This is a genomic window from Rathayibacter sp. PhB127 (assembly GCF_003751665.1).
Taxonomy (GTDB): Bacteria; Actinomycetota; Actinomycetes; order Actinomycetales; family Microbacteriaceae; genus Rathayibacter; species Rathayibacter festucae.
Genome location: NZ_RKHW01000006.1, coordinates 1 through 102,248, shown reverse-complemented (window position 1 = coordinate 102,248; position 102,248 = coordinate 1). Strand labels below are relative to the sequence as shown.

The window sequence follows — 102,248 nt, the reverse complement described above, 5'->3', positions numbered from 1 at the left end:
TGATAATCACTACATTCATACCGTTGTAAAGGCTGGTAGGAGTGGTCAGAGATTGCTTGCGTCCACTTTGTGGTTCCCAGAATACGGGCTCCATACCGCGGGTCGTGTTCGCAAAGACACGATCAGCACACCGCACCTTCGGGGCGGACAACAGAACACACGCATGACGTGTGACCCAGATTTGACCACCACCAAGCCTTCGGCTGGTGGGTGTGTCTGAGAGGGTTACGGCGGCCATAGCGAGAGGGAAACGCCCGGTCACATTCCGAACCCGGAAGCTAAGACTCTCAGCGCCGATGGTACTGCAGGGGGGACCCTGTGGGAGAGTAGGACACCGCCGGACACCAATTCACGATGGCCACCCAGAAATGGGTGGCCATCGCTGTTTAACCAGAGGTTCTCCACGAGAGCCGCTAGCCGCTCGACGCGGCGCCGTGAGGAGTGACGATGTCCGAGGACCGCACGTCCGGAAGCGAGAGCGTCGAGCTCGGCGATCGCCTCGACGACATCGAGCAGTCGCCCCTGGCATTGCGGGCGGCCGCCTATGCGGAACTGCAGGAGCAGCTCCGGGTCCGGCTCGAGGGTGGGGACTCCTCCCGATGAGCGACATCGAGGATCAGCGACTCGACACGGCACTCGCGACGAGAGGCATCGCCCGGTCGCGAGTGCACGCGGCGCGCATGATCGCCGACGGTGTCGTCACTGTGGACGGAGCGCCGGCGCTGAAGCCGTCGATCCGCGTGCGTCCGGAGCAGGACATCGCTGTCGCCTCGCTGGACCACTACGTCAGCCGGGCGGCTCACAAGCTGATCGCCGCGCTGGACGCCTTCCCCACCGTGAAGATCGACGGCGCGAACGCCCTGGATGTCGGCGCTTCCACCGGCGGCTTCTCCCAGGTGCTCCTGGAACGCGGAGTCGCGTCGGTGATCGCGCTCGACGTCGGTCACGGGCAGCTGGCTCCGCGAATCCGCTCCGAGGAGCGAGTGCACGTCGTCGAGGGCTTCAACGCCCGGGAGATGACGGCGAGCTCGCTCGCAGCGGCCTCTCGAACGGATGACGTACCGGACCTGGTCGTCGCCGACGTCTCCTTCATCTCCCTGTCGATGGTGCTGCCGGCCGTCGCCGCCTCCGTCGCACCGAGCGCCGACTTCGTCGTCCTGGTCAAGCCGCAGTTCGAGGTGGGGCGACTCGGCATCAAGGAGGGCATCGTCCGCGATCCGGAGCTCCGGCGCGAGGCACTCTCGGACGTGCTCTGGTCCGCCTGGGACGCGGGACTCGGGGTGGCCGGTCTGATCGCCTCGCCGCTCCCGGGCGGCGCTGGGAATCAGGAGTATCTGGTGCACCTCCACCGCGACCGCGGAACGATTCCGACAGAATGGAGGGACGCGGTCACCGCGCTCACTCTCGGGTGACGCGATCGTGTCCGCCGCCGTCGATCGACCCGAAGGACACCCACTCGATGCAGTCCCCTCCTGGCGAGCGCAACATCCTCGTCATCGCCCACACCGGACGGGCGGACTCCCTCGAAGCGGCGATCCTCGTGGTCGGACGCCTCCGCGGGTCCGGTGCCCGGCCCGTGCTCTGCGCCGACGACAAGGGCGACATCGTCCGCACCGCACCCGAGCTCAGCGACGTGGAGGTCCTCGGTACCGACGTCACGCTGGAGGAGATCGAGCTGGTCTTCGTCCTCGGCGGGGACGGCACGATCCTGCGCGCGGCCGAGATCGTCCGGACCGGCACGGCTCCGCTGCTCGGGGTGAACCTCGGCCATGTCGGCTTCCTCGCCGAGAGCGAGCGGGACGACCTCGATGACGCGGTCGCGCGCGCACTCGACGGCGACTACGCCGTGGAGGAGCGGATGACGCTGCAGGTGCGCGTCAAGATCGACGACGCCGTCGTCTACGAGACCTGGGCGCTCAACGAGGCGACCGTCGAGAAGGGCAGCCGCGAGCGGATGCTCGAGGTGATGGTCGGCGTCGACGGCCGCCCGCTCTCCAGCTTCGGCTGCGACGGCATCGTCGTGTCGACGCCCACCGGCTCGACCGCCTACGCGTTCTCCGGCGGTGGTCCCGTCGTCTGGCCCACGCTCGAGGCGATGCTGCTCGTGCCGCTCAGTGCGCACGCCCTGTTCGCCCGCCCGCTCGTCGTGGGGCCGGACTCCAGCCTCGCCGTCGAGGTGAAGGAGCGCACCGACGGCGTCGGCGTGCTCTGGGCCGACGGCCGGCGCACCTACGAGCTGCCGCCCGGGGCGCGGGTGGTCTACCGCCGCTCGCCCGTGCCGGTGCGCTTCGCCCGCCTGCACGACGCCCCGTTCACCGATCGCCTGGTGCAGAAGTTCGGTCTCCCCATCCGCGGATGGCGGGGGTCGGCGGAGACGGAGTAGCCGCATGCTCGAGGAGCTGCAGATCCGCGACCTCGGCGTCATCGCCGAGGCGACCCTCCCGCTCGGACCGGGATTCACCGCCGTCACCGGCGAGACCGGTGCCGGCAAGACCATGGTCGTGACCGCCCTGGGCCTCGTGCTCGGCGCGCGCTCCGACGCGTCCGCCGTCCGCTCCGGCAGCAAGCAGGCCTGGGTGTCGGGCCGCTGGCTCGTGCCCGAGGAGGGCGCGGTCGCGGATCGCGTCCACGACGCCGGCGGCGACCTCGACGGCCCCGAGCTGCTGCTCGCCCGCTCGGTCTCGGCCGAGGGGCGCGGCCGCGCCGTCGTCGGCGGCCGCAGTGCTCCGGTCAGCGTGCTCAGCGAGCTGGCCGATCAACTCGTCGTGGTGCACGGGCAGTCGGACCAGATCCGGCTCCGCTCGGCGGCCGCGCAGCGCGACGCGCTCGACCGCTTCGGCGGGCCCGAGCTGGGGGAGGCCCTGCGCGACTACGCGAGCGCCTTCGAGCGCTGGCGGGCCAACCGCGAGGAGCTCGACGAGCTGACCACGGCGCGCGAGTCGCGGGCACGCGAGGCGGAGCGACTCCGCAGTGCGCTCGCCGAGATCGAGGTGGTCGCTCCGCAGCGCGGCGAGGACGTCGAGCTCTCGACGCAGTCCGAGCGGCTCGGCAGCATCGAGCAGCTGCGCATCGCCGCGGGGGAGGCCCGCGAGGCCGTGTCCTCGGAGGAGCTCGACGGCCGCGACGCCCTCGGTCTCGTCGAGATCGCCCGCCGGGTGCTCGAGCGCGCCGCGGAGCACGACGCGGCGCTCGAGCCGCTGACTCAGACCCTCGGTGAGGCGTCGGTGCTGCTCGGCGACGTCGCGGCCGGCCTCTCCTCCTACCTCGCCGAGCTCGACCTCGACGGCGCGCACGACCTCGAGCTGATCGAAAACCGCCGGGCGGAGCTCTCCGCGCTCGCGCGCACTTACGGGCCGACCCTCGACGACGTGCTCGACCTCGTCGACTCCTCCGGTCTGCGGCTGCTCGAGCTCGACGGAGACGACGAGCGGATCGCAGCCCTCGAGGCCGACACCGCCGCCGATGCCGATCTGGTCGAGCGGCTCGCCGACCGGCTGACCGAGCTGCGCACCGCGGCCGCCGTCGAGCTGGGCGCGCGGGTGAGCGACGAGCTGACCGCGCTGGCCATGGCCGATGCGCGTCTGCACGTGCAGGTCGGCAGCGCGAGCGAGCCGACGGTGCACGGACGCGACACGGTGGAGATGCTGCTGCAGCCGCACACCGGGGCCACTCCGCGCGCGCTCGCGAAGGGCGCCTCCGGGGGAGAGCTCTCGCGGGTGATGCTCGCGATCGAGGTGGTCGTTGCGGCCAACGACCCGGTGCCGACGTTCGTCTTCGACGAGGTCGATGCAGGCGTCGGCGGTGCGGCGGCGATCGAGATCGGTCGTCGGCTCGCGCGCCTCGCCGAGACGTCCCAGGTCATCGTGGTGACGCACCTGGCCCAGGTCGCGGCCTTCGCGACCAATCACCTGCGGGTCGAGAAGGGCTCGGACGGCTCGGTCACCTCGAGCGCGGTGACCCAGCTGGATCCCGAGCAGCGGGTGTCCGAGATGGCACGCCTGCTCTCCGGGCTGACGGACTCCGAGAACGCCCTGGCGCACGCGCGCGAGCTGCTCGAGTCGAGCCGCCGGCGCTGACCGCACGCGGTGCGTCGCCCGCCCCGACCGGTTCGAAATCGGCGGGGGCGGCGCCCGGAGCCGGTTCTGCTGTTACGGTGGAACCCCGTGGTGGACAATTCGAACTCGGGCCTTTCCTCTTCTTCTTCCGACACTTCTGCGGCCGGGCGCGACACCGCCCCTGCGAAGGTCACGAAGCACATCTTCGTCACGGGCGGGGTCGTCTCCTCGCTCGGCAAGGGCCTGACGGCCGCCAGCCTCGGCAACCTGCTCACCGCGCGCGGACTGCGCGTCGTGATGCAGAAGCTCGACCCGTACCTCAACGTCGATCCCGGGACGATGAACCCGTTCCAGCACGGCGAGGTCTTCGTGACCGACGACGGCGCGGAGACCGACCTCGACATCGGGCACTACGAGCGCTTCCTCGACATCAACCTGAACCAGGCGGCGAACGTCACCACCGGTCAGATCTACTCCCGGGTGATCGCCCGCGAGCGGGCCGGCGAGTACCTCGGCGACACGGTCCAGGTCATCCCGCACATCACCGACGAGATCAAGCGCCGCATGCGCCTGCAGGCCGAGGACGACCCGCAGCCCGACGTGATCATCACCGAGATCGGCGGCACCGTCGGCGACATCGAGTCGCAGCCCTTCATCGAGTCGGCCCGTCAGGTGCGCCACGAGCTCGGCCGCCGCAACGTCTTCTTCGTGCACGTGTCGCTCGTGCCGTTCATGGGGGCGTCCGGTGAGCAGAAGACCAAGCCGACCCAGCACTCCGTCGCCGCGCTGCGCTCGATCGGCATCCAGCCGGACGCGCTCGTGCTGCGCAGCGACCGGCCGGTGTCGGAGTCGAACAAGCGCAAGATCGCGCTGATGTGCGACGTCGACGAGCAGGCCGTGGTCAACGCCAAGGACGTCGCCTCGATCTACGAGATCCCGTCGATGCTCAACGAGCAGGGGCTCGACTCCTACATCATCGACCAGCTCGACCTGTCGGCCGGCGAGGTCGTCTGGGACGGCTGGTCGCAGCTGCTCGAGGCCGTGCACGAGCCCAAGCACGAGGTGACCATCGGCCTGGTCGGCAAGTACATCGACCTGCCCGACGCGTACCTCTCGGTCACCGAGGCGCTGCGGGCCGGCGGCTTCGCGCAGCAGACCAAGGTCGTCCTGCGCTGGATCGCGTCCGACGGACTCGAGGACCCGGAGGCGGCCGCGAAGGCGCTCTCCGAGCTCGACGGCATCTGCGTCCCCGGCGGCTTCGGCATCCGCGGCATCGAGGGCAAGCTCGGCGCGCTGCGCTTCGCCCGGGAGAACGGCATCCCGACGCTGGGCCTGTGCCTGGGGCTGCAGTGCATGGTGATCGAGTACGCGCGCAACGAGGCCGGGCTCGAGGGCGCATCGTCCTCCGAGTTCGACCCGGAGACCGAGTTCCCCGTCATCGCGACGATGGCCGAGCAGGTCGAGATCCTCGCCGCCGGCGACATGGGCGGCACGATGCGCCTGGGTCTCTACACCGCCGATCTCGCCGAGGGCTCGATCGTCGCCGAGGTCTACGGAGCGCCGCAGGCCGCGGAGCGCCACCGCCACCGCTACGAGGTGAACAACGGCTACCGCGACCGCATCGCCGAAGCCGGCCTCTGGTTCTCGGGGACGTCCCCGGACGGCAGCCTCGTCGAGTACGTCGAGCTGCCGCGGGAGAAGCACCCGTTCTACGTCGGCACGCAGGCGCACCCCGAGCTGCGCTCGCGGCCGAACAACGCGCACCCGCTCTTCAAGGGGCTCGTGACCGCGGCGCTCGAGCGCCAGGAGGCGTCGCGGCTGTTCCCGGCGTCGGAGGCCGGCTCCGATGACTGACGCGACCGACTCCGTGCCCTCGGACGCGCTGCTCTCGGACGAGCTCGTCGAGCCCGAGATCCTCACCAGCGAGCGCGTCTTCGACGGCATGGTCTGGGGCGTCCGCGCCGAGACCTTCCGCTACGGCGACGGCGAGCTGCGCCGCGAGTTCCTCGACCACACGGGCGCCGTCGCGGTGCTCGCCCTGGACGACGAGGACCGCGTCGCGCTGATCAAGCAGTACCGCCACCCCGTGCGCACCCGCGAGTGGGAGATCCCGGCCGGCCTCCTCGACATCGAGGGGGAGGACGCCCTCATCGCCGCGCAGCGCGAGCTGGGGGAGGAGACCGACCTGCGGGCCGGCCGCTGGGACCTGCTCTCGGAGTTCGCCACCTCGCCCGGCGGCAGCGACGAGGTGATCCGCATCTACCTTGCGCGCGATCTCTCCGCCACCGACGCCGCCTTCGAGCGCGAGGCGGAGGAGGCCGACATGGAGCTGCGCTGGGTCGCGCTCGATGAGGCCGTCGACGCCGTGCTCGCACGGCGGGTGCAGAACCCGTCCCTCTGCCTCGCGGTGCTCGCGGCGCACGCCTTCCGCGCGCGCGGCTGGGCCGGCCTCGGCGACGCCTCGGCGCCGTGGACGCGGCACCCGCGGGTCCGCCGGGGGTGACTCCGGCCGCGATCGCCGACGCCTTCCTCCGGCAGGCGAGCGTCGAGCGCGGACTGTCGGCGCACACCATCGCGGCCTACCGGCGCGATCTGGGGCTGTATCTCGGCTGGCTCGAGGAGCGCGGGGTCACCGATCTCGCGGCGCTCCGGCGCTCGGACGTGGGGGACTTCGCGTCCTGGCTCGCGGCGCGGGCCGAACGGCCGCTGGCGGCGAGCTCGCGGGCGCGGATCCTCTCGAGCGTGCGTGGGCTGCACCGCTTCGCGCTGGAGGAGGGGCACGTCGCCGACGACGTCGCCCACGACGTGCTGCCGCCCAAGCTCCCGATGACGCTGCCCAAGGCGATCACGGTCGAGCAGATGGCGTCGCTGCTCGAGGCGGCCCGGGGCGAGGAGCTGTCGGAGCTGCGCGATCGGGCGCTGCTGGAGCTGCTCTACGCCACCGGGGCGCGCATCTCGGAGGCGGTGGACCTGAGCGTCGACGACGTCTTCGACTCGGAGGTGGTGCGGCTGACCGGCAAGGGCTCGAAGCAGCGGATGGTGCCGCTCGGGAGCTTCGCGCGCGAGGCGGTGCAGGACTACCTGGTGCGGGCGCGGCCCGAGCTGTCGCGGCGCGGGCGGGCGACGCCGGCGCTCTTCCTCGGGGTGCGCGGGAGCCGCCTGTCGCGGCAGAGCGCGTGGCTGGTGATCCGCGCGGTCGCGGAGAAGGCGGGGCTCGATCGCGAGATCTCGCCGCACACGTTCCGGCACTCCTTCGCGACGCACCTGCTCGCGGGCGGGGCGGACGTGCGGGTGGTGCAGGAGCTGCTGGGGCACGCCTCGGTGGCGACGACGCAGATCTACACGCTGGTGACGGCGGACACGCTCCGCGACGTGTACACGACGGCGCACCCGCGGGCGCGGCGCTGAGGGGCGGGGCGGTTCATGGTGATCGAGTAGCCCGCGGAGCGGGCGTATCGAGATCCGGCGTTCGAAGGGGGTGGGTCTCGATACGCCGCTGCGCGGCTACTCGACCAGCATGGAGGGGGCCGCTGCGCGGCTACTCGACCGGCATGGAGGGGGCCGCTGCGCGGCTGCTCGACCAGCGTGGGCGGGGCGCCGCGGGGAGGGGCACGGTCGCCGGTACACTCGACGGAGGCCGCGCGGGAGCGCACGCCGACACGGGAAGCGAGGCGACGCAGGTGACACGCAAGACGGACGACAAGGCCGAGCTCACCGGTCTCGAAGCCCCGACGCTCGGCCCGACCGGCCGGCCCCTGCGCGACTTCCCGCTCCCGGTGGAGCTGACCGGGCACGGGCCCGCGCGCATCATCTCGCTCTGCAACCAGAAGGGCGGCGTCGGCAAGACGACGACGACCATCAACCTGGGCGCGACGCTCGCCGAGTACGGCCGCCGCGTGCTGGCCATCGACTTCGACCCGCAGGGCGCGCTGTCCGCCGGTCTCGGCGTCGCCACCTACGACGCGATCACGATCTACGACCTGCTGCTCGGCACCGTCAAGGACCCGAGCGAGGCGATCCGCCCGACCCGCGTCCCCGGCCTCGACATCATCCCCGCGAACATCGACCTGTCGGCCGCGGAGGTGCACCTCGTCAACGAGGTCGCGCGCGAGACGATCCTCGCCCGGGTGCTGCGCAAGGTCAGCGCCGACTACGACGTGATCCTGATCGACTGCCAGCCGTCGCTGGGCCTGCTCACCGTGAACGCGCTCACCGCGAGCCACGGCGTGCTCATCCCGCTCGAGTGCGAGTTCTTCGCGCTGCGCGGCGTCGCGCTGCTGATCGAGACGATCGACAAGGTCCGCGACCGGCTCAACCCGGTGATCGAGCTCGACGGCATCCTGCCGACCATGTACGACTCGCGCACGCTGCACTCGCGCGAGGTGCTCGACCGGGTGGTCGACGCCTTCGGCGACAGCGTGCTCGAGACCGTGATCGGGCGCACGGTGAAGTTCCCCGACGCGAGCGTGTCGGGGGTGCCGATCACCACGTTCGCGCCGGAGCACAACGCGGCGAAGGCGTACCGCAAGCTCGCCAGGGAGCTGATCTCGCGTGGCGCGGTCGCCTGAGGCGCTCCTGCTCGACCAGGAGGCGGACACCGCCCCCGTCTCCCGCGGCTTCACCGTCGCGCTGTCGAACTTCGAGGGGCCCTTCGACCTCCTGCTGAGCCTGATCGCCAAGCAGCAGGTCGACATCACCGAGATCGCGCTGAGCGCGGTGACGGACGAGTTCCTCTCCTACCTGCACGGCATCGACACGGCCGAGGGGCTCGACCGCGCCTCGGAGTTCCTGGTCGTCGCGGCGACCCTGCTCGATCTCAAGATCGCCGGGCTCCTGCCGCAGGGCGAGCTGGTCGACGCGGAGGACGCGGCGATGCTCGAGGCGCGCGACCTGCTCTTCGCCCGGCTCCTGCAGTACCGGGCCTTCAAGCAGGTGTCGGCGTGGTTCGCCGAGCGGATCGACGCCGAGACCGGCCGGCACGTGCGCCAGGTGCCGCTCGAGGAGGAGTTCCGCGCGAAGAAGCCGGAGCTGGTCTGGACGCTCTCGCCCGAGGACTTCGCGGCGCTCGCCGCCTTCGCGCTCGCGCCGCGCGAGATCCCGACCGTCGGGCTCGACCACCTGCACGCGCCGCTGATCAGCATCCGCGAGCAGGCCGCGTACATCGTGGCCGTGCTGCGCGAGCGGACGACGGCGACCTTCCGCGAGCTCGTCGCCGATGCGGACGAGAAGGGCGTGATCGTGGCGCGCTTCATCGCCGTGCTCGAGCTCTACCGGCACGCCGCGATCGCGTTCGAGCAGCCGGAGCCGCTCGGCGAGCTGACCCTGCAGTGGGTGGCGGAGAACTGGTCCGACGCGAGCCTCGCGCACCTGGGGGCCGACTATGACCAGTGAGCCCACGAGCGCCGACTCCACGACCGTCGCCGGTCCCGGCACCGTCGCGTTCGAGATCGACCGCGCCGTCGAGGCGATCCTGATGATCGCGGACGAGCCGCAGTCGCTCGCCGCGCTCGCCACGGCGCTCTCCCGGCCGATCCCGGTCGTCCGGCAGTCGGTCGAGCGGCTCGCCGCGGACTTCGACGGCGCCGACGGCGGCATCCGCCGCGGCTTCGAGCTGCGCGAGGTCGGCGGCGGCTGGCGGGTCTACGTGCGCCGGGAGTACGACTGCGTCGTCTCCGACTTCGTGCTGACCCAGAACCCGACCAAGCTGTCGCAGGCGGCCCTCGAGACGCTCGCGGTGATCGCCTACAAGCAGCCGATCTCGCGCGGCCAGGTCGCGCAGATCCGCGCGGTCAACGTCGACTCCGTCGCGCGCACCCTCCTCGGCCGCGGCCTGATCGCGGAGGTCGGCAGCGACCCCGAGACCGGCGCGGTCCTCTACGGCACCACCGAGCAATTGCTCGTCCATCTCGGCCTCGCCTCGCTCGACGAGCTGCCGAAGATCTCCCCCCTACTGAGCGACGGACGGAACGGATTCGATGAGCGCGCCTGAATTGCCCGAGGGCGAACGACTGCAGAAGGTCCTCGCGGCCGCGGGGGTCGCCTCCCGCCGCGTCGTCGAGGAGATGATCGTCGCGCGGCGGATCCGCGTGAACGGCGAGGTCGCGAGCGAGCTCGGCCGCCGCATCGACCCCGAGAACGACCGGATCGAGGTCGACGGCGTCGCCGTGCAGCTCGACACCTCGCGGCGCTACGTGATGCTGAACAAGCCGGTCGGCGTCGTCAGCTCGCTCTCGGACGAGAACGGCCGGCCGGACCTGCGGACCTACACGCAGAACTTCGAGGAGCGGCTGTTCAACGTCGGCCGCCTCGACTCCGAGACCTCGGGGCTCCTGGTGCTGACCAACGACGGCGAGCTGGCGCACGTGCTCGCGCACCCGTCGTTCGGGGTGACCAAGACCTACATCGCGAAGGTGCACGGGCAGGTGCTGCCGCAGACGATCGCGGCGCTGACCGCCGGCGTCGAGCTGGAGGACGGCACGGTCGCGGCCGACAAGGCGCGGCTGCTCGGCCGGCCGGAGGGGCGCTCGAACGCGTCGCTCGTCGAGATCACGCTGCACTCCGGGCGCAACCGCGTCGTCCGGCGGATGATGGCCGCGGTCGGGCATCCGGTGCTCGAGCTGGTGCGCCGGCAGTTCGGCCCGCTGCACCTGGGCTCGCTGCGCTCGGGCGACCTGCGCGACCTGACCCGCGACGAGCTGGGTGCGCTGCTGACCATCTCGCGGCAGGGCGGCGAGGCGCCGGTGGAGAAGCCGGAGCCGACGCGCCAGGCGAGCGCGGGCGCGCGGCGGCCGCGGCCGCAGACCGCGGACGACCGGGGGACCGAGGGGCGCGGGGAGCGGAGGACCGAGGAGCGCTCGGTGCGGCGCTCGGAGGAGCGGCCGGTGCGGCGGTCCGAGGAGCGGCCTGAGCGTCGCTCTGACGACCGGCCCGTGCGTCGTTCCGACGAGCGGCCTGAGCGGCGGTCGGAGGACCGTCCCGTGCGGCGGTCGGAGGACCGTCCCGTGCGCCGGTCGGAGGACCGACCTGAGCGCCGCTCGGACGATCGCCCCGTCCGTCGCTCCGAGGAGCGTCCCGAGCGTCTTGCCGACGACCGCGGCGAGCGTCGCTCGGACGAGCGCCGTCGTGACGAGCGGCCGCGCGAGCGTCCGTCCGATGCGCTGCGCGCCGACGACCGCGCGACGCCGCCGCAGGACCGGCGACGCCCCTCCGCGAACGGTGCCGAGCGGCCCGACTCCGGTGTGCGGCGCAGCGGCCAGGACAAGCGGCGTCGGCCTGATCGGTAGGCTGTCGGGGTGAACGAGCTCCTGCACCCCGCCCCGCCCGCGATGCGGACGACGGGGACGGTGCGGGTGGTCGGCTCCGGCCTGCTCGGCGCGTCGATCGGCCTGGGCCTCGCCTCGCGCGGGGTCGACGTCGTCCTCGACGACGCCTCACCCGCCAGCCTCTCGCTCGCCATCGACTACGGGGCCGGCCGCGCCGCGACCGCCGACGACCGGCCCGTGCTGATCGTGGTCTGCGTGCCGCCGGACGTCGTCGCCGGCGTCGTCGAGCGCGAGCTGGCCGCGTTCCCCGAGGCGGTCGTCACCGACGTGGCGAGCGTCAAGATGCAGCCGCTGCGCGAGCTGCGCGCCCGCGGCCTCGACCTCAGCCGCTACATCGGCTCGCACCCGATGGCCGGTCGCGAGCGCGGCGGCCCGGTCGCGGCCCGCGGCGACCTCTTCGTCGGCCGGCCCTGGGTGATCTGCCGCGACGGCGAGACGCCGCCCGAGGCGCTCGCCCGGGTCGAGGCGCTCGCGCTCGACCTCGGCGGCTCGATCATCGAGATGGGCCCGGAGGAGCACGACCGCTCGGTCGGCCTCGTCTCGCACGCGCCGCAGGTGATCTCCTCCCTGCTCGGGCAGCGTCTCGTCGACGCGCCGAACGACGCCCTGCGGCTCGCCGGCCAGGGCGTGCGCGACGTCTCGCGGCTCGCCGCCTCCGCTCCGGAGCTGTGGGTGCAGATCCTCGGCGCGAACCGCGAGCACGTGGTCGCCGTGCTGGACGCCTTCCGCGACGACGTCGCCGCGGTCGCCGACGCCCTGCGCGACCTCGACGCCCCCGGTGCCCGCCGCCTGCTCGCCGAGCACCTCGCCGCGGGCAACGCCGGCGTCGCCCGCCTGCCCGGCAAGCACGGCCAGGACCAGCGGTTCTCCACCCTGATCGTCCTCGTCGACGACACCCCGGGCACGCTCGCCCGGCTGTTCGTCGAGATCGGCGAGGCCGGGGTCAACTTGGAGGACGTGCGCCTCGAGCATGCGGAGGGGCGCCGCGTGGGCCTCGCCGAGATCTCGGTGGTGCCGGAGGCCGTCGGCCCGCTGACCGAGGAACTGACCGCACGCGGCTGGAGGATCGCCGGATGAGCACGGAGCAGAACAGGCAGGAGGGCGGCCTGAACCGGATGACGCCCGCGCGCCGCGCCCAGCAGAGCATCCCGGAGGACGGGGGAGCGGCGCCCGAGCGCGCGAGCGGCTCTCGCAGCGACGACGTGCCCGACTTCGGCGACGCCGTCGTCGTTGCGATCGACGGACCGGCCGGCAGCGGCAAGTCGAGCGTCTCGCGCGAGGCGGCCCGTCGGCTCGACTTCGAGTTCCTCGACACCGGCGCCGCGTACCGCGCGCTCGCCTGGCACGGCCTCGACACCGGGCTCGACTTCGCCGACGAGAACGCGATCGTCGACGCGCTCGACGGCTTCGACTACTCCATCGGCACCGACCCCGAGTCGTACTCGGTCTGGGTCGGCCGGACCGAGGTCACGGCCGCGATCCGCGAGCCCCGGGTGACAGGTCAGGTGTCCGCCGTGGCGAAGGTGCCGGAGGTGCGTCGGCGGATCACGCTGCTGTTCCGCCGCATCATCGGCGAGACCCGCAAGGCCGGCATCATCGTCGAGGGGCGCGACATCACGACGGTCGTGGCGCCGACCGCCGGGGTGCGGATCCTCCTGACGGCGAGCGAAGAGGCTAGGATGGCGAGGCGTTCGCGCGAAGTCACCACGCAATCCGCTGAAGCGACGGGTCAGGCACTGCGGTCCAGGGACCGCGCCGACTCCCAGGTGGTGGACTTCATGAACGCCGCAGACGGAGTCACTCTTCTCGACTCCACTCACCTCGACTTCGAGCAGACCGTCGATGCGGTCATCGCCGAGGTCCGAACTTCGAGAGCAAGGGCCGATCATGGCACAGGACACGCACGTCGGTGACGACGAGCTGAACTTCGGAGACGACGACCTCGTCGAGCGCCTCGGCGACCTCGACGAGCAGCTCGCCTCCTCGCGCGCCCAGGCGCTGCGCAGCGGACTCGAGGACTACGACCTCGACGAGGAGGACCGCGACCTCCTCGAGTACGCCAGCGAGGACCCCGACGAGATCCGCTACCTCCCGGCGCTGCCGGTCGTGGCGATCGTCGGCCGTCCCAACGTCGGCAAGTCGGCGCTGGTCAACCGCATCCTCGGCCGCCGCGAGGCCGTCGTCGAGGACACCCCCGGCGTCACCCGCGACCGCGTCTCGTACAAGGCCGACTGGCTCGACCGCCAGTTCACCGTCGTCGACACCGGCGGCTGGGAGCCCGATGCCCGCGGCATCGACGCCTCCGTCGCGATGCAGGCCGAGATCGCGATCGACCTCGCCGACGCCGTCATCTTCGTCGTCGACGCGAACGTCGGCGCGACGGCGACCGACGAGCACGTCGTGAAGCTGCTCCGCAAGACCAAGAAGCCGGTCTTCCTCGCGGCCAACAAGGTCGACGACGTGCGCCAGGAGCCGAACGCCGCCTCGCTGTGGTCGCTCGGCCTCGGTGAGCCGTACCCGGTCTCGGCCGTGCACGGCCGCGGCGTCGCCGACCTGCTCGACACGGTGCTGGAGAAGCTGCCGCTCGAGTCGCTCGTCGCCAAGCGCGAGGTCGGCGGCCCGCGCCGCGTCGCGATCCTCGGCCGCCCGAACGTCGGCAAGTCCAGCCTGCTGAACAAGGCCGCGGGGGAGGAGCGGGTCGTCGTCAACGAGCTGGCCGGCACCACCCGCGACCCGGTCGACGAGCAGGTCGAGATCGCCGGCAAGATCTGGCGCTTCGTCGACACCGCCGGCATCCGCCGCCGCGTGCACCTGCAGCAGGGCGCCGACTTCTACGCGTCGCTGCGCACCTCGACCGCGCTCGAGAAGGCGGAGGTCGCGGTCGTCGTGATCGACGTCTCCGAGCCGATCTCGGAGCAGGACGTCCGCATCATCGACCTGGTGCTCGAGTCGGGCCGCGCGCTCGTGCTCGCCTTCAACAAGTGGGACCTCCTCGACGACGAGCGCCGCCGCTACCTCGAGCGCGAGATCGAGAAGGACCTCGCGCACGTGGCGTGGGCGCCGCGCGTCAACATCTCGGCGAAGACCGGGCGTCACCTCGAGAAGCTGGTGCCCGCGCTCGAGCTCGCCCTCGAGTCCTGGGACACCCGCATCCCGACCGGCAAGTTCAACGCGTTCCTCGCCGAGCTCACCGCGGCGCACCCGCACCCCCTGCGCGGCGGCAAGCAGCCCCGCGTGCTGTTCGGCACCCAGGCGTCCTCGCGCCCGCCGACATTCGTGCTCTTCACCACCGGCTTCCTCGACCCGGGCTACCGCCGCTACATCGCGCGCCGCCTGCGCGAGATCTACGGCTTCCAGGGCTCGCCGGTGAATGTCAACATGCGCGTGCGGGAGAAGCGCGCGCGCTGACGCCTTCTGACGCGCGCGGCTTCGGCTCGTCGTTCTGCGTCCGGCTCGCGGGGATCCTCGGATCCCGCGAGCCGGACGCGTTTCTGCGTGCCGGAGGCGTGGGCGGGGCGGGGTTCGGCTCGTGGTTCGGGCTCGGGCTCGTCGGATGCGCCGGTTTCGGCGAGCCGGACGTACTTCTGCGTGCCAGAGGTGCGGTCGGGGGAGCTTCGGCACGGGATTCGCGTTCGGGTTCGCGGAATTCGGCGGGTCCCGCGTGCCGGACGTGATTCTGCGCGCCGGAGGTACGGCGCCGGGGCTGCTGACGGTGGGTGGGTCTCGATACGCCCCTCCGGGGCTACTCGACCAGCATGAGCGCAGGCGTCTCTTCCCAGTACATCCGCCGCTGCCCGCGCATCCGGCGATCGATCGGTCACGAACGGTCGTGCTCCGCGCGCCGACCCGACCACTCGTGACGGATCAGTCCTGCGTGGCGAACGGCCACCAGGACGGCAGCAGCCGCCGGTACGCCGCGAGGTAGGTCTCGGGAGTGCGCGGCTCGGGGAGCCGCAGCCACGCCTCCATCAGGCCGGTCGAACCGGCGGCGAGGAAGGAGGCGGTGCCGTCCGCGAGGAACGCGGTGATGTCGTCGCCGTCGGGCAGCTGCAGCGTCCCGGTCTCGAGCGTCGCGAGGACGGCCGCGCGGAAGTGCAGCGCGAGCATCGCCCGGACACCCGAGTCGCCGCCGGGAGCGTCGAACGCGCGCAAGTAGAGGTCGCGGCGCGACTCGAGGTGACCGAGGATCCGCGCCGTGCCCTGGCGGATGGTCGAGTCGGTCGCCGCTCCGGCTCGGAGGGTGTCGAGATACTCGTCGCGGATCGTGTCGAGCTCGTCGGCGAGTGCCGCACAGAGCAACTCGGCGGCCGAGGTCGCGTGCGCGTAGAAGGTGGAACGGTTGACGCCGGCACGGTCGGTGATCTCGGAGACCGTGAGGCTGGAGACGTCTCTGGCAGTCGCCAGATCGATGATGGCTCGGTGCAGGGCCACCTGCGATCGCTTCTGCCGCGCGTCCACTGCTGCTGCCTCCTGTAGGGCGCTCGCTCCGGTCCGCCCGGCGCGCACTGCCTCAGCGATTCTACGGGCGCCGAGCGTCGGTCGTTTTCACTCTCGGCCCCGCGATCCGCTAAGGTAGTCGAGTTGCCCGGGCCTCGGTCCGGACTGCCACGGGCTGTGGCGCAGCTTGGTAGCGCACTTGACTGGGGGTCAAGGGGTCGCAGGTTCAAATCCTGTCAGCCCGACAGAAAGCCCTGATGAGACCTCCGTTCGCGGACTGGTCCTCATCAGGGCTTCGTCGTTTCTCCGGCAGCTCTTCAGCGAGACGAGCTGCTCAGTGCAGCAGTGCCGCGACCTCCGCGAAGGCCGCCTCCCGCCGAGCCACTCGCGCCTCCCGCTCGAGCGGGTCCTTCGTGAAGAGGGCCTGCGGGGACGGGTGGAACGTGCGCACGACGGCCAGGCCGCGCTCGCGCTCGATGCCCGGGTGCAGGCGGAGCAGGCGGCGCCAGCCGTGGTCGGCGTCGGCGCCCTGCAGCAGGACGACCTCGATGCTCGGTGCGAGGTCGAGCAGGTGCAGGACGGTCGGGATCCCCGCGTCGAGCTGCTCCACGGTCGGTGCCTTGCCGATGTACCAGGGGTAGGCGTTCCACTGCAGGAGATCGAACGGCGTGAGTCCGACGTCCGTGATGAGGCGCGACATCAGCTCGGCGGAGCCGTCGTCGTTCTCCGTGCAGAGGAACCCGCTGCCCGCGCCGTCCCGGGTGCCGGGGCCGGGGTCGCGCAGGATGCTGAGCACCCGCGCCTCGGTGCCGCCGTGCAGGGGAGCGATGTAGGGGAGCCAGCCGCGGTCGTACGGGTTCCGCAGCTCGTCGATCCAGCGGTTGATCGGGGCGACGTGGGGCGCATAGCGCTGCTCCCACTGCTGGCGGCGGAAGTCGAGGTCGGCCATGGCGCGGGGCATGACTGCACCCTAGACCTCGGGTGCACGCCACGATCGGGCTGGTCTGGCGGACTCGAGGACGGCCCAGGCGAGACCGGAGGAGAGCAGGCAGGAGATCAGCAGGGCGCCGGAGAGGGTCAGCAGGACACGGAGTGCATCGTTCCCCTGGCCGTGGAGCGCAAGGCTGAAGGCGGCGCCGGCCACCGGCAGCATGGTGAGCGCGAGCGCCGCGAAAACCCGGCCGAGAAGCAGATCCGAGAAGGCGCGTGATCCGACTCCGGCGAGCGCAGCGCTCGTGCAGCAGAGTGCGAGAGGAAGGACTGCGAGCACACCCCAGCCGATCCCGTGCAAGTACACCGAGGCACAGAGAACGACGGCGGGCAGCGACACGGCCGACGAGATGAGGGCGTGAAGGCCGACACCGGCGAATCCGGCTCGGGCGATCGAGACGTCCGCGAGCGGGAGGTGCTGGTGGTCGAGGTCCTGCGCGGTCGCCTGAGACGGACCCGGAAGCGCGAGGATCAGCACGAGGAGAAGTCCGCCCCACGGCATCGGCACGCTGTCCCGCAACAGGCTGGAGAGCACCGCCACGGCGAGGAGGGCGAGCGCAGTGCGGGGCTCCTGCCAGCGCCGGCGCCGAGTCTGCGCCAGGTGACTCGCGAGGACCGCGCCGACCGCGGAGTCGGGCCATCGCGTCCATGAGGGACGGCCGACGGCGTAGCCCCGGCCGGCAAGAGTCCGGTTCGACGCGCCGGAGAGGACCCGGGTGAGCTGGTTCGCGAGGATGCTCTCCTCGACCGCGGGTTCGACGAAGATTCCGGCTCGCCGGACGAGCAGGCCGACGGCGACGCTCGACAGCAGGAGAACGCCGATGGTGGCGGAGGCGTGCGCGAGTCCGCTCGCCTCGGGCGCGAGGATCACCTCGAAGAGGAGACCGGCGGCGCTCATCGCGGCCGACCCGATGGAGTCCTCGCCCACGAGCAGCGACTGCACCCCGAGGGCGATCCAGACCGCGCCCGCGGCGAGGACGCAGGTCAGCCCGATCCGGCGCCGCCCCGGCCGGGCGATTCTTCCGAGGAGATGGCTGGTCAACGACGTCGCCCGGATCAGGAGGAGGACGGCCGTCATCGCGCACCCCGAGAGCACGCCCCACGCGACCGGCTCTCCGCGGAGAAGCAGCGCCGTCGCCGACGCCGTGGAGGCACTGACGAACGCGATCGCCGCGGTCCCGACCGCATGCACCACCACGACGATCCGCGGACCACTCGGGCTCTGCAGCACCCAGGACACGTCCGCGGGCTGCAACCGCAGCGGCGAACCCCGCTGCGCTGTCAGTGACACCAGGATCAGAGAGAGACCGAGGACGAATCCCGCGATCCGCGTGGAGGGCGCCTCCGTCGGAGACCCGCCGGCACCACCCTGAACCAGGAGCCAGACGCCGCCCGACGCAGCGATCACGAGGACGACGATCGCGAGGGGATTCGTCACGAGGGCCGTGGTGCTGCGGATGCGGATCCGCAGGTAAGCCCGAGAGAGAGCGAGCACTCCTGCAAGGGGAAGACGCCGCGTTCGTTCAGTCGTCGTCATCGCGAAGAGCTCCCACGACACGGAGATAGACGTCCTCCAGAGGCGGCTGCCCCTCGAGATCGTCGCGCCCGAGACGCGCGATGTGCGCGATCCTCCCGGCGTGCAGGATCACCGCTCGATCGGCGATGCGCTCCAGCTCGGTCAGCCCGTGCATGGAGAGCAGCACGCCGCAGCCTTCCTCGGCCAGCCGCCGGACCTCGTTCCGGAGCTCGCGCACCGAGACGGCATCGAGGCCGTTGAACGGCTCGTCCAGCAAGAGGAGCCCGGCGCCCTTCAGCAGCGCAAGAACGAGAGCGAGCTTGCGGCGCATCCCCTGCGAGAGCTGATGGGGGAGGAGGTCGTGCTTGTCGCTCAGTCCGTAGCGCTCGAGGAGCGACGGTCCGAGCGACTCGTTCCGGGGTGAGCCGCTCAGCCGCTCGATCAGCCGGACGTGCTCCACAACGCTCAGACCCGGGTACAGGTCCGGTTCCTCCGGCATGAGGCTGAGGGCTCGTCGAGCCTCGGTCGTGCCGATCGCGTGACCGAGGACGAGGGCACTGCCATGCGAGGGCTCGTACAGTCCGGCGAGGGTGCGCATGAGGGTGGTCTTCCCGGCGCCGTTGGGTCCGACGAGTCCGACCACCTCGCCTGCGTCGATCGTGAAGGAGACGTCGCGGAGCACATCGACTGAGCCCATGCGCTTCCCGAGGCTTCGGACGTCGAGGAGCAGGCGAGGAGTGTCGTTGTCAGGCATCGGTGGCCAGCCAGCGGGAGAGATCGCCACCGGCCCGCTCGATCGCCTCCCGCAACGGATCGAGGCCGCCCTCTTTCAGAAGCGCTGCGAGCATCTTCCGGATATCGGGAGATCCGCTCGCGGCGGCCCTCTCGACTGCCCGACGGACTGCGGGGTCGTACTGCACCGCTCGTCGATGACGAATGAGCCGTTGAAGGAAGGGTCGTGCGGTGGTGCTCGCATCCCAGCCGCGCTCGTCGCCGAATGCCTGGATCACACGTCCGGTGCTGTCACCCGGCGCGAGGCACGCGGCGTAGGCGAAGGCGACGTGCAGCGCCGACACAGGCTCACTCTGCTGCTGGGCCACCTGTCCGGCGATGGTCATCACCCTGCGGAACTCTGCTGCGCGATTCACGCTCCACCTCCTCGACGTCATCGAGGAGCGTAGGTTCGCGCCCACCACAAGACAAGAGGAATCCTCGAAGTGGCGCATTGCACACGATCTGACGGGCTGCCGGCCTCGCGCCGTGGTCTACTTCGCGAGCTGTCCGAGCTTCGCGTGGGAGCGGGAGTAGGCGAAGTAGATCGCGAAGCCGATGGCCAGCCAGATCAGGAAGCGCAGCCAGGTCTCGATGGAGAGGTTGAGCATCAGGTAGGTGCAGATCAGGGCGGAGAGGCCGGGCAGCCAGGGGTTGAGCGGGACGCGGAAGCCGCGCTTGAGCTCGGGGCGCTTGCGGCGGAGGACGATGACGCCGACGGAGACCAGGACGAAGGCGGAGAGGGTGCCGATGTTGACCATCTCCTCGAGGACGCCGATCGGGGTCAGGCCGGCCAGCAGGGCGACGATGATCGTGACGACGACGGAGGTGACCCAGGGGGTGCGCAGGCGCGGGTGGACCTTCGCCAGGCGCTGGGGGAGCAGGCCGTCGCGCGACATCGCGAAGATGATGCGGGTCGCTCCGATGAGCAGGGTCAGCACGACGGTGGTGAGGCCGGCGACGGCGCCGGCGGAGATGACCGTCGCCATCCAGGTCTGGCCGTGATACGCGAAGGCGTTGGCGAGGGCGGCGGAGGGGTCGAGCTCGCGGTAGGGGACCATGCCGGTGACGACCAGGGCGACGGCGCAGTAGAGCACGGTGCAGATGATCAGCGAGGCGATGATGCCGATGGGCATGTCGCGCTGCGGGTTGCGGGTCTCCTCGGCGGTGGTCGCGACGACGTCGAAGCCGATGTAGGCGAAGAAGACCAGCGAGGCGCCGGCGATGATGCCGCCGACTCCGAAGGTCGCCGGCTCGATGCCGGAGAGGAACTGCAGCAGCGGCTGGGCGAGACCGGACGCGGCCTGCGACGCCTCCGCGGGCGGGATGAACGGCGAGTAGTTGCTCGCGTTGATGAACTGCAGCCCGGCGATGATGACGAACAGCACGATGAAGAGCTTCACGGCGACCAGCACCAGGTTGACGCGCAGGGACTCCTTGATGCCGAAGGTCATCAGGGCGCCGAGCACGAGCACCAGCAGGATCGCGGGGACGTCGACCACGCCGCCGTAGGAGATCGCCGCCGGCAGGACGATGCCGAGCTGCCCGAGGAACGAGCCGAGATAGGCGCTCCAGCCCTGGGCGACCACGCTCGCCCCGAGGAACAGCTCGAGGATCAGATCCCAGCCGATGATCCAGGCGAAGAGCTCGCCGAGCGAGGCGTAGGAGAACGTGTAGGCGGAGCCGGAGACCGGCACGGTGGAGGCGAACTCCGCGTAGCACATGGCCGCGAGCGCGCAGGCGAAGGCGGCGACGACGAAGCTCAGCACGATCGCGGGGCCGGCGATGTCGTGCGCGGCGCGGCCGGTGAGCGTGAAGATGCCGGCGCCGATCACGACGCCGACGCCGAAGACGGTGAGGTCGAGGGCGCTCAGCGACTTCTTGAGGCGGGTCTCGGGCTCGTCGGTGTCGGCGATGGACTGCTCGACGGACTTGGTGCGGAGGAGGCTCACGGTGGTTCTCTCTGGTGAGGTGACGCGGTGTGCGGCGGGTCGCGATGCGACGGCACTCCGGGAGGATAGCGGCGCGGCGGGCCCGTGCGGCAGCCCTCGCGCCGATGGCGGGAGGCGGGGGCCTTCGCGCGCTCCCGCGGCGGGGCCGGTGTCAGTCCGTCGTGAGCTCGTCCTTCTCCCGAGTGCTGATCTTTCCCGGAGCGGGCGTCCCGGGATGGGCGGGGCCGCCGGTGACCATCACCTCCACGTGTGCGCGCTGCGGAGGGTCGGAGTAGACGAAGGGGTAGGGCGCGCCACTCACGAGCGCTGCGACCTTCATGACACCGCCGATGCTGTAGGGGATCGAACCCGCGTAGGAGCCCGCGGGGATGAGGATGTAGCCGCCGCGGGGACCGACGCGGACGACCTGCGTCGACCCGAGGGTGAAGTCGTGATCCGTCCTGAAGTCCACCCTGCCCTCCTGGCGCAGCACGATCGGAGTTCCTGTGATCCCGTCTCCGTTCACGAACACCGAGATCTCGAAGCGCCGACGGGCACCCAGGTCGGTGGTCACGAGTCCGGCATCGATGACGCGCACCCCCAGGAAGGTCTCGGGGAGGACGGGGGAAGGGGAGACGGATGCCGCGGCACCGGGCGCCGCCGCGCAGGCGGCGATGACGGGCGTCGACCACGCGGCGGCGAGAGTGGACCGTCGGGCGACTCCCGGCCTCTGGGCGGAGTCGTGATCGTGCTGATCTCCGGTGTGCTCGTCGAACGGCATTCTGCGACCTCTCGTCGGTGAGTGGTGGTTCCGGAGCCGTCCTGCGGGGAGTCGGGGGATCGGCGCGGGACCGCTGAGAGTGTCCGGCAGCACCCCGCGGCGCAGCGAAGAAGTGACGCGAAGTGGGCGCACTGGCGGGTTCTGTCTCTCATCGGGATCGGGCGAGGCCGACGCGAGCGAAGCGAGGACGGTGACGGGGGTTTGTCGTGATCAGCGCCCCGCGTGGTCAGAGCGCCCCGAGGCGATCGAGCGCGTACGACCAGGCGATCCGCTCCTGCTCGAGTCGGATGTTGCCCGCGGTGCTGAGGAGACTCAGAGCGTCGTCCTCGGAGCGGGTGAGCAGAGGAAGGGCTCCCAGATCGGGTGCCGGGTCGGTCCCCCAGAGGTCGCGGTGGGCGAGGAGGGTCTCCGTGTCCATCAGCGCAGATGTCGCGGCGACACCGAGCGCCCGCAGGCGGTGCAGGATCGAGAAGCCCTGGGAGTCGAGATCACCCCAGTAGGTGACCTCGCGGGCCCAGGGCAGATGCGAGACCAGTCCCGCTCGGTCGCCTCCCCCGTGCAGGACGACCGCGCCCGGTACGTCCGGCATCGCCAGGACCGTGGCGAGGTTCTCGAAGACGAAGACCCTCGAGGGGTGGAAGGACAACCGGGCGAGATCGTCGATCGGCGCCGTCACGTCGGAGAGTCCGGACAGGGCGAGGGCGGAGTCCAGGATGCGCACCCGCAGGAGCGTCGACGGCTTCCTCAGTCCGAGATCGATGGCGCCGGTCGTGGAGCGGTGCAGTGCCGTCACGAGACCGAGGCGTCGCTCGATCCACTTCGAGTCGATGCCGCGAATGGGGAGTTCGCGGACGAACCGGTTCGAGACCGGATTGTCCCGCAGCCAGAGGAGGACGGCGACGAGCCGGTCGAAGTCGTCCTCGGTCAGTGCCGTGATGGTGCGCGCGTGGGTCTGCAGTGTCGCGACCGCGGCGTCTCCGCCACCGGTGAGGGATCGGAGCGCATCGATGCGGTGCCGCAGGCGCAGCCACTCGGGCTCCGCTCCCGCCGCACGCGCGATCGAGGTGGCCCCCCGGACGACGGCGCGCTCCGGTATCTCCTGTGATCCGACCCTCGACCAGCTCCGCACCGTCCAGGAGACCTCGATCTCGCCGGACTCCGCCGCGCGGCGCCAGGACTCCACCCAGGTCCGCGCGGCATCCAGATCGGTCAATGCATCGCGCTCGGTGGGCGCATGGAGCGGGAGATCGAGCATCGGCTCCTGGTCGCCGCGCGCAGCCCATGAGCGCGATTCGCGCTGGAAGATCCGCTGGGCGCGGTCGCGGAGGTCGGCCACGGTGACAGGTGCCGTCATCGATGCTGTTCCTCTCCAGGCGTTCCGCCGGCCTCCTGCGGAGAGAACACCACGTCGGCGATCCTCGAGGCGTTGCGGTCCGGGTTGGACACCGCGGTGATGGCGCCCACATAGGGCTCGAGTGTCTGGAGGAGCTTCTGCGGCGTGGCGAGGACCATGTGGAACCCGAACGAGCGGAAGACGTCCATCGCGTTCCGCGTGTAACGGCTGTCGGCCTTGTCGAACGCCTCGTCGAGAATGATCGTCCCGAACCGGGGTGACTCCGCCTCCTCCTCGGTGAGCTGATAGCGGAGCGCGGCCGCGAGGCAGAAGATGACGAGCTTCTGCCGCTGACCGCCCGACAGCCCCTCGGCGGAGTCGTACACCCGGAGGACGGTCCCCGCGGCGTCCTTCTCGCGGGCGAGGAAGCTGACGTGCAGGCGGGTGTCGAGAACGCGAGCGCGCCAGTCCTGATCGACCCGGTCCCGCGAGCCCAGCCGACCCATCACCGTGCGCAGGACGGCGAAGCGCTGCTCGGCGCCCGCCGCGGACTCGTCGGCCCAGTTGCCCTCGACGATGCGGCGCAGATTCGCGAGGAAGTCCTCGACCTCGGGGGAGCGCGTCGTCCTGATGTCGATCTCGAGGAATCGGTCCCGTCCTTCGAACGGAGACCGTCCGAGAGAGGCGTTGACCGGCAGGATGCGCTCCCGGACGAGTCCCGGCGCATCCCGCAGATCGCCGAGGAGGTGGGCCACGACGTCCCGCGACCGCTCTCGAAGCAGGCGCCGGAAGTCGCTCTCCTTCTCCGGGAGCCCCCGGCTGAGGATGCCCTCGAGGAGAGCCCGGTAGCCGTACCTGTCTGCGATCTCGGCGGTCAGATCGGCGCCCGCCGCGGGCCAGGCGGCGCGGAACGCGGCGGCACCCGCGGCGAAGGCGGCCGCGGCGTCGCCACTGCGTCGCGCGGCGATGTCCTTCTCCCGGGAGAGTGCCGATTGCACGGCGCGCGCGATCGCGTCCACGGTCTCGAGGGTCAGCGAGCGCCTCTCGGCCCGGAACCGAGCGCCGAGGGCTTCGGCTGAGGAGTCGTCCAGGCTCGAAGGGGGTGCGGATTCCAGAGCAGCGAGCTGCGACTCGATCCGCTCGAGCGCACCCTGAGCGATCGCCTCCTCGCGGAGCGCCTACTCGTTCCGGTGCGTGGCGTCCTCGAGCTGCGAGGCCGCCTGCTCCCGAGCCTCCTGCGCGTCGCGCAGCGATGACGACCGCGACGTCAGAGTTCTCAGCTCCGCGCGGTGCGCCGCACTGAGCTCCGCAGCCGCGGCGAGGTCGATGCGCTCCCACGAGACCGTCACGACCCTCTCGAGGACCGCTCGCTGACCGAGCGCTGATTCTCGTGCGGCGTCCGCCTTCCCGTCGGCTGCGGCGGCCGTCGCGCTGGCACGTTCGGCCTCCCGCTGCTGAGCGAGGAGCGCGTCCAGCCGCGCCTCCGTGTCACCGCCGAGAAGCCACCGGGTCGCATCGCCGACGGCGGAGCGGTCGTCCTTCTCGTATCGGCGCGAGGTGCGCTTGACGAGCCCGCCGATCGTCACTCCGCGGTCGACGTCATCGAGCTCGTCGGCGTCGGCCACGCAGGCGAAATCGAAGTCGGATGCGAGTCGCCGCCGGAGGAACAGGGTGAACGGGCCCTCACTCACCGTGACGCGATGGAGGAGTGAGCGGGGGTCGCGTGGTCGGCGAGGTGGCTCGCTCACCTCCGGGACGGCCTCCATCACCAGACGGACACCGAGATGTCGGGCGTCGGACGCCCGACGAGCTGCAGGGAGGAGGTCGTCGGGCACGAGGAGCGTCGTGGCGAGTGGTGCGAGCACCCGCTCGATCGCGCCGCGCCAGGCCGCGTGCTCGGGCAGGACGGCGACGAGCTCGCCGGCGAAGGGAACCGCAGCGTCCGGAACGCCGAGCGAGCGGGCGAGGAAACGGCGCGCGGCGAGGAGCCGAGGGTCGAGATTACTGCGATGCTCGCGCAGTGCGACGATCTGAGCCTCGACGGCTGCCAACCGCTTCCGGGTCTCGCTCGCCGCATCCCGGATGGAATGGGGCACAGGAGCCACGCGCTTCGTCAGCTCGGCGGCGGCCGTCGCGAGGAGGTCGGCGAACTGCGCCGCATCGGCAGGCAGCGGAACGCCGATCCGCTTCAGCTCACTCGACAGGCGATCTCGCTCCCGTGTCACCTCGCGCTCGGCCCGCTCGGCGGCGGTGATCCGCTCCTGCAGCAGCTCGACACGAGCGCCGCCCTCCTCCCGCACCCTCGCGACGGCAGTGTCGAGGGCACCCCGCGCGATCGCCTGCTGGCGCGAGGTCTCAGACAACCGCGACCGGGCTCTGGCGAGTGTCGCGCGCGCGGGGCCGAGCGCCTCGTGCGCCAGCCGCCGCTTGACCGAATCGGTGTACGGCTCGACAGCGTCGTGCAGCTGGGCGACCGAGGACGACTCGGCGGAGGCGAGATCGAACGCCGTGATCGAGGCGTCGAGCGACCGCAGGGCGTCGGCCTGGCGCCGGAGATCGACGACGTGCGCGTGCGCCTGATCGAGTTCGACGAACTGCTCCACCGCATTGTCGGCCCGCGCGAAGGTCGCTGGGGACTCGAGCATGAAACCGCGGAAGAGGGCGTCGAGCGTCCCGAGATTCTTCGCGGACTGCGTCTTGTGGAGCAGCTGCAGCGTGGTGTCGCTGCGGAAGCCGAAGTGCCGGACCACCCGCTCGTGGAACCTGCCGTGCTTGCCGCCGGTCGTGATGAGCGCGTCGGGCAGCGCGGCCGACATCCGCCGCGCATCGATTCCGCTCGCGACGTGCGGCGCAAGGGCGACGATGTCGAGGTCGCCGCGCGTGAAGATCCGGGCGTCCTTCAGCGCGGTCGTCTCGGTGCGGGTGCCCGGAGCATGGAAGACACGAGCGAGCACGACGGGGTCGTCGTGCAGGTTCTCGTAGCGCAGCAGGACCCCGCTCCACGTGGCGCGGGACCGGAGGAAGGTCGTGGTCGCCCGGTCGGAGCTCTCGTCGACCTCCTTCGTCCAGGCGCCCCGCACGTAGCTCATCAGGGAGCGATCGCTCTGCCTGGAGGCGCCGTCCTGTGCCGCGGCGTTCAGCCTGAGCCAGCGGTCGGGAGTCACGACCGCGGCGATCCCGTCGAGTACGGACGACTTGCCCGAGCCCGACGCGCCGGTGAGGAGGTGGCCGGAGCGCGCGATGCCGATTCTCACCCGGCCGGAGAAGGTGCCCCAGTTGAAGAGCTCGACCTCCGCCAGGCGCCACTGCCGGGTGGGCTCAAGCCCGGGCGTCACGTCGGAGGCGTCGTCGTCGAAGGTGAGCATCGTCATTCGTCGTCCTCGTCCTTCAGGTCTTCGTCGTCGCTCTCGTCGCGGAGGGCCTCGGGAGCGGCCGCACCCTGCCGAGAGATCCGTTCGTACTCGGCAGTGATGGCGCGGACCTGGTCGGCGTCGACGATGAGCCGCAGCACCGGAGAGATCTCAGCGCGGTCGTCCTTCAGCGGGTGCAGGACACGCAGTTTGTTCTGCATCTTGTGCCAGGACGCGTTCAGGCGGCTTGCGAAGTCCTTCTCGTCGCGATCCTTGGTGCGGTAGACGGTCAGCTGCTCGAGCACCTCGGTCCTGCCCACGATCACGCGTCCTCGCCCCTCCTCGCTCAGCAGGGTCTGCCGAAGCACGAGCAGCATCGCGCTGTCGAGGAAGGTCAGGGCTTCGGAGCGCACCGCGCTCGGTGCGTCGTCGGAGGGCGCGTTCCGCACGAACGCGAACTCGCGGTCGCGGTCGAGGACCAGCTCGAGGAAGAGATCGGCGAGTCGCGAGCGGATCACTCTCTCGTCGCTCAGGAGCACGGCCCAGAGCTGCGGCTCCCGTGCTCCCGAGAGGTAGGGGCCCCGGATGAGCCGGAGCTGCACGCGCCGGGTCCGGTCGGGTAGGGTCCCGCTATCACCCTGCCAGAGGCCTGCCCCGTCGAGGTCGTCCGTTCCTTCGGAGGAGGGCGCGGCCTGCTGCTCGCCGGTCACGAGACGGTTCCGATGAAGCGGTGCGCCGCGACGACGGCGGTCCGTGGGATCTCGTCGGTGCCGCGCCAGGAGAGCACCTCGAGCTCGTCGTCGACGGTTCCCTGCTCGGCTGCGAGGGCGAGCAGGCCGACGACGCTGCCGACGCCCTGCGTCGCGGGATGCATCTGCAGGACCTCGGCCACCGTGCAGGACCCTCGCGCGGCGAGCAGATCGTTCGTGTTGCGGATGAGCTCGTCGAAGTCGATCTCGGTCTCCCGGGCCAGAGCCCGGAGGTGCGCGAGGTCGGCGACCGCCGCGGGGTTCTCGTGGATCTCCGTGGTGGCGTCGAGCTCGGCCGGATCGTGCAGGTCGATCGAGCCGACGCTCGTCATCGAGACCGCGGAGAGGTCGAGAGTCAGACCGACGGACGACCACGGCCGAGTGTGCGGTGCGGCAGTGATGCCTGCGTGCTGCGCGGTCCGGAGGAGCGAGCGCATCACCCGATCCTGCTGGTAGTCCTGGGACTGCACGTAGCGGCGGAGCGCCCGCGCGAAGAGGGTGATCACGTCGTGGATCTCCGCGCTGCGACCCTTGAGCGTCGTCAGGAAGGAGCGCAGCGACCGGCGCTCCGCCGAACTGAGAGCGCTGGCGAACGAGCGGTCGAGGATCCGCCGGACATCCGCCTCGAACGCCGCGCCGAGCGCGGGATCGAGCACGAGCTGCGAGAACGCGGCGAAGCTGCGCCCCGCGTCCGAGTCGCTGATGTGGTCGATCCCGCGGAACACCTCGTCGACGACGGTCGCCTGGGAGGCGCCGGATTCGACGATCTTGGCTCGCAGTGACGCATTGAGTGCCTCGAACTCGCCGCGGACGCGGGCGAAGTCGTCGGGCACCTCGGCGGCCTGGGCGAGGAGGTCGCGCACCCTCTCGAGCGCGCGATCGGGGTCGAGCGTGGGGGCGTCTCCGGCCTGCAGGTCGCTGATGCGTCGTTCGATGCGATCGAGCTCCTCCTCGAGCAGCGCGACCCGGGTGTTCGTGTCGGGGTCGGTCTCGATCGCGAGGAGCCGGACCTGCGTCGCGAGACCGGTGAGCCGTGACTCCGTCACGCTCGAGCGCGGCGCGGCTCGCCCTTCCAGAAAGCGGATCGCGACGATGGCCTCGGGGGACAGCTCGAACGTCTCGCCGCGAGCCTCGGTCGACGGCCGACGCACGAGGTAGCCGGCCGAACGCCAGTCGGCGCAGTAGCCCTTCGCGCTCAGAGGGAGGTGCAGGCCCTGATCGCGCAGCCGCTCGAGGTCGCCGTCGAGGCGCTCGTACAGCTCCTCCGCGTCGACCCGTCGCTCGTCGGCGCCGAGGTGCGTGCCGAGGAGTCCCGCGATGACGGGGAGGTTGTCGGTCGAGAGAAGGCGCAGGGCGACGTCGTCATCGGCGAGCTTGCGGAGGTGATGAACCTGAGCGACGGCGGGCATGCCGTCATTCTCGTGCACTGCACCGACATCCCGTCGGTGAGCGGCGGAGCCTGCTCCGCCTGTCCGTTCCCTGCCGCTTCACTGGCGCGGAAGGCCGCTCCACGACGCCCACAGGAGCGCGTACGGCCCGCCGGTGGCGAGCAGCTCGGCGTGCGTGCCCTGCTCGGCGATGCGGCCACGCCCGCGGTCTACGGGGCGCGGGCGCGGGGCTGATCGGCGGGGTCCGCAGGGCGCGGCCTCGCCGTGGTCGGGGGTGCGGGGCTACCCTTCGACGCATGCACCGGATCTTCACGACGAGCGTCGCCTCCGTGTACCCGCACTACGTGGCGAAGGCCGAGCGGAAAGGGAGGACGAGGGCCGAGGTCGACGAGGTGATCGTGTGGCTGACCGGCTTCTCGGACGAGGAGCTGCGCCGCCACCTCGAGGCCGGGACGACCTTCGAGGACTTCTTCGCCGCGGCACCCATGAATCCGAGCGCGGTTCTGATCACGGGGGTCGTCTGCGGCGTGCGCGTCGAGAGCGTCGAGGATCCGCTGATGCAGCGGATCCGCTGGCTGGACAAGCTGGTCGACGAGCTGGCGAAGGGCAAGGCGATGACGAAGGTGCTGCGCGGCTGACGTCACCGCTGCTCGCGGCGCGGTCACCCTCCGGCGGCCCGGCTCCTGCCACTGCCTGCACTCTCGACCGTGCTTCCGTCGGCGCCCTCGCTCCGATCGGGGCCCGGCCGACCCGATGTCGGCGCGCCGGTGGGTGGCCCGCGACGACGGCGGACCGCCACCACGATGAGCGCGATCACGGCGACGACGGCGAGCCAGGGGAGGAGGAAGCCGAGGCCGATGAGGGCGCCGTTCGCGGCGACGACCAGACCGTTCCAGCCGGCGAGCAGGCCGTCGAGGAAGCCGGTGGGCTCTGCGGTGACGGGGGACGACTCCGGGAGGACCGTCACCGTGAGGGTCGCCAGCGATACCTGGCCCTCGAGGGCGGCGAGCTGCTGCTGGGAGGACTCGAGCGAGGCCTGGCGATCGGCGAGAGCGGACTCCGCGGCGAGGAGGTCGGCGAGGCTGCCGGCCTGGGCGATCAGCTCGGTCAGCCGGTCGACGGAGGCCTGGGCGGCGTCGACCCGCGCGCGGAGGTCGATCGCCTGGGTGGTCACGTCGCGCCGGTCGATCGACGAGCCGGTCACCGTGCCGAGGGCCGCCAGCGACTCTCGAGCGTCGGCGAGCCGGTCAGCGGGGACCCGGATCGAGACGCTCCCAGCGCCCTCGGGCAGGGGCGCGTACTGCGACGGGTCGAGAGCGGGGTCGGTTCCGGCCGCCGGCTCGGAGGTGCTGGAGCTGATGCTGGAGCTCTCGACGTAGCCGCCGAGCGCGGCGGCGGTCGCGCTGAGCGCGGCGATCGCGTCGGCGACGGAGCCGGCCTCGAGCGTCGCGTTCGCCGTGGAGACGACCTCCCTGCCGGTCCCCTCCGCGGACGCGTCGCCGGGTGCCTCCGCCGAGCCCTGTGCCGAGCCGTCGGTGAACTGCGGCGCGTACTCCGCGCCCGACTGCCCGGAGTCGGGACCGCCTGCCTCGCTCGAGGACCCTGCCGCGCTCGAAGCGGACCCCACTCCGACACCGCCTCCGATCAGGGGGCCGACGACGACGGCGACCACGAGGAGGCCCGCGGCGACACTCCCGATCGCGGCGACGCGTCGGCGACGGGCTCCTCTCTCGCGGCGCGCGGCGCTGATGGAGCGGAAGACCCGCGCCTCGAGTGCCGAGACGCGGTCCTCGTCGAGGGTGTCGAGCTCGGGCGCTGGGCGATCTGAGGCCTGGATCTCGGGAGGTTCAAGCTCGGAGGCCTGGAGCTCATCTCCCCGCGAGTCTGTGGGTTCGGTCATGACGTCTCGGCTCCTCGGAAGTCGTCGACCACCAGGCGGAGGCGTCGACGGACGCGGGACAGGCGGTTGCGGACGGTGGCGTGCGAGACGCCCAGGGTGACGGCGGCCTCCTCGTACCCGCGCCCCTCGGTGGCGCAGAGGCGGAAGATCGCGCGATCGAGCTCGGCGAGCCCGGCCGTCTCGCGGAGGATCGCCTCGGCGAGCGCGGCGGTGACGATCTGCTGCTCGAGGTCGTGCGGCGAGGGCGTCTCGTCGTCGGCCTCGACGGTCCGCTCCCGGTCGCGGAGGCGGGAGCGCAGGCGGTTGGCCGCCTGGAAGCGGCAGATCGTCGCGAGCCAGGGGAGGAGGGAATCGCTCACCAGCTCGAGTCCGCCGAGGCGACTCCAGGCGAGGACGAAGGTCTCCTGCGCGACGTCCTCCGCGTCCCGGGGGTCGCGGAGGATCCCGTGCGCGAGCCAGTAGACCGGGCGGACGTAGGCACGGTAGAGGGAACGGAAGGCGAGCTCGCTGCCGGCCGCCGCGCGGCGGACGAGCTCCGCGTCGGTCTCCTTCGGCGGCAGCTGCGACGGCGGCTCTCGCGGCGGCTCGGACGGCCCGGCCGACTTCTGCGCGGCCGTCGTTCCCCCGACAGACGTGCTCTCCTGAGTGGGCGTCATCCGCGGACCTCCTCTCCCTCTCACTCTGACAGTGTCGGGCGGGCGCGGATCGTCTCAGAATCCGATCCGGCCGCCGAGAAGAGCGCCCCCCGCCAGGACAGATCGGGGATCACGATCTGCTGCAGAGCCCAGGTGTTGCCGTCGGGATCGGCGAAGTACACGAACTCGCCCCAGGGCTGCGAGTCGACCTCGGACACCTCCGCGCCACGGGCCAGCAGCTCCTCCCGGGCCTTCGCCGCGTCCGCGACGACCATCTGCAGGCCCTTCTGCGAGCCGGGCACCATCTCGGTGATGCCGACGCCGAGGACGATGGAGCAGGCCGACCCGGGCGGCGTCAGCTGCACGAAGCGCAGCCCCTCGTGCACCGTGTGGTCGTGGTCGGCGACGAAGCCGATCCGCTCGACGTAGAACCGCTTGGCGCGATCGACGTCGGTCACCGGAACCGCGACGAGCTCGAGCTTCATGTCCATGGTGTCTCTCCTGCTCCGTGTCCTTCGAGTGCCCGGCCGGGCTCTCGGGGACGACGTTAGGGCGGCATCAGGTCGGATCACGTCCTGATGGAGAAGCAGGATGTCGGCATGGCTGCGACCACCTCCCGCGCACTCGCTCTGCTCGCCCTGCTGCAGACCCACCGGCAGTGGTCGGGGCCGGTCCTCGCGGCGCGCCTCGGCGTGACGGAGCGGACTCTGCGCCGCGACATCGAGCAGCTGCGCGAGCTGGGCTACGCCGTGGCGGCGACCCGCGGCGCACTCGGCGGCTACCGGCTCGAGCCGGGCAGCCGCGTTCCCCCGCTGCTCCTCAGTGACGACGAGGCCGTGGCCGTGGCGGTCGGACTCCGGCTCGCGGCCGACGAGGGGCTCGCCGACGGCGAGCGGACGACGCTGAGTGCCCTCGCGAAGTTCGAGCAGGTGCTGCCGAGTGCTCTGCGGGAGCGCGTCAGCGCGGTCGGCGGCGTGCTCCGGTCCGCCAGGCCGCGCGCCGCGTCGATCCCGCCGGAGATCCTCGGCCGGATGGCGCTGGCCTGCCGCGACCACGAACGGCTCCGCTTCCACTACGTCGCGGCGGACGGGGCCGAGAGCGACCGCGTCGTCGAGCCGCACGCGGTGGTGTCCACGCACCGCTCCTGGGTGCTGGTCGGCTGGGACCGGCAGCGCGAGGACTGGCGGACGTTCCGGCTCGACCGGGTGAGCCGGCTCCTCGAGACGCGCGTGCACTTCGAGCCGCGGCGGATCCCCGAGGACGACGCCGCGGCGTTCGTGCCGTCGTCCGGGCGGACGGCGCGGTACGAGCTGATGGTCGATCTGGCGATGCCGATCGACGAGGTGGTGCGGGTCTTCGGACGGTGGTCGGCGGGATCCGTCGCGCTCGACGCTCGGTGGACGCGCTGGCCGGTGGAGGCGGAGACGGTGGCCGGTCTGCTCGCGGCGCTGGTCTGGGTCCCGGTGGGCGTGGAGCATCGGGTGGACGGGGATCCGGACACGCTCGCGGCGGTGCGCGCGGCTCTCGAGCGGATGCACGCGGCTGCATCGAGGTGACGCCGTCCCTCCACAGGAGAGGAGTCGCGGCGGCTCTCCACGGATCCGCCGACCGGCTCCCACGGCGGAGGCGGCGACGACGACCGTTGCCGGCATGACTCCTACCGATCGCCTCGCCACCGCCCGCCACAGCCCCTCCCGGGAGCCGGAGCTCCTCCGCGTGAGCGGGCTGCCCGACCTGCTCGCCGCCGTCCCCTCGATGATCGGCCTCCATCCGGAGGACGCCCTCGTCGTCGTCCCGTTCCTCGGGAACCGGGCCGGAGGCGGTTTCCGCTTCCCGATCCCTCACCGACTGCGCCGAGCGGAGATCGACGAGCTGGCGGGCCGGTGCGAGCGCTTCACGGCGTCGATCTCGCGGACGACCGGGGTGCTGGCCATCGTCTACACGCGGCAGAGCTACGAGACCGCGCACGGCATCCCGCTGCTCGACCTGGGCCGCACGGTCCTCCGGCGGCTGGAGCGGACCGACCTCGGGATCGTCGGCGTGGCCTGCGTCGCCGCCGACGGCTGGGGGCGCTACACCTCGATCGAGGAGACGCGCGAGCCGCGCCCGCTCGCCGAGATCGAGGAGAGCCGGACCGGCGTCCTGGCACGCGCGGCGGCTCCCGAGCCGCTCGACGTGACGGCGCTCGCCGCACTGCCGACGGTCTCGGACTCCGATCTCGCGACGGTCGAGGCGATCGTGCGTCATCCGGCCTCGGGGCGCACGACGTGATCGGCCTGGTCGAGCGGTGGCTGCACGGTCCGCCGGCACCGCGGCAGGAGGCCACGCTGATCCGGGTGCTGCAGTCCCCGGCGCTGCGCGATCAGGCGACCCTGCAGATCGCCCTCGGCTGCGAGACGGCGTTCGAGGAGCGGCGGCGTCAGAAGCGGCTCGAGGAGGAGCAGGTGCGCACCGGCCGCTCGATGGACGAGCTCGTCGAGGGCGACGCCGACGCGGGACTCGAGGACGCGCACGACCTGCTCTCCGCGTCGCTGATGATGGGGACGGGGCCCGGCCCGGATCTCGAGCGGACCGAGCGAGCGACAGGTCGGCTCGCTCGTGCGGCAGCGCTCGCGCCCGTCGAGGCGCGGCCGCCGGTGCTGACCGTCCTCGCCTGGTGCTGGTGGGCGCTCGGCGTCTCCTCGATCGCCACCCGGCACCTCGAGGAGGCGCTCCGGATCGACCCGCACTACTCGCTGGCGAAGCTCCACCGGTCGGTGCTCGAGATCCGCGCCGTGCCCGACTGGGTGCTCGACTCCGCGACCCGGTCGCTGGACCGGGCGGCGGCACACGTGTGACCGGCGCGGAGAGCACGTGGTGACGCGGCTCCGAGCGCGGCCCTTGCCGCCTTGGACGAGCGCGAGTAACGTGCAACCACATGGTTGTACGAATCGAGGACGAGAGCGATGTCGACCGGCTGTTTCAGGCGCTCGCCGACAGGACGCGGCGCGACATCGTCGCTCGGGTGTTGGAAGCGGAGCAGTCCGTGACGGTGCTCGCGGCACGCTACGAGATGTCCTTCGCCGCGGTGCAGAAGCACGTCGCGGTGCTGGAGCGGGCGGAGCTCGTCCGCAAGCGCCGCAGCGGGAGGGAGCAGCTCGTGAGCGGAGAGGTCGCTTCGCTCAGGAGGGCGGCGCGACTGCTCGAGGCCTACGAGCTGCTCTGGCGCGATCGCGTCGACCGCATCGCCGACGTCCTCGCCGAGGACGAGGTGCGACCACCGGAGGAACGAAGGAAGGGACGTGCAGGATGACCGTCGTGGAGTCCGTCAAGGACATCGAGAACCTGACCATGACCATCACCGCCGAGTTCGAGGCGCCCGTCGAGCGGGTGTGGCGGATCTGGGCGGACCCGCGGCGGCTCGAGCGCTGGTGGGGACCGCCGACCTGGCCGGCGACCTTCGAGACGCACGAGGCGGTGGAGGGCTCGCGAAGCCGGTACTTCATGACGGGGCCGGACGGGGAGAAGGCTCGCGGCTACTGGGTGGTGACGAAGGTCGAGGAGCCGACGCGGTTCGAATTCGACGACGGCTTCGCCGATGAGGAGGGGAGCCCGGACGACTCGATGGGGGTCACCCACGCGGTCGTCACCCTCGCCGAGGTGGACGGTCGCACCCGGATGACCGTCCGCTCCTCCTTCGAGACCCTCGAGCAGCTCGAGCAGATGGTGCAGATGGGCATGGAGGAGGGGATGAACCAGGCGATGGGGCAGATCGACGCGCTGCTCGCGGAGTGAGCAGGGCCGACGGCCGGCGGCGGTGGGCGCGCCGTCCGGCGACCGGCCGTCTCAGCTCTGCGGCGCCGAGTCGGTGAGATCGGCGGCGTAGGCGGCGACCGATCGGCGGTAGCGCGGCAGGGTCGGGGCGAGCGCCTCGAGGGCGGTCCGCAGCGCCTCGTCGGTGCGACCGGCACTGTGAAGGGCGAGTGCGAGGAAGACCTCGCGCGCCGCACCGATCGACGGGTGCTGCGGGGCGGAGGAGAGGAGGACGATCGCCTCCTCGGTCCGGCCGAGGTTCCGCAGGGTCGAGGCGTACTGGATGCTCAGCCGGGCGAGCCGCTCGTCGTCGAGACCGGCGGCGACGGCGCGCTCGTACTCCGCGGCCGCCTCCGCCTCGTGGCCCGCACTGTCCAGGGCGCCGCCGAGCTCGAAGTGCGCGACGCCGTCGGTGCCCGGGTAGCGCGCGGCGAGCACTCGCATCCGCTCGACGACACCGTCCGGATCCTCGAGGCCGTCGAGCCGATCGACGGCGCGCTGCCAGAGGAGGAGCTCGTCGTCCGCGTCGTCCTCGAACGCCGCTCCGAGCTCCTCGAACAGCGTCAGCTGCAGGCCGTCGGGGGAGCGCAGGCGGGAGTTGAGCGAGCGCCACGGCGTCTCCCGCGGGGAGGCGACGAGCGCGGCGCCCGCGTCGGCGAGGGCCGCGGTCGCTGCGGCGGCGTCGTCGACCTCGAAGGCGACGCGGAGGGGGTCGCTCGTGTCGCCGTCCGTCTCGAGGCCGTCGATCATCCGGACCTGCGCGGGGTTCGCCAGCTCGAGGGTGGCGACGCCGGCCTCGAGGATCGCGACGCGGGCGTCGCCGTCACCCTCGAAGGCGGCGCGCTCGGACAGACCGAGGGTGTCCCGGTAGAAGCGGAGCGCCGCGTCGAGGTCGTCCACCTGGACGACGAGGCGGAGCTGGCGGACGGCGGGAGGAGTGGAGGCGGTCACGTGCCGACGCTACCGGGTCTCGATACGCCCGCTGCGCGGGCTACTCGATCAGCAGGGGTGCGCTCATGCGGTGGCGGTGTCGCCCGACGCGGTGGGGGAGTCCGGCGCGGCCAGGGTGTCGCTGCCGGAGTCCTCGACCTCGGCGGGTGCGGCGCGGCGTCCGGCCTCGATCACGGCGGTGGAGGCGGCGGCGCCGGCGACGAGGGCGAAGAGCGCCCAGCCGGCGCCCCACTTCCGCTTCCCCACGAGGCCGTCGAAGGAGAGCGCGCCGGGGCCGTCGGCCACGATCGCGGTCGCGGCGGCCGCGAGCAGGCCGTTGTACTCCCAGCCTCCGCCGCTGTTCCAGAGGCCGTTCGACCAGTGCACCTTGCGGACGGCCGTGACCATCGTCGCGATGAGCCCGGCCGCCGCGACCGGCGTCGCCAGGCCCAGGGCGAGCGCGGCGCCCCCCGCGGTCTCGGTGACGGCGGCGGCGACCGCGTTCCGGCGCGCCGGGTGCAGCTCCAGGCTCTTCATCATCTGCTCGGTGCCGTCGAGGCCAGGGCCGTCGAACGAGCCGCGGAGCTTCTGCAGTCCGTGTCCGACGAACAGACCGCCGACGGCGAGACGGAGAACGAGCGAGCCGACCTTCATGGTGACCTCCGGGAGGGGTGGGGTGGTGCGGGACGTGTAGAGCGAGCGTCGCGGCTCGGCCGGGCCGGGTCAAGGGGTCGCGCGAGGGGCGGAGATCGAGCAGGAGCGGCCTAGGCGGTCAACCGGTTCGCCTCCTATGATCGGAGCAGATCGACTCGAAGGAGAGCACGCATGACCGGACGCCTCACTGGCAAGACCGCACTCGTCACCGGAGCCGGCTCCGGCATCGGCCGGGCCGTGGCGGAGCGCTTCGCGCGGGAGGGCGCCCGGGTCGCCTTCACCGACCGCGACCTCGCCGCCGCGGAGAACGCCGCGGCCGCCTTCCCGGACTCCGTCGCCGTCCAGCTCGACGTCTCGGACGAGAGCAGCGTCGAGCAGGCCTTCGCCCGCCTCGCGGCGGACGGCTTCGCGGTCGACGTGGTCGTCGCGAACGCCGGCGTGCAGCTGTTCGGCCAGGACGCGAAGATCGCCGACCTCGAGCTCGAGGTCTGGCGCCGCACGATCGACATCAACCTCACCGGCACCTTCCTGACGGTCAAGCACGCCGTCCGTGCGATGCGAGGCCGCGGTGGCTCCATCGCCCTCACCGGCAGCCCGACCGGGCTCAACGGCGAAGGCCAGGACTTCACCGCCTACAGCAGCTCGAAGGCCGGCATGCACGGCCTCGCCCGCACCGTCGCCGCCGCGTACGCGGGCGAGGGGATCCGCGTGAACACGGTCGTCCCCGGCTACACCGAGACCCCGCTCGTGACCGCGATCTCGGGCGACGCCGAGGCCCGCGCCGCGATCACCTCGCGGATCCCGCTCGGCCGACCCGGCTCCGCGGCGGACGTCGAGGGCATCATGGTCTACCTCGCCAGCGACGAGTCGAGCTACGCCACCGGCGCGCTCTTCCGCGTCGACGGCGGCATGACCACCCTCTGATCGTGCCCGCGATCGAGATCTCGCCGGCCGCGCCGACGGTCCCGGCCGGGCTCCTGCAGACCGCCGAGCGCGACGAGCGGACGGTCCGCTGCGGCCCGTGGTCGCTCCGGTCCTCGGACGGCCGGCTCGACGACCTCCGGTTCGGCACGGTGCGGATCCTCCGCGGGGTCCGCTTCGTCGTCCGCGACGAGGACTGGGGGACCTTCGCGACCGTCCGCGCGGCCCTCGAGGTCGAGAACGGCACCCTCGTGGTCGAGGGCGAGAGCGCTCAGGGGGAAGCACGCGTCACCTGGACCCTCCGTGCCGACTTCTCCGGCGACTCGCTCACGATCGCACTCGAGGCACGCGCGAGCACGCCCTTCCTCCGCAACCGGATGGGGCTGATCGTGCTGCACGGCACGGAGAGCGCCGGAGCGGCCGTCGAGGCGCGCCACCCGGACGGCACCGCCGACCGCCTCGCCTTCCCCGAGCGGATCGCGCCCCATCAGCCCGCGCGGGACCTCGCCGGTCTCGCCTGGACCGCTGACGGCGTCCCGGTCGAGCTGACCCTGGAGGGCGACGTGTTCGAGACGGAGGATCAGCGCAACTGGACAGACGCATCGTTCAAGACCTACTCGACGCCGCTGAGCCTGCCGTTCCCGGTGCCGGTCGCCGCGGGGGAGATCGTCCGGCAGAGCCTGCGGATCGACTGCGGCGGCGCGCCGCCGACCGCCACGCGGGAATCGCCCGCGTCCCCCTCCGTCCTGCGGACCGGGAGCGCCGGGCACCCGCTCCCCGAGATCCGCACCTCAGCCGCGAGCGCGCCGACGGACCTCCAACCGGACGTGCGACCGGCGCTCGATCTGCTGGTCGAGTGTGACGTGCGCTGGGCGGGCTGGCGTCGCGCGTTGCGGCGCGCGCTCGAGGACGCCGACGGACGCCCTGTCGATCTGCGTATCGTCGCGTCAGGCCCGGAGGACGTCCGCGCGGTCCTCGACGAGCTCGGCGACGCGCCGCTCGCCCGCCTCGGCGTCTTCGCCGCCCGGGGCCACCGCAGCACTCCCGAGCTGTTCGAGGCGGCGCGGCGGGCGGCGGCCGAGCGCGGCGCGGAGGTCGTCGGCGGCGTCCGCTCGCACTTCACCGAGCTCAACCGCGGCGCTGACGCGCTCGCGCACGTGGACGCGGCGCTCGCCTTCAGCATCACCCCCTTCATGCACGACCGCTCGGGGCACCAGCTCGTCGAGTCCCTCGCCGTGCAGCGCACGGTGGTGCGTGACGCGATGGCGCTCGCGCAGGGCCGCCGCCTGCACATCGGTCCGGTCACGCTCGGTGCGCGGATGAACGCGGTGTCGACCTCGCCGTTCGACCCTGGCGACGTCGACGTCGACCGGTCCGGCTACGGTCCGCAGATCGTCCCGGGTGCGGACGACGCGCGCCAGCACGCGCCCGAGCTCGCGGCCTGGGTCGTCGGCAGCCTCGACGCGCTCGCGCAACCGGGTGTCGCGTCCCTCGCCTACTTCGAGCAGTGGGGACCGCGCGGTGTCGCGGCGGCGGCCGGCGTCACCGACGTCGGCGCGGTGCTCCAGTGGGCGGCGGCCCTCACCGGGACTCCACGTCTGGACGTGGATGCGCCGGGGCTCGTCGCGCTCGGAGCCGTCGCCGTGGACGGCCGGGTGGTGCTGCTCGGCAATCCCGGCGGCGTCGCGGTGGCGATCGATCCGACGGGGATCGAGCGCTGGGAGGCGGCCGGGGGAGCGGACGGCGAGCCGTTCGTGCTCGAACCGGGCGGAGCCGCGCGGGTGCTGCTGACGCCGTAGCCGCGTCCGCGAACCGATGTCTCGCGCCGCAGGAACCGCTCGACGCGGACGTCCCGCGGCGCGTCGACCGACGTGCGACGCCAGAGCCCGTCCCGACCACACGGTGATGAGGATCCGTCGGTATCGTCGTCGGCGGCGCGCGAGCGCGGGACCCCCGCCCGCGCCGCGCGCCCCTGAACGAGAGGGACCTCCGTGAAGCATCGACGCCGCGCCCACCTGACCACCGCACGCTCCGCACTGGCACTGTCCGCTCTGGCGCTGTCCGGCGTGCTGGCGCTCTCCGGCTGCTCCGCCCCTGCCGAGGACGCGAAGACCGCCGAGCCGACCTCTCCGCTGATCGACTACCTCGGTGCGCTCTCCGGCGGGGACCTCTCGCCCGAGGAGCAGGAGGAGAAGTACCGCGAGCAGGACCGCAAGCGCGAGGAGCTCGTCGCGACGTGCATGCAGGAGTCGGGCTTCGACTACACCCCGAGCGTGCAGTCGGCGTCGTTCTCGTCGTCCGACGCCGACGCCTACAAGCCGGACGATCGCGAATGGGTCGCGCAGTACGGCTACGGCGTCGTCGACTCTCCCGGTCGCTACGACTCGGCCGAGCCGGAGGACGAGTACGTCGACGTTAACTCCGAGTACTACGACAGCCTCTCGGAGTCCGAGAAGGCGGCCTACTCCGAGGCGCTGCACGGCCCGGCGGAGCCGGAGGACGCCGCTGCCTCCGAGGACGGGTCGTACGAGTACGACTGGACGACGGCGGGCTGCTTCGGCGCCGCCCAGCACGAGCTCGAGGGGGAGGATCCGGCGTCGGCGGAGAAGCACAAGCCGGTGATGGACGCGCTGAACGAGTTCTACACCGATCTGCAGTCGGTCCCCGAGCTGGCGGATCTGGATGCGGCGTGGTCCTCCTGCCTGAGCGACGCGGGCTACCCCGGCTTCGCCGCCCCCTACGACGCCGTGAACTCGATCAGCGACAAGCTGACGGCGGTCTACGACGCGGCCGGCGACCAGGTGGTCGAGCCCACCGACCCGAAGCTCGTCGCGGTGAAGGACGAGGAGATCGAGCTCGCCCTCGCCGATCTGGACTGCCGGGAGAAGACCGACTACTCAGCGGTGCACAAGAAGGTCCAGGACGCGCTGGAGCAGCAGTTCATCGACGACCACCGCGCCGAGCTCGACGCGCTGAAGGCCGACGCCGAGCAGGGCGAGTAGATGCGCGTTCCCCGCCGCTCGGGCTCCGGCGACCCGACGCCGTCCGACTCGGAGCCGACCGGTCGACCGGCCTCCGATCCGACGCCGACCGATCCGCTCGACCTCCTCGCGGTCACCGGGCCCGCCGACGGTCCCGACGACGGCTCCGAGACTCCGCGGCGTCGCAGCCGCTTCGCCGCACTCGCCGCCGTCGTCTCGCGCAACCGCGTCCTCTGGATCGTGGCCGCCGCCGCGCTGCTGAGCCTCGTCGCGGGCCTGCTCGTCGGGAGGTTCGTGGTCTCGCCCGCCGAGGCCGCCGCGAACGCGGAACCGCCCGCCCCCGGCCTGATCACCGCGCCGGTCGCGTCCGGCGAGCTGAGCAACGACGTGACCCTCCGCGGCGAGGTGCGCTACGCGGACGCCGTCGAGGTGACCATCGACACGACCGGGATCCAGGGCGCGGCGGTGGTGACCGGTCAGGTCCCGGCGGCCGGTGCCGAGCTGTCGCCGCTGTCGATCGCCCTGGAGATCGCGGGTCGCCCCGTCATCGTCCTCCCCGGCGATCTGCCGGCCTACCGGACCCTGCGGTTCGGGGTGTCCGGACCCGACGTGGTGCAGTTCAAGACGGCGCTGCGCGGCCTCGGGATCGACGCCGGAGACCCGGCCGACGACGTCTTCGACGAGACCGCCGCGAACGCGGTCACCGAGCTCTACGCCCAGGCCGGCTACGCGCCGCCCGCGACGCAGGAGGACGGCGAGGACGTCGTCCGCGCCGCCCAGGAGACGCTGCGCTCGGCCGAGCAGGGGCTCGTCGCCGCGCAGAAGGAGCTCGACGCCGCTCGGGCGGGCTCCTCGCCCGTCGAGGTCCGCGAGGCCGACAACGCGGTCGCGAGTGCGCGACGTGAGCTGGAGGCCGCCCGCGCGGCCGAACCGCCGGACGGCCTCCGCATCGCGGACCTCGACGACGCGCTCGGCCTCGCCGAGCTCCGGCGGGCCCAGCTGGGTGCGAGCACCGACACCGGCGCCCAGCGCGGCGCCGTCGAGTCGGCGCAGTCCCAGGTGACGCAGGCGCAGGAGGATCTGACCCGGGCCCGCCAGTCCGTCCTGCCGGCGCTCCCCGCGGGCGAGGTGCTGTTCCTCACCTCGCTCCCGCGGCGGGTGGACGCCGTCACCGCCAAGCGCGGCGGCGTCCTGTCCGGGGCGGCGATGACGGTCTCCGGCGCGAAGGTCGAGCTCTCCGGCTCCGCCGCCGAGGCCGACGCGCGGCTGCTCTCGGTCGGGCAGAAGGCCTCGTTCGAGCTCCCTGACCGGTCGTCGCACGGCGCCACGGTGTCGGGCGTCGATCCCGCCAAGGACGGCAAGGGGCGCTGGACGGTGACGCTCACCCCCGATCCGCTCTCGCCCGAGCAGATCGAGCAGCTGCGCGACACCAACGTCAAGGTCACGGTCGCGGTCGGAGCGACCGAGGGCGCCGTGCTCTCGGTCCCGGTCGCCGCGCTGTCCGCCGGCTCCGGCGGCGAGAGCCGGGTCGAGGTCGTCGACGGTGATCCGCGCGATCCGGACGCTGCCACCCGGCTCGTCGTCGTGACCACCGGTCTCGCCGCGAAGGGCGCGGTCGAGGTGTCGCCGGTGGACGGGACGCTCGACGAGGGCGACCTGGTCGTGGTCGGCCGGTGACCGCTCCGCTGGTCGAGCTGCGGGACGTGACCCGCTCGTTCCCCGGTCCGCCCGAGGTGCAGGCGCTCAAGGGTGTGAGCCTCCGGATCGACGAGGGGGACTACGTCTCGATCGTCGGTCCCAGCGGCTCCGGCAAGTCGACGATGCTCAACATCCTCGGGCTGCTCGACCGGCCGAGCGTCGGCGAGTACCGGCTCGACGGCGCGCTCACCGGGGCGCTCGACGAGGACACGCGCGCGGCCGTGCGGGCGCAGCGCATCGGCTTCGTGTTCCAGTCCTTCCACCTGCTGCCGCGGCGCACGGTGCTCGAGAACGTGATGCTGCCGATGCTCTACAGCGGGACGCCGCGCGCCGACCGCGAGGCGCGCGCCCGCGACGCCCTGCTCCGGGTCGGCCTCGGGCACAGGCTCGGCTTCCTGCCGACGACGCTCTCGGGAGGCGAGCGCCAGCGCGTCGCCGTGGCGCGCGCCGTGGTCGCCCGGCCGAGCCTCCTCCTGGCCGACGAGCCCACCGGCAATCTGGACGGCTCGACCACCGCGGACGTCATGCGGCTCTTCGAGGAGCTGACGGACACCGGACTCACCCTGGTCGTCATCACCCACGACCTCGCCGTCGCCCAGCGGGCGCGCCGGTGCCTCCGCATCGCCGACGGACGGATGCAGGAGGTGACCGCATGAGCCCGGCGCTCGCGGCGCTGCGCCGCCGGCTCGGGCGCCGGCGACCGCGCTCGGCCGCCGCGTCCCCGCTGCTGCGGCCCGTCCGTCGCGCGGACCGCTTCACCGCCGCCGACCTGCTCGCCGAGGCCACCTCCGACATCGGCACGCGGCCGGCCCGGCTGGTGATGACCCTGCTCGGCACGGTGCTCGGCATCGGCGCCCTCGTCGCCACGATCGGCTTCGCGCAGACGACGGCCGACCAGCTCGCCCGCCGGTTCGACGCGTTCGCCGCCACCCAGGTCGTCGTGCAGCCGGCCGAGGCGAAGGACTCCTCCGGCGACAGCGTCGCCACTGGGCGCCTGCCCTGGGACGCCGTCGACCGCGCGCTCCGGCTCGCCGGTGTCGAGCAGGCGGCTCTCGTCGGCGAGGTGTCCCTCCGCGAGGGCGCGAGCGTCACTGCCGTCCCGGTCAACGACCCCTCAGCGCCCGCCGCCGCCCCGCCGCGAGTGTTCGCCGCCTCCGCCGACCTCCTCGGCACCCTCGAGGGCGAGGTGACCGCCGGGCGGATGTTCGACTCCGGGCACGACGCGCGCGCCGACCGCGTCGTCGTCCTCGGCAGCCGCGCGGCGGAGCGGCTCGGTGTCGAGCGCGTCGACTCCCGGCCGTCGATCCTGATCGACGGGGTCGCCTACTCGGTTCTCGGGATCTTCGCCGACGTCCACGCCCGCGCCGAGCTGCTCGACGCGGTCGTCCTCCCCACCGGCACCGCGCGGGCCGACTTCGCGCTCGCGACGCCGGGAGACCTCCAGGCGCGCATCGACATCGGCGCCGGCCCGCAGGTCGCGGCGCAGGCGCCGCTGACCCTCGCCCCGGATGCACCCGACTCCGTCTCGGTCTCTGCGCCCGGCGGTCCGTCCGAGCTGGCCGGCGACGTCCGCGCCGACGTCGACCTCGTGTTCCTGATCCTCTCGGTGGTGGTGCTGCTCGCGGGCGGCGTGGGCATCGCCAACGTCACCACGCTGTCGGTGATGGAGCGCGTCGGCGAGATCGGCCTGCGCCGTGCCCTCGGCGCCACACGGCGCCGGATCGCGCAGCAGTTCGTCGTCGAGTCGGCCGTGATCGGCCTCCTCGGCGGTCTGCTCGGTGCGGCGACCGGCGTCCTCGCGGTGCTCGCGGTCTCGCTCGCGCAGCAGTGGACCCCGGTGCTCGACCCCGGGGTGGCGTTCGGCGGCGCGCTCCTCGGCGCGCTGATCGGACTGCTCGCGGGCAGCGTGCCGGCGCGGCGCGCCTCCCGCATCGAGCCGATCGCGGCCCTCCGCGGGACGTGAGCGCCGCCGCCGGCGCGCGGGTCGCGATCGGGGCGCCGGCCCCGTTCCGCTGCCCGGGTGCCGCCGGAAGCGGCCCGACGCTCAGGCGTCGAGCGTCCAGCCCGGGCGCACCCAGTGGCAGGTGTAGCCGCCGGGGTGCTTCCGGAGGTAGTCCTGGTGCTCCTCCTCCGCGTCCCAGAACTCGCCGGCCGGCTGGACCTCGGTGACGACCGGGCCCGGCCAGCGGCCGGAGGCGTCGATCTCGGCGATCGTCTCGCGGGCGACGCGCTCCTGCTCGGGCGAGAGGGCGACGATCACGGAGCGGTAGCCCGTGCCGATGTCGTTGCCCTGCCGGTTCCGGGTGGTCGGATCGTGCGCCTGGAAGAAGAACTCGAGCAGGTCGCGGTACGAGGTCTTCTCAGGGTCGAACTCGATCTCCACCGCCTCGGCGTGGTCGCCGTGGTGGCGGTAGGTGGCGTTCGGGGTGGTGCCACCGGCGTAGCCGGCGCGGGTCTCGAAGACGCCCGGCAGGTCCCGGATCAGCTCCTGCAGGCCCCAGAAGCAGCCGCCGGCGAGGATCGCGCGCTCCTCGGCCATCAGACGGCGACCGTCTCGGACAGCGGCGAGTGACCGCCGGAGCGGGTGGCCGGCGCGGAGGGCAGGCGGGTGGACCGGGCGTGGGCGCCGGTGTCGTGCAGGGGAATGAGCATGGGTTCTCCTTGTCCTCGTCCATTCCACCACCTGGGCGCGGTCCTCGGGGGACCGGCGCAGGACCTAGCCGAGCAGCGTGTAGGTGGAGGCGTCCAGGTACACGGTGCTGTCGGTGCAGACCTCGATCGCGGCGGGCGCGCGGACGGCGGCATCGGCCGCGTCGATCACCTCGGCGACCAGGAACGTCGACGTCGCGGTCGGGCAGCCGAAGGCGCCGGGGGAGTGCCAGGCGACCCGGACGTCCGCCTGCGCCGCCGGAGCGAGGGCGAGCAGGCCGTCCGGGTTCGGGCCGTCGGCGGAGGCGACCGCACCGAGGCGGCTGCCGTCGGCCCCGGCGGCGTAGACCCCGGGGATGCCGGCGAGCGTGCAGGTCCGGTCGGTCGTGTTCGTGAAGATCAGGTCGAAGGCGCTGCTGCCCGCGCCGGACGCGTCGGGGTCGGCGCGGTACTCGAGCGAGAGGTCGCTCCCGACGCAGCGGACGGTCGAGGGCTCGGGCGCAGGCTCGGGCGCCGGTGCCGGCGGCTGCGACGAGGTCGGCAGCGGGGCGGGAGTCTCGGATGCCGCCGTCGGCGCGGCGGTCGGCTCCGCGGACGGGACGATCGAGGCGGGTGCCGACGCCGTCGCCGTGGGCGAGGCGGTGGGCGTCGCCGTGGGCGTCGCGCTCGGCCGCGGCAGCGGCGAGGTGGAGGAGGCGATGTCGGCGCGCCCCGCGCAGCCGGTGACGAGGAGGCCGACCGCGGCGAGGGTCAGGGCCGCCGCGGCACCGCGGCGCAGGAGGTCGCTCATGGGCCGAGTCTGCCACCGCGGGGCGCGATCAGCAGCCCCGGACCGAGGGCCCCGGACCGACGGCCCGCGATCAGCTCCCGGTGTCGGCCAGGCGCCGGGACGCGGTGCTCATGTGCGCCTCCATCGCCCGCGCGGCGGCGGCCGGGTCGCGCGCCTCGATGGCCTCGAGCACGGCGCGGTGCTCGGTGAAGGCGTCGAGGGCCTGCTCGGGGCTGCTGAGCGCGCGCTCGACCCAGAGCCGCAGCAGGGAGCGGATGGTCTGCAGCAGATCGCGCAGCACCACGTTCTCGGCGCTGACCGCGATCTGCAGGTGGAAGCGCACGTCGGCCTCGACGAAGGCGGCGATGTCGTCGAGGTGCGACTCCATCGCCGCCAGGTGCGCGTGCAGGCGCTCCAGCCCCTCCTCGTCGATCCGGAGCGCCGCCAGCATCGCGGCCTGCACCTCCAGGGTGCCGCGCACCTCGATCAGCTCGGCCGTGCGCCCCGCGGAGAGCATCAGGCCCCAGCTCAGCGTCGTGGGCAGCAGCTCGGAGGTGCTGTCGCGCAGATAGGTGCCGGAGCCGGGCCGCACCGTGACGATGCCGAGGATCTCCAGCGCCGCGAGCGCCTCGCGCACCGCCGAGCGGCCGACGCCGAGGCTCTCGGCCAGCTGGCGCTCGGGCGGGAGGCGCGAGCCGGGCACGAGATCGCCGCGGGTGAGCAGCGAGGTCAGCTGCTTGGCCACCTCGGCGACGGCGGTGCCGCGGGGGAGGACCTGCAGCTCGAGACGCACGAGGGACGGATCGTCTTCGGGGTACGCCGGCATGGTCCGACCGTAGCAACCGCGCCGGCACCCCACCCGCAGCGACGCGACCGGAGAACCGGTTGACAACCGGCGCCCCGGCACGGCATTCTTTAATTGGTCAACCGGTCAGCCAATTCCCCCGAAGGCGGCCCGAGCCCACCCCGAACCACCCAACACAGTCGTTGACACGGATCAGGAGATCGACGTGGACCTTCCCTCCCGCACAGGCGGAACCGCGACGGCGGACGCCGCCGTCGAGAAGAGCGCCATCAGGAAGGTGTCGATCCGGCTCGTGCCGTTCGTCGCCCTGATGTTCTTCATCAACTACCTCGACCGGACGGCCATCGGCTTCGCCGCGCCGAACGGCATGGAGGCGGACCTCGCCCTCTCGGCGGCGCAGTTCGGCTTCGCCTCGGGCGTCTTCTTCATCGGCTACATCCTGCTGGAGGTGCCGAGCAACCTCGCGCTGCACCGCTTCGGCGCTCGCCGCTGGCTCGCCCGCATCATGGTCAGCTGGGGCATCGTCGCGCTGCTCTTCACCTGGGTGCAGAACTTCGAGCAGCTCGTCGCCCTGCGCTTCCTGCTCGGTGTCGCCGAGGCGGGCTTCTTCCCCGGCGCGATCCTCTTCCTCAGCCTCTGGGTGCCGGCCAAGCACCGCTCGAAGATCCTCGCGCTCTTCTACCTGGCGCAGCCGCTCACCACGGTCGTCGGCGCTCCGCTCGCGGGGCTGCTGATCGAGCAGGACGGCATCCTCGGCCTCGAGGGCTGGCGCTTCATGTTCCTCGGCGTCTCGCTGCCCGCGATCGTCATCGGCGTCATCGCCTGGTTCTACCTCAAGGACAAGCCCTCCGACGCGAAGTGGCTGACCCGCGAGGAGCAGGTCTGGCTCACCACCGCGCTCAAGCGCGAGGAGGACGTGAAGACCAAGGGCGTCACCACCCACCCCAAGATGTCCTCCGCCTTCAAGAGCGGCCGCGTCTGGATGCTGAGCTTCGTCTACTTCGGCTTCATCTACGGCCTCTACGCCCTCGCCTTCTTCCTGCCCACGATCATCGAGGGCTTCCAGGAGCAGTACGGCACCACCTTCGGCATCTTCGAGAAGGGCCTGATCACCGCGATCCCCTACGTGCCCGCGGCGATCGCCCTCTACCTCTGGTCGCGCGACGCGACCCGCCGCGGCGTCCGCACCTGGCACATCGTGATCCCCGCGATCGCCGGTGGCCTGTCCATCCCGCTCGCGCTCTTCGCCGGTTCCCCGGCGGCCACGATCGCCGTGATCACCGTCACCGCGATGGCGATCTTCTCGGCGCTGCCCAACTTCTGGACCTTCCCGACCCGGTTCCTCACCGGTGCGGCGGCCGCCGCGGGCATCGCGCTGATCAACACGGTCGGCAACCTGGCCGGCTTCTCGGCCCCGTACATCACGGGTGCCCTGAAGGACGTGACCGGCGGTTACGAGGTCCCGATGTTCATCGTCGGCTTCTTCCTGCTGCTCTCGGCCGTGCTGATGTCCCTGCTGGCGCGCCGCTACAAGGACGCACCGCTCGACGCCCCCAGCGTCGACGTGATCGCGCACTGAGCACCCCGCGCGATTTGCCGACCGTCCGACGCCCGACGCCCCTCCTCGAACAGGACTCCTAATGACCCGGCTCTACAACGACCCGTCCGACTTCGCCGACGAGATGATCGACGGCTTCGTCGCCGCGAACCGCCGCTTCGTGCGGCGGGTGCAGGGCGGCGTGGTGCGCTCGACCGTGAGCGCGCCCGGCTCGGTCGCCCTCGTGGTGGGCGGCGGCTCCGGCCACTACCCGGCGTTCGGCGGACTCGTCGGGCAGGGTCTCGCGCACGGCGCGGCGATGGGGAACCTCTTCGCCTCGCCGTCCGCGCAGCAGGTGCACGCGGTCGCCGCGGCGGCCGAGCACGGCGGCGGCGTGCTGCTGAGCTACGGCAACTACGCGGGCGACGTGCTGAACTTCGACGCGGCCGAGCGGCGCCTGCGCGACGAGGGGATCGACGTCCGCACCGTGACGGTGACGGACGACGTCTCGAGCGCGAGCGTCGCCGAGAAGCACAAGCGCCGCGGAATCGCAGGGGATCTGACGGTCTTCAAGGTCGCGGGCGCCGCGGCGGAGGAGGGCGCGTCGCTGGACGAGGTCGAGCGCATCGCCCGCCTCGCCAACGAGCGCACCCGCTCCTTCGGCGTGGCCTTCTCCGGCTGCTCGCTGCCCGGGGCGTCCGAGCCGCTGTTCACCGTGCCGGAGGGCCGGATGGCGGTCGGCATGGGCATCCACGGCGAGCCGGGGATCCGCGAGGACGACGTGCCGACGGCCGACGGTCTCGCCGAGCTGCTGGTCTCGTCCCTGCTCGCCGAGCTGCCCGACGGCGTCGACGCGGCCGAGGGCTCGCGCCTGGTCGTCGTGCTGAACGGGCTCGGCTCGGTGAAGTACGAGGAGCTGTTCGTCGTCTACTCCGGCGTCGAGCGGCGCCTGCGCGAGCGCGGCCTCGAGGTGCTCGAGCCCGAGGTCGGCGAGCTCGTCACCAGCTTCGACATGGCCGGCGTCTCGCTCACCTTCTTCTGGGTGGACGACGAGCTGGAGCGGCTCTGGGCCGCGCCGGCCGAGGCGCCCGCCTACCGCAAGGGCTCGGTCCGTCCCGCCGAGCAGGCTGCGGTGACGGAGCAGGAGACGGCCGAGGTCGTCATCGGCGACGCGAGCGACGCCTCCCGCGACGCCGCCCGCACCGTGCTCGCCGCCCTCGAGGCGACGCAGTCCACGATCGACGAGAACGCCGACGAGCTCGGCCGGATCGACGCGGTCGCCGGCGACGGCGATCACGGCATCGGCATGCAGCGCGGCGTGCACGCGGCGGTCGCCGCCGCCCGGGACGCGCTCGAGGCCGGTGCCGGGGCGGGGACCGTGCTCGCCCATGCCGGCGACGCGTGGTCCGACCGGGCCGGCGGCACATCCGGAGCGCTCTGGGGCGCCGCGCTCGCCGCGGTCGGCTCGGCGCTCGGCGACACCGCCGCACCCACGGCCGCCGCGGTGGTCGAGGGGGTCGACGGCGCCCGCGCCGCGATCCTCCGCTTCGGCGCGACGCCGGGGGACAAGACGATGGTCGACTCCCTCGTGCCCTTCGCCGACGTCCTCGGCGAGGCCGTCGCCGCGGGCGAGGAGCTGCCCGCGGCCTGGACCCGGGCCGCCGAGGCCTGCACGGCCGCCGCCGCCGCGACCGCGCAGCTGCTGCCGAAGATGGGCCGCGCCCGGCCGCACGCCGAGAAGAGCCTCGGCACCCCCGACGCGGGCGCGCACTCGCTCGGGCTGATCGTCACCGCGATCGGCGCGGTGCTGCGCTCAGGTGCCGCGACCCCCGGCACTGTCGGCAGCGGCGCGTAGCGTCGACACCGTCCCCGAATCCGCTTCCAGCAAGGAGAGAACACCCATGAGCGCACCCTTCCGCCTCGTCGTCGGCTCCGACGACGCCGGTCTCGACTACAAGGAGATCGTCAAGGCCGACCTCGAGAAGGACTCCCGCGTCGCGTCCGTCGTCGACGTCGGCGTGGACGCCTCGTCGCACACGCCCTACCCGAGCGTCGCCATCGCCGCCGCCGAGATGGTCGCCCGCGGTGAGGCCGACCGCGCGATCCTGATCTGCGGCACCGGGCTCGGCGTCGCGATCGCCGCCAACAAGGTGGCCGGCATCCGCGCCGTCACCGCGCACGACTCGTTCTCGGTCGAGCGCTCGATCCTCTCCAACGACGCGCAGGTGCTCTGCATGGGCCAGCGCGTCGTCGGCATCGAGCTGGCCCGCCGCCTCGCGAAGGAGTGGCTCGGCTACGAGTTCGACAGCTCCTCCGCCTCCGCGGAGAAGGTCCGCGTGATCGAGGCGTACGAGGCCGGCAACCCGGTCGCCGACGACGCCGCCACGGTCGGCTCGTGCTGAGCCGCGCCGCCGGGGACGCCCCGGCGTTCACCGTCGGCGTGAGCCTCAAGATGTACTTCGGCCACGCGCGGACGCTCGAGTGGATGCGGCGCATCGCCGAGATCGCGCGGACGCACGAGGCGACCGCCTCGGGAGCCGTCGAGCTGTTCGTGGTGCCGACCTTCCCCGCGCTGGTGCCGGTCGGCGCCCTCGCGGCGGAGGCCGGCGTCGCGCTCGGCGCCCAGGACCTGTTCTGGGAGGACGCGGGAGCGTTCACCGGCGAGGTCAGCGGCGCGGAGCTGCGCGAGGTCGGCTGCCGGCTGGTCGAGATCGGCCACGCCGAGCGGCGCGCGCTCTTCGGCGACGACGACGAGCGCGTGCGCGCGAAGGTCGCGGCGGCGTTCCGCAACGACCTCGTGCCGCTGCTCTGCGTCGGCGAGACGGAGCGCGGCTCCGTCGAGGACGCCGTCGAGCTCGTGCTCGCGCAGATCGGCTCCGCCCTCGCGGACGCGGACGCGGCCGGTGCCGTCGGCCCGATCCTCGCCGCCTACGAGCCCGTCTGGGCGATCGGCGCACCCCAGCCCGCCGAGCCGGCCTTCATCGCCGGCGTCGTCACCGCACTCGAGGCGGCCCTCGCGGAGCTGCCCGGCCGCGCCGGCAGCCGCGTCATCTACGGCGGCAGCGCCGGACCCGGGCTGCTGACCGCGCTCGAGGGCCGCGTGCCCGGGCTCTTCCTCGGCCGCTTCGCGCACGACCCGGAGGCGGTCGGCGCGATCCTCGACGAGGCGCTCGCCCTCGTGCGCGCAGACTCGGAGGCTCGGTCGTGAGCCGCCTCGGGCTGAGCAGCTACGCCTTCTTCTGGCGCTCCTCCGACCGCGTCCCCGAGCCGCTCGGCGTCGAGGACATGGTCCGCGAGACCGCCGCGCTCGGCGTCGACCTGCTGCAGCTCTGCGACGTCCCGGCGCTCGAGGAGTACTCGGACGCGCGGCTCGCGTCGCTGCGCGCGGTCGCCGCCGCCGAGGGGGTCGTGCTCGAGCTCGGCACCCGGGGCACCGATCCCGCGCACCTGCGCCGCTGGCTCCGCCTGGCCCGCGCGCTCGACGTCGTGCTGCTGCGCAGCATGTGGACGTCGGGGGAGGACCGGCCGGACCGCGCCGAGACGCTGCGGCGTCTGCGCGAGATCGCGCCCGAGCTGGAGGAGGCCGGCGTCACGCTGGCCCTGGAGACGTACGAGCAGGTGAGCACCGCCGACCTCGTCGACGTGATCGCGACGCTCGATCACCCGCGGATCCGGATCTGCCTCGACCCGGCGAACACCGTCGCGAACCTCGAGCTGCCGACGGACGTCACCGCGCGCTGCGCTCCGTACGTCGCGAACTGGCACGTGAAGGACTTCGACTTCAGCCGCAATCCCGGCTGGGTCGGCTTCGTCTACACCGGCACGGCGCTCGGCGACGGCCGCCTCGACTACGACGGCATGCTCGCGCTGCTCCGGCCGGCGGAGCGCGGCATCACCCAGATCATCGAGTTCTGGCTCCCCTGGCAGGACACCGTCCCCGCCGCGGAGCAGGCGCTCGTCACCACCCGGCTCGAAGCCGAGTGGACCCGCACCACCCTCGACCAGCTCAGGAGAAGGAACTCATGACCGACACCACCGCCACCACCGCCCCGGGCACCGCCGCCTCCGCCCTCACCGTCGCCGTCATCGGCGCCGGCGGCAAGATGGGCATGCGGGTCTCGAACAACCTGCAGAAGTCCGAGTACGACGCCCTCTACAGCGAGGCCTCGCCCGCCGGCCAGGAGCGCACCCGCGAGGCGGGCCGCGAGATCACCGCGACGCCCGATGCCGTGAAGGACGCCGACGTCGTCATCCTCGCCGTCCCGGACGTCGTGCTCGGCGCGGTCTCGGAGGACGTGATCCCGCAGATGAAGAGCGGTGCGATCATCCTCACCCTCGACCCGGCCGCCGCCTACGCGGGGCTGCTCGCCAAGCGCGAGGACATCCACTACGCCGTGGCGCACCCGTGCCACCCGTCGGTGTTCCTCGAGCGCACCACTCCGGAGGAGTGGGCCGACACGTTCGGCGGCATCGCCGCGCCGCAGGAGGTCGTCGCGGCCCTCGAGGACGCGGACGACGACGTGCGGGCCATCGCGGAGAAGGTCATCTCGACCATCTACGCGCCCGTCATCGCCGTGCACTGGGTGACCGTCAAGCAGCTCGCCGTGCTCGAGCCGACCCTGGTCGAGACGATCGCCTGCATGGTCGGTGAGTTCCTCAAGGAGGCGCTGGACGAGACCGTCAACGGAGTCGGCGTTCCCTACGAGGCGGCCCGCGCGATGCTCTACGGCCACACCTGGATCGCGCTGACCAACGGTCTGCGCGGCTCGAACCCCTTCTCTGAGGCGTGCCACATCGCCATGGGCTACGGCCGCGAGGCGCTCATCAAGGACGACTGGAAGAAGATCTTCGACGACTCGGAACTCGACTCCGTCATCGCGAAGATGCTGAAGATCGACGCCGTCAAGCGCTGATCGGCGAGGGCACGGCCTGCTGATCGCGTAGCGCTCGGAGAGGGCTGCCCTCATGCTGATCGCGTAGCGCTCGGAGAGGGCTGCCTCATGCTGATCGCGTAGCGCTCGGAGAGGGCTGCCTCATGCTGATCGAGTAGCCCTCGCAGAGGGCGTATCGAGATCCGCCGTCGTCCGGTGGGCGGGTCTCGATACGCCGCTGCGCGGCTACTCGACCAGCATGTAAGGGGGCGCTGCGCACCCCCTCGGCCAGCAGGGAAGGCCCTAGAGGCGGACGATCATCTTGCCGGTGTTGCCGCCGCGCATCATCGAGAGGAAGGCGTCGACCGCGTGGTCGATGCCGTCGACGACGGTCTCGTCGTAGGCGATGCTCCCCTCCTGGAACCAGCCGCCCATCAGGCGGTTGAACTCCGGGGCGTGGTCGAGGTACGCCGACAGGGTGAAGCCGCGCAGGGTCAGAGCGCGGGTGATGATGTTGGCCATGTTGTCGGGGCCGGCCGGCTTCTCGGTGCTGTTGTAGCCGGCGATCGCGCCGCAGAGTGCCGCGCGTCCGCCGTCGTTGAAGGCGTCGAGCGCCGCCTCGAGGTGGTCGCCGCCCACGTTGTCGAAGTACACGTCGATGCCCTCGGGCGCCGCCGCGGCGAGCTGCTCGCGGACGGGACCGGCGTGGTAGTCGAACGCGGCGTCGTAGCCGTACTTCTCCGTGAGCAGCGCGACCTTCTCGGCCGAGCCGGCGGAGCCGATCACGCGCTTCGCGCCGAGCAGTCGGGCGATCTGGCCGGCGGCCGAGCCCACGGCTCCCGCGGCGCCGGAGACGAAGACGGTGTCGCCCTCCTTGAGCCCGGCGATGGTGGTGAGGCCGACGAAGGCGGTGAGGCCGGTCATGCCCAGGACGCCGAGTCGCAGCGACAGCGGGGCGCCGGGGATCTCGGGGACGACGCGGAACGCCGAGGTCTCCGCCTGCACGATGTCGCGCCAGCCGAGCTGGTGCAGCACGACGGCGCCGACCGGGAAGTCCGGGTCGCTCGACACGGTGACGCGGCCGATAGCGCCGCCGGTCATCGTCTCGCCGAGCGCGTACGGCGGGGTGTAGCTCTTGACGTCGTTCATCCGCCCGCGCATGTAGGGGTCGACGGAGAGGAAGGCGTTCTCGACGCGGATCTCGCCGGCCGCGGGCTCGCCGTACTCGACCTGCGCGGTGCGGAAGTCCTCGGCGACGGGCCAGCCGACGGGGCGGCGGACGAGCTGGATCTGGGTGCTGGTGACGGTGGTCATGGAGCCTTCCGAGAGTCGTGTGGGTGGGGATCAGGAGGCGGCGAGGCCGATGCCGAGCGCGAGGACCGCGAGCAGTCCGGGCGCCATCTGCGTGAGCGCCGCGCGCCGCTTGCCGGGGGAGGAGAGCAGCAGCACGAGGGCTGCGGCGACCATCGATCCGGTGCCGGTGAAGACGAGGGCGGCGCCGACGGCCGTGGCTCCCGAGGCGAGCACGATCACGCCGACGATCGTCACGATCGCGAGGAACAGGTTGTAGAAGCCCTGGTTGAAGGCGAGCTCCTTCGTCGACTCGGCCTCTCCGGCGGTGGTGCCGAAGGTGGAGCGGGCGCGCGGGGTCGTCCAGAGCAGCGACTCGAGCACGAAGATGTAGACGTGCAGCAGCGCCGCGAGGGCGGCGAGAACGAGTCCGATGACGATCACGACGGGACCTCCTGATTGTGTATCGCTCGGTTCACTACCGAACGGCCTCACTCTATACTGGAACGACCGGTTCACAACAGTCCGGTTCTTTCCGGCAGTCAGCAGAGGGAGTCGCCGTGGGACGCACGCAGAGCTTCGACACCGACCAGGTGGTCCGGTCGGCGCGCTCCGTCTTCTGGGACCGCGGCTTCGAGGAGGCGTCGCTGCCCGAGCTCGAGGCGGCGACCGGACTCGGCCGCTCCAGCCTGTACCACGCGTTCGGCAGCAAGCGCGGGCTCTTCGACGCGGCGGTGCAGAGCTACCTCGACGAGATCGTGCGGCCTCGGCTGGAACCGCTGACGCGCGACGAGGTCTCGCCGACGGCCCTCGAGGACTACTTCTCGGGGCTGCGGGCCGCGCTCGCCGATCCGCGGACCGTGTCGGCGCAGAGCGGGTGCCTCCTCCTCAACGCGGCGGGGGCGCCGATCGCGCGCGACGACGCGGTGCGCGAGGTGATCGCGGAGTACCGGGCGGAGCTGCAGCGGGCGATGCTCGCGGGGGCGGCGGCGCGGTGGCCGGGGGAGTCCGCCGAGTGGCGGGGGCGGCAGGCGGGGGTGCTGGTGTCGCTGCTGGTGACCTCGCTGGTGCTGGCGCGGGTCGATCCGGGGCAGGCGGTGGCGACGGCGGAGGCGGCGCTGGGGCTGGTGCGGGGGGACTGACGGCCCGGGGTGCTGACTGCTGGCGTGCTCGTCGCTGCGCGACGTCGCGCTCGGTGCGGACGGGGTGGACGCGGGGGGGCCGGGGGGGGGCCCCCCCCCCCCCCGGGGGGGGGCCCCCCCCCCCCCCCCCCCGGGCCCCCCCCCGCCCCCCCCCCACCCCCCCTCCGTACGGAGGAGGTGGTGGCGGGGTGGGCTGGGCCGGAGAGCGGGCGGACGTTCGGCTCGTGGGGCCGCGTTCGGCTCGGGGGAATCGGCCGCTCTGACGTGCCGAGGGGTGTTCCGCGTGCCGGAGGTGGCCGGTGGGAACCTTCGGCTCGTGGATCGAGGGTCGGCTCGGGGAATCCGGGGGTTTCGGCGTGCCGAGGGTCGGTTCGCGTGCCGGAGGTGGCGGGCGGGACGGTTCGGCTCGTGGGATGACGTTGGGCTCGCGGAAGTGGGCCGTTTCGGCGTGCCCGGGAGGGTTTCGCGTGCCGGGGGTGGCGGGGCGGTGGGTTCGGCTCGTGGAAGCGTGTCCGGCTCGCGGAATCCGGGGGTTGCAGCGTGCCCGGGGTGGTTTCGCGTGCCGGAGGTGGGGCACGGGCTGCGGGTACCGAGAAGGGCCGGCGGGGAAGTTCCCGCCGGCCCTTCAGGAGGGGGGCGCGTCAGTCGGTGCCGGCGTCGAAGGCGGCGCCCTCGGAGGCGAGGTCGGTGGCGCGGCCGAGGGCGTCGGCGGCGGCGGAGCCGTTGCCCTCGGTGATCGCCTCGGACTCGCCGATCTCGAGGTGGCCGACCAGCTCGGCGGTGGAGCCGCCGACCAGGCCCGCGGCGGCGTACTGCTCGAGGCGCGAGCGGGAGTCCGCGATGTCGAGGTTGCGCATGGTCAGCTGGCCGATGCGGTCCTCGGGGCCGAAGGCGGCGTCGCCGACGCGCTCCATCGAGAGCTTGTCGGGGTGGTAGCTCAGCGCGGGGCCGGTGGTGTCGAGGATCGTGTAGTCGTCGCCGCGGCGCAGGCGCACGGTGACCTCGCCGGAGACGGCCGAGCCGACCCAGCGCTGGATGGACTCGCGCAGCATCAGCGACTGCGGGTCGAGCCAGCGGCCCTCGTACATCAGGCGGCCGAGGCGGCGGCCCTCGGAGTGGTACTGCGCGATGGTGTCCTCGTTGTGGATCGCGTTCAGCAGGCGCTCGTAGGTCAGGTGCAGCAGCGCCATGCCGGGCGCCTCGTAGATGCCGCGGCTCTTGGCCTCGATGATGCGGTTCTCGATCTGGTCGGAGTTGCCCAGACCGTGGCGGCCGCCGATCGCGTTCGCCTCGAGGACGAGGGCGACCGGGTCGGAGTACTCGACGCCGTTGAGCGCGACCGGACGGCCGGCCTCGAAGCGGACGCTGACCGTCTCGGCGGCGATCTCGACGTCCTCGCGCCAGGCGGCGACGCCCATGATCGGCTCGACCAGCTCCATGCCGCTGGAGAGCTCCTCGAGGCGCTTGGCCTCGTGGGTGGCGCCCCAGATGTTGGCGTCGGTGCTGTAGGCCTTCTCGGTGGCGTCGCGGTACGGGAAGCCGCGGGCGACGAGCCACTCCGACATCTCGGTGCGGCCGCCGAGCTCGTTGACGAACTGGACGTCGAGCCAGGGCTTGTAGATGCGCAGGCGCGGGTTGGCGAGCAGGCCGTAGCGGTAGAACCGCTCGATGTCGTTGCCCTTGTAGGTGGAGCCGTCGCCCCAGATGTCGACGCCGTCCTCGCGCATGGCGCGGACGAGCAGGGTGCCGGTGACGGCGCGGCCCAGGGGAGTGGTATTGAAGTAGGTCTTGCCGCCGGAGCGGATGTGGAAGGCGCCGCACTGCAGCGCGACGAGCCCCTCCTCGACGAGGGCGCTCTTCGCGTCGACGAGGCGCGAGATCTCGGCGCCGTACTGCGCGGCGCGCGCGGGCACGCTGTCGATGTCGGGCTCGTCGGCCTGGCCGATGTCGGCGGTGTAGGTGCAGGGCACCGCGCCCTTCTCGCGCATCCAGGCGACCGCGACCGATGTGTCGAGCCCTCCCGAGAATGCGATTCCGACGCGCTCGCCCACGGGCAGACTGTTCAAGACCTTCGACATGGCTCCGATTTTAGGAGACTCGCGGGGGCTCCCGTGACGCGTGCGGACGCGCGACATCTGTCGGGTATTTCTGCTCAGGGGGATGGACGCCCGTGGTCGGGTCGTGGGAGGCTCCGCCTGGCCCGCTCGACGATGCGCGGGCCTCCTCTGCATCCGCCCTGCGAAAGGCACTCATGCCACAGCCCACCGCCCGCCGCTTCGCGGCGCTCACGCTCACGTGCCTCCTCGCGACGGGAGGTGCCGCCGCGCTCGCTCCGACCGCGTCCGCGCTCTCGTCCGCGGTGGTCCGGACGCTCGACGCCTCCGACCCGTCGGCCGAGGCGGTCTCGACCCTCGCCGCGGGCGACCGTCTCGAGTCCGGCTCGGCGCTCACCGCCGATCAGCAGATCACCTCGCCCGACGGCGGCTACCGCTTCGTGATGCAGGGCGACGGCAACGCGGTCGTCTACGACGGCTCGGGCCGCCCGACCTTCAGCACCGAGACCGCCGGCAGCGGCTCCCGGATCGAGATGCAGTCGGACGGCAACCTCGTCGTCTACACGACCACGGGCCGCCCCGTCTGGCAGTCCGGCACCGCCGGCAACGACGGTGCCTCGCTGGCGATGCAGAACGACGGCAACCTCGTCGTCTACCGCACCGACGGCTCGGCCGTCTGGGCGTCGTTCGGTCAGGCCGCCCCGCCGGCCGTCGCCGGCGACACCCTCGGCGGTGGCGCGGCCCTGCGCTCCGGCGAGCAGCTCACCTCGCGCGACTCCCGCTCGCGCGCGGTCATGCAGGGCGACGGCAACTTCGTCGTCTACCGCGACGGCTCGGCCCGCTGGAGCTCGGGGACCTCGGGTGCAGGAAACCGCCTCGAGATGCAGGGCGACGGCAACGCGGTCGTCTACTCGGGCGGCCGCTCCCTCTGGCAGTCGAGCACCGCGGGCAACCCCGGCGCGCGCATGGTCATGCAGGACGACGGCAACCTGGTGATCTACTCGGGCAGCCACGCGGTCTGGTCGAGCACGGCGCCGCCGGCGCCGACCCCGCCGCCGTCCGGGAACGGGCAGAGCCAGCTGAACGGCGGCAGCACCCTGTACGGGAACGAGAACCTGGTCGCCGGCGACTTCCGCGCCGCGATGCAGTCGGACGGCAACTTCGCGGTCTACGGCGCGGGGATGCGCCTGCGCTGGGCGGCCGGGGTGTCCGGAGCGGGCAACCGCCTGGTGATGCAGACGGACGGCAATGCGGTGATCTACTCCGCAGGCGGCTCCGCCCGCTGGCAGTCGGGCACCTCGGGCAACCCGGGTGCGCGCATGGTGATGCAGACCGACGGCAATCTTGTCATCTACAGCGCCGGCGGTGGCGCGATCTGGCAGACGAACACGAGTCGTCCCTCCTTCCCGGGAAACGATCCGAAGGACTGCAGGGACTTCCGGTCGCAGGCTGAGGCCCAGGCTTGGTACCAGACCTACTTCCTGGATTACGGCGACATCGCGCGGCTCGATGAGAACCGACCGCCGAACGGCAAGGCGTGCGAGGACTACCGGTACTGAGTCGCATCGGACGAAACGAAGGCCCGTCCCCTGGGTGGGGGCGGGCCTTCGCCGTGTCGGCTCCGCGGTGCGCGCAGCCCCGCTGCGGCCCAGTGTCGACGGGGGAGATCAGCTGTCGGCGGCCTACTTCAGAGGAGGTGTGGCCGGCCCTTCACGCTGGTCGAACAGCCCAGGAGGAGCGCGTCGAGACCCGCCGTCCGCAGCAGGGAGGGTCTGCAGGCCCGTCCGTCGGTGCTGGTGGATCTCGATACGCCCGCTGTGCGGGCTACTCGATCGGCATGGGCCGCGAGGCCCCGCCACGCAGGCCGACCGCCGGGAGGAGCACGTTGTCGACGAGGGAGATCAGGTAGTCGCGGTCGACGGGCTCGCGCATCAGGAGCACGCGGTAGGAGACCATCGAGGGGGTCAGGACGGCGAGCATGTCGACGTCGACGTCTGCCGGGATCTCGCCGCGGTCGATGGCGCGGCGCAGGAGCGTGCGGTTGGCGCGGGCGCGCGGCTCGACGATGGCCTGGCGGACGGCGTCGGCCAGCTCGGGGGCCTTGGAGATCATCGCGACGACGCCGGACATGATCCGGAGCTTCCGCTCGGCGTCCTCGATGGCGCGCGGGCGGATCAGGGCGACCAGGTCGCCGCGCAGGGTGCCGGTGTCGGGGAGCGCGTCCTGGTCGATGTCGGCGCCCTTCAGGCAGGCGACGGCCTCGAGCACGAGCTCGGCCTTCGACTCCCAGCGGCGGTAGAGGGTGGCCTTGCCGGCCTTCGCACGCGCGGCGACCATGTCGATGGTCATGCCGTCGTAGCCGGTCTCGGCGAGCACATCGAGGGCGGCGGTGAGGATCTCGCCGTCGCGGTTCGGATCGCGGCGGCGGCCGGGGCGTGCCGGGGCGTCGCAGGTGGCGGCGGGGGGAGTGGGCGGCGTCATCGCGGCTTCTCCAATCGGTTCGGGAGGGCCGCGCGAACGGCCCGTGTGAACACCATGCTAATTGAAGAACTCCGCAGTTCCGAAACTGGCGAGTCTCGTATATGGTCTCCTCCATGTCGCAGACCACATCACTGCCGGACTCCGCCGCCCCCGCGGTTCCGGCCCCGTCCTCCCGCCGCTGGTGGACGCTCGTCGCCGTCGGGCTCGCCCAGCTCATGGTCGTGCTCGACTCCACCGTCGTGAACATCGCCCTCCCCGCCGCCCAGGCCGACCTCGGCTTCTCGGACGGCGACCGCCAGTGGGTCGTCACCGCCTACTCGCTCGCCTTCGGCAGCCTCCTGCTGCTCGGCGGGCGCCTCTCCGACCTGATCGGCCGCAAGCGCACCTTCATCATCGGCCTGATCGGCTTCGCCATCGCCTCCGCGCTCGGCGGTGCCGCCCCCAACTTCGAGCTGCTCATCGCGGCCCGCGCCCTGCAGGGCGTGTTCGGCGCTCTCCTCGCGCCGACCGCCCTCGCCGTGCTCACCACCACCTTCACCGTCCCGAAGGAGCGGGCCCGCGCCTTCGGCGTCTTCGGCGCGATCGCCGGGGCCGGCGGTGCGGTCGGCCTCCTCCTCGGCGGCGTGCTGACCGAGAGCTTCGACTGGCGCTGGAACCTCTACATCAACGTCGTGATCGCGGTCGTAGCGGTCATCGGCGCGATCGTCTTCGTGCCGACGATCGACCGGGTCGGCCCGCGCCCGCGGCTCGACGTGCCCGGGACGATCCTCGTCTCGGCCGCCCTCTTCGGCCTGGTCTTCGGCTTCGCCAACGCGGAGACCGACGGCTGGGACTCGCCGATGACCTGGGTGCCGCTCGCCGCGGCGGTCGTGCTCCTCGTCGGCTTCGTGCTCCGCCAGCGCAGCACCGAGCACCCGCTGCTGCCGCTGCAGATCGTGCTCGACCGCGACCGCGGCGCCGCCTACCTCTCGGTGCTGATCGCCGGCGCGGGGATGTTCGGGATCTTCCTCTTCGTCACCTACTACCTGCAGGTCTCGCTCAGCTACTCGCCCATTCAGACCGGGCTGTCGTTCCTGCCGATGATCGGGATGCTCGTGCTCGCCGCGCAGCTCTCGACCAACCTGCTCCTGCCGCGCTTCGGGCCGAAGATCATGGTGACCTTCGGCATGCTGCTCGGCGTGGTCGGCATGCTCCTGCTCACCCGCCTCGACCTCGACAGCGGCTACGCGGCGGACGTGCTGCCGGCGCTGATGGTGCTCGGCTTCGCGATGGGCTCGATCATGCCCGGCTCGATGCAGACCGCCACCCGCGGAGTCGACATGCGCTTCGCCGGCGTCGCCTCGGCGATGGTCAACACCAGCCAGCAGGTCGGCGGCTCGATCGGCACCGCGCTGCTGAACACGCTCGCGGCAACCGCCGTGACCGACTACCTCCTCACGCACACCCCGACCACGGCGGCGACGGCGGCAGAGGCGGCGGTGCAGAGCTACGCGGTCGCCTACGGCTGGGGCGCGGGCTTCTTCGCCCTCGGCGCGGTGCTCTCGGTGCTGCTGTTCCGCCGCCGCTCGGCGGGGCTCGCGGTCTCGACCGGAGCCTCCGCGGAGCCGGTGCTCGCGCACTGACCGGCGGACTCCGGTCCGATCGGCGCACTCGTACGGCCGGGACTCCCGCATCAGCGTGGGCCCCGGCCGTTCGCCGTTCCCCGGACGTGTCGGCGTGTTGCGCCGCGGGTCGCCCCGGGTCGGGCGCGTGCGTAGCGTCGGGGGATGCCCGAGACCCTCGACATCGTCCACCTGCGCACGCTCGTGGCGATCGCCGACTGCGGCGGATTCGGCCGGGCGGCCGTCGCCCTGCACATCAGCCAGCCGACGGTCTCGCAGCACGTCCGCACCCTCGAGCGGCGGCTCGAGCGCACCTTCATCGAGAAGGTCGGGCGCAGGGCCCGCTTCACGTCGGCCGGCGAGCGCCTCCTGGTGCAGGCCCGCCGAATCCTGGCGGTGCACGACGATGCGCTGGAGCTGCTCGACGCGGCGAGCGAGAACCCGCTCGCCCTCGGCCTGACCGAGCCGGCCGCGGAGCAGCTGCTGCCCCGGCTGCTCGAGACGCTGCACCTCGCCTTCGACGACCGCCCGCTCACCTTCACACTCGACCGCTCCACCCACCTGGCGGAGGCGGTGGCCCGCGGCGTCGTCGATCTCGGGGTCATCCTCGGCGTGGGCGGCGACCTGCCGGGCCGCCAGGTCGCGACGCTGCCGCTCGACTGGTACTCGGCACCCGGCTGGCAGCCGCCGGAGGACGCGCCGATCCCGCTCGTCGCCTACTCCGAGCCGTGCGGGATGCGCCAGCGCGCGCTGCAGCAGCTCGGCGCCTTCGGTCACGAGGTGCGGGTGGTCGCCGAGTCGACGGGGCTGGAGGGCGTGATCGCGGCGGCCCGCGCCGGTGTCGGAGTCGCGGTGCTGCCGACCGCGCACCGCGGCACGGTCGCCGAGGGACTCGTCGAGCGGCACGACCTGCCGGCCCTGGGCTCGGTCAACCTCCGCCTCGTGTCGCGGCGCGGCCTGGCCCCGGACGTCGAGGACACGGCGCTCGCCGCCCTCGCCGGGGTCTTCGGCACGGTGCGCGCGAGGCCGGTCGCGGTGCCCGCGGGCGCGCGAGTGTGACCTCCGTCGCCGGCCGCCAGCGCGGGTGTGACGAATCGTTACCAACGATCGGGATCGCCGATCGGAACGCATCCGGAATCATCGTTGGACGCCCGGAGCACCCCGGCCGTAGCGTCGGAGCCATGACCTTCCCGCCCGCCCTCACCGCCGCCGCGCCGCTCGGCGCGACCGGCGCAGCGAGCCGCGGGAGCGTCGGCACTCGAATGTCCTCGGACGGGAACCCCCTCGCGCCGGTGCGCGGATGTTCCTGTCCGGTCTCCCGCTGACGCCTCCGCGTCGCCCGACTCCTCCGCCCGACGGCCGGCCCTCGCCGCTCCCGTCCCGGCCTCTGCGCGCCGCCGCCCGCCTCCGCGGCCGCCGCGCGTCCCTCTCTCCGCGCCGTCCCGCGCTCCTCCGGCGTGCCCGCGCGCCTCCGATGCGCCTCCGCACCCTCTCGAAAGGACCTCCCATGACCGTCGAGTTCATCTCCGCGATCAACGTCAACCACTCCAACGAGGTCAACGGCCTCGCGGACCCGGCCATCGACGTGGCCTACCTGCGCCGCTACTCCCGGATCCTCGAGGACGGCGGCTTCGACTACACGCTGGTGCCCTACGGCTCGGCCGGGCACGACCCGTTCACGATCGCCGCCGCCGTGACCCAGTACACCGAGCGCCTGAAGCCGATCGTCGCGCTGCGGCCCAACACCGTCTACCCGACCGTCGCGGCGAAGGCGCTCGCCACCCTCGACCAGCTCTCGGGCGGACGGGCCGTCGTGCACTTCATCGCCGGCGGGAACGACCACGAGCAGGCCCGCGAAGGGGACCGGCTGAGCAAGTCCGAGCGCTACGCGCGGCAGGAGGAGTACCTCCGCATCCTCCGGAAGGTCTGGTCGGCGACCGAGCCGTTCGATCACGAGGGCGAGTACTACCGCTTCGAGGACTTCGTCTCGCGGGTGCGGCCGGTGCGCGGCACCATCCCCATCTCGGTCGGCGGCTCGAGCGACGAGGCCTACCGCCAGGGCGGCGCGCTCGCGGACATCTTCGGCCTGTGGGGCGAGCCGCTGGCCGACACCCAGCAGCAGATCGACCGGATCGCGGACGCGGCGCTCGCCGCCGGCCGCGCCGACACCCCGCGCACCTGGGTCACCTTCCGGCCGATCCTCGCGCCGACCGAGGAGCTCGCCTGGGAGAAGGCGCACCGGATCCTCGGCATCCTGCAGAGCCGCGGCGGCACGACGAACCCGCGGAAGGGCGAGAAGGGGCTCTGGGTGCAGACGCCGAGCGCCACCGGCCCGGCGAACGTCGGCTCGCAGCGCCTCCTCGACATCGCGCGGCGGAAGGACCTGCACGACCGGGCGCTCTGGACGCCGACCGCGACCGCCACCGGGGCGGCCGGCGCCTCCACGGCGCTCGTCGGCACGCCGGAGACGGTCGCCGCGGCGATCCTCGACTACGTCGACCTCGGTGCCGACCTGATCTCGATCCGCGGCTACGACAACCTGAACGACGCGGTCGACTACGGCCGGTACGTCATCCCTCTGGTCCGCGAGGAGCTCGCGCACCGCGAGGCGACCGGGCGCCGCGGCGAGATCGTCGCGCAGCCGCCGCTCGAGGCCGAGCGCGCCGGGGCGATCGCGTGACGTTGCTCACCGGAGCGCCCGCCACGGTGCTTCGCGCGCCCGTCCCGCCCGCGCCCGACCTCACCGACCGCGCGCTGGCTCGGGTCACCGCCCGCCTCGCCGAGACCGCCGAGCACTACGACCGCACCGCCGAGTTCCCCTGGCAGGGGATCCAGGCCGTGCACGAGGCGGGACTGCTCTCCCTCGGAGTCGGTACCCGCTACGGCGGCACGCCCGCCTCCACCGTCGACCTCGTCCGCGTCTTCGGCGCGCTCGGCCAGGGCGACCCGGCGGTCGCGCTGATCTCGGCGATGACCGTGCTGCAGCACGCCGCGCAGGACCGTGCCGCGCTGTGGCCGGAGGAGCTCTACCGCTCGGTGCTCGCCGACTCCGCCGAGCGCCCCGTGCTGCTCAACGCGGTGCGCGCCGAGCCCGAGTGGGGCGCTCCGGCCCGGGGCGGCCTGCCCGCAACGACGATCCGCCGCGACGGCGACGGCTGGCTGCTCGAGGGCCGCAAGGGCTTCGCCACCGGCTCGGAGGGGCTGGCGTACCACCTGGTCTGGGCGGTCGATCACGGCGGGGCGTCGGGCGAGCCCGAGCTCGCGCACGCGATCGTGCCCGGCGACGCCCCGGGCGTCCGGATCGAGCGGACCTGGGACCACCTGGGCCAGCGGGCCACGAGCACGCACGACGTGCTCTACGAGCAGGTGCGCCTGCCGTTCGAGCACTTCCGCGGCACGCCCCGCTCGCAGCTCGCGCCCGAGGCCGGGGCGGCCGGCGGCTTCGGCCTCGCCGTTGCGGCGCTCTACGTCGGCGTCGGACGGGCGGCGCAGAGTTTCTTCGTCCGCTTCGCGAACGAGCGGGTCCCGACCTCGCTCGGCCGGCCGATCGCCACGACGGAGCGGATCCGCTCGGTCGCCGGCGAGATCCAGGCGCAGCTGGTGCAGGCCGAGGAGGTGCTGCTCTCGCTGGCGGCCCGGGTGGACGCGGGTGATCCGCGCGCCGCCGAGGGCCTCGTGGTCGGCAAGCTGCTCGCCACCCGCTCGGCCGTCACCGCGGTCGAGACGGCCGTCGCGGCGCTCGGCAACCCCGGCCTCACCCGGCACCACCCGCTCGAGCGGCACCTCCGCGACGTCCTCGCCTCCCGGGTGCACCCGCCGCAGGACGACGCCGCCCTCCTGATCGCCGGCACGCGGTCGCTCGCGGCCGCCCTCTGACACCCCCGCACTGGAGACCACCGCCATGACTCACCGACCCTCCCCTCGATCACGCGCCACTGCCGCTGTCGGCCTGGCGCTCGCCTCCGCGCTGGCCCTCTCCGCCTGCTCGGGCGCCTCGGGCGCGGGCGCCGTCTCCGACGACGCGACCCCCGTCGACGGCGGCCGGCTCTCGCTCGCCTTCTTCCCCGACAACGCCGCGTTCTCCTGCGTCGACCCGTTCCAGACCTACTGGATCGAGCACCGCACGGTGATCCGCAACGTCGCCGACTCGCTTACCGACCAGGATCCGGAGACCGGCGAGATCCAGCCCTGGCTCGCGACCGACTGGAGCGTCAACGACGCGGGCACGGAGTACACCTTCGACCTGCGCACCGACGTCACCTTCTCGGACGGCACGACCTTCACCGCGGAGAGCGTGAAGACCTCGTTCGACAACGACAAGGCGACCCTCGCGCAGCTGCCCTCGGCCTACGGCGGCGTCTACCTCGCCGGCTACTCGGGCACGGAGGTCGTGGACGCCGACACCGTGAAGGTCGTCTTCTCCACGCCCAACGCCGCGTTCCTGCAGGGCACCTCGACCACCAACCTGGCGATCCTCGCCGCCTCCTCCTACGAGAAGACGCCCGAGGAGCGCTGCCTCGGCGGGATCGTCGGCTCCGGTCCGTTCACGCTGACCGGCTACACCCCCGGCACCGGCATCACGCTGGACAAGCGCGACGGGTACGCCTGGGGCTCGGCCCTGCGCGAGAACACCGGGGAGGCGCACCTCAACGGGATCGACATCAGCTACGTCGCGGAGGACAGCGTCCGCGTCGGGCAGCTGACCAGCGACGAGATCGACATCGCCTGGCCGCGGAACCCGATCTCGGAGAACGACCAGGCCGTGATCACGGGCTCCGGCGACACGGTCGAGAGCCGCTCGCTGCCGGGCCCCGCGAGCAACTACTACCCGAACGTCGCCGAGGGGAAGATCCTCTCGGACGAGAAGGTGCGGCAGGCCGTGCAGAAGGCGATCGACCGCGAGACGTACGCGACGACGGTCTTCGGCGCCGGCTACCCGGCCGCGACCAGCATCTACAACACGACCACGCCGTTCTTCAAGGACCAGTCGTCGAAGCTCGCCTTCGACGCCGAGGGCGCGGGCGAGCTGCTGGACGAGGCGGGCTGGGAGCTCGGCGACGACGGCTACCGCTCGAAGGACGGGCGGCGGCTCACGCTCTCGGTGCCGATCGTCACCCAGTTCGGTGCCGGCGATCAGCTGATCCAGGACCAGCTGAAGCAGGTCGGCATCGAGCTCGAGCTGAACGTGATCACCAACGCCCAGCGCGCCGACGTGCTGAACAGCGGCGACTACGACCTGATCTCGACCTACTACACGCGGGCCGACCCGGGAGTGATCCAGTGGATCATCGACTCCCGCTACGCCGGCTCGAAGGCGCAGGCGACGAACGGCCTCAACGCCGAGCAGGCCGCGACCGTGCAGGCCCTGCTCGACGAGGGCGTGCAGACGGTCGACACCGCGGCGCGCGCCGAGGTATACGGCGAGCTGCAGGACTACCTGATCGACAACGCTTTGGTCTTCCCGTTCGCCGAGCGGGTCCAGCTGGCGGGCGTCTCATCGGCGGTGCACGGCTTCCGCTTCACCTCGGAGGCGTTCGGCGACTTCGCCGACGCCTGGATCCAGCCGTGACCGCGCTCGGCTCGGCACCGGCGGCGGCGGCTCCGAGGATCGCTCCGGGGAGGCCGGGCGCCCGCTCGGCCCCCTCGGGCCTCGGCCGCTACCTCCTCGGCCGGCTCGGCCAGGCGGTGCTGGTGCTCTGGGCCGCGTACACCGTGACCTTCGCGGTGCTCTGGCTGCTGCCGAGCGACCCGCTGGCGCTCCTGCTCTCGGCCAACAACGTCGAGGTGGACTCGCTCACCCCGCAGCAGCTCGCGGAGGCCCAGGCGCGCTACGGGCTGGATCAGCCGGTCTGGCAGCAGTACGCGACGATGCTCTGCGACGCGCTGCGGGGCGACTTCGGCACCTCGATCACCAAGGGGATCCCGGTCATTGACCTGATCGCGGAGAAGCTGCCCGGCACCCTGCAGCTCAGCGCCCTGGCGATCGGCCTCGCGCTGATCGGCGGCACCGTGCTCGCCTACCTCGCGGCGTACGTCCGCTGGGCGCCGCTGAAGACGGTGCTCGGCCGGCTGCCCTCCGCGGGTGTGGCGTTCCCGGGCTTCTGGATCGGCCTGCTGCTCATCCAGTTCTTCGCCTTCTCGCTGCACCTGCTGCCCTCCACCGGCAGCGCGACCCCGGCGAGCCTGATCCTGCCGGCGGTGACCATGGCGATCCCGACCTCGGCGATGCTCGCCCAGGTGCTGATCCGGAGCTTCGCGGACGTCGAGGCGGAGGCCTACATCACCACGGCCCGCGCCAAGGGCCTCTCCCGCGGCGCGGTGCAGTGGCGGCACGCCTTCCGCAACGCCTCGCTGCCGACGCTGACGATCCTCGGGATCCTGGCCGGCAACACCGTCACGGGAGCGATCGTCGCCGAGACGATCTTCGCCCGGCAGGGCATCGGCACTCTCGCCCAGGAGTCGGTGCTCACCCAGGACGTGCCGGTCGTCCAGGCGATCGTCGTGCTGGCGGCCGTCGTGTTCGTCGGCATCAACCTCCTGGTCGACCTGCTCTACCCCCTCCTCGATCCGCGCGTCACCTCGACACCGAAGGCGAGCCGACCATGACTCTCGAACTCACCCGGCCCGAGGCGCTCGTCGTCCCCGAGCCGCTCACCCGCGCGGCGCACGGCCGGGGCGCACGCCGCGTGCGGGTCCTCCGCCTGCTGCTGCGCCGCCCGGGCTTCGTGCTGGCGCTGGTCTTCGTGCTGTTCGTCCTGGCCTCGGCGATCGCTCCCGCGCTGTTCACCGGCGCCGACCCGACCGCGACCGCGCCGGCCGACAAGCTGCAGGCGCCGAGCCTCGTGCACCTCTTCGGCACCGACGAGCTGGGCCGCGACCTGTTCGCGCGGGTCCTGCACGGCGGGGCGCTGACGGTGCAGGCGACGGTGATCGCCCTCGCGATCGCCCTGGTCGGCGGGCTGACGCTCGGCGTGGTCTCCGGCTCCGCGGGCGGAGTGGTGGACGCGGTGATCATGCGCGTGGTGGACGTGCTGCTCGCGATCCCCGGGCTGCTGCTCGCCCTGGCGATCGTGACGGCGATCGGCTTCGGCACGCTGCCGGTGGCGCTCGCCGTGGGGATCGGCATCCTGCCCGGCTTCGCGCGCACCACCCGCGCCGAGGTGCTCCGGGTGCGCACGCTGCCCTACGTCGAGGCCGCGCGCACCGGAGGGGCGAGCCGGCTGCGCGTGCTCGTACGGCACGTGCTGCCGAACTCCTGGGGGCCGGTGGCCGTGCTGGCCGTGCTCGATCTGGGCACCGCGATCATCGCGATCGCCGCGCTGAGCTTCCTCGGCTTCGGCGCGGCGCCGCCCGCAGCGGAGTGGGGGACGCTGATCTCCAGCGGCCGCAACTACCTCGTCACCAGCCCGTGGCTCTCGCTGCTGCCGGGGCTCTTCGTCGGGCTGCTGGTCTTCGCGCTCAACCACGTGGCCAAGAGCCTCGAGGAGGTGCAGCGATGAGCGCCGGCGTGGTCCCCTCCGCAGGGCCCGCCGCGGCCGGCCCGCTCGTGCGGCTCGACCGGCTCAGCGTCGCCTACGGCGAGCGCACCGTCGTGCACGAGGTCTCGCTCGAGATCGCGCCCGGCGAGATCGTCGCCGTGGTCGGCGAGTCCGGCTCGGGCAAGTCGACGACCGCGAACGCTGTGCTCGGCCTGCTGCCCTCCGGCGGCCGGATCACCGGCGGGTCGATCGCGCTCGCCGGCGAGGACGTGACGCACGCGGCGGAGAAGCGGCTCCGGCACCTGCGCGGGCGGTTCGTCGGCCTCGTCCCGCAGGACCCGATGGTCGGGCTGAACCCGACGCTGCGCATCGGCGCCCAGGTGGCGGAGGCGGTGCGCCTGCGCGGCGTCGACCGCCGCTCCGTCGACGCCGAGGTGCTCGAGGCGCTGCGGCAGTCGGGCATCGACGATCCGGAGCTGCGCGCCCGGCAGTACCCGCACGAGCTGTCCGGCGGGCTGCGCCAGCGGGCGCTGATCGCGATCGCGCTGGCAGGCCGGCCGCGGCTGATCATCGCCGACGAGCCGACCTCGGCCCTCGACGTCACCGTGCAGAAGCGCCTGCTCGACCACCTGCAGTCGCTCGTCCGCGAGCAGGGCATCGCGCTGCTGATCATCACCCATGACCTCGCCGTCGCCGCCGACCGGGCCGACCGCGTCCTCGTGCTGCGCGAGGGACGGGTGGTGGAGCAGGGCCCGCCCGCGCAGATCCTGGTCGCGCCGAGGGAGGAGTACACCCGCGAGCTGCTCGCGGCGGCGCCCGGACTCGGCGGCGAGCTCGTGCCGCGCTTCGAGCACGTCGAGCCCGCTCCCGAGATCGTCCGGGTCGAGAGCGTCATGAAGGACTTCGCGCTGCCGGGCCGCCGCCCGCCGTACCGCGCGCTCGACGACGTCTCCTTCTCGATCCGCGCGGGGCAGACCCTCGCGCTGGTGGGGGAGTCGGGCTCGGGCAAGACGACCGCGCTGCGGATCGCTCTCGGCCTCGAGCGGGCGTCGAGCGGCCGGGTGCTCGTGGAGGGGGAGGACCTCATCGCGGCGAGCGACCGGCAGTGGCGGCCGCTGCGCCGGCGGATCCAGCTGGTGCAGCAGAACCCGTTCGCCGCGCTCGACCCGCGCTTCACGGTGCTGGAGTCGGTCGTCGAGCCGCTGGTCTCCTTCCGGATCGGCGACCGCGCCTCGCGGCTGGAGCGCGCCCGCGAGCTGCTCGACCGGGTCGGGCTGCCCGGCTCCTTCCTCTCCCGGCTGCCGGCCGAGCTCTCCGGCGGTCAGCGCCAGCGCGTCGCGATCGCCCGCGCGCTCGCCCTCGGGCCGGATCTCGTGCTCCTCGACGAGCCGGTCTCCGCGCTGGACGTGTCCGTGCAGGCGCAGATCCTCGAGCTCCTGGTCGAGCTGCAGCGCGACCTCGGCGTCGCCTACCTCTTCGTCTCGCACGACCTGGCCGTCGTCGCCGAGGTCTCGCACGAGGTCGTCGTCCTCGACCGCGGGCGGGTGCAGGAGGCGGGGACCACCGCCCGCGTCTTCGGCTCGCCCGCCGCGGAGTACACCCGCACCCTGCTCGCGGCGATCCCCGGCCGAGCGGCGGTGCGCCCGTGAGCGGCCGCTTCCTCGTGATCGGCGGCGGGGCCGTCGGCTCGGTCCTCGCCGCGCAGCTGCACCTGGCAGGGCAGCCGGTCCTGCTCGTGGCGCGCGGGGAGCACCTGCGGCTCCTCCGCGAGAACGGGCTGCGCGTGCGCCGGCCCGCGGGCGACGAGATCGTGCGGCTGCCCGTCGCCGGTGGCCCGGCGGAGGCGGCGCCCGCGCGCGGCGACGTCCTCGTGCTCGCGGTGAAGGCGCAGGACGCGGAGGCGGCGCTCGCCGAATGGGCCTGGACCCCGCTCGCCGGGGGCGGGGCCGGCGCCGGGCTGCCGGTGCTGACCCTGCAGAACGGACTCGCCACCGAGGACAGCGCGCTGCGCCGCTTCGCCACGGTCTACGGGGTGTCGATCGGCATCGCCGCCAGCTTCCTGGTGCCCGGCGAGGTCGTCTCGCCCTCCTTCCCGACGGTCGGCGTGCTCTGGATCGGCCGGCACCCCGACGCCGCCGACCCGCGGGCGGAGGAGTACGCCGCGATCCTCCGCGGTGCCGGCTTCGCCGCCCGCGCCGTGCCCGACATCGGCGCCTGGAAGGCCCGCAAGCTGCTGGCCAACGCGGCCAACGGCCTCGACCTGTTCGAGGGCCCGGCCGAGCAGCACGCCGCCGCGCGCGAGCTGCTCGTCGCGGAGGCGCGCGCCGCCCTCGCCGCGAACGGCCTCGCGGTCGCTCCCGACGACGGCACCCGCCTCGCCGTCGATCCCGTGCCCGGCCACACCGCCGGCCGGCTGTCGACCTGGCAGAGCGCCGCCCGCGGCACGAGCAGCGAGATCGACCACCTCACCGGCGAGATCGTGCTGCTCGCCCGCCGCGCCGGCGTGCCGACCCCTCTGAACGAGCGCCTGCAGCTCCTGCTCGGCCTGCACGGCCGCGCCGCGGCCGCCGCGCCCCTCCCGCTCGCGGATCTGCTCGCCCCCGTCCCCGTGCTCGTCGAGTAGCGCCGTCCTCCTGCTGGTCGAGCAGCCCGGTCCTCATGTTGGTCGAGTAGCCCCGCAGGGGCGTATCGAGGCCCACCCCCCCTCCGAACACTCACCCGCCCGTCCTTCCGCCTTACCAAGGAGCCCCCCCATGCCCCTCACCCACCCGCCCACCGCCGCCCGCGCCTTCGACGAGCCCGAGGGCATCGCCCAGCGCGGCACCCTCGTCGTCCTCGGCGGCCGCGGCGAGACCCCGGCCGTCTACGAGCGCTTCGGCACCCGCATCGCCCGCGACGCCTACCGCGTCCGCGCCTTCGGCGACGCGACGGCCCCCGGCGTCCGCGACGCCGCGCTCGCCGTCCTCCGTGACCCCGCGACCATCGCGCCGCTCGTCCTCGTCGGCTCCGACGCCGGCGCGGCGATCGCCCTCGAGCTCGCCGCGACGGAGCCGGTCGACGCCGTCGTCCTCGCCGGCCTGCCCGTCCGCGCCGAGGGCGGCGAGGGGATCGGCGAGCGGACCGCCTGCCCGAACCACGCCGGCGTCCTCGAGCGCGAGACCGACTCCGCCGCGCGCAACGCCGCACTGCCGCCCGAGCTGCTCACCGTCGCCGCCAGTGCCATCACCGTCCCGCTGCTCGCGCTGCACGGCGCGGCCGACGCGATCAGCCCGCTCGCGGAGGCGGTCGCCGTCTACCGCACCGCCCCGCGGGCCGAGATCCACGTCCTCGCCGACGGCCGCCACGACGCGCTCAACGACGCGACGCACCGCTCGGCCGCCGCGACGGTGGTCCTCTTCCTCGAGCGGGTGAAGGCGTCGGCCGCCGCCGCGCCGATCATCGAGCGGATCGCGGAGTGAGCGCGCTCGCCCCCGCCGCGGATTCCACCGACGACACCGCCGTCGACCCCACCCCCGTCGAGATCACCGCCGACGTCCCCACCGCCGACCGGTCCGGCTTCTCGCCCGGCGGCACCCCGCTCGGCGTCGTGCGCGCGCGCTCGGTCGACGACGTCCGCGCCGCGCTCCGGCACGCCTCCGCCCACGGCATCCCCGTCGTCACCCGCGGCGCCGCCAGCGGACTCGCCGGCGGCGCCAGCGCGGGGGAGGGCGTCCTCGTCCTCGACGTCTCGGGCCTGGACCGCATCCTCGAGATCGACCCCGTCGACGGCGTCGCCCGCGTCGAGCCGGGCGTCATCACCGCCGATCTCGACCGCGCCGCCGCCGTGCACGGCCTCCTCTACGCTCCGGACCCCGGCAGCGTCGAGATCGCGACGATCGGCGGCACCATCGCCACCAACGCCGGCGGCCTGCGCGGCGCGAAGTACGGAGTCACCCGCGACGCCGTCCTCGCGCTCGACGTCGTCCTGGCCGACGGCTCGCTCGTCCACCTCGGCCGCGACACCGTGAAGGGCGTCGTCGGCCTCGACCTCACCGCGCTCGTCGTCGGCTCCGAGGGCAGCCTCGGCGTGGTGGTCGGCGCGACCCTCCGCCTCCTGCCCCGGCCGCGGGCGACCGCGACCGCGGCCGCCTTCTTCGCCGACGTCGCCGCGGGCGCCGAGGCCGCCGTCGCCCTCGCCCGCGCCGGCCTGCGCCCGAGCGTTCTCGAGCTGGTCGACGACCGCACGCTCGAGGCCATCGACGCCCTGCGCGGCTCCACCCTGGCCGGCCGCGGCGGCGCCTTCCTCCTGGTGCAGACCGACGGCTTCGGCGCCGCCGAGGAGATCGCCGAGGTGCGCGCGGTGCTCGCCGCGACCGCGCTCAGCGTCGAGACCACCCTCGACCCGGCCGAGGGTCTCGCTCTCGCGAGCGCCCGCCGCGACGCCCTGCCCGCGATCGAGGCCCGCGGCCGCGTGCTGATCGAGGACATCGCCGTGCCTCGCTCCCGCCTCGCCGAGGCGATCCGCCGCGTGCACGCCATCGCCGCGGACACCGGCGCCGACGTCTACGTCTTCGCCCACGCCGGCGACGGCAACCTGCACCCGATCATCCGCCTGCGCGACGACTCCGAGCGGTCCCGCCGCCAGGCCGACGCCGCGGCCGAGGCCGTCTTCGCGCTCGCCCTCGACCTCGGCGGCACCGTCAGCGGCGAGCACGGCGTCGGCGCCCTCAAGCGCGACTGGGCCCGCCGCGAGCTCGGCCCCGACGTCGTCGCCCTGCAGCGCGCGGTGCAGCGGGTCTTCGATCCGCAGGGCATCCTGAATCCCGGTACCGCGCTGTGAGCGCACCCCTCGAGAGGACCGACATGACCACCACCCTCCGCTCCCACGTGCTCGTCACCCCCGACGAGCTGGAGGCGGCGCTCGCGTCGCCCGAGCCCCCGCTCGTCCTCGACGTGCGCTGGCGCCTCGACCGGCCCGACGGCCGCCCCGCCTTCCTCGAGGGCCACGTCCCCGGTGCCGTCTACGTCGATCTCGACCACGAGCTCGCCGCGCACGGCGCCCCCGAGGACGGCCGCCACCCCCTGCCGCCGGTCGAGGCGCTGCAGGAGTCGGCGCGCCGCTGGGGCCTGCGTCAGGGTCAGGCCGTCGTCGTCTACGACGACCTGAAGAACCTCTCCTCCGCGCGGGCCTGGTGGCTGCTGCGCGCAGCCGGAGTCGCCGACGTGCGCCTCCTCGACGGCTCGCTCCGCGCCTGGACCGCCTCGGGCCGCGCGCTGGAGACGGGCCCCGTTTCGCCGGTCGCGGGCGACGTCGAGCTGGCCTACGGCGCCCTGCCGGTGCTCGACATCGACGAGGCCGCCGCGCTGCCGTCCTCCGGCGTCCTCCTCGACGCCCGCGCCCCCGAGCGCTACCGCGGCGACGTCGAGCCGATCGACCCCCGCGCCGGCCACATCCCCGGCGCTCTGAACGCCCCCGCGACGGGCAACGTCGACGCCGACGGCCGCTTCCTCGACGCCGCCGCCCTGCGCACCCGCTTCGAGTCCCTCGGCGTCCGCCCCGACGCCCCCGTCGGCGTCTACTGCGGCTCCGGAGTCACGGCCGCCGCCGACGCCGTCGCCCTCACCCTCGCCGGCTTCGCCCCGTCCCTCTACCCCGGCTCCTGGTCCCAGTGGTCGAACACGGCCGACCGCCCCGTCGCCACCGGCCCGGACGCCTGACCGGCCTCGGCATCTCACGCGCAGCCCCCACCACGCCGGTCGAGCAGCGCGCAGCGCACCCCATGCTGGTCGAGTAGCGCGCAGCGCGTATCGAGACCCACCCTCCGCGGGACCACCGACACCCGCGAGCACGCCGACACCGCGACGAGCCGACACGGGATCTCGATACGCGCCCTGCGGGCGCTACTCGATCAGCATGAACTCCCTGCGCGTCGGCGTCGGCCGCAGCAAGCGCGCGGGAACCGGGCGCGGGCCGAGCACGCGGCCGCCCCATGCGGGCGGAGAACGCGGCCGCCCCATGCGGGCGAAGAGCGCGGCCGCCCCATGCGGGCGAAGAAGGCGGGCGCCCCATGCGGGCGAAGAAGGCGGGCGCCCCATGCGGGCGAAGAAGGCGGGCGCCCCAGGCAGGCGAAGAAGGCGGGCCCCCACGCGGGCGAAGTACGCGGCCGCCCCATGTTGGTCGAGTAGCGCTCTGCGCGTATCGAGACCCGCTCCCGACCAGAACATCAGCCCAGAGCCCCGCTCACCGGTCATCACTCCGCAGAACTTGTCGCAGCGGCCGCTCGAGGACGACGACTTCTGCGCACTCGCGGCCGCGGGCGCGGTGAGCGCCGCCGACTCCTCCGAAGTTGCGGTAGTCGCGCCCGGCTACCGCGACTTCTGCGTACTCGCCGGCCCCGCGTACCCGCGTCGAGCCGGCTCCGCCGTCGACTCCTCGAAAGTTGCGGTAGTCGCGCTCGACTACCGCAACTTTTGAGGAGTGGGATGGGGCGGCGCCGCCCGGCGTCAGCCCAGGCGGGAGTGCTCGCCGAGGTGGTGCCAGGTCCGGTTGTGGTACACCAGCGGCGCGGTGGCGTCGGAGTCGTCGGGGACGTGCGCCTCGAGGGCGTGCACGGCGACGATCGTCGACGAGCCGGCCTCCATGCGGTTGATGACGGTGCCGCGGATCCAGGCGGACGCGCCGGGGAAGTACGGCTCGCCCGTGGGGAGCCGCGACCAGATCGAGGTGTCGGCGAAGCGGTCGATGCCGCTGGTCGAGCCGAGGCGGGCGAGGTCGAGCTGCTCGGCGCCGAGCAGGTGCACGACGAGGGTCTCCGACGCCTGGATGGCCGGCGAGCTGGACGACGCCGAGGAGAGCGAGAACACGAACAGCGGCGGCTCGGCGCTCACGGAGAAGACGGACGTCGCGGTCAGCGCGACCGGTCCGGTGCCCGGGTCGGCGGTGATCAGCGCGACCCCCGCGGCGTGGTTGCGGAACGCGAGCTTGAAGTCCGCGGGCGAGAGCCCGGCGAAGGCGGCGTACGGCCGCGGGTCGCCCGCGGGAACGGGCTCGGACGCGGTGGCAGCGGCGGTGGCGAGGTTCTCACGGCTCATCGGAGACTCCAGATCGATCGGGGATGCGGCGCGGAACGGGCCCGTCATCGCGCCGCAGCACGGCCCCTCCAGCCTGTCGCACCGGGCGGAGTCCGTTCGCCTCATTGCGGAGTATGACACTCCCGCCTCCGCCCCCCGAAGCCCGCACCGCTCGTCCGATCTGCAGGCGATGCGACGGTGAGAGCCCTCCCACCCGCGCCCGGGGGCGGCACACCCCCGGATCGCCTGCAGATCGAACCCCCACCACCCCCACCACCCCCACCCCCCGCGTCCGCTCCCCGCGCAACCCGTGGCACCCCCGCCCGCACGCGCGCAGACTCGACACCATGGCCCACCGCCCCCGCGAATCGAGCACCCGCCCCGAGAACAAGACCTGCGCCTCCTGCGGCCGCGAGATCGAGTGGCGCGCGAAGTGGGCGCGCGACTGGGAGAACGTCCGCTACTGCTCCGACGCCTGCCGCCGCCGCGGTGTCGGTCCGGAGGAGCAGCGCCTCGAGGAGGAGATCCGCACCGTCCTCCTCGCGCGCGCCGCGTCCGCCACCGCCTGCCCGTCCGAGGTCGCCCGCCGCGTCGGGGGAGAGGAGTGGCGGCCGCTGATGGAGCCGGTCCGCCGCGCCGCCCGCCGCCTCGTCGACCGCGGCGAGATCGACATCGTCCAGGGCGGCCAGATCGTCGATCCGTCCCGCGCGAAGGGCCCGATCCGCCTGCGCCGCCGGCCCGGGGGACCGCTGTCGCCCGACGGCGGCGCCCGCTAGCCTCGCTGACATGCCCAGCAGCGACGCCGTCGTCCTCACCGTCCCCGGACCGCACGGCGACCGGGAGGTGCGCGTCTCCAGCCCGGGCCGTGTGCTGTTCCCGGAGCCGGGCATCACCAAGCGCGAGGTGGCGGAGTACCTGATCGCGGTCGGCGAGGCCTTCGTCGCCGCCAACGGCGACCGGCCGATCTCTCTGCAGCGCTTCTCCTCCGGCATCGACGGCGACCAGTTCTTCTCCAAGAACCCGCCCAAGGGCGCGCCGGAGTACGTCCGCTCCGTCCCCGTCACCTACCCGAGCGGGCGCGTGCACCCGCAGCTCGTGATCGACGAGCCCGCCGTCGCCGTCTGGGCCGCGCAGATGAACACCCTCGTCTTCCACCCGTGGGCGTCCCGGGCCGAGGACTCCGACCGGCCCGATCAGCTCCGCATCGACCTCGACCCGCAGCCGGGCACCGATGTCGCCGACGCGGTCGTCGCGGCGCACGCGCTCCGCGAGGTGCTGCGCGAGGCGGGCCTGGAGTCGTTCGTGAAGACCTCCGGCAACCGCGGGCTGCACGTGTTCGCGCCGATCGTGGCCGAGCACGAGTTCCTCGACGTGCGGCACGCGGTGATCGCCGCCGGCCGCGAGCTCGAGCGCCGGATGCCCGAGCAGGTCACGACGGCGTGGTGGAAGGAGGAGCGCGGCGAGCGGATCTTCGTCGACTTCAACCAGGCCAACCGCGACCGCACGATGGCCGGCGCCTACAGTCCGCGTCCGCTCGCGCACGCTCCGGTCTCCTGCCCGGTGGAGTGGGAGGAGCTCGACGGGATCGATCCGACCGCGTTCACGATCCGCACCGTCCCCGAGCGCCTGAGCACGACCGGCGACCCCTGGGCGCGGATGCACGACGCCCCCGGCACGCTCGACGCGCTGCTCGGCTGGTGGGAGCGCGACCTCTCCGCGGGCCTCGGCGAGCTGCCCTTCCCGCCCGACTTCCCGAAGATGCCGGGCGAGCCGCCCCGCGTCCAGCCCAGCCGCGCGAAGAAGCCGGCGGCGGAGCCCGCGGAGGACGCCGCCGAGTAGCGTCAGCCCAGCACGTCGCCCAGGTCGTACGCCGTCGGCTGCTCCAGCTGCGCGAAGGTGCACGAGCCGGCGTCGCGGTCCGGCCGCCAGCGCTCGAACTGCACGGTGTGCCGGAACCTCGACCCCTCCATCTGGTCGTAGCGCACCTCGAGCACTCTCTCCGGCCGCAGCCGGACGAACGAGGTGTCACGGCTCCCGGAGAAGCGGCTGCGCTCGCCGTCGCCGCGCACCGCCTCGCCGTCCGCGTCCCGCTCGACGACGTCGGCGAGCTCGTCGATCAGCTCCACCCGCCGGGCGTCGGTGAAGGCAGAGGCGCCGCCCACCTGCCGCAGCGTCCCCTCGGTGTCGTACAGGCCGAGCAGCAGCGAGCCGAGCCCGGGCTTGGAGGTGTGCTCGCGGTAGCCGATCGCGATCACGTCGGCCGTGCGGTGGTGCTTGACCTTGAGCATCGTCCGCTTGCCCGGCGCGTAGGGCGCGGCCAGCGGCTTGGCGATCACGCCGTCCAGCCCCGCGCCCTCGAACCGCTCCAGCCAGTCGCGGGCGAGCGCCTCGTCGTCGGTGGTCCGGCCCAGGTGCACCGGCGGAGTCACTCCGTCCAGCAGTGCGGCGAGTGCCTCGCGCCGCGCCGAGTACGGCTCGTCGAGCAGGCTCCGGCCGTCCACGGCGAGCAGGTCGAAGGCGACGAGCATCGCCGGGGTCTCGGCCGCGAGCGTCGCGACGCGGCTGGCCGCCGGGTGGATGCGCTGCGAGAGCAGCTCCCAGTCGAGCCGCTGGGCGCCGCCGGGCCCGGTCGCCAGCACGATCTCGCCGTCGAGGACGCAGCCGTCGGGCAGCAGCCGGAGGAACGCCTCGACCAGCTCGGGGAAGTAGCGGGTGAGCGGCTTGGAGCCGCGGCTGCCGATCTCGCAGACCCCGCCGGAGACGGAGACGATGGCGCGGAAGCCGTCCCACTTCGGCTCGTAGGAGTAGCCGCCGTCGACCGCGTCCTGCGCGGGCACCGCGGCGACCGCCTTGGCGAGCATCGGGGCGAGGGGGAGAGGGAACGGGAGGTCCATCCTGCGATCATCCTCGCCGCGGCCGCCCCGGCGCACCCCTCCCGCAGAGGCTCCTCCCCAGGGTCGACCGCGTGACGAACAGATCACAAGCGCCACCTCCGGTACCTTTCGCGCCAGCGGATACGGAAGACTGCGCCTCATGAGCATGTGGGGACAGCACTCCGGAACGCGCGCCAGACCAGACCGATCGGCGCGTCCGCTCCGAAGAGGTGTTGTGACCCTCGAATGTCGGAACGACGCCGGACGGAGCCGCCGCTGATGGCGCGCACCGCCGTCTCGGCCGCCCGGCAGCTGTTCTCGCGCTCGCGGCGCAGCGACTCCCCCGGGGAAGGGGAACCCCCGTACGGAGTCGAACCCGACGTGACCGAGTACCTGCCGGCTCCGGCGCGCGACGAGGAGGCTCCCCGCCGGGACGCCCTCCTCGAGCAGCACGCCGCTCCGGCGCACGCGGATGCCGGGTACGTCTTCGACGTGCCCGCGCCCGCGATCGGCGAGTACTGCGAACTCGACGCGGATGCTCTCGAATTCCCCCATCCGGGGGTCGCCTCCTTCGTCCCCGATCTCTCGCGCCCGGTCCGCGGCGGCGGATCGCACAGCGCGTTCCGCAGCCCGCCGCCGCCCGCCCCGGCGCCCGCCGCGCCGTCGCCGATGATCGACCTCCCGCGCGACTTCGCGCCCTCGGAGGAGATCGAGGAGTCGCACACCCACGAGCAGCAGGCCGAGGAGTTCGCGCCGCCGGCCCCGCCGTCGCGCTTCGAGCCGCAGCCCGTCGACGCGCAGGTCTTCGACGCGCCGCCGGCACCGCCCGCACCCCCGGCCCCGCCCGTCCTCGCCCCGCCCCTCGCGGAGCAGCCGGTCGAGCCGGCCGCGGAGGAGACCGACGAGACCGAGTGGTCCGGGACCGAGGAGCCCGCGGACCTCGAGTTCGACGGCACCCGTCTCGCCGCTCCCCGGCCGCCCGCGGCTCCGCCCGCCGACGCGCAGCCGGTCGACGCGCAGTTCTTCGAGCCGCCGACCTCCGCGCCGTCCGCCCTCCAGCCGCCGGCCCCCGTCGATGCCGCACCGCCCGTCGCGCCTCCGCTCCCTCCGGCACCGCCCGTCGCACCGCCGCTCCCTCCTGCACCGACCGTCGACGCCGCGCTCCTCCGCGGCTTCGCCCTCGCGCCGACCGACGCCGACGGCCCCGCCCTCGCGCCCGTCATCGGCGAGGTCTGCGAGCTCGACACCGAGCACCTCGAGTTCCCGCACCCGAACGCCGCCTCCTTCGTGCCGGTCCAGGGCCGCAGTCGCGGCGCCTTCGGGCTGCTCCTGCCCGATCCGGCCCGCCGCTCCGCGCCCGTCGAGCCCGAGCAGCACGTCGAGCCCGAGCGGTACGTCGAGCCCGAGCAGCACGTCGAGCCCGAGCAGTACGACGAGCCCGAGCAGCACGTCGAGCCGGAGCAGTACGACGAGGCCGAGCAGTACGACGAGCCCGAGCGGTACGCACAGGAACCCCTCGGCGGACCCGAGCTGCACACCGCCCCGCAGCACCGCACCGAGGACCCCGCCCAGGACTTCTTCGGCGAGCGCTTCCTCGCTCCCGCGCCGTTCCCCGGCCGCAGCGACTCCGACGGTGACAGCCGCGACGACGCCGACGGCTTCCTCGCGCCGCCCGTGCCCGCCACGGCGCACCAGTGGCACGGCGCTCCCGTCTCCGCCGAGGCCGCGGACGACGAGGGCACCCGCCCCCGCCGGAAGACCGTCCTGATCGTCGCCGGCATCGGCGCCGCCGTGCTGCTCATCGGCGGTTCGCTCGTCGCCGTCCCGCTGATCACGAACGGCGGCGGAGACGGCGGCAGCGCCACCGGCCCCGTCGCGGCCGCCGCTCCCGGCACCACCGAGGCCGCCGTCGCCTGGGTCGCGGACACGATCGACCCCGCCTCGGTGCTCCTGGTGCAGGACGACCTCGTCGGCGACGTCACCGACGCCGGCTTCCCCGGCGACACCGTCGTGTCGGAGTCGACGCTCTCCGCGGCGGCACCCGACTCGGCCTGGCGCGCGGCCGACTACATCCTCGTCACGCCGAGCCTGCGGGCGAGCGCGACCGGCGAGACCGAGACGGCGCTCGACAACTCGGAGGCCGTCGCGAGCTTCGGCAGCGGCGACACCGCCGTGGAGGTGCGCCGCGTCCTCGACCAGGGCACCGACCAGGCCGCCGCCGCGGCCACCGTCCTGACCGCCGCGCGCGCCTCGGCCGGCGGCCAGCTCGCGGCCAACCCCGCGCTGACCACGACCGACGCCGCCCGCGCCCTGCTCGAGGGGGGCCGCGTCGACTCGCGGCTCCTCCTCCTGCTCGGCCAGCAGCTCGCCTTCACCCCGCTCTCGGTCGCCGACTTCCCCGTCGGCACCAGCGAGGTCGACGGCGTCCGCCACCGGATGATCCTGTCCGGCTACAACGGCGCCGCGCTCCCGGCCGACGCCGCCGCGCTGCAGAGCGCGACCACCTGGCTCGGCAGCCAGTCGGGCGACTTCGTCCCGACCTCCGTCGAGTCGACCCCCGAGGGTCTCCTCGTCGCCCTCGACCTCGATGAGCCGACCGGGCTGCTCCCGGGCGCTCAGTAGCACGACCCACCCGAAGGACCCGCCATGAACCCGATCCGCCCCCTCCGTCTCGCGCGCGCCGCGCTCGCCCTCGCCGCGGTGTCCGCGCTCGCCGCCCTCGGCGCCGCGCCCGCCTCGGCGGCCGAGGCGCCGCCGGCCACCGGCTGGGTGCGGGTCGCGCACCTCTCGCCCGACACCAAGTCGGTCGACGTCACCCTGACCGCCCTCGGCGGCGGCGGGGCGAGCTTCGAGCTCGACGGCGTCGCCTACGGCGCGGTCTCGCCCTACTGGACGCTGCAGCCGGGCACCTACGTCGTCGCGATGGTCCCGTCCGACGCCCCCGAGGGCACCGCCCCGGTCATCGAGCAGTCCGTCGACGTCTCGGCCGGCACCCCGCTGACCGTCGCCGCCCTCGGCCGCAACGCCGTGCTGCGCACCACGGTCTTCACCGACGACCTCACCCCGCCCGCCGACGGCCAGGCCCGGGTCCGCGTCGTCCAGGCCTCGACCACCGCGAGCCAGGTGGACGTCGCCACGACGACCGGCACGCTGCTCGCGACCGGCGCCGCGCAGGGCACCGCCACCGGCTACACCAGCGTCCCCGCCGGCCCGTGGAGCCTCGACCTCTCGGCCGGCGCCGTGACCGCGAAGGCCGACCTCGACCTCGCGCCCGGCTCCGTCGCCTCGCTCTTCGTCCTCGACGACGCCTCGAACGGCCTCGTCGTCTCGCCCGTGCTCGACTCGGCCGCCATCGGCGACCTGCCCACGGGCGGCATCCAGACCGGAGGCGGCGCCACCGCCGTGCACGTCGCCTCCACCACGTCCGCCGCAGCGCCGCTCGTCGACGGACTCCTCGGCGTGCTCTCGGTCCTCGGCGTCTTCGCCGCGGTCGCCGGTGCCCTCGCCCTGATCGCGCGCCGCTCCTCGGTCGGCACCGGCCGAGCGAGCTGATGCGCCGCCTCGCCGGAGCGGGAGCCGCCCTCGCGGCGCTCCTGCTCCTGGCCGGCTGCGCCACCGCGGGGGAGGAGGCCGCCCCCGCGGCGACGTCCGCCGCCTCCTCCGCCGCCCCCGCCACCACGGCGCCGGCCACCCCCTCCCCGGGTGACGCGGGCGCGCTGCAGAACCCGGTCGCCGCCGCCGCTCCTGCGCGGTCGGCGGTCACCCCGGTCCGCGTCGTGATCCCCGCGATCGGCGTCGACTCCACCCTCGAGTCGCTGACCCGCGACGACACCGGCTGGATCCAGCCGCCCGTCCAGGTCGACGAGGCCGGCTGGTACCGGGACGGCGTCGTCCCCGGCGACGTCGGCCCCTCCGTCATCGCGGGTCACGTGGACTCGCGGATCGGCCCCGGCGTCTTCCTGGACCTCACGGCCCTCGTCCCCGGCGACACGGTCGACGTGATCCTGTCCGACGGCAGCACGCGCACCTTCTCCGTCACCGGCTCCGTCTCGGTGCCCAAGGAGGACTTCCCGACCGAGGACGTCTACGGCCCGAGCCCCACTCCGCAGCTGCGGCTGATCACCTGCGGGGGAGTGTTCGACGACTCCTACGGCCACTACGTCGACAACGTCGTCGTCTCGGCCGACCGCATCGCCTGACGGTCCGCCGTGACGGCGCGCGGCTCGGAGGCGGCGCGCCGTTTCGAGGCGTAGCGTCGAACACTATGAGCACCTCTTGGAAGCGCTGGGTCCCCGCCGCCGCCGTCCCCCTGGTCGTCGTCGCCGCGGCCGTCACCCTGCCCCTGTCCGCGAGCGCGGCCGGGGACCTCCCGGAGAAGTCCGCCGCCGACCTCCTGACCTTCGTCGCCGAGAGCGACACCACCGCCTTCTCGGGCGAGGTCCAGCAGACCTCCGCCCTCGGGCTCCCCGACCTCTCCGCGCTCGGCAGCACCGGCTCCGGTGCGCAGGGCTCGGACGACGCCTCGGCGACGAGCGCGCTGATGGAGCTCGCGACCGGCTCGCACCAGGCCCGCGTCTTCGTCGACGCCGAGCACGGCGCGCGCCTGCAGGTCCTCGACCGCCTCGCCGAGCGCGACGTCGTCGCCACGAAGGCCGACGGCGTCTGGATCTACGACTCCGCCGAGAACTCCGCGACCCACCTGCTGCCGCCCGCCGGCGACACGGCCGCTCCGCCGACCGAGGCTCCCGCCGGCGAGATCCCGACCCCGTCCTCGATCGCCGAGCAGCTGCTCGCCTCGATCGACCCGACCACCACCGTCGCCGTCGGCTCCGACGTCCGCGTCGCCGGCCGTGACGCCTACGAGCTCGTGCTCACCCCGCGCGACAGCAGCACCCTCGTCGGCTCGGTCACCGTCTCGATCGACGGCGAGACCGGCCTGCCCCTCGGCGTGGCCGTCACTCCCGTCGGAGGCACCGCGCCCGCCTTCAGCGTCGCCTACACGAGCATCGACGTCTCGGCGCCCGACGCCGCGATGTTCTCCTTCACGCCGCCCGTCGGCGCGGAGGTCACCGAGAAGGCCGCACCGACGCACGAGCAGGACGCGTCCACCGACGCCACCGACGTCCCGGCCGCGCCCGAGGGCGACTCCGGCGTCACCACCACCGGCACCGGCTGGGGCTCGATCGTCGAGCTGCCCGCCGGCGACGCCGAGTCGCTCGCCCAGCTGAACGCCGTGACCACGGCCGTCGACGGCGGCCGGGTGCTCTCCTCCGCGCTGTTCACGGTCCTCTTCACGGACGACGGACGCGTCCTCGCGGGCGCCGTCCCGGTCGACGCGCTGACCGCCGCCGCCGGTCGGTGACGACCGGAGAGCTCGCGGTTGAGACCCGGGGCCTCACCAAGCGCTTCGGGCGCCAGGAGGCGGTGTCGGGTCTCGACCTCGCCGTCCCGCGCGGCGCGGTCTTCGGCTTCCTCGGGCCCAACGGCTCGGGGAAGACCACGACCATCCGGATGCTCCTCGCCCTGGCCGCGCCGACCGAGGGCGACATCACCGTCCTCGGCACGGCGATGCCGCGCGGCGCCGCCGAGGTGCTGCCGCGGGTCGGCGCGCTCGTCGAGGGGCCGGGCTTCTATCCGTTCCTCTCCGGCCGTGCCAACCTCCGCCGCTTCGACGCGGCCGAGGCCGGCACCTCCGCGCGCACCCGCGACAGCCGGGCGGAGGAGGCGCTCGCCCGCGTCGGCCTCTCCGCCGCGGCCGGCAAGAAGGTGGGCTCGTACTCGCTCGGGATGAAGCAGCGCCTGGGCATCGCCGTCGCCCTGCTCTCGCCGCGCGACCTGATCGTGCTGGACGAGCCGACCAACGGGCTCGACCCGCAGGGCACCCGCGAGGTCCGCTCGCTCGTGCGCAGCCTCAACGCCGACGGCACGACGGTCCTCGTCTCCAGCCACCTGCTCGCCGAGATCGAGCAGCTCTGCACGCACGCCGCCGTGATGCGCACCGGACGCCTCGTCGCGCAGGGCGGGCTCGACGAGCTCCGCGGTGACGCGGCCTCGCTCGAGCTGCTCACGCCCGATGTCGTCGACGCGCAGCGCGCCCTCGTCGAGCTCGGGCTCGCGCCGCGGCTCGTCCCCGCCGAGCACCCGATCGATCCGCCGCTGGTGGTCGCCGCGATGCCCGCGAGCGCCGCCCCGGAGTCCGTGGTCGCGTCCCTCGTCACCGCGGGCGTCCGCGTGCGCGGCTTCTCCGTCCGCCGCCCCTCGCTCGAGGAGCGCTTCGTCCAGCTCACCGGGGAGGGCTTCGATGTCGAGCGCTGAGACCACCGAGACCGCCGCTGCCACCGGCGCCCCCGCCCGTCCGCGCCGGAGCATCGGCGTCGGCTCGCTGCTCGCCTCCGAGCTGGCCCTGCTCTTCCGCCGACGGCGCACCTGGGCGCTGCTCGCCGCCCTCGCGGCCATCCCGATCCTGCTGGCGGTCGCCGTGCGGCTGTCCGGCGGCGACGGCGGCGGCCCCTCGTTCGTCGGCGCGATCGCGGGCAACGGCCTGTTCACCGGCTTCGCGGCGATCACGGTCGCCGTCCCGCTCTTCCTGCCGCTGACCGTCGGCGTCGTCGCGGGCGACGCGATCGCGGGGGAGGCGTCGCTCGGCACCCTGCGCTACCTGCTGGTCAGCCCGGTCGGCCGGATCCGGCTGCTCGCGGTCAAGTTCGCCGCCGCGATCGCGTTCTGCCTCGCCGCGGCGCTGACCGTGATGGTCGTCGGCATCCTGATCGGCCTGGCGCTCTTCCCGGCCGGCCCGGTCACCCTGCTCTCGGGCACGACCGTCCCGCTCGCGGACGCCATCGGCCGCGCGCTCGCGATCGCGGTCTACGCGGCGCTCTCGCTGGTCGGCCTCGCGGCGATCGGGCTGTTCATCTCGACGCTCACCGACGTCCCGGTCGGCGCGATGGCCGCGACCGTCGTCGTCTCGATCGCGGCGCAGATCGTCGGCTCGCTCTCGCAGCTCGACGCCCTGCACCCGTTCCTGTTCACCGATCGCTGGTTCGACTTCGCCGACCTGCTGCGCGATCCGATCGCCTGGAGCTCGTTCGGCGAGAACGCGCTCCTGCAGCTCGCCTACGTCGCCGTCTTCGGCTCACTGGCGATCGCGCGCTTCACCACCCGCGACGTCCTGTCCTGAGCCGCACCGCCCACGGCGATCCGCCGCGGAACGACCGAGGCCGCCCGCCCGCTGCTGCGGGAAGGGCGGCCTCCGTCGTTGAACAGGCTGAGCGTCAGCCCTGCGGCGTGATGCCGAAGGTGACGGAGCCGCCCTCGTCCACCTGCGCGTCGAGCACCTTGTCGCCGAGGGCCACGGAGGCGGCGACGTCGAGGAAGACCCGCGCGCCGTCCTGCTCCACGACCGCATCGGTGGTCTCCGGGGCCGGCGCGACGGCGACGGCGAAGTTGCGGGCGTCGAGGTCGTCGCCGCTGATGCGGAGTCCACCCTCGACGGGGGTCTCGGTCTGACCGGTGATGGTCTTGACGACGGTGCTGGCGTTGTCGGTGAGCGTGAGCATCGGGTCGTTCCTTCCGTCCGTGATCGATGAGGGAGCCACGATGCCGAGATCATCGGCCCGTCTCAACCCGGAGCCGCGGACGTGGAGGGGATGCACACCTCCGCGCCCGTCGCAGCAAGCTGCGGCAAGTTTTGCCTTGACGCGGAAAGTTGCCGCAAGCTACCGTGGCCGTCACGCGCAGCAGCGCTCTCGACGACGAGAAGAGGACGACCCCGATGAGCTTCCCCGCCCGCCGCGTCACCCTCAGCGACGTCGCCGCGGCGACCGGCGTCTCCGTCGGCACCGTCTCGAAGGCGCTGAACAACCGCGGCCAGCTGAGCGGCGACACCCGCGGGCGGATCCTCGCCGCCGCCGCCGAGCTCGGCTTCGCGCTGCCGGCCGCCGCGAGCGGGCCGGCCCCGGAGCAGCGGGTGCTCACCATCGGCCTGGTGACCTCCGACGACATCGGCCGCTTCAGCATCCCGGTGATGTGGGGGCTCGAGGACGCCTTCCCCGCCGAGCAGGCCTCGGTGCTGCTGAGCAACTCCCGCGGCGACCGGGTCCGCGAGCGGCACTGCGTCGAGATCCTCGCGGCCCGCGGGGTCGACGCGATCGTGGTGATGACCAACCTCACCGGTCCGCGCCCGGCGCTGCCGGCGACCAGCGTGCCGATCGTCTACGTGATGGGCTCTTCCGACGACCCGGCCGACATGTCCGTCGTCGTCGACCAGACCCAGGGCATCCTGCTCGCTCTGGAGCACGTCGCCGCGCTCGGCCGCCGCGACATCGCCTACGTCGCCGGGCCCCGGCTCGACTACTCCGCCCGGATCCGCGCCGAGGCGGTCCAGGAGCACGCGCCCTCCTTCGGCCTGCGCCTGGTCGGCGACCGCTCGCTCTACGGCAACTGGACCGAGACCTGGGGCCGTCAGGCCGCGCAGATGCTGCGCCAGCGGGTCGAGCCGGTCGACGCGGTGCTCTGCGGCAGCGACGAGATCGCCCGCGGCGTCGCCGACGGCCTCCGCGAGGCCGGGGTCAGCGTCCCGCACGACGTCGCGATCGTCGGCTTCGACAACTGGGCCGCCGCGGCGATGAACTCCCGTCCTGCGCTGACCACGGTCGACATGAACCTCGAGGAGCTCGGCCGGGCGGCCGGCGCCCGCGCGCTGGAGGCGATCGACGGTCGTCCCCGGGCCGGGATCGAGGCGCACCCCTGCCAGCTGATCGTCCGCGACTCCACCTGATCCCGCGCTCACCCGCCCACCGCACGCACCCGACCGCCCGCTCCGACCGAACGACGAGGGATCGATGACGCACTCTCCTCTCCGCCTGCTCGACCCGCACCTGCCCGACCTGACCCGCCGCCGCGCGCTCGCCCTCGGCGGCGCGGGCCTCGCGGCCGCGCTCGGCCTGACCGGCTGCTCCGCCGTGCTGCCCGAGGCCGACGTCTCCGCGCCCTCGTTCGCCGCCGCCCCGAGCGGCACGATCCGCTTCTGGTGCCGGAGCGTCGCCTTCACGCCGGCCCAGCTGATCGTCGAGAAGTACCACGCGGCGCAGAGCGCGGTGCGGGTCGAGCTGACCGTGCTGCCCGAGGGACAGATGGTCACCAAGCTCGCGACGGCGATCCGCGCGGACGCCGTGCCCGACGTCGTCGCTCCCGACTCGGTCACCACCCCGGTCTTCAGCTCCCGCGAGGCGCTGACCGACCTCACCCCGCTGATCCAGGCGCTGCCCTACGCCGACCGCCTCAACCGGCCGCTGCTCGACGTCGCCTCCTACGACGGCAAGGTCTACGGCCTGCCCGCCCTCTCCAACGTGTCGCAGCTGTTCTGGAACAAGCGGCTCTACGAGCAGGCCGGCCTCGACCCGGAGCAGGGACCGACCGACTTCGACCAGTACCTGACCCACGCCCGGGCGCTGCAACAGCTCGACGGCGTCTCCGGGGTGACCTTCACCGGCAACTCCGCCGGCATCCTCGGCTACGTGATCCAGCCGCACTTCTGGGCCGAGGAGAGTCCCTTCTACGACGGCGTCGTCGGCCGCCAGCGCGCGACCGTCGCGGGCAACGAGCCGCTGCGGCGCACCCTGGAGCTCTACCGCACCTTCGAGCAGGAGGGCCTCGCCCAGCCCGGCGCCTCGGCCGACAGCGGCACGGCCTGGGGCAAGGACTTCCTGGACGGCACCGTCGGTCTCTTCCCCGGCTCCTACGACCTGATCGTCGGCGGAGCCACCCCCGAGTTCCTCGGCGACCTCGGCGTCAGCGCGTTCCCCGGCCCCGACGGCGGCGTCTCGCAGTTCTCCGGCGGCGCGGTGCTCTCGATCCCGCGCGGCGCGAGGAACCCCGAGGCGGCCTGGGACTTCATGCGCTTCGTCACCGAGCTGGAGCAGCAGTCCGAGCTCGCCGCGCTCGGCTGGTACCCGGTGCGCGACGACGTGCTCGAGACCGGCTTCGTCGACGCGTTCCCGCTGATGGTCCCCGGCATGAAGCGGATGAACGAGGGCTTCGCGGCCCCGACCACTCTGTACACCCAGCTCACCAACACCGTGCAGTCCCCGTGGCTCGCGATGTTCCGCGGCGCGGTCTTCGGCGACGACGACCTCGACGCGGTCCTCGACCGCGGCCAGGAGGAGACGGCCCGCGTCCTGGAGGTGAACCAGGCATGAGCGTCGCCCTCGGAAAGAAGGACGCCCGCACCGGGCTCCTGATGATCCTGCCCGCCCTCGTGCTCGTCGTGGTCTTCGTCGTCGTGCCGCTGCTCTTCGCGGTGGTGATCTCGGTGACGGACTGGCCGCTGGTCGGCACCGTCGGCTTCGTCGGGTTCGACAACTACGCGACCGCCTTCTCGGACACCACCTTCTGGGCCTCGGTCCTGTACACGCTCGGCTTCGCCGTCGTCTCGACGCTGCTCGGCATCGTCGTCGGCTACCTGCTCGCCGTGCTGGTGCGCTCGAACCGGCGCGGAGCGGGGATCATCCGCACCGCCGTCTTCGTGCCCTACGTGATCGGCCTCACCTCGCTGAGCTTCGTCGCGCTGCTCGAGTTCCGACCCGACAGCGGCGCGCTCGACCAGGTGCTGATGGCCGTCGGGCTGACCGATGCGCCCACCGCCTGGCTGCTCGACGCGACGAGCGCGACGACGCTGATCGTCCTCCTCGGCGCCTACGTCGGCTCCGGCTTCACGATGATCGTCCTGATGTCGGGCATGCAGGGCATCGACGACGCCCTCTACGAGTCCGCGGCGATCGACGGCGCGGGCCGCTGGAAGCAGGAGTTCCTGGTGACGGTGCCGCTGGTGAAGCGCTACCTCGGCCTGCTCAGCGTGCTCGGCTTCGTCGGCGCGATCCTCGCCTTCACCCAGTTCTACGTGATCACGGGCGGCGGGCCGGGCACCGGCACCCTCACCGTGATGCTCTACGTCTACAACAAGGCCTTCGGCGATCTGCAGGTCGGCTACGCGACCGCGCTGTCGTTCGTGGTCGTCGTCATCGCCGCCGCGCTGACGCTGCTCCAGTTCCGCGTGATGAAGGACGACTGATGCCCCCTCGCACTCCGACGCCCGTCCGGCCGCCGGCGCCCGCCGCCGCCCCGGTGCCGGCCCGTCGCCGCAGCACCCCCGCCGCCCGGCTCCGCACCGTCCTCTACGTCGTGCTCGGCACGCTGGTCTCGGTCGCGTTCGTCGCGCCGGTCGCCTGGTCGATCCTGCGCTCGTTCCAGCCCGGCGCGCAGATCGTCGCGCCCGCCGCCGAGCAGTCCTTCTCGGATCTGACCCTCGACAACTACACCGGCCTGCTCGGCTCGATCGGCGCGGGGACCTACATCGTCAACTCGCTGATCATCGCCCTCGGCACCGCTGTGCTCAGCGTGGTGGTGACCACCCTCGCGGCCTACGCGCTGGTGCTCTTCCCGTTCCGCGGCTCGAACGTCGCGTTCGGCCTGATCCTGCTGACGATGATGGTGCCGTTCCAGGCGGTGCTGACGCCGCTCTTCCTCGAGATGAACGCGCTCGGTCTGACCGACACGCACCTCGGGATCATCCTCTTCTACCTCACCTTCAACCTGCCGTTCGGGGTGTTCCTGATGCGCAACTCCTTCGCCCAGATCCCGCGCGAGGTGACCGAGGCCGCGCGGATCGACGGGGCCGGCCCGTTCCGCATCCTCTTCTCGGTGCTGCGGCCGATGATCGTCCCGGGCGTCGCGACGGTGTTCCTCTTCGCCTTCCTCGGCGCCTGGAGCGACTTCCTCGGCGCGCTGACCTTCCTCACCCGGCAGGACCTCTTCACGCTGCCGGTCGCCATCCAGAACATCTCCTCCGGCGCCTTCGGCCAGACCGACTTCGGCTACGTCATCGCCGGCGCGGTGCTGCTGATGATCCCGTGCCTGCTGCTCTACGCCGCCATCCAGAAGTACTACGTCCGCGGTCTCGTCGCGGGCGCCGTCAAGGGCTGAGAGGTCTCCCGTTGCCCCGCACCGCCCCCGCTGTCCGCCCGGTTCGCCGCTTCCCGCTGCGCTCCGTCCGCCTGCTGCCGAGCGCCTTCGCCGACGCCCAGGCCACGGGCATGCGCTACCTCCTCGCGCTCGACCCCGACCGCCTGCTCGCGCCGTTCCTGCGCGAGGCCGGCCTGCCCGCGGGGGAGGGCTACGGCAACTGGGAGTCGGACGGGCTGGACGGGCACGTCGGCGGGCACGCACTCTCGGCGAGCGCTCTGATGCTCGCGGCGACTGGCGACGAGGCCGCGCGCGAGCGGATGGAGACGCTCCTCGACGGGCTCGAGCGCGCCCAGGACGCGGTCGGCACCGGCTATCTCGGCGGTGTCCCCGGCGGTCGCGCGCTGGGCGAGGAGCTCGCCCGCGGCGAGGTCGACGCGGACCTGTTCACCCTCAACGGCCGGTGGGTGCCGCTCTACAACCTGCACAAGACGCTCTCGGGGCTGCTCGACGCCGCGTCCGCCGGCGGCTCGGAGCGGGCGCTCGCCATGGCCGTGCGGTTCGCGGACTGGTGGCTCGGAGTCTCCGCCGGGCTCGACGACGACGCCTTCGAGGCGATGCTGCACGCCGAGTTCGGCGGGATGAACGAGGCGTTCGCCGATCTCGCGGAGCAGGTGGCCGCCGCGGACCCCGGCGCCCCCGAGCGCGCCGCCGCCTACCGCGCCGAGGCCGCGCGCTTCTCGCACCGCGCGCTGCTCGACCCGCTGATCGAGCGGCGCGACGCGCTCGACGGGCTGCACGCGAACACCCAGATCCCGAAGGCGGTCGGCTACGCGCGCCTCGGCGGCGAGCAGCTGCCGGCCGCACGCTTCTTCTGGGAGCGGGTCACCGGCGAGCGCACCGTCGCGATCGGCGGCAACAGCGTGCGCGAGCACTTCCACCGCGCGAGCGACTTCACGCCGATGATCCTCGACCGCGAGGGCCCCGAGACCTGCAACACCGCCAACATGATCGAGCTGAGCGGCGTCCTCTTCGAGTCGGGCGGCGACGAGCGCTACCTCGACTACGTCGAGCGCGCGCAGTACAACCACCTGCTCTCCTCGCAGCACCCCGACGGCGGCTTCGTCTACTTCACGCCGCTGCGCCCGGCGCACTACCGGGTCTACTCCGCGCCGCACGAGGGCATGTGGTGCTGCGTCGGCACGGGGCTGGAGAACCACGCCCGCTACGGCGAGCTGGTCTACGCCCTCGTCGGCGACGAATCGCGCGACGGTGACCGTGCGCAGACCGGCGACGACCTGCTGATCGCCCTCTACCTGCCCTCGACCCTCGACGCCCCGGAGCACGGGCTGCGCGCGCGGATCGACACCGCCTTCCCGCAGGCGGACGACGCGACCATCACCGTGGACCTGGAGCGCGCCGGCGCCGTGCGGCTCCGCCGGCCGTCGTGGGCGGAGTCGATGACCGTGACGGTCGACGGCGCAGCGCTGGACACCGCGGCCGTCGAGGGCTTCGTCCGCACCGCCGTCCTGGAGCCCGGCCGCCACGAGATCCGGATCGTCCTCGCGCTCGGCTTCCGCGCCGAGCCGCTGCCCGACGGCTCCGCCTGGTCGGCGTTTTCCTACGGCCCGGTCGTGCTCGCGGCGCGGACCGACGACGCCGACCTCGACGGACTGATCGCCGACGGCCGGCGGATGGCGCACGTCGCCGCGGGCCCGCTCCGCGACCTCGCCGCGACCCCGGTCGTGACCGGGGGAGTCGGCGCCGTCGCCCTCCTCGACCGCGCGACCCTGACCGCCGAGCTCCGCACCGACGCCGGCCCGGTCCGCCTCGAGCCGTTCTCCGCACTGCACGACAGCCGCTACACGCTCTACTGGCCCACCGGCTCCGACGCCGCCGCGCGCCGGGCCGAGCTCGCCGCGCTCGACCGCGAGGCCGCCTCCGCAGCCGCGGTGATCGACTCCGTGACCGCGGGCGAGCAGCAGCCCGAGTCGGACCACGCCTTCGTCGGGCACCGCAGCCGCGCGGGCGGCGCCGACGGCGTGCACTGGCGCAGCGCCGAGGGCCCGGACGGCTGGTTCGGCTACACCCTCGTCGATCCGTCGCAGCGCGCCGCGGTGCTCCGCGTCCTGCTGCGCGACCGCGACGGCGGCGGCGAGCACGAGCTCCGGATCGACGGCCGCCCGCTGGGTGAGCCGCTCGCCGTCCGGACGCTCGACGACGCCGTCGAGGTGGAGTACGCGATCACCCCGTCGACGGGTGAGGACGGCGTCGTCGAGGTCACCCTGCACGCCGTCGGACCCGGGCCGACGGGAGCGCTGCTCGCGGTGTCCCTGCTGGCGGGGTCTGCGGCAGCGGGGGAGTAGGGCGATCCGGCGCGTCCGCGCCCTGCGAGACTGTCCGGATGCACCCCGCCGACGCCTGCCCGTGCGGAAGCCGCCGCCACTACGCCGACTGCTGCCGCCCCGCCCACCTCGGCGAGACGCCCTCGCCGATCGCGGAGCGCCTGATGCGCAGCCGCTACAGCGCGAACGTCCTCGGCAGCGCCGGCTACCTGCTGTCCAGCTGGCACCCGTCCACCCGCCCGAAGCGCGTCGACCTCGACGACGACGTCCGCTGGCGGCGCCTGCAGATCGTCGACACCTCGTTCGGCGGCGAGGACGACGCGGAGGGGCTCGTCGAGTTCCGCGCCTCCTACCGCTCGTCGGAGGGGTCGGGCCTCGTGCACGAGCGCAGCCGCTTCCTCCGTGAGGACGGCCGCTGGTACTACGTCGACGGCGAGCTCCTCGACGACGGATCCTGACCACCCCGGCCACTCGGAGCGCGAGCGGCCTACCCTGGGGAGATGGCCAAGGACTTCCGCCGGGCGGACCACGCGTCCCGCTACGAGCTGCATCAGGACGGCGCGCTCGTCGGCGTCCTCGACTTCCACGAGAACGACGAGAGCGTCTCGCTCGTGCGCTCCTTCACCTCGCCGCCGCACCGCGGCCAGGGGCTGGCCGGTGAGCTGGTCGCCTTCGCCGTCGACGACATCGAGGCGACGAGCGGCCGCAGCATCGTGCCGATGTGCTGGTACGTCGGGCAGTGGTTCGACCAGCACCCCGAGCGGGCGCACCTGCTCACCCGCGGCGCGCAGGCGTAGGCCGAGGCTCTAGGTCCTGACGATCGGCTCGACGCCGGCGAGGTCGGGCCCGAGCCCGATGTCCACGAGCCGGATCCGGCCGACGTAGGAGCGCGCGGGCTCGAGCAGCAGCCCCGCCTTGATCGCCCCGAAGGTCACGGTCACGTCGGCGGGCAGGACGGTCTCGTCCGGCACCGCGCCGTCGTCGGGCCCGATCCCGCTCGGCAGATCGACGGCGACCACGACGGGCGCGTCCTCGCGTCGTCCGAGCGCCTCGATCACCGTCGCCACCACCTCGCGCGGCCGCCCGCGCAGCGCGGGCTCCGCGGTGCCGATGCCGAGGATGCCGTCCACGATCACGTCCGCGCGGGCGACCGCCGCCGCGAGCGCGGCCGGGTCGTCGGCCGCGACGCGGCCGCAGCCGTCGTCCAGCGCGACGGCGAGTCCGCGCTGGTGCGCCCGGTCGGCGGTCAGCACGAGCGACACGTCGCTGCCGGAGGAGGAGATCTCGGCCGCCGCGTACAGGGCGTCCCCGCCGTTGTTCCCCGGCCCGACCAGCACGAGCACGCTGCCCGCGCCGCGCCGGTCCTTGCGCGCGCCGAGCGCGGCCCGCAGCTCGCGCGCGAGCCCGTCCGCTGCCCGCTGCATCAGCGGCTCTCGACGCGCCAGATGCGGCGCCTCGGCGGCCCGCACCTGCGCGGAGGAGTATCCCTCGGCCATCTCTCCACTGTGCGCCCCGCCGGCCCGCACAGCAACCCGCCACACCCGATTCGGAGCCCCACTCGAGGCGCAGGGTGTCCCAGCCCCAGTCGTGCTGGTCGAGTAGCCCCGCAGGAGCGTATCGAGACTGACGCTGGTGGATCTCGATACGCCCGCTCCGCGGGGTACTCGATCAGCATGGAGAGAGCCCTGCTTGCAGAGCCAACGGACGGCGTCCCGCCGCATGCTGGTCGAGCAGCCCGCAGGGCGAATCGAGACCCGCCCGCCGCGACCCGCCGCCGCACTCAGCCCGCCTGTACCGCCCGATCCGCCTCCTCGACGATCGCGCGCATCGCCGCCTCCGCCGCCTCGCCGTCGCCCTCCGCCACCGCGGCGGCGACCGCCTGGTGGAGCCCCACCGCCTCCGAGTCCGCCTCCCGCGGCATCAGCGCGTGCCGAGTCCGCCCCGCGAGCACCTCCGCGACGAGATCGCCCAGCTGCGCGAGCAGCGGATTCCCGGACGCGGCCAGCAGCGTCTGGTGGAAGGCGGTGTCGGCGGCGAGATACGCCTCCCGATCGGCCGCCCGCGCGTGCTCGGACATCCCGCCCGCCGCCGCCACGAGCGCCGCCCTCTGCTCGCTCGACGCGTGCTCCGCCGCGAGCCGCGCCGCCAGCGGCTCCACGCCGAGGCGCAGCTGGCTCAGCCGGTGCAGCTGCGCCTGCCGGTCCGGCCCGTCGAGGCTCCAGCCGATCACCCGCGGATCCAGCGCGTTCCAGCACTCCGGCGGCTGCACCCGCGTCCCCGCCCGCCGCCGTGAGACCACCAGCCCGAGCGACTCCAGCACCCGCACCGCCTCGCGCATCACCGAGCGGGAGACCCCGCGGCGCTCGGCCCGGTCGTCCGCGCTGAAGGCGCTCCCGGGGGCCAGCGCGCCCTGCACGATCTGCGCCCCGAGCTCGTCGAGCACCGCCTCGTGCAGCGAGCGCGGTTCGTCCATGCCCTCAGTATTCCGGCGCACGCCTCGCCCGACCAGCTATTCGTCGGACATAATCGAGGTCATGACCGCATCGGCCAGTCCCTCCGCCACCCCCGTCCGCGCCCTCGTCGTCATGGGCGTCTCCGGCAGTGGCAAGTCCACGATCGCCACCCTGCTCGCCGACCGCCTCGGCTGGACCTTCGTCGAGGGCGACGAGCTCCACCCCGCTGCGAACGTCGCGAAGATGGCCGAGGGCGTCCCGCTCGACGACGAGGACCGCGCCCCCTGGCTGGCGACGATCGCGGCCCGCGTGGACGCCCTCGTGAGCGGCGGCGACTCCGTCGTCGTCACCTGCTCCGCCCTGCGGCGGCGCTACCGCGACGTGCTCCGCCGCGACGACCTGGTCTTCGTGCACCTCGCCGGCACCCGAGAGCTCATCGCCGACCGCCTCGGCGCGCGCACCGGCCACTTCATGCCGCCCGCCCTGCTCGACTCGCAGTTCGAGGCCCTCGAGCCGCTCGGCGACGACGAGCGGCACGTCACCGTCGACCTCGCGGCTGCTCCCGAGGACGAGATCGCGCAGATCGTCGAGGCCCTGGGCCTGCAGGCCGCCTAGCCCAGCAGCGCCTCGAGGCTCGCCGCCGGCAGCCCGAACGCCTCGGCGACCGCCGCGTTCACGACCTGCCCGTCGTGCGTGCTGAGCCCCTTCGCGAGCGCCGGATCCGCCGCGAGCGCCGCCTTCCAGCCCCGGTCCGCCAGCGCGACGACGTAGGGGAGCGTCGCGTTCGTCAGCGCACGCGTCGACGTCTCCGGCACCGCGCCGGGCATGTTGGCGACGCAGTAGTAGACGCTGTCGTGCACCGCGAAGACCGGGTCGTCGTGCGTCGTCGGCCTCGATCCCTCGAAGCAGCCGCCCTGGTCGATCGCGATGTCGACCAGCACCGAGCCGGGCTTCATCGTCGCCACCATCTCGTCCGTGACGAGCTTCGGCGCCCGCGCGCCCGGGATGAGCACCGACCCGATCACCAGGTCCGCCTCCGCCATCTGCGCCGCGATCTCGTAGGTCGAGGACGCGCGCGTCTGGATCCGCCCGTCGAAGCGCGCCTCGAGCTCGCGCAGCCGCGGGATCGACAGGTCCACCACGGTCACGTCGGCGCCCATGCCGAGCGCGTTCGCCGCCGCGTGCTCGCCGGCCACGCCGCCGCCGATCACCACGACCTTGGCCTTCGGCGTCCCGGGCACTCCGCCGAGGAGGGTGCCGCGCCCGCCGGCCGCCCGCATCAGGTGGTAGCCGCCGACGGTGATCGAGAGCCGCCCGGCGACCTCGCTCATCGGCGAGAGGAGGGGCAGGTGGCGATCGGGCAGCTGCACGGTCTCGTAGGCGATCGCGGTGGTGCCGGCGGACAGCAGCGCGTCGGTGCACGCGCGCGAGGCGGCGAGGTGCAGGTAGGTGAAGAGGATCTGCCCGGAGCGCATCCGCGGGTACTCCGCCTCAATCGGCTCCTTGACCTTGACCACCAGGTCGGCCTCGCCCCAGACCTCCTCCGGCCCCGCGACGATGCGGGCGCCGGCGGCGGCGAAGTCCTCGTCCGAGACCCGCGAACCGAGCCCGGCGCCCGCCTCGACCAGCACCTCGTGCCCGCGTCGCACCAGCTCGTGCACTCCGGCGGGCGTCGCGGCCACGCGGTTCTCGTTGTTCTTGATCTCGGTGGGGATGCCGATGCGCATGACTGCTCCTTCGCGGTGGACTGCCCCTATCGTGCGAAGATCGTGTTTCGAACGGGAGAACATCCGCAGGATCGCCGAGAATCGTGATGTTCGCCGCAGGATCTGCGATCAGAAGGAGCCGTGCCGCCATGAGACCGCAGGATCTGCACGACCTCGGCGACCTCGATCCGATCGACCGCACCCTCGTCCGCCTGCTCCGCGCCGACGCCCGCACGCCGAACAGCCGCCTCGCCGAGCGGGCGGGGATCGCGCCCTCCACCTGCGTCTCGCGGGTGCGCTCCCTCGTGGAGCGCGGCATCATCACCGGCTTCACCGCCGAGCTCGACCCCGCGGCCCTCGGGCTGACCCTGCAGGCACTGATCAGCGTCAACATCCGCGCCGGTCAGCGGCAGGCGATCACCCGGTTCGCCGAGGAGATCCGCGCGCTGCCCGAGGTCGTGCAGCTGTTCTTCCTCGGCGGCTCGGAGGACTTCCTCCTCCACGTCGCCGTGCGCGACTCGAACGACATCCGCGACTTCGTGGTGTCGAACCTCTCGGCGCATCCGGCGGTCGCCTCGACCCGGACGAGCCTGGTCTTCGATCACCACCGGAAGGGGCCGGCGCTGCCGGAGTGACGCGGTGCGCTCAGTGCGCTCCGGGATTCGGTGCGCGCCGGGACTCAGTGCGCGCCGTGCCTCGGTGTGCGTGGGACTCAGTGCGCGCCGGGGCTCAGGTCGCCGCCACCGCGCTGCGTGAGCCCGGGGATCCGCCGCGCGAGCCCGGCGATGTGCTCCTCCGCGATCTCGATGCGGGTGTCGCGCAGGCGCTGGCGCAGCAGGGCCTCGACGTCCTCCTCCGGCCGGAGCTCGGCATCGCCGGCGACCTGCAGCAGGATGCCGCGGAGCTTCTCGTCCAGGGGTGCGTCGTCGCTGCCGTGCTGAATCGGGTGGTCCTGCGATGCGTTCGTCATGTCCCCATGCTGCCACCGTCCGCGCGGCCCGCACGGCAGGATGGCCGCATGCCGTTCTCCCGCGCCGAGCTCGCCTCGTACCGCGACCGCACCGTCGAGGACCTGCTCGACGGCGACGTCCGCCTCCTCTTCGTCGGCATCAACCCCGGCCTCTGGACGGCCGCGACCGGCGCGCACTTCGCGCACCCGGGCAACCGCTTCTACCCGGCCCTCGCCGCCGCCGGGATCCTCGACCGCGTGCTCCGCGTCTCGGAGGGGATGACCGCCGAGGACCGCCGCGCCCTCACCGACCGCGGCGTCGGCATCACCAACCTCGCGCCCCGCGCCACCGCCCGCGCCGACGAGCTCACGCCGGAGGAGCTGCGCGCCGGCGCCGAGCGCCTGGTCCGCACCGTCGAGCGCGTCCGCCCCGCCGCCGTCGCGATGGTCGGCATCACCGCCTACCGCGCCGCCTTCGGTCGGACCAAGGCGCGCCAGGGCCGGCAGGAGGAGCCGATCGCCGGCGCCCCGCTCTGGGTCCTTCCCAATCCCAGCGGTCTGAACGCGCACGACACCGTCACGTCGCTCGGGCTGGCCTACCGCGAGCCGGCCGTCGCCGCCGGAATAGTCCCCGACCCTCGGAGGTTGCAAAGTCCATGAGTACGCATGAAATCAAGTTCGGTGTCGACACCTTCGGCGACGTCACGGCCGCGGCCGACGGCACGCTCCTCTCGCACGGCCAGGTCCTGCGCGACGTGGTGGAGGAGGGCGTCCTCGCCGACGAGGTCGGCCTCGACTTCTTCGGCGTCGGCGAGCACCACCGCGCCGACTTCGCCGTCAGCGCCCCGGACGTCGTGCTCGCCGCGATCGCCGCGAAGACCGAGCGCATCCACCTCGGCTCCGCGGTCACCGTCCTCTCCTCCGACGACCCCGTGCGCGTCTACCAGCGCTTCGCCACCCTCGACGGCCTCTCGAACGGCCGCGCCGAGGTCATCCTCGGCCGCGGCTCCTTCACCGAGTCCTTCCCGCTCTTCGGCCTCGACCTCTCCCAGTACGAGGTCCTCTTCGAGGAGAAGCTGGAGCTGTTCCACGAGCTCGTGCAGGGCGGCCCGGTCACCTGGCAGGGCACGGTCCGCCCGGCCCTGACCGAGCAGAGCGTCTACCCGACGATGGAGGGCGACCGCCGCCTGCGCACCTGGATCGGCGTCGGCGGCAGCCCCGAGTCGGTCGTCCGCGCCGCGCGCTTCGGCTTCCCGCTGGTCCTGGCGATCATCGGCGGTGCTCCCGCCCGCTTCCGCCCCTACGTCGACCTCTTCGGCCGCGCCCTCGACCAGCTCGAGCAGCCGCGCCTGCCCGTCGCCGTGCACTCGCCCGGCTTCATCGCCGACACCGACGAGGAGGCGCACGAGCTGTACTTCGGCCACTACAAGGGCATGCTCGACTCGATCGGCCGTGAGCGCGGCTGGGCCCCGCTCACCCGCGAGCGCTTCGCCGAGGAGGCGGGCCCCGAGGGCGCCCTGCACCTCGGCTCTCCCGAGACGGTCGCCCGGAAGATCGCGAACACGGTCGGAGCCCTGGGCATCGACCGCTTCGACCTCAAGTACAGCGCAGGCACCCTGCCGCACGCCGCGATCATGCGGAACATCGAGCTCTACGGCACCCAGGTGATCCCGCGCGTCCGCGAGCTGCTCGCGGACCGCTGACCCGGGTCCGGACGCCGACCCGCGCCCGGGCGCCGTGGAGCGAGCGCACTGCGCGCTCCCACCGGGCGCCCGGGCGGCGTCGATATGCTCGGAGACCGGGCGTTCACCCGCCGCCCCCGACCCTCCGGAAGCACATGCCAGACAGCCACGCCGCCCGCACCCCCTACGAGGTGCTGGGCGTCCCCGCGAGCGCGTCGGAGGACGAGCTCAAGCGCGCCTACCGCCGCCTGCTCCGCGAGACCCACCCGGACACCGGGGGAGACGCGGCCTCGTTCCACGCCGTGCAGGTCGCCTGGGAGCGGATCGGCAGCGCCGGCGCCCGCGTCGACTACGACCGCGGAGCGCCCGCCCCCGGAGCCTCCTCGCACGCCCCGTACACCGGCTCACCCCGCCAGCAGACGGCGTCCTCGGTGCGTGCCCGCTCCTACGGCCACCCGGGCGGCGCCGCCCGCGAGTACTACCTCCGCCTCGTCCGCGAGTGGGTCGGCCGCGGCGTCGAGATCGACGACCCCTTCGACCCCGCGCTGGTGCGCTCCGCCCCCCGCGAGGTCCGCTCCTGGCTGGCCAAGGCCCACGCAGAGGAGGCGACGGCCTCCCTGGTCGGCGCCCTCGGCATCGCCTTCACGATCTGGAACGACGTCGCGGTCGGCGACGGCGGCGTCAAGATCGACCACCTGGTGCTCGGCCCGTCCGGCCTCCTCGCCCTGACCTCGGCCGACTGGGGCGAGCCCGTCCGCCTGCGCAAGGGCGAGGTCGAGGGTGTGGGCCTGGCCGAGGACGAGAAGCCGCTCGCCTCGCTCTCGAAGGCCGCCCGCCGCCTCGGCCGCGAGCTCGGCGTGCGCTTCTCCGCGAGCGTGATCGTCGTCCCCGACGACGCGCTCGAGCAGCCCTACGAGCAGGTCGAGCGCGGTCGCCACGCGGGCGACGTGCTCATCCGCCGCTCCCTCCTCCCGCAGCTGCTGCGCTCCGGCACCGACGACCCGCGCCTCGGCGGCTACGGCGAGTCCTTCGAGGTCCGCACCCGCGTCCAGAACCGCGTCCGCTTCGTCTGACGCGCGGCGCCGCTAGCCCGCCTCCGCCCGGCGGGCAAGGGGCTGTCGGCGCCACCCGTCCCCGCCCGACGATGGAGCCGAACGATGGACGCCTGCCCTCCGGCACGGCGACGACGACGAGCGGAACGAGGCGGACGATGGTGCGATTCGGCTACACCCTGATGACCGAGCAGAGCGGCCCGAAGCAGCTGGTGGGCTACGCGGTCGATGCCGAGAGGCACGGCTTCGAGTTCGCGGTCTCGAGCGATCACTACTCGCCCTGGCTGACCGAGCAGGGGCACGCCTCCTACGCCTGGACGATGCTCGGCGCGGTCGCGCAGGCGACCTCGACCATCGAGCTCGCCACCTACGTGACGGCGCCGACCATCCGCTACCACCCCGCCGTGATCGCGCAGAAGGCGGCGACCCTCGCGATCCTCTCCGACGACCGCTTCCTCCTCGGCCTCGGCTCGGGCGAGAACCTGAACGAGCACGTGGTCGGCGAGGGCTGGCCCGCCGTCTCCGCGCGCCAGGACATGCTCGAGGAGGCGGTGCACATCATCCGCGCGCTGCACACCGGCGAGCTGGTCACCTGGGAGGGCGACTACTTCCGCGTCGACTCCGCCCGGATCTGGGACCTCCCCGACAAGCCCGTGCCGATCGGCCTCGCCGTCTCGGGCGAGAAGTCGATCGAGCGCTTCGCCCCGCTCGGCGACCACCTGATCACCACCGAGCCCGAGGCCGAGCTGGTCTCGCAGTGGACCGCCGTCCGCGGTGCCGACGCCGCTCCGTCGCGCTCGATCGGGCAGATCCCGATCTGCTGGGCGCCGGACAAGGAGCAGGGGATCGCCCTGGCGCACGAGCAGTTCCGCTGGTTCGCCGGCGGCTGGTCCGTCAACGCCGACCTGCCCACCCCGGCCGGCTTCGCGGGCGCCAGCCAATTCGTGCGCCCGGAGGACGTCGCCGAGTCGATCGCCTGCGGCCCCGACCTCGACGAGCTCGCGCAGAGCGTCGTCCCCTTCATCGAGGCCGGCTTCACCGACATCGCCTTCGTCCAGGTCGGTGACGCCCTGCAGCAGCGCTTCCTCGACGAGGTCGCCGAGGACCTCCTCGAGCGGGCACGCGCGCTCGCTCCCTGAGCGCCGCGGCTCCCTCTCCCCGCTGATCGAGCAGCCCGCGGAGCGGGCGTCTTCATGCTGATCGAGTAGCTCGCGGAGCGGGCGTATCGAGATCCACCCTGCTTCCGAACTGCAGGTCTCGATACGCCGCTGCGCGGCTACTCGACATTGAGAATGGTGGTGTGGCGCGGGAGGGTGTCTGACCTTCTACTCGACGGACCGCCTCGCGGGGTGTGTCCACTGCTGGATCT

The 102,248-nt window shown here is 73.1% G+C and carries 98 protein-coding genes, 1 tRNA gene, 1 rRNA gene and 1 pseudogene; 70 read left to right on the top strand and 31 right to left on the bottom strand.

Translation table 11 applies throughout. The features are described 5' to 3' along the window. Positions 1-226 precede the first annotated feature (226 nt). The 15 genes and pseudogenes from rrf (at position 227) to der (ending at position 14,785) form a co-directional block, all read left to right on the top strand. Positions 227-343 (top strand): 5S ribosomal RNA (gene rrf, locus EDF22_RS20230). Positions 344-447: 104 nt separating this feature from the next. After that, the gene (locus EDF22_RS21035) at positions 448-603 is read left to right on the top strand and encodes a hypothetical protein (protein ID WP_185039185.1); all 156 of its coding nucleotides are present in this window, start codon (positions 448-450) and stop codon (positions 601-603) included. Then, positions 600-1,412, top strand: a complete 813-nt coding sequence (locus EDF22_RS20225; RefSeq protein ID WP_123706609.1) for a TlyA family RNA methyltransferase — start codon at positions 600-602, stop codon at positions 1,410-1,412. Before EDF22_RS21035 ends, EDF22_RS20225 begins: the two co-directional genes overlap by 4 nt. Before the next feature lie 47 nt (positions 1,413-1,459). After that, entirely contained in the window at positions 1,460-2,383 is a 924-nt protein-coding gene (locus EDF22_RS20220) for an NAD kinase (RefSeq protein WP_123706608.1), read from the top strand. 4 nt (positions 2,384-2,387) lie between these two features. After that, positions 2,388-4,076, top strand: a complete 1,689-nt coding sequence (gene recN, locus EDF22_RS20215) for a DNA repair protein RecN (RefSeq protein WP_123706607.1) — start codon at positions 2,388-2,390, stop codon at positions 4,074-4,076. 69 nt (positions 4,077-4,145) lie between these two features. Next, on the top strand, positions 4,146-5,909 hold the full coding sequence (locus EDF22_RS20210) for a CTP synthase (RefSeq protein ID WP_185019975.1): 1,764 nt from the start codon (positions 4,146-4,148) through the stop codon (positions 5,907-5,909). Further along, on the top strand, positions 5,902-6,558 hold the full coding sequence (locus EDF22_RS20205; RefSeq protein WP_123706606.1) for an NUDIX hydrolase: 657 nt from the start codon (positions 5,902-5,904) through the stop codon (positions 6,556-6,558). The genes EDF22_RS20210 and EDF22_RS20205 overlap by 8 nt, the downstream gene beginning before the upstream one ends. Then, on the top strand, positions 6,555-7,463 hold the full coding sequence (xerD, locus tag EDF22_RS20200) for a site-specific tyrosine recombinase XerD (protein WP_123706618.1): 909 nt from the start codon (positions 6,555-6,557) through the stop codon (positions 7,461-7,463). The genes EDF22_RS20205 and xerD overlap by 4 nt, the downstream gene beginning before the upstream one ends. Positions 7,464-7,735: 272 nt before the next feature. Then, positions 7,736-8,623: a ParA family protein gene (locus EDF22_RS20195; RefSeq protein ID WP_123446039.1), complete on the top strand. Its 888-nt coding sequence runs from the start codon at positions 7,736-7,738 to the stop codon at positions 8,621-8,623. Continuing rightward, the gene (locus EDF22_RS20190) at positions 8,607-9,446 is read left to right on the top strand and encodes a ScpA family protein (protein WP_123706605.1); all 840 of its coding nucleotides are present in this window, start codon (positions 8,607-8,609) and stop codon (positions 9,444-9,446) included. The genes EDF22_RS20195 and EDF22_RS20190 overlap by 17 nt, the downstream gene beginning before the upstream one ends. Beyond that, complete coding sequence (locus EDF22_RS20185; protein ID WP_123706604.1) at positions 9,436-10,044, top strand: SMC-Scp complex subunit ScpB; 609 nt, start codon at positions 9,436-9,438, stop codon at positions 10,042-10,044. Before EDF22_RS20190 ends, EDF22_RS20185 begins: the two co-directional genes overlap by 11 nt. After that, positions 10,031-10,795 (top strand): annotated as a pseudogene (locus tag EDF22_RS21410) (pseudouridine synthase); the annotation flags it as partial. The gene EDF22_RS20185 and the pseudogene EDF22_RS21410, both read left to right, overlap by 14 nt. Positions 10,796-11,380: 585 nt before the next feature. After that, complete coding sequence (locus tag EDF22_RS20175) at positions 11,381-12,454, top strand: prephenate dehydrogenase (protein WP_123706617.1); 1,074 nt, start codon at positions 11,381-11,383, stop codon at positions 12,452-12,454. Beyond that, positions 12,451-13,290 (top strand): (d)CMP kinase, encoded by an 840-nt coding sequence (cmk, locus tag EDF22_RS20170; protein WP_260300665.1) that lies wholly within the window; start codon positions 12,451-12,453, stop codon positions 13,288-13,290. Before EDF22_RS20175 ends, cmk begins: the two co-directional genes overlap by 4 nt. After that, the gene (gene der / locus EDF22_RS20165; RefSeq protein WP_123706602.1) at positions 13,265-14,785 is read left to right on the top strand and encodes a ribosome biogenesis GTPase Der; all 1,521 of its coding nucleotides are present in this window, start codon (positions 13,265-13,267) and stop codon (positions 14,783-14,785) included. The genes cmk and der overlap by 26 nt, the downstream gene beginning before the upstream one ends. Positions 14,786-15,241: 456 nt before the next feature. On the opposite strand, the gene EDF22_RS20160 is transcribed toward der, so the two are convergent. After that, positions 15,242-15,808 carry a TetR family transcriptional regulator gene (locus EDF22_RS20160; protein WP_148059256.1) on the bottom strand — a complete coding sequence of 189 codons (567 nt, stop codon included), beginning with the start codon at positions 15,806-15,808 and terminating at the stop codon, positions 15,242-15,244. A gap of 177 nt (positions 15,809-15,985) precedes the next feature. Here EDF22_RS20160 and EDF22_RS20155 point away from each other — a divergent pair. Further along, positions 15,986-16,059 (top strand) — tRNA-Pro (locus tag EDF22_RS20155). An 89-nt stretch (positions 16,060-16,148) separates the two neighbouring features. Here EDF22_RS20155 and EDF22_RS20150 read toward each other — a convergent pair. The 11 genes from EDF22_RS20150 to EDF22_RS20100 all read right to left on the bottom strand — a co-directional run bounded on the left by EDF22_RS20150 (position 16,149) and on the right by EDF22_RS20100 (position 28,644). After that, positions 16,149-16,775: a uracil-DNA glycosylase gene (locus EDF22_RS20150; RefSeq protein WP_123706600.1), complete on the bottom strand. Its 627-nt coding sequence runs from the start codon at positions 16,773-16,775 to the stop codon at positions 16,149-16,151. A 9-nt stretch (positions 16,776-16,784) separates the two neighbouring features. Then, the gene (locus EDF22_RS20145) at positions 16,785-18,299 is read right to left on the bottom strand and encodes a hypothetical protein (RefSeq protein WP_123706599.1); all 1,515 of its coding nucleotides are present in this window, start codon (positions 18,297-18,299) and stop codon (positions 16,785-16,787) included. A 28-nt stretch (positions 18,300-18,327) separates the two neighbouring features. Next, positions 18,328-19,017, bottom strand: a complete 690-nt coding sequence (locus tag EDF22_RS20140; protein ID WP_185020440.1) for an ABC transporter ATP-binding protein — start codon at positions 19,015-19,017, stop codon at positions 18,328-18,330. Positions 19,018-19,066: 49 nt separating this feature from the next. Continuing rightward, positions 19,067-19,468, bottom strand: a complete 402-nt coding sequence (locus tag EDF22_RS20135; RefSeq protein ID WP_148059255.1) for a hypothetical protein — start codon at positions 19,466-19,468, stop codon at positions 19,067-19,069. Between the two features lie 117 nt (positions 19,469-19,585). Further along, on the bottom strand, positions 19,586-21,043 hold the full coding sequence (locus tag EDF22_RS20130) for an amino acid permease (protein ID WP_123706596.1): 1,458 nt from the start codon (positions 21,041-21,043) through the stop codon (positions 19,586-19,588). Positions 21,044-21,194: 151 nt separating this feature from the next. Continuing rightward, positions 21,195-21,803 carry a hypothetical protein gene (locus tag EDF22_RS20125; protein WP_123706595.1) on the bottom strand — a complete coding sequence of 203 codons (609 nt, stop codon included), beginning with the start codon at positions 21,801-21,803 and terminating at the stop codon, positions 21,195-21,197. 226 nt (positions 21,804-22,029) lie between these two features. After that, on the bottom strand, positions 22,030-23,157 hold the full coding sequence (locus EDF22_RS20120; RefSeq protein ID WP_123706594.1) for a Wadjet anti-phage system protein JetD domain-containing protein: 1,128 nt from the start codon (positions 23,155-23,157) through the stop codon (positions 22,030-22,032). Further along, complete coding sequence (locus EDF22_RS20115; RefSeq protein ID WP_123706593.1) at positions 23,154-24,155, bottom strand: SbcC/MukB-like Walker B domain-containing protein; 1,002 nt, start codon at positions 24,153-24,155, stop codon at positions 23,154-23,156. Before EDF22_RS20115 ends, EDF22_RS20120 begins: the two co-directional genes overlap by 4 nt. A 159-nt stretch (positions 24,156-24,314) precedes the next feature. Then, the gene (locus EDF22_RS20110) at positions 24,315-26,507 is read right to left on the bottom strand and encodes an ATP-binding protein (protein WP_123706592.1); all 2,193 of its coding nucleotides are present in this window, start codon (positions 26,505-26,507) and stop codon (positions 24,315-24,317) included. Further along, positions 26,504-27,088, bottom strand: a complete 585-nt coding sequence (locus EDF22_RS20105) for a DUF4194 domain-containing protein (RefSeq protein WP_260303584.1) — start codon at positions 27,086-27,088, stop codon at positions 26,504-26,506. Before EDF22_RS20105 ends, EDF22_RS20110 begins: the two co-directional genes overlap by 4 nt. A gap of 104 nt (positions 27,089-27,192) precedes the next feature. Then, the gene (locus tag EDF22_RS20100; protein ID WP_123706590.1) at positions 27,193-28,644 is read right to left on the bottom strand and encodes a DUF3375 domain-containing protein; all 1,452 of its coding nucleotides are present in this window, start codon (positions 28,642-28,644) and stop codon (positions 27,193-27,195) included. Between the two features lie 275 nt (positions 28,645-28,919). Here EDF22_RS20100 and EDF22_RS20095 point away from each other — a divergent pair, with 275 nt between their 5' ends. Continuing rightward, the gene (locus EDF22_RS20095) at positions 28,920-29,261 is read left to right on the top strand and encodes a DUF2200 domain-containing protein (protein ID WP_123706589.1); all 342 of its coding nucleotides are present in this window, start codon (positions 28,920-28,922) and stop codon (positions 29,259-29,261) included. Positions 29,262-29,284: 23 nt separating this feature from the next. On the opposite strand, the gene EDF22_RS20090 is transcribed toward EDF22_RS20095, so the two are convergent. Genes EDF22_RS20090 through EDF22_RS20080 form a run of 3 tightly spaced genes read right to left on the bottom strand, consistent with a single transcriptional unit; the run spans position 29,285 to position 31,649 of the window. Then, positions 29,285-30,523, bottom strand: a complete 1,239-nt coding sequence (locus EDF22_RS20090) for a DUF4349 domain-containing protein (protein WP_123706588.1) — start codon at positions 30,521-30,523, stop codon at positions 29,285-29,287. Then, positions 30,520-31,179 (bottom strand): RNA polymerase sigma factor, encoded by a 660-nt coding sequence (locus EDF22_RS20085; RefSeq protein WP_123706587.1) that lies wholly within the window; start codon positions 31,177-31,179, stop codon positions 30,520-30,522. Before EDF22_RS20085 ends, EDF22_RS20090 begins: the two co-directional genes overlap by 4 nt. A 20-nt stretch (positions 31,180-31,199) precedes the next feature. After that, on the bottom strand, positions 31,200-31,649 hold the full coding sequence (locus EDF22_RS20080; RefSeq protein ID WP_123706586.1) for a VOC family protein: 450 nt from the start codon (positions 31,647-31,649) through the stop codon (positions 31,200-31,202). Between the two features lie 108 nt (positions 31,650-31,757). Here EDF22_RS20080 and EDF22_RS20075 point away from each other — a divergent pair, with 108 nt between their 5' ends. The 5 genes from EDF22_RS20075 to EDF22_RS20060 all read left to right on the top strand — a co-directional run bounded on the left by EDF22_RS20075 (position 31,758) and on the right by EDF22_RS20060 (position 34,932). Further along, on the top strand, positions 31,758-32,714 hold the full coding sequence (locus EDF22_RS20075; RefSeq protein WP_185039182.1) for a YafY family protein: 957 nt from the start codon (positions 31,758-31,760) through the stop codon (positions 32,712-32,714). A 94-nt stretch (positions 32,715-32,808) separates the two neighbouring features. Beyond that, positions 32,809-33,429: a DUF4192 family protein gene (locus tag EDF22_RS21165; RefSeq protein WP_221180982.1), complete on the top strand. Its 621-nt coding sequence runs from the start codon at positions 32,809-32,811 to the stop codon at positions 33,427-33,429. Then, positions 33,426-33,995: a hypothetical protein gene (locus EDF22_RS21160; RefSeq protein WP_221180981.1), complete on the top strand. Its 570-nt coding sequence runs from the start codon at positions 33,426-33,428 to the stop codon at positions 33,993-33,995. Before EDF22_RS21165 ends, EDF22_RS21160 begins: the two co-directional genes overlap by 4 nt. Positions 33,996-34,075: 80 nt before the next feature. After that, positions 34,076-34,450, top strand: a complete 375-nt coding sequence (locus tag EDF22_RS20065) for a helix-turn-helix domain-containing protein (RefSeq protein ID WP_123446055.1) — start codon at positions 34,076-34,078, stop codon at positions 34,448-34,450. Beyond that, positions 34,447-34,932, top strand: a complete 486-nt coding sequence (locus EDF22_RS20060; RefSeq protein WP_123706583.1) for an SRPBCC domain-containing protein — start codon at positions 34,447-34,449, stop codon at positions 34,930-34,932. Before EDF22_RS20065 ends, EDF22_RS20060 begins: the two co-directional genes overlap by 4 nt. A gap of 51 nt (positions 34,933-34,983) precedes the next feature. On the opposite strand, the gene EDF22_RS20055 is transcribed toward EDF22_RS20060, so the two are convergent. Both EDF22_RS20055 and EDF22_RS20050 read right to left on the bottom strand, forming a co-directional pair. Further along, positions 34,984-35,901, bottom strand: coding sequence for a tetratricopeptide repeat protein (locus EDF22_RS20055; protein ID WP_123706582.1), 918 nt, complete (start codon positions 35,899-35,901; stop codon positions 34,984-34,986). A 63-nt stretch (positions 35,902-35,964) separates the two neighbouring features. Continuing rightward, on the bottom strand, positions 35,965-36,534 hold the full coding sequence (locus EDF22_RS20050; protein WP_123706581.1) for a DoxX family protein: 570 nt from the start codon (positions 36,532-36,534) through the stop codon (positions 35,965-35,967). A gap of 171 nt (positions 36,535-36,705) precedes the next feature. Between EDF22_RS20050 and EDF22_RS20045 the strand changes: the two genes are divergently transcribed. From EDF22_RS20045 to EDF22_RS20020, 6 genes are all read left to right on the top strand, one after another. Beyond that, positions 36,706-37,458, top strand: a complete 753-nt coding sequence (locus EDF22_RS20045; protein WP_123706580.1) for an SDR family NAD(P)-dependent oxidoreductase — start codon at positions 36,706-36,708, stop codon at positions 37,456-37,458. Positions 37,459-37,460: 2 nt separating this feature from the next. After that, positions 37,461-39,254: a hypothetical protein gene (locus EDF22_RS20040; RefSeq protein ID WP_123706579.1), complete on the top strand. Its 1,794-nt coding sequence runs from the start codon at positions 37,461-37,463 to the stop codon at positions 39,252-39,254. Positions 39,255-39,446: 192 nt separating this feature from the next. Next, complete coding sequence (locus EDF22_RS20035; RefSeq protein ID WP_123706578.1) at positions 39,447-40,457, top strand: hypothetical protein; 1,011 nt, start codon at positions 39,447-39,449, stop codon at positions 40,455-40,457. Then, complete coding sequence (locus tag EDF22_RS20030; protein WP_260303583.1) at positions 40,458-42,113, top strand: hypothetical protein; 1,656 nt, start codon at positions 40,458-40,460, stop codon at positions 42,111-42,113. Then, on the top strand, positions 42,110-42,790 hold the full coding sequence (locus EDF22_RS20025) for an ABC transporter ATP-binding protein (protein WP_123706577.1): 681 nt from the start codon (positions 42,110-42,112) through the stop codon (positions 42,788-42,790). The genes EDF22_RS20030 and EDF22_RS20025 overlap by 4 nt, the downstream gene beginning before the upstream one ends. Continuing rightward, positions 42,787-44,097: an ABC transporter permease gene (locus tag EDF22_RS20020; protein ID WP_123706576.1), complete on the top strand. Its 1,311-nt coding sequence runs from the start codon at positions 42,787-42,789 to the stop codon at positions 44,095-44,097. Before EDF22_RS20025 ends, EDF22_RS20020 begins: the two co-directional genes overlap by 4 nt. An 81-nt stretch (positions 44,098-44,178) precedes the next feature. On the opposite strand, the gene msrA is transcribed toward EDF22_RS20020, so the two are convergent. The 3 genes from msrA to EDF22_RS20005 all read right to left on the bottom strand — a co-directional run bounded on the left by msrA (position 44,179) and on the right by EDF22_RS20005 (position 46,378). Next, positions 44,179-44,673 (bottom strand): peptide-methionine (S)-S-oxide reductase MsrA, encoded by a 495-nt coding sequence (msrA, locus tag EDF22_RS20015; RefSeq protein ID WP_123706575.1) that lies wholly within the window; start codon positions 44,671-44,673, stop codon positions 44,179-44,181. A gap of 177 nt (positions 44,674-44,850) precedes the next feature. Beyond that, positions 44,851-45,573, bottom strand: coding sequence for a DUF4232 domain-containing protein (locus EDF22_RS20010; RefSeq protein WP_123706574.1), 723 nt, complete (start codon positions 45,571-45,573; stop codon positions 44,851-44,853). 70 nt (positions 45,574-45,643) lie between these two features. Next, positions 45,644-46,378 (bottom strand): FadR/GntR family transcriptional regulator, encoded by a 735-nt coding sequence (locus EDF22_RS20005; protein WP_123706573.1) that lies wholly within the window; start codon positions 46,376-46,378, stop codon positions 45,644-45,646. A 289-nt stretch (positions 46,379-46,667) separates the two neighbouring features. Here EDF22_RS20005 and EDF22_RS20000 point away from each other — a divergent pair, with 289 nt between their 5' ends. The 6 genes from EDF22_RS20000 to EDF22_RS19975 all read left to right on the top strand — a co-directional run bounded on the left by EDF22_RS20000 (position 46,668) and on the right by EDF22_RS19975 (position 52,807). After that, entirely contained in the window at positions 46,668-47,936 is a 1,269-nt protein-coding gene (locus EDF22_RS20000; protein ID WP_221180984.1) for an MFS transporter, read from the top strand. Between the two features lie 61 nt (positions 47,937-47,997). Continuing rightward, positions 47,998-49,749 carry a dihydroxyacetone kinase family protein gene (locus tag EDF22_RS19995; RefSeq protein WP_123706571.1) on the top strand — a complete coding sequence of 584 codons (1,752 nt, stop codon included), beginning with the start codon at positions 47,998-48,000 and terminating at the stop codon, positions 49,747-49,749. 46 nt (positions 49,750-49,795) lie between these two features. Continuing rightward, positions 49,796-50,296 carry a ribose-5-phosphate isomerase gene (locus EDF22_RS19990; RefSeq protein ID WP_123446068.1) on the top strand — a complete coding sequence of 167 codons (501 nt, stop codon included), beginning with the start codon at positions 49,796-49,798 and terminating at the stop codon, positions 50,294-50,296. After that, on the top strand, positions 50,290-51,102 hold the full coding sequence (locus EDF22_RS19985) for a triose-phosphate isomerase family protein (protein ID WP_260303582.1): 813 nt from the start codon (positions 50,290-50,292) through the stop codon (positions 51,100-51,102). Before EDF22_RS19990 ends, EDF22_RS19985 begins: the two co-directional genes overlap by 7 nt. Further along, positions 51,099-51,920, top strand: a complete 822-nt coding sequence (locus tag EDF22_RS19980) for a sugar phosphate isomerase/epimerase (RefSeq protein ID WP_260303581.1) — start codon at positions 51,099-51,101, stop codon at positions 51,918-51,920. The genes EDF22_RS19985 and EDF22_RS19980 overlap by 4 nt, the downstream gene beginning before the upstream one ends. Then, positions 51,917-52,807, top strand: a complete 891-nt coding sequence (locus tag EDF22_RS19975) for a phosphogluconate dehydrogenase C-terminal domain-containing protein (protein ID WP_123706570.1) — start codon at positions 51,917-51,919, stop codon at positions 52,805-52,807. The genes EDF22_RS19980 and EDF22_RS19975 overlap by 4 nt, the downstream gene beginning before the upstream one ends. A 261-nt stretch (positions 52,808-53,068) precedes the next feature. On the opposite strand, the gene EDF22_RS19970 is transcribed toward EDF22_RS19975, so the two are convergent. Together EDF22_RS19970 and EDF22_RS19965 are read right to left on the bottom strand one after the other, a co-directional pair. Then, entirely contained in the window at positions 53,069-54,079 is a 1,011-nt protein-coding gene (locus EDF22_RS19970; RefSeq protein ID WP_123706569.1) for an NADP-dependent oxidoreductase, read from the bottom strand. A 30-nt stretch (positions 54,080-54,109) separates the two neighbouring features. Further along, positions 54,110-54,499, bottom strand: coding sequence for a DUF1304 domain-containing protein (locus EDF22_RS19965; protein WP_123446072.1), 390 nt, complete (start codon positions 54,497-54,499; stop codon positions 54,110-54,112). Positions 54,500-54,615: 116 nt separating this feature from the next. Between EDF22_RS19965 and EDF22_RS19960 the strand changes: the two genes are divergently transcribed. Continuing rightward, entirely contained in the window at positions 54,616-55,197 is a 582-nt protein-coding gene (locus EDF22_RS19960) for a TetR/AcrR family transcriptional regulator (protein ID WP_123706568.1), read from the top strand. A gap of 641 nt (positions 55,198-55,838) precedes the next feature. Here the strand turns inward: EDF22_RS19960 and argG are convergent. Continuing rightward, on the bottom strand, positions 55,839-57,275 hold the full coding sequence (gene argG / locus EDF22_RS19955; RefSeq protein WP_123446074.1) for an argininosuccinate synthase: 1,437 nt from the start codon (positions 57,273-57,275) through the stop codon (positions 55,839-55,841). 173 nt (positions 57,276-57,448) lie between these two features. Between argG and EDF22_RS19950 the strand changes: the two genes are divergently transcribed. Next, entirely contained in the window at positions 57,449-58,810 is a 1,362-nt protein-coding gene (locus tag EDF22_RS19950) for a hypothetical protein (RefSeq protein WP_123706567.1), read from the top strand. A 265-nt stretch (positions 58,811-59,075) separates the two neighbouring features. On the opposite strand, the gene EDF22_RS19945 is transcribed toward EDF22_RS19950, so the two are convergent. After that, positions 59,076-59,732, bottom strand: coding sequence for a TetR/AcrR family transcriptional regulator (locus EDF22_RS19945; RefSeq protein WP_123706566.1), 657 nt, complete (start codon positions 59,730-59,732; stop codon positions 59,076-59,078). Positions 59,733-59,845: 113 nt separating this feature from the next. Between EDF22_RS19945 and EDF22_RS19940 the strand changes: the two genes are divergently transcribed. The 13 genes from EDF22_RS19940 (at position 59,846) to EDF22_RS20595 (ending at position 75,265) form a co-directional block, all read left to right on the top strand. After that, positions 59,846-61,354: an MFS transporter gene (locus tag EDF22_RS19940; protein ID WP_185039179.1), complete on the top strand. Its 1,509-nt coding sequence runs from the start codon at positions 59,846-59,848 to the stop codon at positions 61,352-61,354. 144 nt (positions 61,355-61,498) lie between these two features. After that, complete coding sequence (locus tag EDF22_RS19935; protein WP_123706564.1) at positions 61,499-62,392, top strand: LysR family transcriptional regulator; 894 nt, start codon at positions 61,499-61,501, stop codon at positions 62,390-62,392. Positions 62,393-62,840: 448 nt separating this feature from the next. Continuing rightward, complete coding sequence (locus EDF22_RS19930; RefSeq protein WP_123706563.1) at positions 62,841-64,013, top strand: LLM class flavin-dependent oxidoreductase; 1,173 nt, start codon at positions 62,841-62,843, stop codon at positions 64,011-64,013. Continuing rightward, a complete protein-coding gene (locus EDF22_RS19925; RefSeq protein WP_123706562.1) occupies positions 64,010-65,209 on the top strand; it encodes an acyl-CoA dehydrogenase family protein in 1,200 nt (399 codons plus the stop codon). The genes EDF22_RS19930 and EDF22_RS19925 overlap by 4 nt, the downstream gene beginning before the upstream one ends. 25 nt (positions 65,210-65,234) lie before the next feature. Beyond that, entirely contained in the window at positions 65,235-66,902 is a 1,668-nt protein-coding gene (locus EDF22_RS19920; protein WP_123706561.1) for an ABC transporter substrate-binding protein, read from the top strand. Continuing rightward, positions 66,899-67,939, top strand: a complete 1,041-nt coding sequence (locus EDF22_RS19915) for an ABC transporter permease (protein ID WP_260303580.1) — start codon at positions 66,899-66,901, stop codon at positions 67,937-67,939. Before EDF22_RS19920 ends, EDF22_RS19915 begins: the two co-directional genes overlap by 4 nt. Then, positions 67,936-68,832, top strand: coding sequence for an ABC transporter permease (locus EDF22_RS19910; protein ID WP_123706560.1), 897 nt, complete (start codon positions 67,936-67,938; stop codon positions 68,830-68,832). Before EDF22_RS19915 ends, EDF22_RS19910 begins: the two co-directional genes overlap by 4 nt. Further along, positions 68,829-70,460, top strand: coding sequence for an ABC transporter ATP-binding protein (locus EDF22_RS19905; protein WP_123706559.1), 1,632 nt, complete (start codon positions 68,829-68,831; stop codon positions 70,458-70,460). Before EDF22_RS19910 ends, EDF22_RS19905 begins: the two co-directional genes overlap by 4 nt. Beyond that, on the top strand, positions 70,457-71,434 hold the full coding sequence (locus EDF22_RS19900; protein ID WP_123706558.1) for a ketopantoate reductase family protein: 978 nt from the start codon (positions 70,457-70,459) through the stop codon (positions 71,432-71,434). The genes EDF22_RS19905 and EDF22_RS19900 overlap by 4 nt, the downstream gene beginning before the upstream one ends. Before the next feature lie 130 nt (positions 71,435-71,564). Continuing rightward, on the top strand, positions 71,565-72,269 hold the full coding sequence (locus EDF22_RS19895) for an alpha/beta hydrolase (RefSeq protein WP_123706557.1): 705 nt from the start codon (positions 71,565-71,567) through the stop codon (positions 72,267-72,269). Further along, positions 72,266-73,630, top strand: coding sequence for an FAD-binding oxidoreductase (locus EDF22_RS19890; RefSeq protein ID WP_123706556.1), 1,365 nt, complete (start codon positions 72,266-72,268; stop codon positions 73,628-73,630). Before EDF22_RS19895 ends, EDF22_RS19890 begins: the two co-directional genes overlap by 4 nt. A 23-nt stretch (positions 73,631-73,653) precedes the next feature. After that, positions 73,654-74,508 carry a sulfurtransferase gene (locus EDF22_RS19885; protein ID WP_123706555.1) on the top strand — a complete coding sequence of 285 codons (855 nt, stop codon included), beginning with the start codon at positions 73,654-73,656 and terminating at the stop codon, positions 74,506-74,508. A 547-nt stretch (positions 74,509-75,055) separates the two neighbouring features. After that, the gene (locus tag EDF22_RS20595; RefSeq protein WP_148059254.1) at positions 75,056-75,265 is read left to right on the top strand and encodes a hypothetical protein; all 210 of its coding nucleotides are present in this window, start codon (positions 75,056-75,058) and stop codon (positions 75,263-75,265) included. A gap of 29 nt (positions 75,266-75,294) precedes the next feature. On the opposite strand, the gene EDF22_RS19875 is transcribed toward EDF22_RS20595, so the two are convergent. Beyond that, positions 75,295-75,882, bottom strand: a complete 588-nt coding sequence (locus tag EDF22_RS19875; RefSeq protein WP_123706611.1) for a flavin reductase family protein — start codon at positions 75,880-75,882, stop codon at positions 75,295-75,297. Positions 75,883-76,208: 326 nt separating this feature from the next. Between EDF22_RS19875 and EDF22_RS19870 the strand changes: the two genes are divergently transcribed. Next, entirely contained in the window at positions 76,209-76,637 is a 429-nt protein-coding gene (locus EDF22_RS19870; protein WP_123706553.1) for a DUF2256 and DUF3253 domain-containing protein, read from the top strand. A 10-nt stretch (positions 76,638-76,647) separates the two neighbouring features. Then, positions 76,648-77,700 carry a non-homologous end-joining DNA ligase gene (gene ligD / locus EDF22_RS19865; protein ID WP_185020139.1) on the top strand — a complete coding sequence of 351 codons (1,053 nt, stop codon included), beginning with the start codon at positions 76,648-76,650 and terminating at the stop codon, positions 77,698-77,700. Positions 77,701-77,702: 2 nt separating this feature from the next. On the opposite strand, the gene EDF22_RS19860 is transcribed toward ligD, so the two are convergent. Beyond that, positions 77,703-78,755 (bottom strand): ATP-dependent DNA ligase, encoded by a 1,053-nt coding sequence (locus tag EDF22_RS19860; RefSeq protein WP_123706552.1) that lies wholly within the window; start codon positions 78,753-78,755, stop codon positions 77,703-77,705. Positions 78,756-79,013: 258 nt separating this feature from the next. Between EDF22_RS19860 and EDF22_RS21030 the strand changes: the two genes are divergently transcribed. The 6 genes from EDF22_RS21030 to EDF22_RS19835 all read left to right on the top strand — a co-directional run bounded on the left by EDF22_RS21030 (position 79,014) and on the right by EDF22_RS19835 (position 85,911). Continuing rightward, positions 79,014-81,356 (top strand): hypothetical protein, encoded by a 2,343-nt coding sequence (locus EDF22_RS21030; RefSeq protein ID WP_185039176.1) that lies wholly within the window; start codon positions 79,014-79,016, stop codon positions 81,354-81,356. 24 nt (positions 81,357-81,380) lie between these two features. After that, the gene (locus tag EDF22_RS19855; RefSeq protein WP_123446091.1) at positions 81,381-82,286 is read left to right on the top strand and encodes a DUF4397 domain-containing protein; all 906 of its coding nucleotides are present in this window, start codon (positions 81,381-81,383) and stop codon (positions 82,284-82,286) included. Then, a complete protein-coding gene (locus EDF22_RS19850; RefSeq protein ID WP_123706551.1) occupies positions 82,286-82,933 on the top strand; it encodes a class F sortase in 648 nt (215 codons plus the stop codon). The genes EDF22_RS19855 and EDF22_RS19850 overlap by 1 nt, the downstream gene beginning before the upstream one ends. Before the next feature lie 65 nt (positions 82,934-82,998). After that, complete coding sequence (locus EDF22_RS19845; RefSeq protein WP_123706550.1) at positions 82,999-84,096, top strand: hypothetical protein; 1,098 nt, start codon at positions 82,999-83,001, stop codon at positions 84,094-84,096. Beyond that, positions 84,093-85,049, top strand: coding sequence for an ABC transporter ATP-binding protein (locus EDF22_RS19840; RefSeq protein ID WP_123706549.1), 957 nt, complete (start codon positions 84,093-84,095; stop codon positions 85,047-85,049). Before EDF22_RS19845 ends, EDF22_RS19840 begins: the two co-directional genes overlap by 4 nt. Then, on the top strand, positions 85,036-85,911 hold the full coding sequence (locus EDF22_RS19835) for an ABC transporter permease (RefSeq protein WP_123706548.1): 876 nt from the start codon (positions 85,036-85,038) through the stop codon (positions 85,909-85,911). Before EDF22_RS19840 ends, EDF22_RS19835 begins: the two co-directional genes overlap by 14 nt. Positions 85,912-86,005: 94 nt before the next feature. On the opposite strand, the gene EDF22_RS19830 is transcribed toward EDF22_RS19835, so the two are convergent. Beyond that, on the bottom strand, positions 86,006-86,290 hold the full coding sequence (locus EDF22_RS19830) for a hypothetical protein (RefSeq protein ID WP_123446096.1): 285 nt from the start codon (positions 86,288-86,290) through the stop codon (positions 86,006-86,008). Positions 86,291-86,505: 215 nt separating this feature from the next. Here EDF22_RS19830 and EDF22_RS19825 point away from each other — a divergent pair, with 215 nt between their 5' ends. The 7 genes from EDF22_RS19825 (at position 86,506) to EDF22_RS19795 (ending at position 93,834) form a co-directional block, all read left to right on the top strand. Further along, positions 86,506-87,510, top strand: a complete 1,005-nt coding sequence (locus tag EDF22_RS19825; protein WP_148059253.1) for a LacI family DNA-binding transcriptional regulator — start codon at positions 86,506-86,508, stop codon at positions 87,508-87,510. A gap of 64 nt (positions 87,511-87,574) precedes the next feature. Then, the gene (locus tag EDF22_RS19820; RefSeq protein WP_123706546.1) at positions 87,575-88,930 is read left to right on the top strand and encodes an ABC transporter substrate-binding protein; all 1,356 of its coding nucleotides are present in this window, start codon (positions 87,575-87,577) and stop codon (positions 88,928-88,930) included. Beyond that, positions 88,927-89,802, top strand: a complete 876-nt coding sequence (locus EDF22_RS19815; RefSeq protein ID WP_123706545.1) for a carbohydrate ABC transporter permease — start codon at positions 88,927-88,929, stop codon at positions 89,800-89,802. Before EDF22_RS19820 ends, EDF22_RS19815 begins: the two co-directional genes overlap by 4 nt. Then, complete coding sequence (locus EDF22_RS19810) at positions 89,802-90,713, top strand: carbohydrate ABC transporter permease (protein ID WP_123706544.1); 912 nt, start codon at positions 89,802-89,804, stop codon at positions 90,711-90,713. Before EDF22_RS19815 ends, EDF22_RS19810 begins: the two co-directional genes overlap by 1 nt. An 11-nt stretch (positions 90,714-90,724) precedes the next feature. Beyond that, positions 90,725-93,058, top strand: coding sequence for a glycoside hydrolase family 127 protein (locus tag EDF22_RS19805; RefSeq protein ID WP_260303579.1), 2,334 nt, complete (start codon positions 90,725-90,727; stop codon positions 93,056-93,058). 38 nt (positions 93,059-93,096) lie between these two features. Beyond that, positions 93,097-93,495, top strand: a complete 399-nt coding sequence (locus EDF22_RS19800) for a YchJ family protein (protein WP_123706543.1) — start codon at positions 93,097-93,099, stop codon at positions 93,493-93,495. A gap of 42 nt (positions 93,496-93,537) precedes the next feature. After that, on the top strand, positions 93,538-93,834 hold the full coding sequence (locus EDF22_RS19795) for a GNAT family N-acetyltransferase (protein WP_123706542.1): 297 nt from the start codon (positions 93,538-93,540) through the stop codon (positions 93,832-93,834). A 9-nt stretch (positions 93,835-93,843) separates the two neighbouring features. Here EDF22_RS19795 and EDF22_RS19790 read toward each other — a convergent pair whose 3' ends face one another. Together EDF22_RS19790 and EDF22_RS19785 are read right to left on the bottom strand one after the other, a co-directional pair. Further along, positions 93,844-94,533 carry an NAD(P)H-hydrate epimerase gene (locus EDF22_RS19790; RefSeq protein ID WP_123706541.1) on the bottom strand — a complete coding sequence of 230 codons (690 nt, stop codon included), beginning with the start codon at positions 94,531-94,533 and terminating at the stop codon, positions 93,844-93,846. 284 nt (positions 94,534-94,817) lie between these two features. After that, positions 94,818-95,510 (bottom strand): FadR/GntR family transcriptional regulator, encoded by a 693-nt coding sequence (locus EDF22_RS19785; protein ID WP_123706540.1) that lies wholly within the window; start codon positions 95,508-95,510, stop codon positions 94,818-94,820. 61 nt (positions 95,511-95,571) lie between these two features. On the opposite strand from EDF22_RS19785, the gene EDF22_RS19780 reads away from it, so the two are divergent. After that, complete coding sequence (locus EDF22_RS19780; protein WP_123706539.1) at positions 95,572-96,105, top strand: gluconokinase; 534 nt, start codon at positions 95,572-95,574, stop codon at positions 96,103-96,105. Here the strand turns inward: EDF22_RS19780 and ald are convergent. After that, the gene (gene ald, locus EDF22_RS19775) at positions 96,102-97,217 is read right to left on the bottom strand and encodes an alanine dehydrogenase (protein ID WP_123706538.1); all 1,116 of its coding nucleotides are present in this window, start codon (positions 97,215-97,217) and stop codon (positions 96,102-96,104) included. The genes EDF22_RS19780 and ald overlap by 4 nt on opposite strands. Positions 97,218-97,345: 128 nt before the next feature. On the opposite strand from ald, the gene EDF22_RS19770 reads away from it, so the two are divergent. Then, entirely contained in the window at positions 97,346-97,831 is a 486-nt protein-coding gene (locus EDF22_RS19770) for an Lrp/AsnC family transcriptional regulator (RefSeq protein WP_260303578.1), read from the top strand. A gap of 77 nt (positions 97,832-97,908) precedes the next feature. On the opposite strand, the gene EDF22_RS19765 is transcribed toward EDF22_RS19770, so the two are convergent. Beyond that, on the bottom strand, positions 97,909-98,166 hold the full coding sequence (locus tag EDF22_RS19765; protein WP_123446108.1) for a hypothetical protein: 258 nt from the start codon (positions 98,164-98,166) through the stop codon (positions 97,909-97,911). Positions 98,167-98,214: 48 nt separating this feature from the next. Here EDF22_RS19765 and EDF22_RS19760 point away from each other — a divergent pair, with 48 nt between their 5' ends. From EDF22_RS19760 to EDF22_RS19745, 4 genes are all read left to right on the top strand, one after another. Then, complete coding sequence (locus EDF22_RS19760) at positions 98,215-98,805, top strand: mismatch-specific DNA-glycosylase (RefSeq protein WP_123706536.1); 591 nt, start codon at positions 98,215-98,217, stop codon at positions 98,803-98,805. Then, complete coding sequence (locus EDF22_RS19755; protein ID WP_123706535.1) at positions 98,802-99,848, top strand: LLM class flavin-dependent oxidoreductase; 1,047 nt, start codon at positions 98,802-98,804, stop codon at positions 99,846-99,848. Before EDF22_RS19760 ends, EDF22_RS19755 begins: the two co-directional genes overlap by 4 nt. Before the next feature lie 134 nt (positions 99,849-99,982). Continuing rightward, positions 99,983-100,900 carry a J domain-containing protein gene (locus tag EDF22_RS19750; protein ID WP_123706534.1) on the top strand — a complete coding sequence of 306 codons (918 nt, stop codon included), beginning with the start codon at positions 99,983-99,985 and terminating at the stop codon, positions 100,898-100,900. Positions 100,901-101,037: 137 nt separating this feature from the next. Beyond that, on the top strand, positions 101,038-102,018 hold the full coding sequence (locus EDF22_RS19745) for a TIGR03557 family F420-dependent LLM class oxidoreductase (protein ID WP_123706533.1): 981 nt from the start codon (positions 101,038-101,040) through the stop codon (positions 102,016-102,018). The last annotated feature ends 230 nt before the right edge of the window (positions 102,019-102,248 follow it).

Excerpts from the sequence above, each read along its gene's own strand:
- EDF22_RS19770 (WP_260303578.1), top strand. The coding sequence starts at position 97,346 with ATGAGACCGCAGGATCTGCACGACCTCGGCGACCTCGATCCGATCGAC.
- EDF22_RS21030 (WP_185039176.1), top strand. The coding sequence starts at position 79,014 with ATGGCGCGCACCGCCGTCTCGGCCGCCCGGCAGCTGTTCTCGCGCTCG.
- EDF22_RS19920 (WP_123706561.1), top strand. The coding sequence starts at position 65,235 with ATGACTCACCGACCCTCCCCTCGATCACGCGCCACTGCCGCTGTCGGC.
- EDF22_RS20020 (WP_123706576.1), top strand. The coding sequence starts at position 42,787 with ATGAGCCCGGCGCTCGCGGCGCTGCGCCGCCGGCTCGGGCGCCGGCGA.
- ald (WP_123706538.1), bottom strand. The coding sequence starts at position 97,217 with ATGCGCATCGGCATCCCCACCGAGATCAAGAACAACGAGAACCGCGTG.
- EDF22_RS19855 (WP_123446091.1), top strand. The coding sequence starts at position 81,381 with ATGAACCCGATCCGCCCCCTCCGTCTCGCGCGCGCCGCGCTCGCCCTC.
- EDF22_RS19990 (WP_123446068.1), top strand. The coding sequence starts at position 49,796 with ATGAGCGCACCCTTCCGCCTCGTCGTCGGCTCCGACGACGCCGGTCTC.
- EDF22_RS19995 (WP_123706571.1), top strand. The coding sequence starts at position 47,998 with ATGACCCGGCTCTACAACGACCCGTCCGACTTCGCCGACGAGATGATC.
- EDF22_RS20140 (WP_185020440.1), bottom strand. The coding sequence starts at position 19,017 with ATGGGCTCAGTCGATGTGCTCCGCGACGTCTCCTTCACGATCGACGCA.
- EDF22_RS19895 (WP_123706557.1), top strand. The coding sequence starts at position 71,565 with ATGCCCCTCACCCACCCGCCCACCGCCGCCCGCGCCTTCGACGAGCCC.
- EDF22_RS20125 (WP_123706595.1), bottom strand. The coding sequence starts at position 21,803 with ATGCCGTTCGACGAGCACACCGGAGATCAGCACGATCACGACTCCGCC.
- EDF22_RS19875 (WP_123706611.1), bottom strand. The coding sequence starts at position 75,882 with ATGAGCCGTGAGAACCTCGCCACCGCCGCTGCCACCGCGTCCGAGCCC.
- EDF22_RS20045 (WP_123706580.1), top strand. The coding sequence starts at position 36,706 with ATGACCGGACGCCTCACTGGCAAGACCGCACTCGTCACCGGAGCCGGC.
- EDF22_RS20065 (WP_123446055.1), top strand. The coding sequence starts at position 34,076 with ATGGTTGTACGAATCGAGGACGAGAGCGATGTCGACCGGCTGTTTCAG.
- EDF22_RS19870 (WP_123706553.1), top strand. The coding sequence starts at position 76,209 with ATGGCCCACCGCCCCCGCGAATCGAGCACCCGCCCCGAGAACAAGACC.
- EDF22_RS21035 (WP_185039185.1), top strand. The coding sequence starts at position 448 with ATGTCCGAGGACCGCACGTCCGGAAGCGAGAGCGTCGAGCTCGGCGAT.
- EDF22_RS20005 (WP_123706573.1), bottom strand. The coding sequence starts at position 46,378 with ATGCCGGCGTACCCCGAAGACGATCCGTCCCTCGTGCGTCTCGAGCTG.
- EDF22_RS20090 (WP_123706588.1), bottom strand. The coding sequence starts at position 30,523 with ATGACCGAACCCACAGACTCGCGGGGAGATGAGCTCCAGGCCTCCGAG.
- EDF22_RS19845 (WP_123706550.1), top strand. The coding sequence starts at position 82,999 with ATGAGCACCTCTTGGAAGCGCTGGGTCCCCGCCGCCGCCGTCCCCCTG.
- EDF22_RS19755 (WP_123706535.1), top strand. The coding sequence starts at position 98,802 with ATGAGTACGCATGAAATCAAGTTCGGTGTCGACACCTTCGGCGACGTC.
- EDF22_RS19975 (WP_123706570.1), top strand. The coding sequence starts at position 51,917 with ATGACCGACACCACCGCCACCACCGCCCCGGGCACCGCCGCCTCCGCC.
- EDF22_RS21165 (WP_221180982.1), top strand. The coding sequence starts at position 32,809 with ATGACTCCTACCGATCGCCTCGCCACCGCCCGCCACAGCCCCTCCCGG.
- EDF22_RS20000 (WP_221180984.1), top strand. The coding sequence starts at position 46,668 with ATGTTCTTCATCAACTACCTCGACCGGACGGCCATCGGCTTCGCCGCG.
- EDF22_RS19825 (WP_148059253.1), top strand. The coding sequence starts at position 86,506 with ATGAGCTTCCCCGCCCGCCGCGTCACCCTCAGCGACGTCGCCGCGGCG.
- EDF22_RS19830 (WP_123446096.1), bottom strand. The coding sequence starts at position 86,290 with ATGCTCACGCTCACCGACAACGCCAGCACCGTCGTCAAGACCATCACC.
- EDF22_RS19970 (WP_123706569.1), bottom strand. The coding sequence starts at position 54,079 with ATGACCACCGTCACCAGCACCCAGATCCAGCTCGTCCGCCGCCCCGTC.
- EDF22_RS19835 (WP_123706548.1), top strand. The coding sequence starts at position 85,036 with ATGTCGAGCGCTGAGACCACCGAGACCGCCGCTGCCACCGGCGCCCCC.
- EDF22_RS20095 (WP_123706589.1), top strand. The coding sequence starts at position 28,920 with ATGCACCGGATCTTCACGACGAGCGTCGCCTCCGTGTACCCGCACTAC.
- msrA (WP_123706575.1), bottom strand. The coding sequence starts at position 44,673 with ATGGCCGAGGAGCGCGCGATCCTCGCCGGCGGCTGCTTCTGGGGCCTG.
- argG (WP_123446074.1), bottom strand. The coding sequence starts at position 57,275 with ATGTCGAAGGTCTTGAACAGTCTGCCCGTGGGCGAGCGCGTCGGAATC.
- EDF22_RS19905 (WP_123706559.1), top strand. The coding sequence starts at position 68,829 with ATGAGCGCCGGCGTGGTCCCCTCCGCAGGGCCCGCCGCGGCCGGCCCG.
- EDF22_RS19780 (WP_123706539.1), top strand. The coding sequence starts at position 95,572 with ATGACCGCATCGGCCAGTCCCTCCGCCACCCCCGTCCGCGCCCTCGTC.
- EDF22_RS20175 (WP_123706617.1), top strand. The coding sequence starts at position 11,381 with ATGCGGACGACGGGGACGGTGCGGGTGGTCGGCTCCGGCCTGCTCGGC.
- EDF22_RS19940 (WP_185039179.1), top strand. The coding sequence starts at position 59,846 with ATGTCGCAGACCACATCACTGCCGGACTCCGCCGCCCCCGCGGTTCCG.
- EDF22_RS19930 (WP_123706563.1), top strand. The coding sequence starts at position 62,841 with ATGACCGTCGAGTTCATCTCCGCGATCAACGTCAACCACTCCAACGAG.
- EDF22_RS19885 (WP_123706555.1), top strand. The coding sequence starts at position 73,654 with ATGACCACCACCCTCCGCTCCCACGTGCTCGTCACCCCCGACGAGCTG.
- EDF22_RS20185 (WP_123706604.1), top strand. The coding sequence starts at position 9,436 with ATGACCAGTGAGCCCACGAGCGCCGACTCCACGACCGTCGCCGGTCCC.
- EDF22_RS19785 (WP_123706540.1), bottom strand. The coding sequence starts at position 95,510 with ATGGACGAACCGCGCTCGCTGCACGAGGCGGTGCTCGACGAGCTCGGG.
- EDF22_RS19820 (WP_123706546.1), top strand. The coding sequence starts at position 87,575 with ATGACGCACTCTCCTCTCCGCCTGCTCGACCCGCACCTGCCCGACCTG.
- EDF22_RS19935 (WP_123706564.1), top strand. The coding sequence starts at position 61,499 with ATGCCCGAGACCCTCGACATCGTCCACCTGCGCACGCTCGTGGCGATC.
- EDF22_RS20150 (WP_123706600.1), bottom strand. The coding sequence starts at position 16,775 with ATGCCCCGCGCCATGGCCGACCTCGACTTCCGCCGCCAGCAGTGGGAG.
- EDF22_RS19850 (WP_123706551.1), top strand. The coding sequence starts at position 82,286 with ATGCGCCGCCTCGCCGGAGCGGGAGCCGCCCTCGCGGCGCTCCTGCTC.
- der (WP_123706602.1), top strand. The coding sequence starts at position 13,265 with ATGGCACAGGACACGCACGTCGGTGACGACGAGCTGAACTTCGGAGAC.
- EDF22_RS19945 (WP_123706566.1), bottom strand. The coding sequence starts at position 59,732 with ATGACGCCGCCCACTCCCCCCGCCGCCACCTGCGACGCCCCGGCACGC.
- EDF22_RS19790 (WP_123706541.1), bottom strand. The coding sequence starts at position 94,533 with ATGGCCGAGGGATACTCCTCCGCGCAGGTGCGGGCCGCCGAGGCGCCG.
- EDF22_RS19760 (WP_123706536.1), top strand. The coding sequence starts at position 98,215 with ATGCCGTTCTCCCGCGCCGAGCTCGCCTCGTACCGCGACCGCACCGTC.
- EDF22_RS19860 (WP_123706552.1), bottom strand. The coding sequence starts at position 78,755 with ATGGACCTCCCGTTCCCTCTCCCCCTCGCCCCGATGCTCGCCAAGGCG.
- EDF22_RS19910 (WP_123706560.1), top strand. The coding sequence starts at position 67,936 with ATGACTCTCGAACTCACCCGGCCCGAGGCGCTCGTCGTCCCCGAGCCG.
- EDF22_RS20060 (WP_123706583.1), top strand. The coding sequence starts at position 34,447 with ATGACCGTCGTGGAGTCCGTCAAGGACATCGAGAACCTGACCATGACC.
- EDF22_RS20030 (WP_260303583.1), top strand. The coding sequence starts at position 40,458 with ATGCGCGTTCCCCGCCGCTCGGGCTCCGGCGACCCGACGCCGTCCGAC.
- EDF22_RS19745 (WP_123706533.1), top strand. The coding sequence starts at position 101,038 with ATGGTGCGATTCGGCTACACCCTGATGACCGAGCAGAGCGGCCCGAAG.
- EDF22_RS20010 (WP_123706574.1), bottom strand. The coding sequence starts at position 45,573 with ATGAGCGACCTCCTGCGCCGCGGTGCCGCGGCGGCCCTGACCCTCGCC.
- EDF22_RS20205 (WP_123706606.1), top strand. The coding sequence starts at position 5,902 with ATGACTGACGCGACCGACTCCGTGCCCTCGGACGCGCTGCTCTCGGAC.
- EDF22_RS20080 (WP_123706586.1), bottom strand. The coding sequence starts at position 31,649 with ATGGACATGAAGCTCGAGCTCGTCGCGGTTCCGGTGACCGACGTCGAT.
- EDF22_RS20220 (WP_123706608.1), top strand. The coding sequence starts at position 1,460 with ATGCAGTCCCCTCCTGGCGAGCGCAACATCCTCGTCATCGCCCACACC.
- EDF22_RS19810 (WP_123706544.1), top strand. The coding sequence starts at position 89,802 with ATGCCCCCTCGCACTCCGACGCCCGTCCGGCCGCCGGCGCCCGCCGCC.
- EDF22_RS20110 (WP_123706592.1), bottom strand. The coding sequence starts at position 26,507 with ATGACGATGCTCACCTTCGACGACGACGCCTCCGACGTGACGCCCGGG.
- EDF22_RS19765 (WP_123446108.1), bottom strand. The coding sequence starts at position 98,166 with ATGACGAACGCATCGCAGGACCACCCGATTCAGCACGGCAGCGACGAC.
- EDF22_RS19750 (WP_123706534.1), top strand. The coding sequence starts at position 99,983 with ATGCCAGACAGCCACGCCGCCCGCACCCCCTACGAGGTGCTGGGCGTC.
- EDF22_RS20085 (WP_123706587.1), bottom strand. The coding sequence starts at position 31,179 with ATGACGCCCACTCAGGAGAGCACGTCTGTCGGGGGAACGACGGCCGCG.
- EDF22_RS19795 (WP_123706542.1), top strand. The coding sequence starts at position 93,538 with ATGGCCAAGGACTTCCGCCGGGCGGACCACGCGTCCCGCTACGAGCTG.
- EDF22_RS19815 (WP_123706545.1), top strand. The coding sequence starts at position 88,927 with ATGAGCGTCGCCCTCGGAAAGAAGGACGCCCGCACCGGGCTCCTGATG.
- EDF22_RS19800 (WP_123706543.1), top strand. The coding sequence starts at position 93,097 with ATGCACCCCGCCGACGCCTGCCCGTGCGGAAGCCGCCGCCACTACGCC.
- ligD (WP_185020139.1), top strand. The coding sequence starts at position 76,648 with ATGCCCAGCAGCGACGCCGTCGTCCTCACCGTCCCCGGACCGCACGGC.
- EDF22_RS20075 (WP_185039182.1), top strand. The coding sequence starts at position 31,758 with ATGGCTGCGACCACCTCCCGCGCACTCGCTCTGCTCGCCCTGCTGCAG.
- recN (WP_123706607.1), top strand. The coding sequence starts at position 2,388 with ATGCTCGAGGAGCTGCAGATCCGCGACCTCGGCGTCATCGCCGAGGCG.
- EDF22_RS20120 (WP_123706594.1), bottom strand. The coding sequence starts at position 23,157 with ATGACGGCACCTGTCACCGTGGCCGACCTCCGCGACCGCGCCCAGCGG.
- cmk (WP_260300665.1), top strand. The coding sequence starts at position 12,451 with ATGAGCACGGAGCAGAACAGGCAGGAGGGCGGCCTGAACCGGATGACG.
- EDF22_RS20100 (WP_123706590.1), bottom strand. The coding sequence starts at position 28,644 with ATGCCCGCCGTCGCTCAGGTTCATCACCTCCGCAAGCTCGCCGATGAC.
- EDF22_RS20225 (WP_123706609.1), top strand. The coding sequence starts at position 600 with ATGAGCGACATCGAGGATCAGCGACTCGACACGGCACTCGCGACGAGA.
- EDF22_RS20050 (WP_123706581.1), bottom strand. The coding sequence starts at position 36,534 with ATGAAGGTCGGCTCGCTCGTTCTCCGTCTCGCCGTCGGCGGTCTGTTC.
- EDF22_RS19950 (WP_123706567.1), top strand. The coding sequence starts at position 57,449 with ATGCCACAGCCCACCGCCCGCCGCTTCGCGGCGCTCACGCTCACGTGC.